The sequence below is a fragment of the Shewanella sp. SW1 genome, assembly GCF_025653545.1.
GTDB lineage: Bacteria > Pseudomonadota > Gammaproteobacteria > Enterobacterales > Shewanellaceae > Shewanella > Shewanella oncorhynchi.
The window spans coordinates 1-115,343 of record NZ_JAKKSG010000010.1 but is presented as its reverse complement, the minus strand read 5'-3'; the positions used below and the strand labels follow the sequence as shown (position 1 = coordinate 115,343).

The 115,343-nt window shown below is 44.5% G+C and carries 93 protein-coding genes and 2 pseudogenes (1 of these 95 running past the window's edge); 68 read left to right on the top strand and 27 right to left on the bottom strand.

What is annotated here, in order from left to right; translation table 11 throughout:
• A protein-coding gene (gene cmoA, locus L5M71_RS10820) for a carboxy-S-adenosyl-L-methionine synthase CmoA (RefSeq protein WP_173496873.1) crosses the window boundary here: on the bottom strand, positions 1–610 show its 5' portion. 122 nt of this gene lie to the left of the window's left edge; 610 of the gene's 732 nt are visible here — the first part of the coding sequence; it begins with the start codon at positions 608–610; its stop codon lies beyond the left edge, outside the window.
• Between the two features lie 150 nt (positions 611–760).
• Here cmoA and L5M71_RS10815 point away from each other — a divergent pair, with 150 nt between their 5' ends.
• From L5M71_RS10815 to L5M71_RS10765, 11 genes are all read left to right on the top strand, one after another.
• Positions 761–3,571, top strand: a complete 2,811-nt coding sequence (locus L5M71_RS10815) for a transporter substrate-binding domain-containing protein (protein WP_263206729.1) — start codon at positions 761–763, stop codon at positions 3,569–3,571.
• Between the two features lie 184 nt (positions 3,572–3,755).
• Positions 3,756–5,534 carry an aspartate--tRNA ligase gene (gene aspS / locus L5M71_RS10810; protein WP_263206727.1) on the top strand — a complete coding sequence of 593 codons (1,779 nt, stop codon included), beginning with the start codon at positions 3,756–3,758 and terminating at the stop codon, positions 5,532–5,534.
• A 313-nt stretch (positions 5,535–5,847) separates the two neighbouring features.
• Positions 5,848–6,594 carry a YebC/PmpR family DNA-binding transcriptional regulator gene (locus tag L5M71_RS10805; RefSeq protein WP_263206725.1) on the top strand — a complete coding sequence of 249 codons (747 nt, stop codon included), beginning with the start codon at positions 5,848–5,850 and terminating at the stop codon, positions 6,592–6,594.
• Positions 6,595–6,697: 103 nt separating this feature from the next.
• The gene (ruvC, locus tag L5M71_RS10800) at positions 6,698–7,219 is read left to right on the top strand and encodes a crossover junction endodeoxyribonuclease RuvC (RefSeq protein WP_006081743.1); all 522 of its coding nucleotides are present in this window, start codon (positions 6,698–6,700) and stop codon (positions 7,217–7,219) included.
• A complete protein-coding gene (ruvA, locus tag L5M71_RS10795) occupies positions 7,216–7,833 on the top strand; it encodes a Holliday junction branch migration protein RuvA (protein WP_028759853.1) in 618 nt (205 codons plus the stop codon). Before ruvC ends, ruvA begins: the two co-directional genes overlap by 4 nt.
• Before the next feature lie 47 nt (positions 7,834–7,880).
• Entirely contained in the window at positions 7,881–8,885 is a 1,005-nt protein-coding gene (gene ruvB / locus L5M71_RS10790; RefSeq protein WP_263206723.1) for a Holliday junction branch migration DNA helicase RuvB, read from the top strand.
• Positions 8,886–9,629: 744 nt separating this feature from the next.
• Positions 9,630–12,167 carry a TonB-dependent receptor plug domain-containing protein gene (locus tag L5M71_RS10785; RefSeq protein ID WP_263206721.1) on the top strand — a complete coding sequence of 846 codons (2,538 nt, stop codon included), beginning with the start codon at positions 9,630–9,632 and terminating at the stop codon, positions 12,165–12,167.
• A 223-nt stretch (positions 12,168–12,390) separates the two neighbouring features.
• Positions 12,391–13,071, top strand: a complete 681-nt coding sequence (locus tag L5M71_RS10780) for a response regulator transcription factor (protein WP_263181359.1) — start codon at positions 12,391–12,393, stop codon at positions 13,069–13,071.
• 225 nt (positions 13,072–13,296) lie between these two features.
• The gene (locus L5M71_RS10775; RefSeq protein WP_105252564.1) at positions 13,297–14,424 is read left to right on the top strand and encodes a M14-type cytosolic carboxypeptidase; all 1,128 of its coding nucleotides are present in this window, start codon (positions 13,297–13,299) and stop codon (positions 14,422–14,424) included.
• Between the two features lie 12 nt (positions 14,425–14,436).
• Positions 14,437–14,754, top strand: coding sequence for a zinc ribbon domain-containing protein (locus L5M71_RS10770; RefSeq protein WP_219234123.1), 318 nt, complete (start codon positions 14,437–14,439; stop codon positions 14,752–14,754).
• On the top strand, positions 14,751–15,032 hold the full coding sequence (locus tag L5M71_RS10765) for a YeaC family protein (protein ID WP_113940384.1): 282 nt from the start codon (positions 14,751–14,753) through the stop codon (positions 15,030–15,032). Before L5M71_RS10770 ends, L5M71_RS10765 begins: the two co-directional genes overlap by 4 nt.
• 306 nt (positions 15,033–15,338) lie before the next feature.
• Here L5M71_RS10765 and ansA read toward each other — a convergent pair whose 3' ends face one another.
• Complete coding sequence (gene ansA / locus L5M71_RS10760; protein WP_006086774.1) at positions 15,339–16,352, bottom strand: asparaginase; 1,014 nt, start codon at positions 16,350–16,352, stop codon at positions 15,339–15,341.
• Positions 16,353–16,490: 138 nt separating this feature from the next.
• Positions 16,491–18,338 (bottom strand): signal peptide peptidase SppA, encoded by a 1,848-nt coding sequence (gene sppA / locus L5M71_RS10755; protein WP_263206719.1) that lies wholly within the window; start codon positions 18,336–18,338, stop codon positions 16,491–16,493.
• A gap of 165 nt (positions 18,339–18,503) precedes the next feature.
• Between sppA and L5M71_RS10750 the strand changes: the two genes are divergently transcribed.
• A complete protein-coding gene (locus L5M71_RS10750; protein ID WP_263206717.1) occupies positions 18,504–20,522 on the top strand; it encodes an NADPH-dependent 2,4-dienoyl-CoA reductase in 2,019 nt (672 codons plus the stop codon).
• Positions 20,523–20,829: 307 nt separating this feature from the next.
• Here the strand turns inward: L5M71_RS10750 and yfaE are convergent, their stop codons facing one another.
• From yfaE to ubiG, 5 genes are all read right to left on the bottom strand, one after another.
• Positions 20,830–21,255: a class I ribonucleotide reductase maintenance protein YfaE gene (gene yfaE / locus L5M71_RS10745; protein WP_173497904.1), complete on the bottom strand. Its 426-nt coding sequence runs from the start codon at positions 21,253–21,255 to the stop codon at positions 20,830–20,832.
• A gap of 38 nt (positions 21,256–21,293) precedes the next feature.
• Entirely contained in the window at positions 21,294–22,424 is a 1,131-nt protein-coding gene (gene nrdB, locus L5M71_RS10740) for a class Ia ribonucleoside-diphosphate reductase subunit beta (protein WP_028759863.1), read from the bottom strand.
• 74 nt (positions 22,425–22,498) lie between these two features.
• Entirely contained in the window at positions 22,499–24,787 is a 2,289-nt protein-coding gene (gene nrdA / locus L5M71_RS10735; RefSeq protein ID WP_113940388.1) for a class 1a ribonucleoside-diphosphate reductase subunit alpha, read from the bottom strand.
• 502 nt (positions 24,788–25,289) lie between these two features.
• Positions 25,290–25,961 (bottom strand): HAD family hydrolase, encoded by a 672-nt coding sequence (locus L5M71_RS10730; RefSeq protein WP_263206713.1) that lies wholly within the window; start codon positions 25,959–25,961, stop codon positions 25,290–25,292.
• Between the two features lies 1 nt (position 25,962).
• The gene (ubiG, locus tag L5M71_RS10725; RefSeq protein ID WP_028759866.1) at positions 25,963–26,673 is read right to left on the bottom strand and encodes a bifunctional 2-polyprenyl-6-hydroxyphenol methylase/3-demethylubiquinol 3-O-methyltransferase UbiG; all 711 of its coding nucleotides are present in this window, start codon (positions 26,671–26,673) and stop codon (positions 25,963–25,965) included.
• Between the two features lie 385 nt (positions 26,674–27,058).
• On the opposite strand from ubiG, the gene gyrA reads away from it, so the two are divergent.
• The 3 genes from gyrA to L5M71_RS10710 all read left to right on the top strand — a co-directional run bounded on the left by gyrA (position 27,059) and on the right by L5M71_RS10710 (position 32,313).
• Positions 27,059–29,809 carry a DNA gyrase subunit A gene (gyrA, locus tag L5M71_RS10720; protein ID WP_263206710.1) on the top strand — a complete coding sequence of 917 codons (2,751 nt, stop codon included), beginning with the start codon at positions 27,059–27,061 and terminating at the stop codon, positions 29,807–29,809.
• Between the two features lie 134 nt (positions 29,810–29,943).
• Positions 29,944–31,035, top strand: coding sequence for a 3-phosphoserine/phosphohydroxythreonine transaminase (serC, locus tag L5M71_RS10715; RefSeq protein WP_263206708.1), 1,092 nt, complete (start codon positions 29,944–29,946; stop codon positions 31,033–31,035).
• Between the two features lie 357 nt (positions 31,036–31,392).
• Complete coding sequence (locus L5M71_RS10710; protein WP_028759869.1) at positions 31,393–32,313, top strand: LysR family transcriptional regulator; 921 nt, start codon at positions 31,393–31,395, stop codon at positions 32,311–32,313.
• On the opposite strand, the gene L5M71_RS10705 is transcribed toward L5M71_RS10710, so the two are convergent.
• From L5M71_RS10705 to L5M71_RS10695, 3 genes are all read right to left on the bottom strand, one after another.
• Positions 32,310–33,221, bottom strand: a complete 912-nt coding sequence (locus L5M71_RS10705) for a YjjW family glycine radical enzyme activase (protein WP_263206701.1) — start codon at positions 33,219–33,221, stop codon at positions 32,310–32,312. The two genes, L5M71_RS10710 and L5M71_RS10705, sit on opposite strands and share 4 nt — an antisense overlap.
• A complete protein-coding gene (locus L5M71_RS10700) occupies positions 33,193–34,752 on the bottom strand; it encodes a YjjI family glycine radical enzyme (protein ID WP_263206699.1) in 1,560 nt (519 codons plus the stop codon). Before L5M71_RS10700 ends, L5M71_RS10705 begins: the two co-directional genes overlap by 29 nt.
• Positions 34,753–35,126: 374 nt before the next feature.
• The gene (locus tag L5M71_RS10695; protein WP_263206697.1) at positions 35,127–36,317 is read right to left on the bottom strand and encodes an amino acid aminotransferase; all 1,191 of its coding nucleotides are present in this window, start codon (positions 36,315–36,317) and stop codon (positions 35,127–35,129) included.
• Positions 36,318–36,752: 435 nt separating this feature from the next.
• On the opposite strand from L5M71_RS10695, the gene aroA reads away from it, so the two are divergent.
• The 10 genes and pseudogenes from aroA (at position 36,753) to L5M71_RS10645 (ending at position 46,951) form a co-directional block, all read left to right on the top strand.
• Positions 36,753–38,033, top strand: coding sequence for a 3-phosphoshikimate 1-carboxyvinyltransferase (gene aroA / locus L5M71_RS10690; protein WP_263206694.1), 1,281 nt, complete (start codon positions 36,753–36,755; stop codon positions 38,031–38,033).
• Positions 38,034–38,219: 186 nt separating this feature from the next.
• Positions 38,220–38,912 carry a (d)CMP kinase gene (gene cmk / locus L5M71_RS10685; protein WP_006081720.1) on the top strand — a complete coding sequence of 231 codons (693 nt, stop codon included), beginning with the start codon at positions 38,220–38,222 and terminating at the stop codon, positions 38,910–38,912.
• 99 nt (positions 38,913–39,011) lie between these two features.
• Positions 39,012–40,682, top strand: a pseudogene (gene rpsA, locus L5M71_RS10680) (30S ribosomal protein S1); the annotation flags it as partial.
• A gap of 73 nt (positions 40,683–40,755) precedes the next feature.
• A complete protein-coding gene (gene ihfB / locus L5M71_RS10675; protein WP_006081718.1) occupies positions 40,756–41,043 on the top strand; it encodes an integration host factor subunit beta in 288 nt (95 codons plus the stop codon).
• 122 nt (positions 41,044–41,165) lie between these two features.
• Positions 41,166–41,441 carry a LapA family protein gene (locus L5M71_RS10670; RefSeq protein ID WP_028759876.1) on the top strand — a complete coding sequence of 92 codons (276 nt, stop codon included), beginning with the start codon at positions 41,166–41,168 and terminating at the stop codon, positions 41,439–41,441.
• A 1-nt stretch (position 41,442) separates the two neighbouring features.
• Positions 41,443–42,603 (top strand): lipopolysaccharide assembly protein LapB, encoded by a 1,161-nt coding sequence (gene lapB / locus L5M71_RS10665; RefSeq protein ID WP_105252550.1) that lies wholly within the window; start codon positions 41,443–41,445, stop codon positions 42,601–42,603.
• 45 nt (positions 42,604–42,648) lie between these two features.
• Entirely contained in the window at positions 42,649–43,344 is a 696-nt protein-coding gene (gene pyrF / locus L5M71_RS10660; protein WP_263206693.1) for an orotidine-5'-phosphate decarboxylase, read from the top strand.
• A gap of 185 nt (positions 43,345–43,529) precedes the next feature.
• Positions 43,530–44,351, top strand: coding sequence for an SDR family oxidoreductase (locus tag L5M71_RS10655; RefSeq protein ID WP_263206692.1), 822 nt, complete (start codon positions 43,530–43,532; stop codon positions 44,349–44,351).
• 70 nt (positions 44,352–44,421) lie between these two features.
• On the top strand, positions 44,422–44,964 hold the full coding sequence (locus L5M71_RS10650) for a DUF2058 domain-containing protein (RefSeq protein ID WP_006086757.1): 543 nt from the start codon (positions 44,422–44,424) through the stop codon (positions 44,962–44,964).
• 229 nt (positions 44,965–45,193) lie between these two features.
• Positions 45,194–46,951 carry an acyl-CoA dehydrogenase family protein gene (locus L5M71_RS10645; RefSeq protein ID WP_263206691.1) on the top strand — a complete coding sequence of 586 codons (1,758 nt, stop codon included), beginning with the start codon at positions 45,194–45,196 and terminating at the stop codon, positions 46,949–46,951.
• 101 nt (positions 46,952–47,052) lie between these two features.
• On the opposite strand, the gene dacB is transcribed toward L5M71_RS10645, so the two are convergent.
• Together dacB and L5M71_RS10635 are read right to left on the bottom strand one after the other, a co-directional pair.
• Positions 47,053–48,546: a D-alanyl-D-alanine carboxypeptidase/D-alanyl-D-alanine-endopeptidase gene (gene dacB / locus L5M71_RS10640; protein WP_263206690.1), complete on the bottom strand. Its 1,494-nt coding sequence runs from the start codon at positions 48,544–48,546 to the stop codon at positions 47,053–47,055.
• Positions 48,547–48,605: 59 nt separating this feature from the next.
• On the bottom strand, positions 48,606–48,782 hold the full coding sequence (locus L5M71_RS10635) for a hypothetical protein (RefSeq protein WP_006081710.1): 177 nt from the start codon (positions 48,780–48,782) through the stop codon (positions 48,606–48,608).
• A 430-nt stretch (positions 48,783–49,212) separates the two neighbouring features.
• Between L5M71_RS10635 and L5M71_RS10630 the strand changes: the two genes are divergently transcribed.
• Entirely contained in the window at positions 49,213–49,545 is a 333-nt protein-coding gene (locus tag L5M71_RS10630; RefSeq protein WP_028759882.1) for a DUF1904 domain-containing protein, read from the top strand.
• 11 nt (positions 49,546–49,556) lie between these two features.
• Positions 49,557–50,870: a CDP-diacylglycerol--serine O-phosphatidyltransferase gene (pssA, locus tag L5M71_RS10625; RefSeq protein ID WP_105252545.1), complete on the top strand. Its 1,314-nt coding sequence runs from the start codon at positions 49,557–49,559 to the stop codon at positions 50,868–50,870.
• A gap of 153 nt (positions 50,871–51,023) precedes the next feature.
• Here pssA and emrD read toward each other — a convergent pair whose 3' ends face one another.
• Together emrD and ampC are read right to left on the bottom strand one after the other, a co-directional pair.
• Entirely contained in the window at positions 51,024–52,256 is a 1,233-nt protein-coding gene (gene emrD, locus L5M71_RS10620; RefSeq protein WP_263206796.1) for a multidrug efflux MFS transporter EmrD, read from the bottom strand.
• Between the two features lie 377 nt (positions 52,257–52,633).
• Positions 52,634–53,818 (bottom strand): class C beta-lactamase, encoded by a 1,185-nt coding sequence (gene ampC, locus L5M71_RS10615; RefSeq protein WP_263206689.1) that lies wholly within the window; start codon positions 53,816–53,818, stop codon positions 52,634–52,636.
• 407 nt (positions 53,819–54,225) lie between these two features.
• Between ampC and L5M71_RS10610 the strand changes: the two genes are divergently transcribed.
• The gene (locus L5M71_RS10610; protein WP_131524052.1) at positions 54,226–54,990 is read left to right on the top strand and encodes a tRNA-uridine aminocarboxypropyltransferase; all 765 of its coding nucleotides are present in this window, start codon (positions 54,226–54,228) and stop codon (positions 54,988–54,990) included.
• Between the two features lie 147 nt (positions 54,991–55,137).
• Here L5M71_RS10610 and L5M71_RS10605 read toward each other — a convergent pair whose 3' ends face one another.
• Positions 55,138–57,195, bottom strand: coding sequence for a PhoX family protein (locus L5M71_RS10605; RefSeq protein WP_263206688.1), 2,058 nt, complete (start codon positions 57,193–57,195; stop codon positions 55,138–55,140).
• A gap of 420 nt (positions 57,196–57,615) precedes the next feature.
• Positions 57,616–58,731, bottom strand: a complete 1,116-nt coding sequence (locus L5M71_RS10600; protein ID WP_263206687.1) for a tyrosine-type recombinase/integrase — start codon at positions 58,729–58,731, stop codon at positions 57,616–57,618.
• A gap of 579 nt (positions 58,732–59,310) precedes the next feature.
• Here L5M71_RS10600 and L5M71_RS10595 point away from each other — a divergent pair.
• From L5M71_RS10595 to L5M71_RS10580, 4 genes are all read left to right on the top strand, one after another.
• Positions 59,311–59,838, top strand: a complete 528-nt coding sequence (locus tag L5M71_RS10595; protein ID WP_263197428.1) for a hypothetical protein — start codon at positions 59,311–59,313, stop codon at positions 59,836–59,838.
• Positions 59,839–60,006: 168 nt separating this feature from the next.
• Complete coding sequence (locus tag L5M71_RS10590) at positions 60,007–60,345, top strand: hypothetical protein (protein ID WP_105252539.1); 339 nt, start codon at positions 60,007–60,009, stop codon at positions 60,343–60,345.
• A gap of 348 nt (positions 60,346–60,693) precedes the next feature.
• Positions 60,694–62,682: an ATP-dependent DNA helicase RecQ gene (locus L5M71_RS10585; protein ID WP_263206686.1), complete on the top strand. Its 1,989-nt coding sequence runs from the start codon at positions 60,694–60,696 to the stop codon at positions 62,680–62,682.
• The gene (locus tag L5M71_RS10580; protein ID WP_028759892.1) at positions 62,675–62,950 is read left to right on the top strand and encodes a hypothetical protein; all 276 of its coding nucleotides are present in this window, start codon (positions 62,675–62,677) and stop codon (positions 62,948–62,950) included. The genes L5M71_RS10585 and L5M71_RS10580 overlap by 8 nt, the downstream gene beginning before the upstream one ends.
• 86 nt (positions 62,951–63,036) lie before the next feature.
• On the opposite strand, the gene eco is transcribed toward L5M71_RS10580, so the two are convergent.
• Positions 63,037–63,588: a serine protease inhibitor ecotin gene (gene eco / locus L5M71_RS10575; protein ID WP_263206684.1), complete on the bottom strand. Its 552-nt coding sequence runs from the start codon at positions 63,586–63,588 to the stop codon at positions 63,037–63,039.
• Between the two features lie 641 nt (positions 63,589–64,229).
• Here eco and dmeF point away from each other — a divergent pair.
• From dmeF to L5M71_RS10550, 5 genes are all read left to right on the top strand, one after another.
• Positions 64,230–65,471 carry a CDF family Co(II)/Ni(II) efflux transporter DmeF gene (gene dmeF, locus L5M71_RS10570; RefSeq protein WP_263206682.1) on the top strand — a complete coding sequence of 414 codons (1,242 nt, stop codon included), beginning with the start codon at positions 64,230–64,232 and terminating at the stop codon, positions 65,469–65,471.
• Positions 65,472–65,951: a MarR family winged helix-turn-helix transcriptional regulator gene (locus L5M71_RS10565; protein WP_028759894.1), complete on the top strand. Its 480-nt coding sequence runs from the start codon at positions 65,472–65,474 to the stop codon at positions 65,949–65,951.
• 211 nt (positions 65,952–66,162) lie between these two features.
• Positions 66,163–68,256 (top strand): prolyl oligopeptidase family serine peptidase, encoded by a 2,094-nt coding sequence (locus L5M71_RS10560; protein ID WP_263206680.1) that lies wholly within the window; start codon positions 66,163–66,165, stop codon positions 68,254–68,256.
• Between the two features lie 268 nt (positions 68,257–68,524).
• Positions 68,525–70,150 carry a phosphoethanolamine transferase gene (locus tag L5M71_RS10555; RefSeq protein WP_263206678.1) on the top strand — a complete coding sequence of 542 codons (1,626 nt, stop codon included), beginning with the start codon at positions 68,525–68,527 and terminating at the stop codon, positions 70,148–70,150.
• A 194-nt stretch (positions 70,151–70,344) separates the two neighbouring features.
• Positions 70,345–71,373, top strand: coding sequence for a GGDEF domain-containing protein (locus L5M71_RS10550; protein WP_028759897.1), 1,029 nt, complete (start codon positions 70,345–70,347; stop codon positions 71,371–71,373).
• 131 nt (positions 71,374–71,504) lie between these two features.
• On the opposite strand, the gene L5M71_RS10545 is transcribed toward L5M71_RS10550, so the two are convergent.
• The gene (locus L5M71_RS10545) at positions 71,505–74,210 is read right to left on the bottom strand and encodes an acetate--CoA ligase family protein (RefSeq protein WP_263206676.1); all 2,706 of its coding nucleotides are present in this window, start codon (positions 74,208–74,210) and stop codon (positions 71,505–71,507) included.
• A gap of 276 nt (positions 74,211–74,486) precedes the next feature.
• Between L5M71_RS10545 and L5M71_RS10540 the strand changes: the two genes are divergently transcribed.
• From L5M71_RS10540 to L5M71_RS10495, 10 genes are read left to right on the top strand one after another with little or no spacing between them, the layout of a single operon-like run.
• A complete protein-coding gene (locus L5M71_RS10540; protein ID WP_263206674.1) occupies positions 74,487–75,629 on the top strand; it encodes a methyl-accepting chemotaxis protein in 1,143 nt (380 codons plus the stop codon).
• 14 nt (positions 75,630–75,643) lie between these two features.
• Positions 75,644–75,928: an STAS domain-containing protein gene (locus tag L5M71_RS10535; protein WP_263206672.1), complete on the top strand. Its 285-nt coding sequence runs from the start codon at positions 75,644–75,646 to the stop codon at positions 75,926–75,928.
• A gap of 8 nt (positions 75,929–75,936) precedes the next feature.
• Entirely contained in the window at positions 75,937–77,670 is a 1,734-nt protein-coding gene (locus L5M71_RS10530) for a SpoIIE family protein phosphatase (protein ID WP_198573195.1), read from the top strand.
• Positions 77,671–77,673: 3 nt separating this feature from the next.
• The gene (locus L5M71_RS10525) at positions 77,674–78,039 is read left to right on the top strand and encodes a response regulator (protein WP_028759902.1); all 366 of its coding nucleotides are present in this window, start codon (positions 77,674–77,676) and stop codon (positions 78,037–78,039) included.
• Positions 78,040–78,056: 17 nt separating this feature from the next.
• Positions 78,057–80,213 carry a chemotaxis protein CheA gene (locus L5M71_RS10520; RefSeq protein WP_263206669.1) on the top strand — a complete coding sequence of 719 codons (2,157 nt, stop codon included), beginning with the start codon at positions 78,057–78,059 and terminating at the stop codon, positions 80,211–80,213.
• Positions 80,214–80,223: 10 nt separating this feature from the next.
• A complete protein-coding gene (locus L5M71_RS10515) occupies positions 80,224–80,736 on the top strand; it encodes a chemotaxis protein CheW (RefSeq protein WP_049821692.1) in 513 nt (170 codons plus the stop codon).
• 5 nt (positions 80,737–80,741) lie between these two features.
• Positions 80,742–82,739 (top strand): methyl-accepting chemotaxis protein, encoded by a 1,998-nt coding sequence (locus L5M71_RS10510; protein ID WP_263206667.1) that lies wholly within the window; start codon positions 80,742–80,744, stop codon positions 82,737–82,739.
• Complete coding sequence (locus L5M71_RS10505; protein ID WP_263206664.1) at positions 82,740–83,585, top strand: CheR family methyltransferase; 846 nt, start codon at positions 82,740–82,742, stop codon at positions 83,583–83,585. It begins immediately after the preceding gene.
• Complete coding sequence (gene cheD, locus L5M71_RS10500) at positions 83,572–84,192, top strand: chemoreceptor glutamine deamidase CheD (RefSeq protein WP_263206662.1); 621 nt, start codon at positions 83,572–83,574, stop codon at positions 84,190–84,192. Before L5M71_RS10505 ends, cheD begins: the two co-directional genes overlap by 14 nt.
• Positions 84,193–84,195: 3 nt before the next feature.
• Positions 84,196–85,245, top strand: coding sequence for a chemotaxis response regulator protein-glutamate methylesterase (locus tag L5M71_RS10495; protein ID WP_263206660.1), 1,050 nt, complete (start codon positions 84,196–84,198; stop codon positions 85,243–85,245).
• Between the two features lie 108 nt (positions 85,246–85,353).
• On the opposite strand, the gene L5M71_RS10490 is transcribed toward L5M71_RS10495, so the two are convergent.
• Entirely contained in the window at positions 85,354–86,988 is a 1,635-nt protein-coding gene (locus tag L5M71_RS10490) for a diguanylate cyclase (RefSeq protein WP_105252527.1), read from the bottom strand.
• 474 nt (positions 86,989–87,462) lie between these two features.
• Here L5M71_RS10490 and L5M71_RS10485 point away from each other — a divergent pair, with 474 nt between their 5' ends.
• The 4 genes from L5M71_RS10485 to L5M71_RS10470 all read left to right on the top strand — a co-directional run bounded on the left by L5M71_RS10485 (position 87,463) and on the right by L5M71_RS10470 (position 90,453).
• The gene (locus tag L5M71_RS10485) at positions 87,463–88,059 is read left to right on the top strand and encodes a class I SAM-dependent methyltransferase (RefSeq protein WP_263206658.1); all 597 of its coding nucleotides are present in this window, start codon (positions 87,463–87,465) and stop codon (positions 88,057–88,059) included.
• Positions 88,049–89,110: an HNH endonuclease gene (locus tag L5M71_RS10480; protein WP_173244808.1), complete on the top strand. Its 1,062-nt coding sequence runs from the start codon at positions 88,049–88,051 to the stop codon at positions 89,108–89,110. Before L5M71_RS10485 ends, L5M71_RS10480 begins: the two co-directional genes overlap by 11 nt.
• 311 nt (positions 89,111–89,421) lie before the next feature.
• Positions 89,422–89,850, top strand: coding sequence for a hypothetical protein (locus tag L5M71_RS10475; RefSeq protein ID WP_263206586.1), 429 nt, complete (start codon positions 89,422–89,424; stop codon positions 89,848–89,850).
• A gap of 21 nt (positions 89,851–89,871) precedes the next feature.
• Positions 89,872–90,453: a hypothetical protein gene (locus L5M71_RS10470; protein ID WP_263206585.1), complete on the top strand. Its 582-nt coding sequence runs from the start codon at positions 89,872–89,874 to the stop codon at positions 90,451–90,453.
• Positions 90,454–90,550: 97 nt separating this feature from the next.
• Here the strand turns inward: L5M71_RS10470 and L5M71_RS10465 are convergent, their stop codons facing one another.
• Entirely contained in the window at positions 90,551–92,161 is a 1,611-nt protein-coding gene (locus L5M71_RS10465) for an ABC-F family ATPase (RefSeq protein ID WP_263206584.1), read from the bottom strand.
• Positions 92,162–92,836: 675 nt separating this feature from the next.
• Here L5M71_RS10465 and L5M71_RS10460 point away from each other — a divergent pair.
• The 3 genes from L5M71_RS10460 to L5M71_RS10450 all read left to right on the top strand — a co-directional run bounded on the left by L5M71_RS10460 (position 92,837) and on the right by L5M71_RS10450 (position 96,114).
• Positions 92,837–93,445, top strand: coding sequence for a VF530 family DNA-binding protein (locus L5M71_RS10460; RefSeq protein ID WP_263206583.1), 609 nt, complete (start codon positions 92,837–92,839; stop codon positions 93,443–93,445).
• 1,591 nt (positions 93,446–95,036) lie between these two features.
• Entirely contained in the window at positions 95,037–95,396 is a 360-nt protein-coding gene (locus tag L5M71_RS10455; RefSeq protein WP_263206582.1) for a hypothetical protein, read from the top strand.
• 16 nt (positions 95,397–95,412) lie between these two features.
• The gene (locus L5M71_RS10450; protein WP_263206581.1) at positions 95,413–96,114 is read left to right on the top strand and encodes a M48 family metallopeptidase; all 702 of its coding nucleotides are present in this window, start codon (positions 95,413–95,415) and stop codon (positions 96,112–96,114) included.
• A gap of 345 nt (positions 96,115–96,459) precedes the next feature.
• On the opposite strand, the gene L5M71_RS10445 is transcribed toward L5M71_RS10450, so the two are convergent.
• Both L5M71_RS10445 and L5M71_RS10440 read right to left on the bottom strand, forming a co-directional pair.
• Complete coding sequence (locus L5M71_RS10445) at positions 96,460–97,755, bottom strand: tyrosine-type recombinase/integrase (RefSeq protein WP_173244903.1); 1,296 nt, start codon at positions 97,753–97,755, stop codon at positions 96,460–96,462.
• A gap of 61 nt (positions 97,756–97,816) precedes the next feature.
• Complete coding sequence (locus tag L5M71_RS10440) at positions 97,817–98,035, bottom strand: hypothetical protein (protein ID WP_105252484.1); 219 nt, start codon at positions 98,033–98,035, stop codon at positions 97,817–97,819.
• Positions 98,036–98,215: 180 nt separating this feature from the next.
• Between L5M71_RS10440 and L5M71_RS10435 the strand changes: the two genes are divergently transcribed.
• Entirely contained in the window at positions 98,216–99,787 is a 1,572-nt protein-coding gene (locus L5M71_RS10435) for a DUF3369 domain-containing protein (protein ID WP_113940482.1), read from the top strand.
• Between the two features lie 60 nt (positions 99,788–99,847).
• Here L5M71_RS10435 and L5M71_RS10430 read toward each other — a convergent pair whose 3' ends face one another.
• The gene (locus L5M71_RS10430; RefSeq protein WP_206766122.1) at positions 99,848–100,333 is read right to left on the bottom strand and encodes a hypothetical protein; all 486 of its coding nucleotides are present in this window, start codon (positions 100,331–100,333) and stop codon (positions 99,848–99,850) included.
• Positions 100,334–100,557: 224 nt separating this feature from the next.
• Between L5M71_RS10430 and ccoN the strand changes: the two genes are divergently transcribed.
• From ccoN to ttcA, 11 genes are all read left to right on the top strand, one after another.
• Complete coding sequence (gene ccoN, locus L5M71_RS10425) at positions 100,558–101,994, top strand: cytochrome-c oxidase, cbb3-type subunit I (RefSeq protein ID WP_028759964.1); 1,437 nt, start codon at positions 100,558–100,560, stop codon at positions 101,992–101,994.
• Between the two features lie 13 nt (positions 101,995–102,007).
• Entirely contained in the window at positions 102,008–102,634 is a 627-nt protein-coding gene (gene ccoO / locus L5M71_RS10420) for a cytochrome-c oxidase, cbb3-type subunit II (protein ID WP_028759965.1), read from the top strand.
• Between the two features lie 11 nt (positions 102,635–102,645).
• The gene (locus L5M71_RS10415) at positions 102,646–102,822 is read left to right on the top strand and encodes a CcoQ/FixQ family Cbb3-type cytochrome c oxidase assembly chaperone (RefSeq protein ID WP_028759966.1); all 177 of its coding nucleotides are present in this window, start codon (positions 102,646–102,648) and stop codon (positions 102,820–102,822) included.
• Positions 102,822–103,790, top strand: coding sequence for a cytochrome-c oxidase, cbb3-type subunit III (gene ccoP / locus L5M71_RS10410; RefSeq protein ID WP_028759967.1), 969 nt, complete (start codon positions 102,822–102,824; stop codon positions 103,788–103,790). Before L5M71_RS10415 ends, ccoP begins: the two co-directional genes overlap by 1 nt.
• Before the next feature lie 110 nt (positions 103,791–103,900).
• On the top strand, positions 103,901–104,380 hold the full coding sequence (locus L5M71_RS10405) for a FixH family protein (protein ID WP_263143446.1): 480 nt from the start codon (positions 103,901–103,903) through the stop codon (positions 104,378–104,380).
• 22 nt (positions 104,381–104,402) lie between these two features.
• Entirely contained in the window at positions 104,403–106,802 is a 2,400-nt protein-coding gene (locus L5M71_RS10400; RefSeq protein ID WP_263206580.1) for a heavy metal translocating P-type ATPase, read from the top strand.
• A 38-nt stretch (positions 106,803–106,840) separates the two neighbouring features.
• Positions 106,841–107,089: a cbb3-type cytochrome oxidase assembly protein CcoS gene (ccoS, locus tag L5M71_RS10395; protein ID WP_263206579.1), complete on the top strand. Its 249-nt coding sequence runs from the start codon at positions 106,841–106,843 to the stop codon at positions 107,087–107,089.
• Complete coding sequence (locus L5M71_RS10390) at positions 107,086–107,778, top strand: sulfite exporter TauE/SafE family protein (RefSeq protein ID WP_168827705.1); 693 nt, start codon at positions 107,086–107,088, stop codon at positions 107,776–107,778. The genes ccoS and L5M71_RS10390 overlap by 4 nt, the downstream gene beginning before the upstream one ends.
• Before the next feature lie 55 nt (positions 107,779–107,833).
• Positions 107,834–108,586 (top strand): electron transport transcriptional regulator EtrA, encoded by a 753-nt coding sequence (gene etrA, locus L5M71_RS10385; protein ID WP_006081599.1) that lies wholly within the window; start codon positions 107,834–107,836, stop codon positions 108,584–108,586.
• A gap of 222 nt (positions 108,587–108,808) precedes the next feature.
• Positions 108,809–109,741, top strand: a complete 933-nt coding sequence (uspE, locus tag L5M71_RS10380; protein ID WP_105252478.1) for a universal stress protein UspE — start codon at positions 108,809–108,811, stop codon at positions 109,739–109,741.
• A 78-nt stretch (positions 109,742–109,819) separates the two neighbouring features.
• Positions 109,820–110,788 (top strand): tRNA 2-thiocytidine(32) synthetase TtcA, encoded by a 969-nt coding sequence (ttcA, locus tag L5M71_RS10375; protein ID WP_173244915.1) that lies wholly within the window; start codon positions 109,820–109,822, stop codon positions 110,786–110,788.
• A gap of 183 nt (positions 110,789–110,971) precedes the next feature.
• On the opposite strand, the gene L5M71_RS10370 is transcribed toward ttcA, so the two are convergent.
• Positions 110,972–111,595 carry a DUF2987 domain-containing protein gene (locus L5M71_RS10370; RefSeq protein ID WP_028759974.1) on the bottom strand — a complete coding sequence of 208 codons (624 nt, stop codon included), beginning with the start codon at positions 111,593–111,595 and terminating at the stop codon, positions 110,972–110,974.
• Positions 111,588–112,400, bottom strand: coding sequence for a glucosaminidase domain-containing protein (locus L5M71_RS10365; protein ID WP_028759975.1), 813 nt, complete (start codon positions 112,398–112,400; stop codon positions 111,588–111,590). The genes L5M71_RS10370 and L5M71_RS10365 overlap by 8 nt, the downstream gene beginning before the upstream one ends.
• Positions 112,401–112,709: 309 nt before the next feature.
• Between L5M71_RS10365 and L5M71_RS10360 the strand changes: the two genes are divergently transcribed.
• Positions 112,710–113,630, top strand: coding sequence for a YvcK family protein (locus L5M71_RS10360; RefSeq protein WP_263206578.1), 921 nt, complete (start codon positions 112,710–112,712; stop codon positions 113,628–113,630).
• A 113-nt stretch (positions 113,631–113,743) separates the two neighbouring features.
• On the opposite strand, the gene L5M71_RS10355 is transcribed toward L5M71_RS10360, so the two are convergent.
• The gene (locus L5M71_RS10355; RefSeq protein WP_105252476.1) at positions 113,744–114,937 is read right to left on the bottom strand and encodes an amino acid aminotransferase; all 1,194 of its coding nucleotides are present in this window, start codon (positions 114,935–114,937) and stop codon (positions 113,744–113,746) included.
• Between the two features lie 243 nt (positions 114,938–115,180).
• Between L5M71_RS10355 and L5M71_RS10350 the strand changes: the two are divergent.
• A pseudogene (locus L5M71_RS10350) lies at positions 115,181–115,336 on the top strand (transposase); the annotation flags it as partial.
• Positions 115,337–115,343: the final 7 nt, after the last annotated feature.

Here is a 115,343-nt window from a genome sequence, read left to right as displayed (position 1 = left end):
CCAGCGCACTGCGTTTTTGGCTGATCTCAAGTTCGCTGTAACCATTAGCGCGTTTAAAGTCCAAATGTTGCTCTTCCAATAAGGTTTGGATAGGAGCATCTTCGAAGCGAATTTTTTCAGACAGCACTAAAAGTCCGCCGGGATTAAGACCCTGATAAATCTTGGCTATCAGGGTTTCTCTGTCTTCTGGCGGTAAAAACTGCAAGGTAAAGTTGAGTACCACCAATGACGCATTTTGAATATCGATATCGCGAATATCACCGCAAACCAGATCGACATCCGTATCGCTGACATAGGCATTCAGGTTCTCTTGGCAGCGTGCGACCATAGATTCACTGTTATCTACAGCAATAATGCGACATTGGCGGCCTTGGATTTGGCGACGAATACTTAAGGTCGCGGCACCGAGTGAGCAACCCAAATCGTAAATTTGAGTATTTGGCATGACGAAACGATCTGCAAAATCGCCTATGGTATTGATAATTTGCGTATATCCAGGCACTGAGCGGCGGATCATGTCACTGAAGACGCCTGCTACACGGTTATCAAACTGGAAATCGCTAATATGCTCGCTCGCTTGAGCGTAGATAGTGTCTTGAGAAACGTTCATCTGAGATTTTTCATGGGAATTCAACTGTGCATTTTAACGAATCAGAGCGATTAGCAGCAAGTCTCATGCTAGTAATTTGCGATAAATTTTTGTCTAATACTTAATAGATAACAAAATCGTTACATGTACATCAAGTACTAAGGGCTCAACTTGAAGTTTGTGATCCACTTAATTGTGATCTTGTGCAGCTGTTTTTTGAGCATAACGGGGCAGGCAAGTCCGTTGTCCTCTGAGCCATTAATCATCGTTATGGGTGAGGATAGCTTTCCCTATCAATATGTCGACAACGATGGCGAGCCGACTGGATTACTGGTTGATTTATGGAAAGAGTGGACTAAACAAAGCCATACCCAAGTCGTTTTTGTGGCGCGCCACTGGCACGAGTCCCTTGATCAACTGCGGCAAGGTAAGGCGCAAGTGCATATCGGCATGGGGAAAACCCCAGAGCGAGAGCAAGAATTTGATTTTGCAGTGCCCATTGCGGATGTGGGCACTTTTTTGTATTTGCATAAATCCTTGCAGGGCAAAAAATCCATCAAAGAACTGATCCCCTTTCAAATTGGTGTGGTAGCGGCTTCATCCCATGAAGCGGAATTACACCGTATCGAACCGCAGCTTGTGTTTAAACGCTACGAAAGTCGTGAGAAATTATTGGCTGGGGTCGCCGCGGGCGAGATCGTAGTCTTTGCGGGGTTAGAAGGCTATTTGAAAGATCCCGACTCATCCCAAGAGATTGCCGCAAACTTTCCCAATACTGCCCGCCTTCAAATTAAGGCGATGCAGTTTGTACCCGCAGTTCAAAAGGGCAATCTTGCATTAGTCGATAAAATCAATAAAGGTTTCACTGCGCTTGATGCGCACTTTATTCAGCAAACGGAGCGACGTTGGCTTGGCTATCAACGTCAACAAGCTGGGATTGTTATTTCGATGCAACTGGGCGCCGAGCCTTTTGTGGACTTAGGGGTCGATGGTTTACCCCATGGTTTGTATGTGGACATGTGGCAACTGTGGTCTGAGAAAACGGGTATTGCCGTTGATTTTATTTCTGGTGATATGAACTCCAGCGTGGACGATGTTCGTCGTGGTCTCGCCGATGCCCATATAGGTTATCCTGAAAGTGATGATGTTAAAACGGGCCTTACTCAGGCTTGGCATTTATATACAGTGAAGAGTCGACTCTTTCTCTATCAGCAACAGTTAACCGATTTAGACTGCTTAAAAGGTAAGCGTATTGGTGTGGTGCCGACAGCGCCTTATTTGGTGGATTTGCGTAAAGCATTACCCCAAGTGTCACTGCGTTATTACGACAGTATGGATGCCATGGTGGCGGGGGCGAGGTCTGGAGAAGTTGTCGGTTTTATCGCCGCGGGTGCATGGACATCCCATTATTTATTGCTCAATAAAGGCTGGTCTGACTTTAGCCAGTATCCTGATCTCGAATTTAGCACCAACATTTATGTGCTGACCCGTAGCGATGATGCTGGCCTTACACAGAGGATAGCCAATGGGTTTAACAGTATTAGCAATCAAGAATTTGCCGAGATTGAACATAAATGGATGCTCAATCCTAAAGATCATGTTTTTACCCAAGCTGAGCGTCATGTCAGCTTAAGCCCCGCTGAGCAGGCCTATGTGGAAAGCGTAGGCGAGCTCAAAGTCGGTTATCTAAAACAATGGCCACCGATGGAGTTTATGGATGAACAGGGTGAGTTTGCGGGGATCAATAGCGATATCGTCAAATTGCTCAAGGAACAACTCAAACTTAAGCTCACGCCCGTTGCCTTTGATGATTGGCATTCGTTAATCGAGGCGTTGCAAAAGGGCGAGGTGAGTTTAGCCGGCAGTGTCGCGCAAACGGCGGAGCGCCAGCAGCGTTTAGCGTTTAGTGAAGCCTATTGGCCATCGCCGTGGGCCTTAGTGTCGCAACTGGAACAAGTCTCGGTTTTTAATATTGCTCAGCTCGCAGGTCAAAGGGTGGCTGTGGTTGAGGGATATCATTTGGTGGCGCAATTGATGAGTCTGGAGCCTTCGCTCAAGTTAGTCATGGTGCCAAATACGCAGGCCGGATTAGCGGCCGTGACGAATGGCAATGCGGATGTGTTTATCGATAAAGTGGTGACTTTAGCTTCTGAGCTTAAAACCAGCCACTATCCGACACTGAAAATGTCGCTGCTCAGTGATCTCGCCGATCAACACAGTCATATTGGTGTTTATCCTCAATTTGCGCCGCTGGTGCCGTTGATTAACAAAGCTTTGGCTTTGGTTGATGCTCAACATCAGCAAAAAATATATACGCGCTGGGTGTCATTTTCTGTGGCGACAGAGAGTGCTAAATATCTGCAATGGCTGCGTTATATCGTGTTTGGCGTGATAATCTTGTGTTTAGTGATGGTGGCTGTGCTGTTAGTGAATCGTCGTTTAAATCGTGAGATCACCCAGCGATTGGTGGCTGAAAAACGTTTGCTGCATGTGGCTAATCATGATGCTTTAACTCAGTTGCCCAATCGTGCCTTACTTGATGACAGACTAACCCAAGCTTTGCTATCTCATCGCAGAGAACAGGCACATTTCGCTTTGTTATTCATCGATCTCGATGGGTTTAAACAAATCAATGACCAACACGGTCATCCCATTGGCGATGAATTACTGGTACTGGTCGCCCAAAAGTTAACCAAGGTTATCCGTGGATCAGATACCGTTGCGCGATTTGGCGGCGATGAGTTTGTTATCCTGCTAAATCGTGTGCAAGATCTCGATGCCGTTACCCAAGTTGCTGATAATATTCTACAGGCACTGTCGAGCCCTTTGCTTATTCAAGGCGTCAGTGTCAGCATAGCCGTTAGTATCGGCGTGGTGATTTACCCCCGCGATGGTGACACAGCGATAGGTTTGTTGAAAAAAGCCGATCAGCTGATGTACCAAGCAAAAAGTAGCGGCGGGCGTTGTTATCGCTCAGCTTGATGTTTTTTTGAACGCTCATGCTCAGATAGTGCGTTCGCCTCTAGTCAAGGGCGTAAAACTGTTTGATACTTCACCGCCTAAGTGTGAAGTACTTTGGTAATCGGCATTATTTTACTATAATGCCGCTTTTATCTCGTTTTGATTATTTCCAAAGCACCGGTTTCCGGATAAAGGATAGAGTTAGATGCGCAGTCATTATTGTGGAGACGTCAATAAGTCTCACGTTGGACAAGAAGTTACCTTGGTAGGTTGGGTTAATCGTAGCCGTGATTTGGGTGGCGTTGTCTTTTTAGATTTAAGAGACAGAGAAGGTCTCATCCAAGTGGTCTATGATCCAGACTTACCTGAGGTGTTCAATGTCGCCAGCACGCTGCGCGCCGAATTTTGCGTTCAGGTCAAAGGCTTAGTTCGTGCCCGTCCTGATAGCCAAGTCAATGGTCAAATGAAGACGGGTGAGATTGAAGTCTTAGGTCAAGCCTTGACGATTATCAACGCTGCCGATCCACTGCCATTGAGCATGGATAACTACCAGAACAACAGCGAAGAGCAACGTCTTAAGTATCGTTACTTAGATTTACGTCGTCCAGAAATGGCGCAGCGATTAATTTTCCGCGCTAAAGTGACCAGTTCTGTGCGTCGTTTCCTCGACTCAAACGGTTTCTTAGACATAGAAACACCGATCCTGACCAAGGCAACCCCAGAAGGTGCCCGCGATTATTTAGTACCAAGCCGTACTTATAAAGGTCAGTTCTTTGCCTTGCCACAATCACCACAGTTGTTTAAACAGTTGCTGATGATGTCAGGCTTTGATCGTTACTATCAAATCGTAAAATGCTTCCGTGATGAAGACTTACGTGCCGACCGTCAGCCAGAATTCACCCAAATCGATATCGAAACATCTTTCATGAGCTCTGAGCAAGTGATGGCGAAAACCGAAGAGATGATGCGTGGTCTGTTCCTTGAAATGCTGAACGTCGATCTCGGCGAGTTCCCGCGCATGACCTACAACGAAGCGATGCGTCGTTTCGGTTCAGATAAGCCAGATTTACGTAACCCATTAGAGCTGGTGGACATTGCCGATTTACTCAAAGAAGTCGAATTTGCGGTATTCTCTGGTCCTGCGAACGATGAAGAAGGCCGTGTTGCTGCACTGCGTATTCCGGGCGGCGCTGCGCTGTCTCGTAAGCGAATCGATGATTACACTAAATTTGTTGGCATCTATGGTGCTAAAGGCTTAGCGTGGATGAAGATTAATGACCTAAGCCTTGGCTTAGAAGGCATTCAATCACCTGTGCTAAAATTCTTAAACGAAAGCATAGTCAATGAAATCGTGAGCCGCACTGGCGCGCAAACTGGTGACATTATCCTGTTTGGTGCTGACCAAGCGACAGTGGTTGCCGAATCTATGGGCGCACTGCGTCTTAAAGCGGGCGAAGATTTCAGCTTATTGCAAGGTGAATGGCGTCCACTTTGGGTAGTTGACTTCCCAATGTTTGAGAAAATCAACGGCAACTTCCACGCGGTTCACCATCCGTTCACCGCACCGCGCGGCGTAACGGCAGCTGAACTTGAAGCTAACCCAGCAAATCGCGTTTCTGATGCTTACGATATGGTATTAAACGGCTGCGAATTAGGCGGTGGTTCAGTGCGTATCCACAACCAAGAAATGCAGTCTGCGGTATTCCGTATTCTGGGTATTACTGACGATGAAGCTAAAGAGAAATTCGGCTTCCTGTTAGAAGCGCTGCGTTACGGCACACCGCCACATGCAGGTTTAGCGTTTGGTTTAGACCGCATCATCATGCTGATGACGGGCGCTAGCTCAATCCGCGATGTGATGGCGTTCCCGAAAACCACCACTGCAGCTTGTCCGTTAACTAACGCGCCTGGTTTTGCCAATCCGCAGCAGTTAGCTGAACTGGGTATTGCCGTGGTTGAGAAAGCCGTTAAAACGGAAGACTGATCTTTTGTAAGAGGGCTTTGTAAGGCGACTTTTGTAAATCGACCTTATTCAAATCGACATTATGTAAATCGTTTTAGTGTAACTCGTTTTAGTGTAAGTCGATTTTGGTTAACCCTTGTCAGTTATTTTTAGTCGTACCGAAAACCGAGGCATGAGCCTCGGTTTGTTTTAGTGAACCGTCATTCCACCGCTTATCAATATCTGTTAGTTCAATCCTTTAAGTAAATAGCCGTTATTTAGTCTTATTCCACCTTCGGCTCTTGATAAGCTTTGCGATGGCACCTAGATGATACCTAAGTAGAGGAGACTTCCCATGGCAGGTCACAGTAAATGGGCCAACATTAAGCACCGTAAAGCGGCTCAAGATGCTAAACGCGGTAAACTCTTTACTAAATTCATTCGCGAGTTAACCGTTGCAGCCCGTGAAGGTGGCTCAGATCCCGACTCTAATCCACGATTACGTGTCGCCATCGATAAAGCCCTCGGTGGCAATATGACCCGAGACACGGTTGAGCGTGCGATTAAACGCGGCGCCGGTGAATTAGAAGGCCAGCAACTCGAAACCATTCTCTATGAAGGTTATGGCCCAGGCGGCACCGCTGTGATGGTTGAAACCATGACGGACAATCGTAATCGTACTGTGAGTGGTGTACGTAATGCGTTTAGTAAATCGGGCGGTAACTTAGGCACGGATGGGTCGGTTTCTTATCTGTTCACTAAGCGTGGGGTGTTATCCTATGCGCCGGGAACCGATGAAGATGCATTAATGGAAGCGGCGCTTGAAGCGGGCGCGGAAGATATTGTCAGCTATGATGATGGTGCTGTGGATGTGTTTACCGATCCTGTTGATTTCTATACGGTGAAAGAGGCGCTCGATAAAGCCCATTTTGTGGCGGATAATGCCGAAATCGCGATGATAGCCTCGACGAAAGCTGAGCTTGATCTAGACACCGCCGAAAAATTTATGCGCCTTATCGACACCCTTGAAGATCACGATGATGTGCAAGAGGTGTATCATAATGCGGAAATCTCCGATGATGTGATGGCAAGCCTAGGCTAGATTGACTGTTAGCTGAATTAGGGCGTCAATTGATGCCAATTTTAGCTCGCAAACGCTAACGTAGGAACAGGGACGCAAATGTAGATCCCCTATAAGGTATTTAATGGCAATTATTTTAGGTGTTGACCCAGGTTCACGGATCACAGGCTACGGCGTGATCCAATGTCAGGGACGGCATCAGATTTACCTCGGCAGTGGTTGTATTCGCACTTCGTCTGAAGAGCTGCCTGGCAGGCTCAAGCAAATATTTGATGGGATCACTGAGATTATTCGTCAGTATCAACCGGACGAATTTGCGATTGAGCGCGTATTTATGGCAAAAAATGCCGATTCTGCGCTCAAGTTAGGCCAAGCACGCGGCGCGGCCATTGTTGCTGCCACAGTCGCCAATTTACCTGTGGCCGAATACAGTGCGACTCAAATTAAGAGCGCCGTCGTGGGTACGGGGCGAGCGCAGAAAGCCCAAGTACAACACATGATCCAACAACTACTTAAATTACCCGCAGCCCCACAAGCTGACGCCGCAGATGCACTCGGAGTTGCTGTGTGTCATTATCACACCAGCCAGAGTTTAATTGCATTGAGTGGCCGGGCAACGGCAAGAACATACGGACGGTACAGATGATAGGTCGTTTACGGGGCGTGCTCGTTGAGAAACAAGCACCAGAAATTTTGATCGATGTTAACGGTGTTGGTTACGAGTTGCAGATGCCGCTTACTAGCTTTTATGAGCTGCCTGAAGTTAATCATGAAACTATGGTCTACACCCACTTTGTGGTTCGTGAAGATGCACAACTACTCTATGGTTTTATCACTAAGCAGGAAAGGGCGTTATTTCGCTTACTGATCAAGACCAATGGTGTCGGTCCCAAGCTCGCACTGACTATTTTATCAGGCATGACTGCCGCAGAATTTGTGGGTTGCGTTGAGCGCGATGACATAGTGACTTTAGTGAAATTACCGGGTGTCGGCAAGAAGACCGCCGAGCGGTTACTGGTAGAAATGCGCGATAAGCTCAAGAGCTTGATGGAAGCCTCAGCAGGCTCAGAGCGTGAGTTCGTGCTGCAATCCAATTACTCACCCGCACCGACAGTCAATAGCGCCGAAGAAGATGCTATTTCAGCTTTAATTTCATTGGGTTATAAACCACCGCAGGCGAGCAAATCGGTTTCTGCAGCCTACAAAGAGGGCATGGATTCAGAAACCCTGATCAAAGCCGCCCTTAAATCGATGCTTTAATTGAACAATGATGATAATTAAGATGAAAGCTGCGATAAGGAATAATAATGATTGAGGCAGACAGACTCATCCAGCCGCAGATCCAAGCTCAAGATGAATCCATCGACAGGGCGATGCGCCCTAAAATGCTCGATGAATACACGGGTCAAGATGACACTCGGGCACAGCTTAAGGTGTTTATTCAAGCGGCAAAGAATCGTAATGAAGCCTTAGATCATATGTTGATTTACGGTCCGCCGGGATTGGGTAAAACCACCTTAGCCATGATTGTTGCGAACGAGATGGGGGTGAACATTAAATCCACCTCGGGGCCTGTGCTGGAAAAAGCGGGCGATCTCGCCGCGCTTTTGACCAATCTCGAATCCGGTGATGTGTTATTCATCGATGAAATCCACCGATTAAGCCCTGTGGTGGAGGAGATTTTGTATCCGGCGATGGAAGATTATCAGCTGGATATCATGATAGGTGAAGGGCCGGCAGCGCGTTCCATCAAACTCGATTTACCGCCGTTCACTCTAGTGGGGGCGACAACACGGGCAGGGGCTTTGACTTCACCACTTCGGGCGCGTTTTGGGATCCCGCTACGGCTTGAATTCTATAATATCAAAGATTTAAGCACCATAGTCACGCGTTCGGCGCATGTGATGGAACTGGATATAGATGCTGAAGGTGCATTTGAAATCGCACGCCGTTCCCGCGGCACACCGCGAATAGCTAACCGATTGCTGCGCCGCGTGCGGGATTACGCGCAGGTGAAGCATGATGGCGCTGTCACTAAGTTTGTTGCCGACCATGCACTAGACATGCTGGATGTCGATAATGAAGGTTTCGATTACATGGACCGCAAGTTACTACTCGCCATTATCGATAAGTTTATGGGTGGCCCAGTTGGACTCGATAACTTAGCAGCAGCCATAGGCGAAGAACGCGAAACTATTGAAGATGTGCTAGAGCCCTTTTTGATCCAGCAAGGCTTTATCCAACGCACGCCCCGCGGCCGTATTGCAACCGCACGGGCATATCAACATTTTGAGTTGATCAAACCCGAGTAATCATCATTTTGATGATACAGACTCTAAGAGGCGACCTAAGTGGTCGCTTTTTTTATGGAGAAAATTTGCCCTTGAATGTGGTCGTATGAGGTGTAAGCCATTTATTTAAGAATAAGAAATAGGGAGTGTTTAGAGGGATTGGAAGCTAATACTTATATTCAAAATTAATAAGCTAGATCAGTAACAAATAGTCATTTCAAAGGCGTGCAGAATCATTTGCACCTTAATTGTTAAACCATAAATTTAGGTGTTGTTAAAATGCATAATTAGCACAATTGATACATAGTGTATCTCTGTTTTAATGCAATTTATCTATGTTTATCGGTATTTTAGCGCTTTGGCTATCGGTGGATATTGCTAGATATGCAGATTTAACAATAGTTAATCAATACGATGTTCTTTTAGGTTGCTTTGGTAAATATCTAAAAGTGTGATATTGGTCACATTTTTAAATGTGCAAAATGTTGCATTTATGTTTCTTATTAACAGTCTTAAAATCTGCTTAATATCAGACTGTTGGTGATTAACTCTGCATTGGTGTGATTAATAAGGGTATTGAAAAATAATGGCCAAATTAATTAACTAAATAAATCAAAATAATTAACAATATGTTTTTATTGGTTAAAATTTTGAGCATTGACGGAGTTAAAGTGAATCCTCAGTATCAGGTGCAACACTAGTACAGCAATAGCTGTACAAGCTGTAAGCATAAAAATAATAGTAAGATCTAGGGAGCATTCATACATGATCAAAAGAACTAAAGTAGCGTCAGCTATTAACTTAGCTATCGTTGCATCTATCACTACTGGTGCATTTGTTACGTCAAGCGCATTTGCTGCTGAAGAAAAAGCAAAAGTTGAACGTATTGAAGTGACAGGTTCACGCATTCAACGCCAAGATATGGAAACAGCATCTCCTGTGACCGTTATTGATGCTGCTGCGATTAAAGCGGAAGGTTTTACTTCTGTTGACCAAATGCTGCAAGTACAGACTTCGATGGCGGGTGCGGCAATTGGTTCAACAACAAACAACGGGGCTGACGGTGTTGCCCAAGTTGACTTACGTGGTATGGGTTCACAACGTACGCTTGTGTTATTGAATGGTCGCCGCATGGTTAACTCAGGTTCTGGCGCTGATAGTGCAGTGGATCTGAACTCGATTCCAGTCGCTATGATTGCGCGTGTTGAAATTCTGAAAGACGGCGCATCAGCGGTTTACGGTTCTGATGCGATTGCTGGTGTAGTGAATATTATCACTAAGAAAGACTTTGAAGGTTTCCAGCTCGATTTTAACGGTAGTGGCACTGACAAGGGTGACGGTAAAAATGGCGACGTAAGTGCACTATACGGTTTCAATACCGATGGTGGTAATTACACCTTTGGTGCTGCTTTTTCTGACCGTCGTGGCGTGATCCAAGGTGACCGTGATTGGACTGAACCTGGTGCAAGTTCATTTATCCCTGAAGGTACTTTAGGCGGCAAGATTAAAGATGCCAATGGCAACTGGGTAGACCGTTCATACGGTTATGATTTTACCCAAGATAGTTACTATCAAACACCAAGTGAACGTCGTAGTTTATTTGCAAACATGACTCAAGAGCTAGGTAACGATGTTGTATTAACAGCAGATGCTATTTATACCAACCGTCGATCTAACCAGCAAATGGCTGCTCAACCTGCTGACATTATGCTAAATGTTTGTGGCGCGGCGGGCGTTCCAGCCGGAGCTCCATGTGTAACGCTTGATAGCGGCATGATCGCAGCAGGTATTAAAGCCGATGATAAGGGTTTAGTTAACTATCGTCGCCGGACTAACGATGTAGGTCCTCGTATTTATACTCAGGATACTGATACTTGGCGTTTATCAGGTGGTTTAGCGGGCACCTTAGATGTTCATACTGGTATGAACTGGGATGTAACCTACACCTATGGTAAAAACCAAGCTAAAACTGCAGTAGATAATTCTATTAATGCATCAGATATGCTTGATTCGATCTATGCAAATCCTAATGCATGGTTTAGTGGCACCCCATTAACACAGCAAATGATTAACGAAATCGGTTATTCAGAGCAAGCAAATGGTGGTAATGAGCAACAAACACTTTCTGCTGGTTTAAATGGCGAATTGTTTGATTTAAAAGCAGGTGCCGTTGGTTTTGCGATTGGTGCAGAATACCGTCGTGAAAGTGGTTTTTATAATCCTGATCCTGTAGTTGTTGCTGGTGAAAGTACTGCTGCTCAACAAGACCCTACAGATGGTAATTATAACGTTATTTCTATTTTCCAAGAAGTAAGTGTGCCTTTCACTGAGAAATTAACGGGTGAATTTGCGCTACGTTTAGATGATTACTCTACTTTTGGTAAAGCAACCACTTGGAAGATTGGCTTAACTTATGCAGCAACGGATGAGTTAATGGTTCGTGGTGTAGCGGCTACTGGTTTCCGTGCTCCAAGTGTTGCTGAATTGTATGGTGGTAACTCAGGTTCGTTTGATTATTTAGATGATCCATGGGGCAATGCTCAAGATCCACAAATTTTAGTAAATCGTACATCAGATCCAGATTTAAAGCCTGAAGAATCAGAGTCTTATACGGCTGGTTTAGTGTATTCGCCAAGCTATCTTGATGGTATGTCTGTGACTTTGGATTACTGGAGTTTCAAAGTTGATAACGCGATTGCGCGTATGGACACTCAAGCAGGTCTAGATGCATGTCATAGATTCCAAGTAGATGGCGATGCAACAGGTGCAGCATCTTGTGAAATTTTCAATATCGGCGCTAATGGCGATTTAGATAATTTAACGAATGCTTTAACTAACGTGGGTACACAAGACACGAGTGGTGTAGATTTCAACTTAGCCTACAGCTTTGAGCTTATTGGTTTAGATTGGAAACTAAACAATGACACAACTTACTTAGTTAACTTCGAGCAGGATGGTGAAAGCTATACTGGTACTATTGATGGTAACTTTGGTGCTTATGCTCGAGTTCGTAACAACTTTAGCTTGTCAGCAGGTCAAGATGATTGGAGTGTTATGTACTTCAATCGTTATATCGGCGGAATGACAGATCTAGCTCAAGGTACTGATGTAGACTCAATTTTGTACCATAACATTTCTGGTACTTATCATATTAATGATATGACGACTGTCAGTTTAGGCGTTAAGAATTTCACTGATGAAAAACCAGTTACTGTTTCTAACGGTAGCGATGGTGGTACAGTTCCACAAGTATATGACACAGTCGGCCGCGTGATTTACGGTGGTGTAACTGTTAAATTCTAAGCTAAGTTCAGACTCTTAGTTTCTAAAAAGCGCCTTAGGGCGCTTTTTTATTGGGAGTTTACGAGATGAATTTAGAGTCGCTAATCATCCGTTGATTGGTTGTTAATATCGTATTTTGTTCACAGTTTTCAACATCACACTTCTTAACTAATGTAATAGCGCTAGAGTCATCCCGATTCGCATGGTAATATAAATGATATAGATTCTCGTTTGGGCTTTAAGGATGAGTAAAATACTCTTGGTCGATGATGATCCATTGTTTAGCGTTTGGTTAGCTGATGCCCTATGTACGCAAGGGCATGAGGTTAAGTGTGCGATTAATGGCATAGAGGGTCTGGCATGCATTGAAAGTTTTGCTCCAGACATCATAGTGCTTGATTTAGTGATGCCACAGATGAATGGATTTGAGTTGCTAAAAGCGCGTGAATGTTCAACGCCGGTACTGATGATCTCAGCACGTGATAATGAAGATGATCGCATCACTGGTTATGAATTGGGAGCAGATGATTTTCTGAGTAAGCCGTTTAGCATAAAAGAGATTTTTGTCCGCTTACGAGCTTTAGAGCGGCGTCTCTGTGCCGGTCACTCTCACTCGCCGCAAATGGCGACTGTGGCGGCTAAAGTGATTAACTTCGATGAAATGAGTTATAGGATCACTATTGGCACCCGCTATGTCGATTTGACCCAAACCGAGTTTAAATTATTTAAATATCTTTTTGAAAGAAAAGGCCAAGTCATCACTAAGCAAGAGTTGCAGCGCTCAGTGCTACAGAAAGATTTGGGCCGATTTGACCGTAATCTGGACATGCACATTAGTAACACTCGCCGTAAGCTAGCCAATATCAGCTTGCCGCGTAATTTGATAAATACGGTACGAGGCCAAGGTTATAGTTTTATGGTCTAATATCTTCATGAATTTATAGCGAAAGGCTCATTTCTTGTGGATTTTAGGCGTGTTAACTGGTTAATTAAAGGTCGATTGCAAGTGTCTTGACTGAATTTAATGGCTTTCGTTTTCCCCTTGGGATGTTTTGGTTTATTCTATCGGCCATATAATAAAATGTGCCGTGTGATATCTATCGCACGCCATTAAATTGCCCTTAGTTTTAACAACCTATTAGGAATCATTATGCGGATCAGTGCCAACTTTGATGGCGGAAATATCCAAGTCGTCAATCTTGATAATAAAGACGATATTCAACTTGCTATCCGCCCTGATGCGGGTGGTGAGTTTTATCAATGGTTCAATTTTCGATTTGAAGGTGAAGTGGGTAACCATTACACCTTGAATATTATCAATGCGGGAACCGCTTCTTATACCAAGGGATGGGAAGATTATCAGGCGGTGGCCAGTTATGATCGCCAGCATTGGTTCCGTATTCCGACTCAATATCAAGACGGTAAACTGAGCATTAGCATAGAGTTAGATTGCGATGCCATTCAAATCGCTTACTTTGCACCCTACAGCTATGAGCGTCATTTAGATTTACTCAGCGGCGCCCAGTTACACCCAGATGTCAATTTAGAGCATTTAGGTCTGACCTTAGATGGCCGCGATATTACTCTGATGAAAGTAGGGAATGGCGATCCTTCTAAACGCAATATTTGGATCACCGCCAGACAACATCCGGGTGAAACGATGGCTGAATGGTTAGTTGAAGGTCTAGTGAATCGTTTACTCGATAATGACTGTCCCACGGCAAAAGCACTGCTTGATAAGGCCAATTTTTATATAGTGCCCAACATGAATCCCGATGGCAGTGTCAGAGGTCATCTGCGCACTAACGCGATTGGGATTAATCTAAACCGCGAGTGGCAAACACCGAGTTTAGAAAAAAGCCCTGAGGTATATCACGTCGTCAACAAGATGCAGCAAACGGGTGTTGACCTGTTTTATGATGTGCATGGTGATGAAGGCTTACCTTATGTGTTTCTAGCGGGTTGTGAAGGCGTCCCCGCTTACAATGATAAACTGGCGCAGCTGCAAGCGGACTTTAGTCAAGCATTGACCTTAGCCAGTGCCGATTTTCAAACTCAGTATGGGTATGATAAAGATGAGCCCGGCCAAGCGAATTTGACCGTAGCGTCTAATTGGGTTGCCCAGACCTTCAAGTGTTTATCAAATACCCTTGAGATGCCATTTAAAGACAATAACAATCTGGCCGATCCTTTTGTGGGTTGGTCACCAGAACGCAGTATTTATTTAGGTGAAGCATCGCTGATTGCCATGCTCGCCGTTGTTGATAAGTTACGTTAGGGCGAGGCTGATATGGCATTAATTGAATGTCCGGTGTGTCGTAAACGTATGTCGAGCAAAGCGCCTTCATGCCCCCATTGCCAAGCAAAAACCGATGGCGACAATGAGTCCTTATCGCGCATTAGCCATATTCAAAAGTCCAGCAGCTTAATGAATCAGAGTTTCGTTGCTATGACCTTGTTCATTGCTGGTGTGGTGATTTGGTTTTGGGGTGGGGAACCCGCTGAAGGTATGCGTGCGAATATCGCCGGAATATGCTTTGTGTTTGGTTTTGTAGGTTATCTCGTAACACGAGTCAGAATCGTGTTACATAAGCGGAAAAGTGTATGACGGATATCAATCAAGTGATCGACCAAATGCCCGTTGAAGTCTATGAAAGGCTTCGCAGTGCTGCAGAGCTGGGTAAGTGGGAGGATGGTACTGTGTTGAGTGAGACTCAGCGTGAATCGACTCTGCAGGTGGTGATGTTGTATCAAGCACGTAAGCTTGAGCAAACAGAGCATTTCACTATTGCATCTGACGGTAAAATTAATGAGCTGTCTAAGGCCGAGCTGAAAAAGCAATTCCGTGGTGAGCCAATTGCCGGCTTTAAAGCGCAGGATTTATAATTTCTGACTGGCCGCACTGATTGGCATGTAAGGGGTGTTTTATTATAGGTATTAGGCGTAAGTCTGAGGTTGGCAAGGGGATTGGCATTTTATCTTTTGTTAGTGATATCAAGACTAACATTGATTTGATATCAAATAACTTCAATGCAAATCTTGGTCCGCAAAAGTCTTAAAATAAATATTCATTTAGTGCTGTTTAGTCTGAGCTGAAATCTAGTCTGAGTTTAAATCAAAAAAGCCCATCAAATATGGGCTTTTTTTGTTGCTAGCGTTTGAGGGCAACAAACAGATTAAAAGACACTATCTTTAATCTATGCTCAGTTCACCGACTAGATTTTGTAACATGGCCGCTTTTATCTCAGCTGGTTGCAAATTTTTAGATAGCAAATAATGCAGTTTTGCTAAGGCTGCTTCTATAGTCATATCGGCGCCACTGATCACGCCTGCTTTGGCTAATGCATTGCCTGTGGCGTAGCCGCCCATATTCACCTTACCTTGGAAACATTGGGTTAGATTCACCAGCACTATGCCACGTTCATCTGCTTGCCTTAAGGTTTTGAGTAAGGCGGCATCCTGCGGCGCGTTACCCACACCAAATGTCAGTAGTATGAGGGCTTTAACTGGCTGCTGCAGAATGTTCTCAAAAATCTGTGTTGAGATCCCTGGATACAAGGTCACCACACCCACAGGCTGCGGACTGATATGCGCCACTTCCAATGGGGTATCGTTGGCGACGGTGATCTTGCCTGCGCGCAGATTGATTTTGATCCCAGCCTCAAGCAGTAGCGGGAAGTTGGGTGAGGCGAAAGCATCGAAGCCGTCGGCGTGGGCCTTAGTCGAGCGATTACCTCTAAAGAGTTTGTTATTGAAGAATAAACACACTTCAGCGACTGGATAATTCGCCGCAATATAGAGTGAGTTCAATAAATTAGTTTGGCCGTCTGAGCGCAACTGTGCGAGGGGAATTTGCGAGCCCGTCACTATCACAGGTTTTGATAAGCCTTGCAGCATAAACGACAGTGCCGAAGCCGTGTACGCCATGGTATCTGTGCCGTGAAGGATTACAAAGCCATCGTACTTATCGTAATTGGCTTGTATATCGTCGGCGATCATCTGCCAATCGGTTGGCGCCATATTGGAAGAGTCGATAAGCGGGCAGTATTCGTGGATCACAAATGTCGGCATTTCTTCATGGTAAAACTCAGGCATAGATTGCACGCACTGAGTCAGGAATCCCGCGACGGGGACAAAGCCGTTATCGGTCTTTTGCATACCGATGGTGCCGCCAGTATAGGCAACATAAATGGAGCGTTTAGTCATTCTTGTCGTTTTCTTTAGCTTCAAGTGGCCGAATTATACGATTTTACTGACATAAACCCAATAAAAAAGCCCGGAGATCCGGGCTTTGTCTTTGTCATCATCTTGAAGTTGCGAGCTGCAACCTAGACGCTAGCAGATTTAGTTCATCATATTGCAAGTATCACAGTAGATGTAGACGTTATTTGGATCATCAAAAGAGGTTAACGTTTTCAAACTGCTAGTCCACTGTTGTAGCATTTGCTCTAACATCGATGACTGACTTAGTGAGGCGGGCAGGTAGCTCGATACTGAGGCAAACATCTGCTGCATGAATTTTTGTTCGGGTGTCAGCTCTTGCTCGATGACGCGGGTATCAAATAGCGTCATATCCGCGAGTTTAGCGGCTTTAGCAATCGCCTCATCTAAATCACCCAGTTCATCGACTAAGCCAAGCTCAAGAGCCTTTTTACCGCTCCACACACGGCCTTGAGCAATCTTATCGACTTCTTCTATGGTCATCTTACGTTCTTTGGCGACCAGGGAGATAAAGTCTGAATAGCCGCGTTCAATATGACGTTGGATAATCGCTTCAATCTGAGGGGAAAGTGTGCGGGTAATAGATAATCCTGCCCATTCTGAGGTCGATACGCCATCGGTATGCACGCCTATACTGGCCAATGAATCTTCAAAGGTAGTGATCATGCCAAAGATCCCAATCGAACCCGTGAGCGTCGTTGGCGTTGCGAAGATATAGTCGGCACTGGCTGAAATCCAGTAACCACCGGATGCGGCTAAACTGCCCATGCTCACAACCACGGGCTTACCCGCTGCTTTAAGTGCCAGTAATTCTTGACGAATTTGCTCAGAGGCAAAGGCGCTACCGCCAGGGCTATCAACACGTAATACTAAGGCTTTAATGTGCTTATCAAAACGTGCCTTACGTAGCAGTTCGGCGGTGCTTTCGCCGCCAATTTGGCCCGCAGGTTGAGTGCCGTTCAAAATTGTGCCACTTGCCACAATAATACCAACACTGTCTTGCTCTACAAAGCTGGGTAATGGCGTCACTAAGGTTAAGTAATCATAAAAACTGACTTGCTTGAAACTGTCACCACTGCTGGCTTTTCCTACGGTTTCTAGCATGGTTTTACGAAAATCTTCTGTGGTCGCTAGGTTATCAACCCATTTCATGTTGATTGCCATTGTGGCTGAATCGCCATTGGCTTTATCGAGCTCTGCCAAATAAGTGGTTGCGTCGGGCACCAGAGAATTCGGTTCGATATTACGATTGCCTGCAACCGTTTGTGTGTAGCTTTGCCATACATCGGCTAACAGTGCACTACTGGCTTCCCGCGCAGCATCTGACATATTGTCACGTATGTAGGGTTCAACCGCAGATTTAAAGGTCCCCACGCGGAAAATATGCGCTTTGACTTTGAGTTTTTCTAAGGCCGATTTGAAATATTGGTTGTACATACCCAGGCCATCAAGCGAGACACCGCCTTGGGGATTGAGGTAAATGGTGTCGGCAAAACTGGCGAGGAAATATTGATTTTGCTCGTAGTAGTTGCCGATGGCGATGACTTTTTTACCGCTCTCTTTAAAGCGATTGAGTGCATTTCCGATAGATTGTAGTTTGCTGATCCCAGCACGTTTAAGATCGACCAGATCGAGCACTAGTACGCTAATACGTTGATCTTGCGCTGCACTGTCAATGACATAAAGCACATCGGCGAGTAGGATTTCACCATCGGCGTTGGCATTTTGGCCTTGTTTGAATGCGGCTTCTAAGGGATCGACTTGTTGTTTCTGATCGACAATAGAGCCTGCTAAATTAAGCACCAGTGCCGAATTATCTTCAACTTGGATATCTTCGCTACTGCCAATGGAGATAATGATCGCGGCTAAGAGTCCAAAAAAGATTAGATTGAGGATGAGTTTACGCGTCCCGTTCAGGGTGTGCCAAATAAACAAACATATTCTCTTGAAAAACGATGGGTTAGCGGACATCTGCCACTCCTTTATAAGTCCAATCTGCCAATGCTAACTGAAAATGGCGCTACAGGCTAAACACAATTGTAAAGGATTTTGACTGATGGCCTCGATCCAACGGTTGAGCTTAGATTTGACACAAGGTATGCTGATTTAAATCACTTGTTTTAAAAGGATGTTTGAATGTCGTTTCCCCATTTATTAGAACCCTTAGATCTGGGATTCACCCAGCTCAAAAACCGTGTGCTTATGGGCTCAATGCATACAGGTTTGGAAGAAGAAAAGGGCGGATTTGAGAAACTGGCAGCGTTTTATAAAGAACGCGCTCTGGGCGGTGTAGGTTTGATTGTGACGGGTGGTATTTCCCCCAATCTTCGTGGTCGCCTTACGCCCCATGCCTGTCAGCTGAGTTTTCCTTGGCAAGTGGGTAAGCATCGCGTAGTAACGCAGGCGGTGCATGAGGCTGGCGGTAAGATCTGTATGCAAATTTTGCATGCGGGACGTTATGGCTATCATCCTTTTTCCCAAGCACCGAGCAAGATTAAATCACCCATTACACCTTTTACGCCGTCTGCTATGTCTAGTCGCCAAGTGCGCTCGACCATTAAGGATTACGCCAGTTCAGCCGCCCTTGCCAAGAAAGCGGGTTACGATGGTGTTGAGGTGATGGGCTCTGAAGGATATTTGATCAATCAGTTTGTCAGTGCGCGCACCAACACTCGCACCGATGAATGGGGTGGTGCGTTTGAAAAACGGGCGCAATTCCCGATTGAGATTGTTAACGCGATACGGGCAAAAGTTGGTAAAGATTTCATCATTATCTTCCGTTTATCCATGCTCGATCTGGTGGATAACGGTTCGACTTGGGATGAAGTAGTGCAACTGGCCCAGTGGTTAGAGCAAGCTGGTGTGTCCATTCTAAATACGGGCATTGGCTGGCATGAAGCGCGAGTACCGACCATTGCGACAAGCGTGCCCCGTGGCGCCTTTGCGTGGGTGACAGAAAAGCTCAAACAATCTGTTTCCGTTCCCTTAATTGCGACTAACCGCATTAATACCCCTGAGATTGGTGAGCAGATTATCGCCTCAGGTCAAGCTGACATGGTGTCGATGGCGCGGCCATTCCTCGCTGATCCTGAGTTTGTGAATAAGGCTGCGGCGAACACGCCGGAGCTTATCAACACCTGCATTGGCTGTAACCAAGCTTGTCTTGATCATACTTTTTCCCTCAAGCGCGCAACTTGCTTAGTGAATCCTCGCGCCTGTTATGAGACTGAAATCAACTTCTTACCCACAGCCAATAAAAAGCGTATTGCGGTGATGGGTGCAGGTCCTGCGGGCATGGCGTTTTCTGTCTATGCAGCTATGCGAGGCCATCACGTTGTCTTGTTTGAAGCGAAATCAGAGGTGGGTGGTCAGTTTAATCTCGCCCGTAAAATCCCTGGGAAAGAAGAGTTTAACGAGACTATTCGTTATTTCATTAACCAAATTAAGCTGCATAAGGTGGAGCTGAGATTAAATACTCGCCTCGATGCCAGTGTGCTGGCGACCGAAAAGTTTGATGAAGTGGTAATCGCCTCAGGCGTTGTGCCGCGTGATTTAGTCTTACCCGGCTTTGATGACCCACGGGTGGTCGATTATCAAAAAGTGCTCTCGGGTGAAGTGACTGTCGGTAATACGGTGGCCTTGATTGGCGCCGGTGGTATAGGGTTCGATATGGCGCACTTTTTGTGTGAGCGCCAGTCGAGCACCTTGAACCCCGATAAATGGCTACAACAGTGGGGCATAGATAAAACTTACCAGCATGCGGGCGGCCTAACTGAACCCCATTCCGACAATACTGATCATCGTAAGGTGTTTTTACTGCAACGTAAAACGTCGAAGATGGGCAAAGGCTTAGGCAAAACAACAGGCTGGATCCACCGTCTTGTGCTTAAGCAACATGATGTGAAGATGAAAACGGGCGTGAGTTACGACAAGTTTGATGATGCAGGACTGCATATTCGCATGGGTGAAACCGCTGAAGTACTGGCCGTTGATAATGTCGTTTTGTGTGCTGGGCAAGAATCGAATCGCACGTTAGTAGATGAGATGAAAGCAACGGGCCTGCCTGTGCATCTGATTGGTGGCGTAGATGTCGCGGCAGAGCTTGATGCTAAGCGTGCAATCCGCCAAGGCGCTGAACTGGCAATGCGTTTATAGAAAGTCGATAAGCCTTACGTTTTAAGCGTTAAGTATTCAATTTTAGATCCTGAAAGCCTGAACCTGTGTTCAGGCTTTTTTGTTTTAGGTTTTTTAGTGTGAATGCATTGAAAATAGAGGGAAGGGAAAATAGTGGGTTTTAAAACGTTTGGTATCTAATGGCGCGGATTGAATAAGGCTGTATTGAAAGGGGCTGTTTGTCTTAAAGCTACTCTTTGTTTAAAAGCTCATTTTTGTTTTAAAGCGATTTTGGGTTTTAACGCCACATCTTGTTTAAAGCAGCTTATTGAACAATCGAGTCTTGCCGTTATGAGTCTTCAAACACTGCCTGTTTCTGCGTGCGTGTGTCACTTGCTACATTTTGTGTTTGCTTTGACTTTGCCAAACTGGCTTTATTCTGATTCGATTGACACGAATAGGTGACCACAGCTGCACCTTCAGGTGATAGATCCAGCTCTAAATCTTCGGTTGGTACACAGCAGCAGGGCAAACATTCATCATGTTTGAGTTCGGCTAAGGGTTCGTTTAAGTAGCTGACTTTTCCGCTGATGACGCGTGTTTTGCAGGCACCGCAGAAACCGTTGCGACATTCTGAGAAGATTTTGACTTTTTTGGCTTCGAGCGCTTGCAGCAAAGTGCCTTGTTGCTCGGTAAAGAGCAACACAGGTTGACCTTGAAGGCGCACGATTGGCGCCTTCGCAAACAGATTTTGTGGCCGTTTTTTTGATGTCACTGTTTTAATGCCATTTTGTAACGTCACTTTTAAGTGTTTTATAGATCGAAGTCGAGGAACTCATCACCATCAACCGCGGAGTCGATTTGGCCGACAAGGTATGAAGAGACTTCAACTTCCTGTGGTGCAACTTGCACTGCATCGCTTTCTAACCAGTTTTTCATCCAAGGTAATGGATTGGTTATTTCTGGGTATGGTTGCGGTAGATTCACCGACTTCATGCGTTGATTAGTAATAAACTCAACGTATTGGCAAAGGATCTGTTCATTCAAACCTATCATAGAGCCGTCTTTGAACAGGTATTTTGCCCATTCTTTTTCTTGCTCTGCGGCTTTGAAGAATAAATCGAAAGCTTCCTGTTGGCATTCTGCAGCAATCTCACCCATTTCTGGATCGTCTTTACCGCCTTGCATGATGCTTAAAATATGCTGAGTGCTGTTTAAGTGTAAGGCTTCATCACGGGCGATTAAGCGAATGATTTTCGCGTTACCTTCCATGAGCTTACGTTCAGCAAAGGCAAATGAGCAGGCAAAGCTAACATAGAAACGAATAGCTTCTAGGGCGTTGACTGACATCATGCACAGGTACAAGGCTTTTTTCAGGGTGCGGGTGTTGACTATGACTTCTTTGCCATCGATAACATGGGTTCCTGCACCGAGTAAATGGAATATCTGAGTCAGTTGGATCAAGTGATCGTAATAAGCGGCGATATCGGTCGCACGGCTTAAGATTTCTTTGTTCACAACGATATCGTCGAAGATCACTGAAGGATCGTTAACGATATTACGAATGATGTGGGTGTATGAGCGCGAGTGAATCGTCTCAGAGAAAGACCAAGTCTCAATCCAGGTTTCTAATTCAGGCAGTGACACCAGCGGCAAAAAGGCCACATTGGGCGAGCGGCCTTGAATCGAGTCGAGTAGGGTTTGGTATTTCAGATTCGAAATAAAGATGTGTTTTTCATGATCAGGCAATGCACCGTAGTCAATCTTATCGCGACTGACGTCTACTTCTTCCGGGCGCCAAAAGAAAGATAACTGCTTTTCTATCAGTTTTTCGAACACTTCATATTTTTGTTGATCGTAACGAGCCACGTTGACCGATTGACCTAAAAACATAGGTTCACGGGTGGCATCGTTGGGTGTTTGACAGAAGGTAGAGTAGGCCATGGTGCTATTTTTCCAATGGATAGGGATCCACTAAATAGGGATCCCTATAAAACCGTTAACGTTAAAGTTAAAGACTAGATTTTACATGCGCCGCCGGCGCAACCGTCATCTTCTTTCTCTAAATTGGTGATGTCATCGTGTGAATCCGACGCACCATCGCGAGTGTTATGGTAGTAAAGCGTTTTAACACCTAACTTGTAAGCATTGAGCAAATCTTTCAGTAGGGTTTGCATTGGCACTTTACGGCCTTCAAAACGTGAAGGATCGTAGTTAGTGTTAGCCGAAATCGCTTGGTCAACGAATTTCTGCATAATACCCACTAGCTGTAAGTAACCGTCGTTGCTTGGCATTTTCCACAGCAATTCATAGCTATCTTTCAGTGTATCGAAATCGGGTACCACTTGTTTTAGCTGACCGTCTTTGCTCGATTTCACGCTGATAAGACCACGTGGTGGCTCAATACCATTGGTCGCATTGGAGATTTGCGACGAGGTTTCTGATGGCATTAATGCCGACAGCGTCGAGTTACGCAGGCCATATTGCTTGATATCGCTACGCAGTGATTCCCAGTCTAAGTGCAATGGTTCAGCACAAATTTTATCTAGGTCACGTTTGTAGGTATCGATTGGCAAAATACCTTGAGAGTAAGTGGTCTCGTGGAATAACGGACATGCCCCTTGCTCTTTGGCTAAGTTCATTGAGGCTTTCAGTAAATAGTACTGAATCGCTTCGAAGGTTCTGTGGGTTAAAGCGTTCGCGCTACCATCAGAATACTTCATGCCATTTTTCGCTAAATAGTTAGCGAAGTTGATCACACCTATGCCTAAAGTACGGCGATTCATCGAGGCGATTTGCGCGGCCTTGATAGGATAATCTTGATAATCCAATAAATTATCCAGTGCGCGTACGGCGAGGTCGGCTAATGGCTCAATATCAGATAACTCTTTGATAGAACCTAAGTTAAGTGCTGACAGCGTACAAAGCGCGATTTCACCTTCTGGATCATCGATGTTGTTTAATGGTTTAGTCGGCAGGGCGATTTCAAGACACAGGTTAGACTGTCTGATCGGCGCGACTTTTGAATCAAACGGGCTGTGAGTGTTGCAGTGATCCACGTTCTGAATGTAGATACGGCCCGTTGAGGCACGCTCTTGCATCATCAGTGAAAACAGTTCAACGGCTTTTATCGTTTTCTTACGAATGTTGCTGTCTTGCTCATATTGCACATATAAACGTTCGAATTCGTTTTGATCTTCAAAGAAAGCATCGTACAAGCCAGGTACGTCAGATGGGCTAAATAAACTGATGTTCTCGCCTTTGATCAGACGTTGATACATGACTTTGTTCAACTGCACACCGTAGTCTAAATGACGGATACGGTTGTCTTCGACGCCGCGGTTATTTTTCAATACCAGCAGAGATTCGACTTCTAAGTGCCAAATAGGGTAGAACAGGGTCGCAGCACCGCCACGCACGCCGCCTTGAGAGCACGACTTCACTGCGGTTTGGAAATACTTATAGAAAGGTAAACAACCTGTGTGGAAGGCTTCACCACCACGGATTGGGCTACCTAAGGCACGAATACGACCGGCGTTAATACCGATACCCGCACGTTGGCTGACATATTTCACGATAGACGAAGCGGTCGCGTTGATGGAATCTAAGCTGTCACCACATTCGATCAGTACGCAAGAGCTGAACTGACGCGTTGGGGTGCGCACACCGGCCATAATTGGCGTTGGCAGCGACAGTTTAAAAGTTGATACCGCGTCATAGAAATCTTTAACGTATTTCAGGCGCGTCTCTTTTGGATAACGGGCAAACAAGCAAGCCGCAACCAAAATGTAAAGGAACTGCGCACTCTCATAGATTTCGTGGGTCACACGGTTTTGAACTAAATATTTGCCTTCAAGCTGTTTTACCGCAGCGTAGGAAAAATCCATATCGCGCCAATGGTCGATATAGGTATCCATCACATCCAGCTCTTCGCGGGTGTAATCTCTTAAAATGTGTTGATCGTATTTACCCAGCTCAACCAATTTAGTCACGTGAGCATACAATGCGGGCGGCTCGAACTGACCGAAGGCCTTCTTACGCAAATGAAACACCGCTAAACGGGCAGCAAGAAACTGATAGTCCGGTGATTCTGGAGAAATTAAATCCGCCGCAGCCTTGATAATGGTTTCATGGATAGCTTCGGTTGGGATGCCATCGAAAAACTGTAGGTGTGAGCGAAGTTCAACTTCCGAAACAGAAACGTTTTTTAATCCCTTGGCTGCCCAAGTAATTACGCGGTGTATTTTTTCGAGATCGATATTCTCACGATCGCCACAGCGTTTTGTGACTGTCATAGTGCTATTCATTTGGAGATAGGCCTTGGTTCTTATATGTATTTAGGTGAGCAAAATCACCGTACGTATCCTTGTAAAACAATCAACAATCGTCCCTTAAATACAGCTGACTGGTTACAAACGAGTCAATTAAGCGGCGAGCTTCTAGTGTGTCTGATTGTTACCTATACACAAGATATGGTGTTTTAAATTATATGGGATACAAGATAGTGAGGTTTGCCCCTATTTGCAAGTCTGAATTCAGGGGACATCTTGTGGATAACGTGAGGATAAACTTTTCCGTTAGTAACGACTAACCTTGAAGCTCAATTTCAGGTTAGCGTGTCACACTCATGGGGGATTTTTAGGCGATCTTTTCTTTAGATCGCGATCGCTCACGAGTGCCGATCTTTTATCCGCCTGACTTTTTCCGTGGGTCATAAATAGTATGCTGACACACTGATGTTCGTCAGTGAAGTTACGTATTGGATGCCTTATTCGTGAGCATTGTAGGCGCTGTTTTTGGTTGATGTTGTTAAGCCAATGCTTCGATTAGTGCTTGATGTAGCTCAGTTGGGCTCGCAAAATGCGCGTGCGCAGGCCATTGCAACGGCTTGTCGTTCACGCCCAGATAACCCCATAGGGCCACGCCGCCTAACATGCCAGCAGCCTTGGCCGCGAGCAAATCTCGCTCGGCATCCCCAAGATACAAAATGTGCTCTGGAGCACAGTTCAGCTGTTGTGCGCCTAACAGCATAGGTGCTGTGTGGGGTTTAGCGTGTTTGGTCGAATCGCCACTGATGATAACGGGCATACGCAAGTGTAAATTCAGTTTTCGCAATAAGGGACGGGTAAAGCGCGCAGGCTTGTTGGTGATCACCCCAAACGGCAGCTGAGTTAACTCGAGCCAGTCGAGTAATGCTGTTATGCCTGTAAATAGCGCACAGTGATCGCCATTAATGCGCTGATAGTGGGCGAGTAGCCCTTGCTGAACTTGAGATCGAAGATCTTCTGCCGCATCAGGGATCGCGGCATCGACTAAGGCAAAACTGCCGTGGGATGCGGCGTAGCGCATGGTCGCTAACGGCTGCGCGGCGATGCCGACGTCTTGAAGACTTAAATTGAGGGCTTGCACCAGATCCGGCGCGGTATCGGCTAAGGTGCCGTCGAGATCGAACAGTACGCCTTTGATCTGTGCCAGACTCATATTAATCAACCTTACGCGTCGCTATCATGTAATTCACATCAACCTTAGGCGTGTACTTAAAAATGCCCGTCAATGGGTTGTAGCTTACCCCTAATGCATCGGTACAGATAAGATCGGTATTATCTACTAGTTCAATCAGCTCCGAAGGCTTAATGAATTTTTTATGCTCGTGGGTGCCAACCGGCAGCATTTTTAGCAAATATTCCGCGCCTAAAATGGTGTGCACGTAGGATTTAATGTTGCGGTTGATGGTGGAGAAAAACACATGACCACCGGGTTTGACCATGTCACAGCAAGCCTTGATCACAGATTGTGGATCGGGTACATGTTCGAGCATTTCCATGCAGGTCACCACATCGTAATAGGCTTGATGATCTTGGCTGTGGGCCTCGGCGGTATTTTTTACATAATTAATGCTCACGCCCGTTTCGAGAGCATGTAGGCGGGCGACTTCTAAGGGCTCATCACCCATATCTAAGCCATCAACCTCGGCGCCGATGCGGGCCATGCTTTCAGACAAAATGCCGCCACCACAGCCGACATCGAGCACTTTCTTCCCGAAAATACCGCCTGCGGTTTGATCGATATAGTTTAAGCGCAGCGGGTTTAATAGATGCAGCGGCTTAAATTCGCCGTTGAGATCCCACCAAGTTTCGGCCATACGTTCAAACTTTGCGATTTCCTGTGGGTCTACATTGGTATTCTGATGCATGCTATTACCTGAAGAAGCTGTATTGTGCGGCTATTATAACGACTATGTTTGATAAACAAAGTGCTCGACTGAGCTAAGCCCTTGTGGTTGAGTGAATTTTCAGCAGTTATCTGCTTTTATGTTAATTGTTGTGCTCCGTATCGACCTTTTACTTTATCCCTTTGACGATTTTTCCTCATCGTAAGCCGTGAATTTCAACGCTTGTTTATCGCATAAATGACCAAATTGACAGTGTTTTCATCTATTAAGCCACCAGACTCTCAATTCGAGAATGATAGGTCTGGCGACATTAAATAACTGTGTTAGAATGCCAAATCACGTTTTTGGGCTAGGCAATGATACGGATTATACGTTGTCGGCTATTTTTCAGGGGAACGAGCAGTTTATGACTGATCTGGCATCATCTATTTCGCCAATTAATATCGAAGACGAACTAAAGAATTCGTACCTTGATTACGCCATGAGCGTTATCGTGGGACGTGCATTACCAGACGTGCGCGACGGCTTAAAGCCGGTTCATCGCCGCGTTCTGTTTGCCATGAGTGAATTGAAGAACGATTGGAACAAGCCTTACAAAAAATCTGCCCGTGTGGTTGGTGACGTCATCGGTAAATATCACCCCCATGGTGACTCTGCTGTTTATGACACTATCGTCCGTATGGCCCAGCCATTCTCACTGCGTTACACCTTAGTAGACGGCCAAGGTAACTTCGGTTCGGTCGACGGTGACTCAGCGGCGGCAATGCGTTATACCGAAATCCGTATGGATAAGTTAGCGCACCAATTACTGGCTGATCTTGAAAAAGAGACAGTGGATTTCGTCCCTAACTACGACGGCACAGAACAGATCCCAGCTGTATTACCTACACGCGTACCTAACCTGTTAATTAACGGTTCATCGGGTATTGCGGTAGGTATGGCAACCAACATTCCACCACACAACCTAACGGAAGTCGTGAAAGGCTGTTTGGCATTGATTGAAGAACCTTCACTGTCGATTGAACAGTTGATGGAATACATTCCAGGTCCGGATTTCCCCACTGCAGCGATTATCAACGGCCGTAAAGGCATTATTGATGCCTATAAAACTGGCCGTGGCCGCGCGATCATGCGTGCTCTGGCAGATGTGGAAACCGAAGATAATGGCCGTGAGCGTATAATCGTCACTGAAATCCCATATCAAGTGAACAAAGCCCGTTTAATCGAGAAGATTGCCGAGCTGGTTAAAGATAAAAAGCTTGAAGGGATCAGCGGTCTACGCGACGAGTCTGATAAAGACGGTATGCGTATCGTTATCGAAATTAAGCGCGGTGAAGTGGGCGAGGTTGTACTCAATAACCTTTATGCTCAAACGCAAATGCAGTGTTCTTTCGGGATTAACATGGTGGCCCTGACCAATGGTCAGCCTAAACTGTTTAACCTTAAAGAAATGCTCGAATGTTTTATTCTGCATCGCCGTGAAGTGGTGACGCGTCGTACCGTATTCGAACTGCGTAAAGCCCGTGAGCGTGCCCATATTTTGGAAGCGCTGGCGGTTGCACTGGCTAACATTGACCCGATTATTGCACTGATCAAAGCCTCACCAACGCCTGCGGATGCCAAAGTGAAATTGGTTGAGCAAGGTTGGGAGTTAGGTCACGTTCAAGGTATGTTGGAAAAAGCGGGCGATGACGCCGCGCGTCCTGAGTGGTTAGAGCCACAATACGGTATTCGTGACGGTCAATACTTCCTGACTGAGCAACAAGCTCAGGCCATTCTGGAACTGCGTTTACACCGTTTAACCGGTCTTGAGCACGATAAGATCATCGCCGAATACGAAGAATTACTCGAATTTATCGCGGGTCTGCTGTTTATTCTGCGCAGTCCTGAGCGTTTGATGGAAGTGATCAAGGAAGAATTAGTTCAAATCCTTGAAGAATACGGCGATGCTCGCCGTACAGTGATCAATGCTAACGAAGTCGATATGAGTCTTGAAGACTTGATCAACGAAGAAGACGTTGTGGTAACACTGTCGCACTTAGGTTATGCCAAGTATCAACCGTTGACCGATTACCAAGCCCAGCGCCGTGGTGGTAAAGGTAAAGCCGCGACGAAAGTGAAAGACGAAGATTTCGTTGAGAAGCTGTTAGTTGCCAATACCCATGACACCATTTTGTGCTTCTCTGATTTTGGTAAGATGTACTGGCTCAAAGTGTATCAACTGCCATTAGCGAGCCGTACGGCCCGTGGTCGTCCAATTGTTAACTTGCTGCCGTTATCCGATGGCGAGCGCATTACTGCGATTCTGCCAGTACGTGAATACGCGGCGGACAAGTACATCATCATGGCGACCTCACATGGTACTGTGAAGAAAACCGCACTAACTGCTTATAGCAACCCACGTGCAAACGGCATTATCGCCGTTAACCTCAAAGACGGTGACCAACTGATCGGTGTCGATATCACTAACGGTGATGACGAAATCATGTTGTTCTCGAATGAAGGGAAAGTGGTTCGCTTTGGTGAGAAAGTTCGTGATTCTGAAACAGGCGAAGTGAAAACCGATCCTGAAACCGGTGAAGAAGTCTTGTCCTTACGTCCTATGGGCCGTACTGCAACAGGCGTTCGTGGTATTCGTTTAGAAGAAGGTCAAAAAGTCGTGTCGCTTATCGTACCCAAAGGCGATGGCGCGATTCTGACGGTGACTGAAAACGGTTACGGTAAACGGACGCAACTGTCTGAATATCCTGCGAAGAGCCGTGCGACTAAAGGTGTGGTTTCAATCAAGGTGAGCGAACGTAACGGCGCTGTTGTTGGGGCTGTTCAAGTCGGTCTTAACGACGAACTGATGCTCATCAGTGATAAAGGTACCTTAGTGCGTACACCTGCGAGCGGCGTGTCTATCATTGGCCGTAACACTCAAGGTGTAACGATTATCCGTACTGCGGGCGACGAGAAAGTGGTCGGCCTACAACGTATCGACGAAATCCAAACTGAAGAAGATGAAGTCGAGCTGGATGAAAACGGTTTACCGATTGTTCCTGTCATTGTCGAAGGCGAATTAGCCGATGAGGCGCTTGAAGAAGCGCTGGATGACGAAGAAGAGTTGGACGAAGATGAAGACGAGCTTACTGATGATGAGCAAGACGAAGAGTAATTAAGTGTCATATTAACGAGCGTCCAATAGGACGCTCGTTTTTTTAATGGCATTGATGTTGATAGCATTGTTCGTTTTAGAATGGTTTCGTTTTATCAATACCTACATCATGGTTGGGATTAAGGAGAGTGTCAGTGAGCGCGATTTATAATTTCTGTGCTGGACCTGCAATGTTACCCGCAGCGGTAATGAAAAAAGCACAACAGGAATTACTTGATTGGAATGGCCAAGGCGTTTCCGTGATGGAAATCAGCCACCGAAGTAAAGAGTTCATCGCGCTTACACAACAAGCCGAGTCCGATTTACGTGAACTGATGCAGATCCCCACAAATTACCATGTGCTATTTATGCACGGCGGTGGTCGTGGACAGTTCTCCGCTGTTGTGAATAATTTTTTAGGTAATCATGGCCGATCCCTGTATTTAGTCAGTGGCCAATGGTCATCTGCCGCGTTAGCCGAAGCACAAAAGCTCGTAGGTGAAGCGCAGATTGATAGCTTGAATATTGTTGAAAAACACAATGGACTCAATGCGGTTGTCTTACCTGATTTACATAAAATCGATGCCGATTATCGCTATGTTCACTATTGCCCTAATGAGACAGTAGATGGTATCGAAATTTTTGATGAATTAGACTCACCTTGGCCAATTGTTGCCGATTTATCGTCAACCATTATGTCACGTGAAATCGACGTCAGCCGCTACGGTTTGATTTACGCTGGCGCACAAAAGAACATAGGTCCATCGGGTCTGTCGATAGTGATAGTGCGCGATGACATGTTAAAACTGCCGAGTTTACCGCAGTCGTCCATCATGGACTATCGTTTAGCCGTTGAGCATGACTCTATGTTCAACACACCGCCAACCTTTGCTTGGTATCTCGCCGCTGAAGTCTTTGCTTGGCTTAAGTCCATTGGCGGCATTGCGAGTATTGCAAAAATTAATCAACAAAAAGCGCAGATGTTATATCAATGCATTGATGGTAATGCTTTCTACCGTAATGGGGTTGTTGCAGCGAACCGCTCACAAATGAACGTGACTTTTCAATTAGTCAACGAAGCGCTCGATAGTGAGTTCTTAAAGCAAGCGCAAATTGCTGGACTCGTTGCCTTAAAGGGCCATCGTATCGTAGGTGGTATGCGTGCTAGCCTCTATAATGCAATGCCACTCGATGGCGTAGTTGCCTTGGTCAAGTTTATGAATGAGTTTGCAAACAAACATAGCTAGGCTTAGCTGTATTGAGTCACTCATTAGCTTGCGACGCTTAGCGTCTAGGCTTTGCTGCCTGAACATCAACGTTATGCTTATTGAATGTTGATCATCAGTTAGCCATCCCAAGTTAGACATCCCAAAAGCGAATGCTCAAATGCATTCGCTTTTTTGTTAGCTTTAATTTATCGACAATGGCGTTAAGCAAGATGACGTTGAGACCAGATGCCTTCAAGAACACTCGCGGTGAGAAAGCCTGTGAGCTGACGCGCATTACTGAATAAGATGCTGGGTTAGTTGTATGTTATTGTTTATCATAATTAAAAGAACGTATTTCTGGATGCGTATACACGATAAATCAATAGGATGTCACCGATGGATTTGGCCAAGCTTTCGCGGATTAGTATGAAGCATTTGATCACTTTGCATGTGATGCTCGATACCCTGAGTGTAACCGCCAGCGCCGAACGTTTATGTTTAAGTCCCTCATCCGTCAGTAAAACCTTAAGCCAGCTCAGGGACAGCTTGAACGATGAACTGTTCTATCGTAACGGCAACTCACTGGTAGCAACCCCATTGGCAAGACGATTAGGGCCAAGTGTGCAGCAGATGATCAATGATATGAATCAGATCATGAGTCAGGATGCGTTTAACCCTGCACATTTTGAGGGGCGTTTCTCGCTTGCGATGCGCGAAAGCACCTTTGAACTGCTGACCGCCAAGCTAAGCGCCCATATTCTGAGCTTGGCTCCTAATATCCGCCTCGATATTTACAGCAAAGACAATATTGGTTTTGATGGATTGCTTAAAGGTACATTAGATTTTGTGCTGTTACCCCATGATCTGAGTCAACCTAATCCTCTTCAAGACGATCTGGTGTGGGAAACCTTGTTTAGCGATGAAATGGTCTGCCTGATGAATTCATCCCATCCCTTGGCTAAACAGCCGCATATCAGCTTCGATGATTACCTGAGTTTTAGCCATATTGGCATTACAGACACAGATTTGAGCACGCCTTTTTTTGATATTTTGCTCGCCCAGCAATCTAAAAAACGTGCCGTTCCCATTTCGGTCCCAGACTTTGGCAGTGCGGCGTTAATGTGCCATCACAGTGAGTTGCTCTTTACCTGCTCGCGCCGCTGGGCATCCATCGCTAGCCAAGCTCAAGGCTTAACGATTAAATCTTTGCCTATAGAATATGGTAAAGTGGCTTACAGCCTAGTTTGGCATAGTCAAAGCATGAAAGATCCCGCACTGCGCTGGCTTTATGAGCAAATTTTGCTTTGCAGTCGTTAAAGGTATATAGAAGGTAACACGAGATTGGTTACGCCTCGCTTTGCAAGGGTTGCGGCTAAGCGTTCAATATCGGCTTGTTTACAGCTTGGCCAATTGAGTGCTGCATCGACAACACCATGATGGTGAAAGGCATTTAACTTAACTCGCGTATCTGGGCCTAGCAGAAGTAAATAGTTCGCTAGTGCGTCTATTTCTTCCTCATAATCCGTGATGCTCGGAATGTGCAGCAATCTCACCTCATACAGTTTTTGCTGTTTAGCCAATAACTGGATTGATTTGAACACGGCATGGTTATCACGACCAGTAATGTATCTATGGGTATCTTGCTGCCACGCTTTGAGATCCACCATAGCGCCATCTAAAAACGGCAGCAGTTTATGCCATCCCGTTAGACTTAAACTGCCATTGGTGTCGAGCATGCAAGTTAAGTGTGATAACGACTCTGTCGCCTTAATTCCTTTAAACAAGGCAAGAATAAATGGCAGTTGTAGGCTCGCTTCGCCGCCGCTCACGGTAATACCATTAATAAAGTGACGCTGACTATGGAGAATCGTCAGTATCTCCTCAACGGTGTAACGACTGACCTTAGGGCTCGCTTGTTTCGGGCATACGGCAATACAAGTATCGCATTGGCTACAACGCTCACTATCCCAGTGAATGCGAGGCTTATCATTGAGGTTTATTAATGTCAGCGCATTGTCAGGGCAGGTGGCGACACAATCGCCACAGGCATCGCATAAACCTATGGTATGTGGGTTATGGCAGTTTTTGCATTGATAGTTGCAGCCCTGCAAGAATAACACGAGCCTGCTGCCAGGCCCGTCGACACAGGAAAAGGGCAATAGCTGACTGACTATTGCCTGTTTATTTATGGCCGGTTCATTTAACAACACAGGGGGAGTGCTCATGGGCGATAACTCGTGCTTGGCGTTGCAATATTCCCGTATTAACCGCCGCTTCTGCGGCTAAGCCTGTGGTATTGAGACGTGAGCCGCATTGTTTAAACGCTTCAATATCTGAGCGTTTTACCATATAGCCAGTCACGCGCATTAAATCGTTAGAGGCGACATTGGCGGTAAACTCCCTAAAACCTAACTCAAGCGCGGCTTTACACAGTTGGAACATGGCTTGAGGATTGGATTTCACGGTTTCATCGATAGTCAAAATATCGCTAATCCCCGCCGTATAATACTGATGATGCTGCGCTAGGGCTTGAATATGGGCGATGGGATTCGGTTCAGTGCCATAGGGGATGCGAACGCCAGGAGTCACATTGTTGTCGATACTAATACCGCCCTGTGAATGCAGTAGTGCCCGCCCATGGTAACCATGTGCGACGGGTGTGGATTTCACTATGGCATCGAGCGCAGCAGAAATACGATAGCCCAGCTGATTTGCATCTGTCTGATGACCATAGCCAGTGTGTTGATCTCGTTGAGATAACTTCGTTGCATCAGTAGCCGTGAATGTCCGCAGAATATTCACGGCTTCTGCCATGCCGTAAATACCAAACATGGGTGCAAAGCGCGATTCATCAATCAATTGCTCTTTAACTAAAAAACTGTCAAAGAAGTGTGATTCTTGATGCAAAAATGCCGAGCGCGCGTCAATGAGCTCGAAGGTGAGTGAGCAGTAATTTGGCAATACAGTATCAAAAAAATCGTTTATAGAATTGGCCTTTAACGCCACTTCTTTAAGGTTAAGTCGAACTAAGGTATTGGCGCCGCCCGCTAATGGCAACGCGTTGTAGCAACTGACAATACCAAAACCGCGCTCATCAAACGCACAGGCATGCAGAGGGTAATTCGCGATATGTGGCTTACTGCACTGACAAATATTGGTGGTCGCAAGCAACAACAATTCATCTGGCGTGACGGCGGGGTCGTACATAAAAGTCAAATTGGGGGCAACTTGTTTTAACTCGGCATCAATGCGCAGTAGGGTGCGGCAAACGATGTTATCTGTAGGACCAATATTCACGTGCATAAAGGCATCGGGCAGGGTTCTGTCGAGCATGATCCAGAACAGTTTAAGTTTACGATAAAGGACTTCCGCATCCATTCCTTCAACGAAAGGCATCAAAATGTCATCCAGCTGACCTAAATACACGGGGATATTGGTCACCGATGGCACGTGATGATACAGAATCGTTAAGGCATTGATGGCTTCGTCCAAGTTTTTTGCCGCTGATAACTCTAAGTATTCAGAGCCTTGTTGAAGGTAGCGGGCATAATCTGGCAACACATAGCGTGGTTTAAACGGCGCATGGCCTTCAAACATGTCGCAAATAATACCGTCATTCATCGCCGCTTTTACCTCGGGCGATATCGACATATAGGGCAAACTGGCTTCCGCTTCTAATGCTAAATAGTTGGATTTTTGCTTGGGTGAAAGCAGCGGGTTGGTGACGATTTGCACTAATTTATCTTGTAATAACATGGCTGAACATCCACAAGTTCTATGATGACCACTAATCTACTCAGTGGCGTTGGCTTTAAAAAGTGAAAATAGCCGCAGTCCTGATTAATGAAATGGAAATCCGCCGACCGAGTTCACAATGTGTGGCTTATTGCGATAAAGCCGCGATGTCAAAATCACTAGAATGTGGTTTTACGATTAAAAATAAATGCTTGAACAGTGAGACGTGACCTTGCTTGTCATATTCGGGGATATGCAACAGAGGATAATAAACTGTCAAAACTGATCGGGTGGGATGATTGAAAAATTTAACACTTGAGGCGGTAAATGAACTCTGCTGTATTCCTTTATTGCGGGAATACAGCAGAGTGAGCGGTGCAGATAAACTCAGCGGCTTAAAGCACTTTAGCAATCGATTGAGCTAAGTAATCAACGTTATCTTCACTGATCCCAGCAATACTGATGCGGCTTGAACCTACCATATAGATGCTGAATTCTTTTTGTAGGCGCGCCACTTGCTCTGGAGCCACCCCAAGGAAAGAGAACATACCTTTTTGGCGGGCGATAAAGCTAAAGTCACGGTTTACGCCGTTGGCTTTAAGTTTATCCACTAAAATGGCGCGGTTGCCGTTGATGCGATCGCGCATCACTTTCAGCTCATCAAGCCATTCTTGGGTTAATTCTTTTGATCCTAAAATCGTCTCAACAATCGCTGCGCCATGGGCAGGTGGCATAGAGTAGAGGCAGCGAACCACATAAAGCAGTACAGATTGCGCGATATTGGCGGTATTGGCATCTTTGGCAATCACAGAGCAGGAACCAATACGCTCACGGTACAAACCGAAGTTTTTCGAGCATGAGCTGCACAGGATCATATTATCGACCGCTGCCGCCATTTGACGCACGCCGTAGGCATCAATATCAACGCCATCACCAAAGCCTTGGTAGGCCATGTCAATCAGTGGGGTAAAGCCTTGCTCTTTAGTCAGGGCAATCACTTTATCCCATTCTTCTGTGGTTAAATCCATTCCGCTTGGGTTATGGCAACAGGCGTGGAATAACACCACATCATCAGGACTCACTTGCGATAATGCAGCAAGCATCTCATCAAATTTCAATGATTTGCTATCGTAGTCATAATAAGGATAGGTTTTAACGGTAATGCCAGCCGCTTCGAACAAACCGATGTGGTTTGCCCAAGTTGGGTCGCTTACCCATAACACAGCATTCGGGTTGCAGCGTTTGATAAAGTCACCCGCCACGCGCAGCGCGCCTGTACCGCCGGGTGTTGAAACGGTGCGGATACGGTTAGCGATAATGGCACTGTGGCCAGCACCAAAGGCTAATTCCGTCATCAAGGTGTTGAATTGTGGTGAGCCTGTTGGGCCGATATACACTTTGGTGGTTTCGGTATCGAGACGGAATTTTTCCGCTTTTTTCACGCAGCTTAGAATAGGGGTAACGCCGGTAGGATCTTTATAAACGCCCACACCTAAATCCACTTTTTGTGGGTGAGAGTCTTCGCGGTACTGAGTTAACAAGCCAAGGATGGGGTCCGCTGGCATTGCGATGAGTGAGTTAAACATAGCTCCATCTACCTTTCTGGTTATAGTGCAAACGTGATTGTTCGTATCAGATATGCGTTATTTATCGTTTGGAGGTTAGAATAGCGCGGAAAGGTAAAGTAATTAAAGTGAAAACTGTGATTACACGCCAGTTATCTTGGCAAAAAAGCCTGCCAAAAATACGGTTAAATCATAAATTAACCGCTTAAATTTTGCGTTTTTGTTATTTTTACACTGATCTCAGCAAATAATCTGACCAAAATGCCATTTTTCTCGAAAAAACGGTTGAATCCTTAGCGACAATCGGTAATTTTATAACGACGAAGCACCAACAAGGCCCCAATCTCCTTTTATTTGTAATCTTAACTTGACGCACTGTAGCGTGAAGTTGCCATTTTGCGTATTCAGTCCGCGTGATCGTGATGATGACGCCCTATAGAGAAAGAAGATTTATTCATGAAGCAATTACGTCTTGAACCTGTTGTGCAAGTCCGCGGTGAGATCAATATTCCGGGCTCAAAAAGTATTTCAAATCGTGCCTTATTATTGGCCACCATAGCCCAAGGCACGACCACGCTTACCAATCTGCTCGACTCAGATGATATTCGCCACATGCTGGCCTCCCTCAAGCAGTTAGGGGTGAACTATCGTTTATCGCAAAATAATACTGTGTGTGAACTTGATGGCTTAGGCGGTGTGATTTCCTCAGAATCTGCGCAGGAATTGTTTTTAGGCAATGCGGGCACAGCAATGCGCCCATTGTGCGCCGCCTTAACCTTAGGCCAAGGCGAATTTACCCTCATGGGCGAACCGCGCATGGAAGAGCGCCCGATTGGCGACTTAGTCGATGCCTTAAGGCAACTCGGTGCCAATGTAGTTTATCTTAAAAATGACGGTTTTCCCCCGCTGACGATTAATGCAACGGGTCTTAATGGCGGCGATGTTGAGATTGCGGGTGACTTATCAAGCCAATTTTTAACCGCCCTATTGATGGTGGCGCCGCTTGCAAAGAGCAGTGTGAATATCCATGTCAAAGGCGAGTTAGTTTCTAAGCCGTATATTGATATTACACTGGCCCTGATGGCTCAATTTGGCGTAACAGTCATCAACCATGACTATGCCCGTTTTGAGATTGTTGCAGGCCAGCGTTATGTATCACCAGGTAAAGTGCTGGTCGAAGGTGATGCGTCATCGGCATCGTATTTCCTCGCCGCTGGAGCGATTAAGGGCGGTGAAGTCAAAGTCACCGGTGTGGGCCGTTTGAGTATTCAAGGCGATGTGAAATTTGCCGATGTGCTTGAAAAAATGGGCGCAGATATCGAGTGGGGCGATGACTATATTATTGCGCGTGGCTCTCAGTTAACGGCCGTTGATTTAGACATGAACCACATTCCCGATGCGGCTATGACCATTGCAACCGCCGCCTTATTTGCTAAAGGCACGACGGTTATTCGTAATATCTATAACTGGCGTATTAAAGAGACCGACCGCTTAGCGGCCATGGCGACGGAATTACGTAAAGTCGGCGCCGAGGTTGAAGAGGGCAACGATTACATTAAAATCACCCCGCCTGTGGTAATTAATACCGCAGAAATCGATACCTACAATGATCACCGTATGGCCATGTGTTTTTCTATGCTGGCATTTGCCGATTGCGGTATTACCATCAATGATCCTGATTGCACTTCTAAAACATTCCCAGACTACTTTAAGCAGTTTGCGAGTCTGCAAGGCTAAGCCAATCTGCTTCGTCATTGTTACAACTATCGATGTCAAGAATAGTCAGCCGTATTTGCGCGGCTGCTAATCTTCATAAAAAATCCACGGATTTTGTTTGTCTTTTGTTGTACAATGCTGCGCGCTCATTTTCGGGGGCTCACTTGATGAACTCACGGATGATGGTTATTTTTTGCGGAGGAATGTATGTCTGAACGGGCTCCTGTAGTCACAATCGACGGCCCAAGTGGTGCTGGCAAAGGTACAATTAGTCAATTATTGGCTCAGCATCTAGGTTGGCAACTACTTGATAGTGGTGCTATTTACCGAGTTCTTGCGCTCGCAGCAATTCATCATAACGTTGAACTGGAAAATGAAGAATCGATCACGCTGTTAGCGGCACATCTCGATGTGAAGTTTTTAACAGGCAATGATACCGATCCGGTTCAAGTGATATTGGAAGGTGAAGACGTCACCACCGACATTCGCACTCAAGAGTGCTCGAATGCCGCTTCAAAAGTCGCCGCGTTTCCACGGGTGAGAGAAGCATTATTACGTCGTCAACGGGCCTTTAAAACGGCGCCAGGATTAATTGCCGATGGTCGCGACATGGGAACTGTGGTTTTCCCAAGTGCGCCGGCAAAATTATATTTAACCGCCTCAGCTGAAGAGCGTGCCCAAAGACGCTATAATCAGTTGCAGGACAAGGGCTTCGATGTTAATATCGAGCGCCTTTTAAGTGAAATTATCGAACGTGATGACCGCGATATGAATCGTCCGGTGGCTCCTTTAGTCCCCGCCGAGGACGCGCTCATTATCGATACAAGCGGAAAGGGTATTGATGAAGTGTTAGCGCTTGCGCTTAACTTTATCAACCAAAAATTATCCGACACTAACTAAGTTAGCCCACCGGATAGGTATTCGTATTAAGGATGATACGGATAATTTGACTGACTCCACGTCTAGGACGGACAGTGGTTTAATAAAGAAAGTAACCTAAACATGACTGAATCTTTTGCTGATCTATTTGAACAATCCCTTCAAACTCTGGAATTCCGTCCAGGCTCTATCGTTCGTGGTACTGTTGTATCAATCAAAAACGGTATGGTACTGGTTGACGCGGGTCTGAAGTCTGAAAGCCCAATCCCAGCTGAACAATTCAAAAACGCTCAAGGCGTTTTAGAAATTCAAGTTGGCGATGAAGTTGACGTAGCTCTTGACTCTGTTGAAGACGGCTTCGGTGAGACTCAACTGTCTCGCGAAAAAGCGAAACGTCATGAAGCTTGGATCGTTCTGGAAAAAGCTTATGAAGATGCTGAAACTGTAATCGGTATCATCAATGGTAAAGTTAAAGGCGGTTTCACTGTTGAATTAAACGGTATCCGTGCCTTCTTACCAGGTTCTCTAGTTGACGTGCGCCCAGTTCGCGACACCGCTCACTTAGAGTACAAAGAATTAGAATTCAAAGTTATCAAGCTAGACCAGAAGCGTAACAACGTTGTTGTTTCTCGTCGTGCAGTTATCGAATCAGAAAGCAGCGCTGAGCGTGATGCACTGTTAGAAAACCTGCAAGAAGGTCAAGCAGTTAAGGGTATCGTTAAGAACCTGACTGACTACGGTGCATTCGTAGATTTAGGTGGTGTTGACGGTCTGCTACATATCACAGATATGGCGTGGAAACGTGTTAAACATCCATCAGAAATCGTCAATGTTGGCGATGAAATCAACGTTAAAGTACTGAAGTACGATCGTGAGCGCACTCGTGTGTCTCTAGGTCTGAAACAACTTGGCGAAGATCCATGGTTAGAAATCAGCAAACGCTACCCAGAAAACACACGTTTAACTGGTCGCGTTACTAACCTAACTGACTACGGTTGCTTCGTAGAAATCGAAGAAGGCGTTGAAGGTCTGGTTCACGTTTCTGAAATGGATTGGACTAACAAGAACATTCACCCATCTAAAGTGGTTAACTTAGGTGATGAAGTTGAAGTTCTGGTTCTGGACATCGATGAAGAGCGTCGTCGTATTTCTCTAGGTCTGAAACAATGTAAGACCAATCCATGGGATGACTTCGCAACTCGTTACAACAAAGGCGACAAGGTTTCTGGTAAGATCAAGTCAATCACTGACTTCGGTATCTTTATCGGTCTTGACGGCGGTATCGATGGTCTAGTTCACCTGTCTGACATTTCTTGGAACGGTACTGGCGAAGACGCAGTTTCTGAATACAAGAAAGGCGATGAAATCCATGCAGTGGTTCTGTCTGTAGATCCAGAGCGTGAGCGCATCAGCTTAGGTGTTAAGCAAACTGAAGATGATCCATTCAACGCATACTTGGCTGACAAGAAGAAAGGTACTATCGTAAACGGTACTGTTTCTGCTGTTGATGCTAAAGGTGTGACTGTTGAACTGGCTGACACTGTTGAAGGTTACATCCGTGTAGCTGACATTTCACGTGAGCGTATCGAAGATGCATCTACTGTCTATAATGTAGGTGATGCAATCGAAGCTAAGTTCATGGGTGTTGACCGTAAGAACCGCTCTATCAGCCTGTCAATCAAAGCGAAAGACGAAGCTGAAGAGAAAGAAGTAATGGCGACTCTGAACAAACAAGATGACGCTGTTATTAGCAATGCAATGGCTGAAGCGTTTAAAGCAGCTCGTAAATAATCGCCTGTTGTTTGGGGAGACATCTCTCCCCATTAGGCGACTGTGTTTGGCTTGATAATAGGGGATAGCTAGGATGACGAAATCTGAACTTATCGAAAAACTCGCCACCAGGCAGTCGCAGCTGTCGGCGAAAGAGGTTGAAGGCGCAATCAAAGAAATGTTGGAGCAAATGGCAACAACATTAGAAAGCGGTGATCGTATTGAGATCCGTGGCTTTGGTAGTTTCTCGCTTCACTATCGTGCACCGCGGACTGGCCGTAATCCAAAGACTGGTTCATCAGTCGATTTGGAAGGTAAATACGTCCCGCACTTTAAGCCAGGCAAAGAACTGCGCGAGCGTGTTGACGCCGTTAATGTGTGATTGACCGCATAGTAAAAAGCCTCCGTTAGGAGGCTTTTTTGTATCTATTGCAAGGCAATGCTGGTCAGCTTAGTAAATTTCTTGGATAATCATTAAATTGAAACGCGTTTAGGGAGTGCAGCGTGAAATCATTTGTAGCAACTGTGCTTGTGGCACTGTTATTTATTCTGGCGTTGATTTTTGGCGCGCGCAACGAACAAGTGGTGACCATCAGCTATTTTGTCGCACAGGGTGAATATCGTTTACCTGTTGTCTTAGCGATTGTCTTTTTTGCTGGTTTTATTTTGAGTTGGTTATTTGCTAGCTACTATATTGTTCGCTTGAAATTAAGTTTAGCGGCAACTAAAAAGAAACTAAATCAAGTGATCGCTAAAATCCCTCAGGATGTAGACGCCTAATATGCTTGAGATCCTCTTTCTGTTGCTTCCCATTGCTGCCGCCTATGGTTGGTATATGGGGCGACGGAGCATAAGGCAGAATCAAAGTAATCAACGTAAACAATTGAGCCGGGATTATTTTACTGGCCTCAATTTCTTACTGTCGAACGAATCGGATAAAGCCGTCGATTTGTTTATCAGTATGCTAGATGTTGACGATGAAACCATCGATACCCATCTGTCACTCGGTTCGCTGTTCCGTAAGCGAGGCGAGGTCGACCGCTCTATTCGTATCCATCAAAATTTAATCGCGCGGCCTACATTAACCAATGAGCAGCGTGACATCGCTATGATGGAGCTGGGTAAAGATTATCTAGCAGCAGGTTTTTACGACAGAGCTGAAGAAATCTTTATTAACTTGGTCAGCCAAGACGATCACAGTGAAGAATCTGAAACACAGCTTATTGCTATTTATCAGGTGATTAAAGAGTGGCAGAAAGCCATTGATATCACTAAGCGTTTGAGTCGTAAGCGTCAGCAAGTTTTAAAGCCGTTAACAGCACATTTCTATTGCCAATTAGCCGATGAAGCCAGTGATGATGCGCAGAAAATTAAACTGCTACAGCAAGCGCTGAAGCAAGATCCTCAATGCGGTCGTGCATTATTGACCCTAGCGAAAAAATTCCTCGATATTCAAGATTATGCCCAGTGTAAGCAAATGCTGCTGCAACTAAAAAAAGCCGATATCGAGCTTTTTGCCGATGCAATCCCCACAGCTAAACAAGTTTATCGCGACACGCAAGATAAAGAAGGCTTCCAAGAGTTACTCGCAGGGGCCATGGCCGATGGTGCGGGTGCATCAGTGGTTGTCGCCTTAGCGCAGCACATGATAAGTCTTGATGAGATTAAAGCGGCAGAGACCATTGTGCTCGATGCGTTATATCGCCATCCGACCATGAAAGGTTTTCAGCACTTGATGCAGATGCATTTGCGCCAAGCCGAAGAAGGGCAAGCTAAGCAAAGTTTAACTATGCTGGAGCAGCTCGTTGAACAACAAATTAAATTCCGTCCGAGTTACCGTTGTAAGGAGTGTGGTTTTCCTTCCCATGCGCTTTACTGGCATTGTCCTTCTTGTAAAAACTGGGGCAGTATCAAGCGGATCCGAGGCTTAGACGGCGAGTAATCTATTAGAAGAATACACAGTTTGTGTAACCCCGTTGGAGAGATGATGACGACTAAACCTATCCTCGTAGCGCTTGATTACGATAATAAAAACCATGCTTTACAACTGATAGAAAAACTCGACCCCAACATGTGCCGCCTTAAAGTCGGCAAAGAAATGTTTACCTTGTTTGGCCCGCAACTGGTGAAAGATATCCATGATCGTGGTTTTGATTTATTCCTTGATTTGAAATTTCACGATATTCCCAATACTGTCGCCAAAGCCGTGGCCGCAGCCGCAGAGCTGGGCGTATGGATGACGAACGTACATGCCAGCGGTGGCTTAGCCATGATGGAAGCGGCTAAAAAAGCCTTACTGCCATACGGCGATAAAGCGCCTATGCTGATCGCGGTCACGGTATTAACCTCGATGAGTGATGACGATCTTAAATTACTCGGCCTCAATGTGCCTGCGTTTGAGCATGTGCAACGTTTGGCGAAGCTCACGCAGCAAGCGGGACTCGATGGCGTGGTGTGTTCCGCCCAAGAAGCGACAGCCTTGAAATCACTGTTAGGTCATGATTTCAAGCTCGTGACTCCGGGGATCCGCCCAGTTGGCAGTGATGCTGGCGATCAACATCGGGTGATGACGCCACCTCAAGCGATAGCAGCGGGTTCTGATTACTTAGTGATTGGCCGCCCGATCACCAAAGCTGCCGACCCGTTAGCAGCATTGCAAGCGATTCACCAATCATTGGTATAGACGCCACACTAGCCGTCTAAAGCGCGGTTTGAAAGTCGTTTGACCGTTGTTTAAATAAAAAAGCTTGAAATCGCTCGTTGGTATCCTTGAGATGATGGATAAAAATTGAAATAGTATGTTGAATGACAACATAAAATACTTAATCACGCCCTGAGTGCATATCTCACTGTTCACGGAGAACGCCCATGTTTAATGCTACGATGTTTAACTATCAAGGTAAAAATGTTGTCGTTGTCGGAGGAACCAGTGGGATAAATCTCGCGATTGCCATTGCGTTCGCACAGGCTGGCGCAAATGTGGCCGTTGCGAGCCGCAGTCAAGATAAAATCGATGCCGCGGTATTGCAGTTGCAACAGGCCAATCCTGACGGTATTCATTTGGGTGTGAGTTTTGATGTGCGCGATCTTAGCGCCCTTGAAGTCGGTTTTGATAAAATCGCTTCTGAGTTTGGTTTTATCGATGTGTTGGTCAGCGGCGCGGCGGGGAATTTCCCCGCCAGCGCCGCAAAACTTTCGGCTAATGGTTTTAAGTCGGTGATGGACATTGATTTGCTCGGCAGTTTTCAAGTGTTAAAACAGGCTTATCCTTTGCTGCGTCGCCCCAATGGCAATATTATCCAGATTTCGGCGCCACAGGCTTCGATCGCTATGCCAATGCAAGTGCATGTGTGTGCGGCTAAAGCGGGTGTGGATATGCTGACGCGAACTTTAGCGTTAGAGTGGGGCTGTGAAGGGCTGAGAATTAATTCGATTATGCCTGGCCCAATCGCCAATACTGAAGGTTTTAATCGCCTTGCACCCAGCGCCGCATTACAGCAAAAGGTTGCTCAATCCGTTCCGCTAAAACGCAATGGCGCAGGTCAGGATATCGCCAATGTCGCGCTATTCTTAGGCTCTGAATTAGCTTCCTATATTACGGGAGTTGTGCTGCCGGTTGATGGCGGTTGGTCACTTGGCGGCGCCAGTATAGCGATGACAGAGCTTGGCGAACTGGCCGCAAAAATGTAGTTTGGTTTTAGATTATTGATATTCAAAATCGAGAACTTTGATTTTATAGAAATTAAGTAGGTAATGATCCATGGCTAATGCATTACAAGAGCAGCTACTCAAAGCAGGGCTTGCCAGTAAACAAAAGGTTCGCGACGTTAAGACTCAAAAACGCCGTGACAAAAAATCACGAGTTGATGATGGCTCAAGTGCTTTTAAGCAAGAAGTGGCCGAGCAAAAACGGTTGCAGGCGCAAAAAGATAAAGTGCTAAATGAGCAACGTTTTGCAGAGGCATCAGAGCGTGGACAGGTGCGCGGTTTAATCACTGAGTTCACTAAGTCTGCGATTAAGATCCCAGCTTATGCTGAAGTGAAATTTAACTATACTCTTGATAATAAAATCTATTCTTTATACATAGATGAAAAACTGCAGGCAGAATTGCTTAAAGGGCAGTTAGGCATAGTGCGTTACGAAGATAAGAGTTACTTAGTACCACATAAGTTAGCCGAGCGAGTTAAACTGCTGGTGCCGCAGTGGTGTGGTTATCTGTGGCAACAGGATGAATCTAAAGCTGTGGTCGTTGAAGATGATCCCTATGCAGATTACGCAATTCCTGATGATTTAATGTGGTAATTGCCACAAGCCTGTGAGCTAACGCTAAGACAATCCTGTGGTAAAGCTTATAAAATAGAGACCCTTAAGTTCAAGCTTAAGGGTTTTTTTAGGGGTTAAATTTATATTTAGCTCGCACACTCGCATACTTTTATATTATTCACAGCTGTATTTGTAATGAGATTGTTTTCTACAGTGAACTGGTATAAATTAAAACAACTGTTTTAATCCTACGTTTAAGAGTCTACCAATGAACCCTTATCAAGCCCCGTTGACGGATATGCGTTTCCTACTGGAACAGGTATTTGATGCCCCAAACACTTGGGCACAATTGCCTGAGATTGCTGAAATGGTCGATATCGACACGGCCAATGCCATTCTTGAAGAAGCAGCCAAGATCAGCAGTGAGTTGATCCATCCACTGAACCGGACGGGCGATGAGCAGGGCGTGTTACATCAAGACAATCAAGTGATTACCCCTGATGGCTACAAAGCCGTTTATGAGCAGTATTCCCAGGGCGGTTGGATTGGTTTGTGTGGCGATCCTGAATTTGGTGGCATGGGGATGCCGAAGATGCTGGGGATCTTAGTCGACGAAATGGCTTACAGTGCTTGTAATGCGTTTACGCTTTATGGCTCGTTAACCGCGGGGGCAGCTTTATGTATCAATGCCCACGGCAGCGAAGAATTGAAACAAGCTTATTTGCCTAAGTTATATTCCGGCGAATGGGCGGGTGCTATGGATATGACGGAGCCGCAAGCGGGTTCTGATCTGCGTAATATTCGCACTCGAGCTTTACCGCAGGATGATGGTAGTTATGCCATCACGGGCAGCAAGATTTTTATCACGGGTGGCGATCATGATTTAACTGAAAACGTCATCCACTTAGTGCTTGCTAAGCTACCGGATAGTAAAGGGATTTCACTCTTCCTTGTACCTAAAATATCGGTAAATACCGATGGCAGCTTAGCCAATGCCAATGGTGTATCAGTGGGGTCTATCGAGCATAAGATGGGCCTTAAAGGTTCTGCGACTTGTGTGATGAATTTTGATGCAGCTCAAGGTTTCTTGATTGGTGAGCCCAATCGTGGCCTAGTGTGCATGTTCACTATGATGAACTATGAGCGTTTAGCGATTGGTATTCAAGGACTTGGCAGTGCGCAGGCGGCGTACCAGATGGCGGCCGATTACGCTAAAGAGCGTAATCAAGGCATCGCCGCTGGCGGCTCACCGACGGGCAGTGATTCTGATCCCATTATTGTCCACGGCGATGTGCGCCGTATGTTGTTGACCATTCGTGCGATGACAGAAGCGGGCCGTGCTTTGTCTGTGTTTACAGGACAACAGCTGGATTTAGCAAAATATGCCCAAGATGAGGTTAAGGCCAAAGCGGCGCGTTATGTGGGTTTATTAACGCCAGTTGCGAAGGCATTTTTAACCGATCGGGGTCTAGATGCGACTATCATGGCGCAACAAGTCTTTGGTGGACATGGTTATATTCGTGAAACAGGTATTGAGCAATTAGTTCGTGATACCCGTATCGCTCAGATTTATGAAGGCACCAATGGCATTCAAGCCATCGATTTCCTCGGTCGTAAAGTCACTGGCGATAATCTTGCCGCATTAAATGAATTTGTGGCTGACTTGAAGGCACAAATGCGCGCATTCACCCATGTTGATGCGGTGAAAGTGGCGGCAGTATGCGCACGTTTAGATGCATTAGTTATAGTCGCCGAGTCAGTTAATGATCGCAAAGTGGCTCAGCCTGCACTTATTAATGCCTGCGCGGTCGACTTTTTAGATGCCTTTGGTTACACCCTGTATGGTTTCTACTGGTTGGCTATGGTCGATAAGGTCGCGGATCATGAAGATAAAGCTTTCGCCGAGCAGAAAGTCTATTTAGCTAAGTTCTATTTTGATAAGTTATTGCCAAAAGCGGACTACCATATCGCCCAAGTCAGAGCTGGTGATGCGACGACTATGGCGATGCCTGCGGAGTTGTTTTAACAAGGCTTCGGTATATTCGTTAAGATAAAAACTGAAAAAGCACTGATGACTCAGTGCTTTTTTATGCAAGTTTTTTACTCTGTAGCGATTAATTAATGACTCTAGTGAGCCGCAGTATTCACAGTCGCAGTGGTTGATGACGGTTGCAGCACTGAAATCAATTGTTTAAGAAACTCGGCATTGAATGAGGGGTTATGCTGATTTTTTAATTCAGGGCTCATGCCATTCTCAAGGACCACAAACAGGGTGTCGTTATGCTGGGGCAAACGGATAAAGCCCGCTAAGTTAGACACACCTTGCATCGAACCTGTTTTAGCGAAAATTTGCTGTTTAAGCGGCGGCTTGTTGTAGCCCATGCGATATCTTAAGGTGCCGCTGATCCCCGCCTGTGGCAGACTCGTGATTAACGGACTAAAGCGGCTATCTTGGTGGATTAGCGCCAACACCGCGGCTAACTGCTTGGCATTGAGCAAGTTATAGCGTGACAATCCTGAACCATCCACAATATTGGCGTTACTCAAATCTATGCCTAAATTCGTTAAAATTCGCTGCATGGCAGCGGCACCATTGGTAAAGCTGCCTTGGGTCTTAAAATAACTTTTACCAAGTTGCTTAAAAAGGCTATCGGCAATCAAATTATCTGACTTGAGCAGCATAGTCTCGAGCAGCTCAGGTAAGGGCGCCGAGCTATGGCTGGCAATTAGTTTTGCCTTTTGGGGTAAGCTAGTGCCGAGTTGTACTTTACCCGCAAGAGACATCTCGCCTTTAAGTAGGGAGGTGAGGTTATCTTGGGCAAATTTGAACGGATCGCTTATCGCAATCGCCAGTGGTATCGCCTCACCGCCAGGGTAACAGCCGCGTAAATGGTAGTTATTTTGACCTAATCTGACCATATCAAGTTGGCAAAATTCGCGGCTCGCCTTTTGGTCAAACACCGCATCGCTGCTGATTTTAACTCCATAACTTCCTGCACGCAGACTTACCTGTGAAGGTTTGCTGGTAGAGCTGGGGCTAAACTGACCATAGACGCAGTTCTGATTGATAATATAACTCGACACTGGCGCGGCAAAACAAATGCCCAAATCATCCCAAACCCAACCCGGAGCTTGCAATTGTTCCTGCTTATCGCCGAGCAAATACAGATGTCCATCAATGCGATTAATGCCTTGTTTTACGAGATTGGCAAAAATGGCCTTGAGATCGGCTTGAGTCAGCGTGGGATCGCCACTAAAAAGCAGATAAGCACTGCCTGCGATATGGCCTTTGCGTATCGGTGCATCTGTCCATAATTGTGTGACATAACGAAAATCAGGTCCAAGCTGAGCCATAGCACTGACTGCCGTGAGCAGCTTTTGGGTACTGGCTGGAATAAACAAGGTCTCAGCTTGTTGGCTATAGATCACTTGATTGTTCGACATATCCATTGCCAGTAAGGCGATTTGTGAATGTCGAGGGCTGATCTTGCTGATTGCTTGGCTAAGCGAAGTGGTTTGAGCACTTATCGGCCTAGAATCATGTTGCTCTGCATAGGCCATATTATGACTTGCGGTTAGGAGCAGGCCGGCATATAGAGTGGTTTTCAGTAACGTTTCCATGTTAGCTATTGGCCATTTTTATCAAAACATCATTAAGATTAGGTTGGTATTGTGTGCGGTTAATCCTCACTGCTGCCGTCATCCTTTTCCATCAAGCGATATAAACGTAGGGTAACAAACAATACCAGCCCAATAAACAACGGCAGGATGAGTAACCCTAACTGGGTTTTAAAATGGAAAATACCCCAAGCAAACAGCAATGTCAGTGCTAACGTCAGCAGAATTTTTTTGTTCATAGTCTTAATCTTGTATCGTGTGGTCTAATCGCAAATAGGCGGTTTAGTTTACGCTAAATCACTGGATTCGGGGTGAATGAAATGGGTTTGAAGATTATTTTGTGATTTGGCAGACATTTTGGGTGCAGTTCAGTGAAATTTGGACTGATTTGTAGCGTTAAGAATCACCCTATTTAGGGGCAACATTATTGTGTGGACGGGCAAATAATGCCGAAAATATCCGTCGTAAAATGCGATTTCAAGCAAGGGTAAATGAAGATGATTTTTAGGTAAATTGGTGCACTGAAGTGGAATAAAATCGCGTGAGGTCAAATTACCAGCAAAACCGTTAGGTTTAACAAGACTTTTGGGAGAAAAGTCTTGCCGAGACGAGGTGAAGTCGGTAATTTCTACCCCTTACGATTTTAGGTTCTTAGGTAACAACTAAACCATGCCACATATTAGTATGCGCGGCTTACCACAAGCGGTCGTTGCAGCGTTCAGCCAAACATTACTGCAGTCATTGGCGGATATATGTAAAGGTAATGCAGAGAGTTTCACATTAGATTGGATCCCAAGCATCAGTTTTCGAAATGGAAAAATTGATCAACGCTTTGTCCAAGTTGAGTTACTCTGGTTCCCTAAGGACCCTGATATACATCTTAAAGTAGAACAAACGATCAGGTTGGCAGTGACAGAGGCCTATCCAGAGTTAACACATATTGCTGTGATGTTTTTATCACTGAACCCCAGTGCTTCCTATCGGGGTGGTCAGCATGTTTAAAGGAGGATGCCTTGCTAGATAAGCTTGGTGGAATAGCCGTTCAACCCGAGGCTTTAACGTGGTTGCTCACGCCATGCCGTTTCAAGGCAGAATTACTCGCTCGTATTGTGAGCGCCAAGCACAGTATTTATATTGCGGCGCTGTATTTAGAAGATGACGAAGCGGGTCGTGAGATATTACAAACCCTCATGGATGCCAAAGCAGCAAATCCAACGCTTGATATCAAAGTGTTAGTCGATTTTCACCGTGCGAGACGTGGCTTGATTGGCCATAAAGGTGATAGCGGTAACTATTTGATGTACCGTAGAGTTATGGCTGAAGCCGAACATCCCATCGATATCTTAGGTGTACCCGTCAAATCCCGTGAATTTATGGGTGTGTTGCACCTTAAGGGATTTATTATCGATGATGCCGTGATTTATAGCGGTGCCAGTCTCAATAATATCTATTTGCAACAACACGATAAGTACCGTTTCGATCGTTATCACTTGATTGAGTCTGCCGAATTAGCGCGTAGTATGCGCGCGATGATCCAGAAAAATATCATTTCTGATCCAGCTGTGTGTTCATTAACGCAAGATGCCGAGCAAGAAGTGCTACCACCAAAGACGGATATGCGTAGCTTTAAGCTGAGACTGTCTGATGCTGAGTATCAGTTTAAGGAGACCCGTGATGGCAATCGCATCACGCCGTTACTTGGGCTAGGACGTAAGAAAAACTTGCTCAATAAAGTGGTTGTCGCCTTGGTGGAAGAGTCAAAAGACTCGCTGTTTATTTGCACACCCTATTTCAATCCGCCGTACATTTTAGTGCGCGCTTTAGCGAAGCATTTACGCAATGGCAAACGCATCGATATCGTTGTGGGCGACAAGACGGCTAACGATTTTTATATTCCGCCTGAGCAGGATTTCTCGACCATAGGTGCCTTACCCTATATGTATGAGCAATCATTGCGTAAGTTCGCTAAACGCCAACAGTGGGCGATTGATAATGGTCAGTTGAATATCCATCTGTGGAAACACGGCATCAACAGTTATCACCTCAAGGGCATCAGTGCTGACGGTAATAAGCATTTGATCACAGGCTCTAATCTGAATCCAAGAGCTTGGGCGCTGGATCTTGAGAATGGTTTGTTGATCCAAGATGAAATTGGCTGCTGGAAAGCTCAGTTTGAAGCCGAGCAGGCACATATTCTGGAACACACACAGCGGTTATATCACTACAGCCAAGTGGATACTTTACAGAGCTATCCTGCGCCAGTGAAGAAGATCATGACTAGAATTCGTCGCCTTAAAGCTGATTTTTTACTGCGTCGCATTCTGTAACGATTAAAGCTATCGAAGCTATAAATTAATCGGTATTTTTTATTTATTACAGTGTGTTATCGATTTAAAAAGCCCACAACAATGTGGGCTTTTTATTGACTGACGGTAATAGATTTAGCTTAAACCAAGAATTGTCGCTTCAAATCGTATGCATTAAATCTGTGGCATTAAATTCTGGTGAGTATCATTTTGATCTTTGGCGTAATACAGAGACAGAATCACTAAAACTACCATTACAGCACTCAATAAACCTATGCTTAACTGGCCGCCCATAGGCACTAAAGACATAGTTAATGCGGCAAGTCCGGCACCAAAATTTTGTAATCCCCCCAGTAATGCGCCCGCAATCCCCGCCTGACGTGGAAATGGTTCTAACGCAGCAGATGTTAGGGTAGGGAACAGCATGCCTGCGCCACTGAAGAATAAAATCGATCCAATAAGTAAACTCCAGCCAACCACTAAATTAAAAAGACCTGGGATCAACATAAATAATGCGCCAGCACCGAGTAACGCAACACCTTGGTAAACAACCCTTTGTGGCTTATTTTGTCGGCCAGCGATGAGTGCCCCCAGTAAGTAGCCAGGAATTGGCGCAACAAAATAACAACTGACCATAAAAGGTGTCAGTCCGAGATATTGGCCATAGAGTACGCCAGCAATGGCTTCAAAAGCGGCAATACCGGCAAAGGTTGCGATCAATGAAAATAAATAAGCGCGAAACGCTCTATGGCGTAGGACATGCTTATAGGATTTGAAAACGGCTTGATGTTCCCGTTGCGCCTTAGGTAAAGACTCTTTAAAGAGGAATATTAACAACAGCCAGACCATGACACCGAATACCGCTAATACCCAGTATACGGCTTGCCAGCCGAAATAGGCTGCACTGGCGCTGCCGATAAATGGTGCAAGCAAAGGTAAAAACACCACAGCCATAGAGACATAGCTATTAAATTTTACCAGTCGGTCGCCAAAGTAATGATCGCGGGGAATGCTCCGGCATAATGCGCCTGCGCTGGCTGTGCCTAATCCTTGGATAAGGCTCGCCATTATCAGTTGGTTAAAACTTGTGGCCTTCGCCGCGAACACAGCGCCTAGAACGAAAATTGCGATACCCACGATGAGTGGCATTTTACGGCCAACGCGATCTGACACTGGGCCATACACAAATTGAAACATCCCGTAGGAGAGTAAGTAACAGGCCATCACGGCTTGTAGTTGGCTGGCGTCCACATGGAGCCCGAGTGCGATTTGTGGAAGGGCAGGTACAAAAATCGTCTGCGCCATTTGGCCACAGGCGACCATAAAGACAATCATTAACAGTAAGCTAGACTGACTCGCCGCTGGAGCGACATTGTGATGAATAGGAGAATGTGGCGTGCCTGACATGATATTTAAGAAAAAGGTCACTTAAGGTATTTGCGCGCATCTTACTCCCTAAAAGTGTAACTTCAAGTGTCAATCATATTGATTTGATGAAATAATTTTTAATGCGACGCATAAGTTTTTCTCTTCATTTTTAGCTGTAAAGCTAAACTTACGTAGGGTTATTTGTCTGTTAACTAGGTCGATGAGTTGCAAATGAATTAACGCAAGGATTAACCCTGTGGTGCATCTTTTCTTACAAGCCGCCATGAGAAAAGAGAGATTGCAAGGAAACTGTGAGTTAGCAGCAAGGTGTCAGCCATAAATCAGTAGCGACAAGAATATTGTTAAGAAAAAGGAGATAGCACCAATATACTTATCTCCTCCATTCTAGCGCATGGCTATTTTTGCAATTTTTCGATCCCAGTTAAAATCTGGTAGCCCACAGTGACTCGTGGCGGAACGGGTGTGTTTTTATTACTCAGCAGCACAATGCCAAGCTTTTGCGCGGGAATAAAGGCTGCATAAGCGGCAAAACCGCCAGTTGAGCCTGTTTTATTAATCCACACATTTTGCTGCGGCGCGAGGGGCGGCACTATGGGTTTAACTGGCGTACTGCCAAATACGACTTCCTGAGTATGGCCCATAAGTATTTTATCAAGATCAATAGGATATGAGTAATGCTCCCAAATCATATCTTGGGTCATCATGCCCACATCAAAGTATCCCGTGTGGGTCTCATCGAGTGCCGTTTGCAGTGGTTTGGCAATCGGGTGCATTTGCATATTGGCCTCAACAAATTGCAGTAAATCCTTTGCAGAGGTTTTAACGCCGTAGGCTTCATCGGCTAATACCCCAGGATTGACCCGCACTGGCATGTCTTGCTTATCGTAGCCTTGGGCATAATCGGCCATTTTACTGCTCGGAACGTTAATGTAGCTGCTTGTCATACCCAATTGTGGAAATAGTGTTTGCTCAAGGGCTTGTGGAAAAGTTTTCCCTAAACTCTGCGCGGCAATCATACCGAGCAGCCCAATACTCGGATTGGCGTAATTTCTGTGGGTCCCCGCGGCAAATGACGGTTGCCAATGCTTAAGGTAATCCATTAACTCTGCGTTATTAGTGACCTTATCAGGAACTTGCATCGGCAAATCACCCGCTGTGTGGGTGGCTAAATTGATAAGACTAATCTTATCAAAATGGCTGCCTTGTAATGCTGGAACATAATCACTGGCCATATCTGTGAGTGTTAATTTACCTTCGCCCTGTGCATAGTTAGCCAGTGTTGCGGTAAAGGTTTTACTGATAGAGCCAATCTCGAACAGGGTATCTTCAGTCACACTTTGCCCAGAGGTTTTAGAACTGACGCCATACTGATAAAAAAACTGCTTACCTTCTATGGTGACGCCAATCACTGCGCCGGGAATAGCGTACTCAGCCATCAAAGGTTTCACCGCCGAATCTACAAGAGTCTGTATTTCTTTGGTATTAAGTGTTTTGGCTGCAGTGGCATGAGAGAATAGGGCCGCAGAGATTAGGATGCCGTTTAATAACGGTATTAAAGCGATCGGGGCTTTTGGGTGCATAATTGACCTTTCATTGAGACTGTATTTGTAGAGTAGATTTTCGCATGATATTAGGGCGATTCCACACTAAGTTAAGTCATTACTGATATTTAGCTTAAATACTCCCCCAATAAGTAATTTAAACGTTAATTTAGTCGGTTTAGTGTTGCACACTATTGCATGCTAAGTGGTAACACAGATTAATACATTACAGCTTTTTTAAGAGATAATTGCTCGGTGCTCTAAAATTATCTCGCTGACGTTAGGCTGCAGATGAAACCATCAACCACTGACACCGGCCTTTTATCACGATAATGTATTGTGCGATTGCACCATTGATGGCCAAGGGATAAACTGCGCCACCGCGATTAAAAGTGCTAACTGATGTGGTCGCGATCCTTAATAAGTTTGATAGAGAATTGGTTTTTATGGCTTTAGCCCCCCATGCAGTGCACCATTTATATCAGTACCGTAAGTCTATTTCGACTAAACCCTTTGGTGCCCGCGGTAAAAAACTGATCCGCTGTCCATTATGTCTCTTAGGTGAGCAGTTCTGTACCTGTGCACTGCGCCGTCAGTTAGATACTCACGCCAGTTTCCTGCTGATTATGTATAACGATGAGGTGTTAAAGCCGACTAATAGTGGACGACTCATTGCGGATCTTATTCCTGATACCCACGCCTATATTTGGTCACGTACAGAACCTGAAGCTGAGTTGCTTGCTTTGCTGAATTCGCCGCAATATCAACCCTATTTAGTGTTTCCTGCCCAATATGCAGAGCAAGGGCAAACCGTACTGAACCAAGTGCCGATGTCGACATTGGCCGAAGGTAAACGGCCGCTGCTAATCATGCTCGATGGCAGTTGGCGTGAAGCGATTAAAATGTTCCGTAAGAGTCCTTACTTACACTCACTGCCGTTGCTTTCCTTCGATCCCGACACGCTCGCGACCTATGCATTGCGTAAAGGTAGTCATGATTTTCAACTTGGCACCGCCGAGGTGGCATCATTGGCTTTAGGAGCGATTGGCGAAGCGGCTAATGGCAAAGCCTTAAGTACTTGGTTTGATTTGTTTGTTGAATCTTCCTTACTTGGCCGTAATCGCCGTTGCCGTGAGGACCTTCTGCCAATTACAGATTTTACCGATGCCTTTGAACTGGCCTTTGAACAAGCAAGTCGTAGTAAGAGTTAATCGATGTTGGATTTAATCAATTTTGAAAAAGGCTAGTTAACTATCTTCTTAAAAAACAAATCCCCTACAGTGAGGGGATTTGTTATGTGTAGCAATTAACTTATAGGAACTTCATATTAAGAAGATACCTCGCACAAGCATAATTGTTTATACCGCGACTTCTTTACCATCTAACTTACGGATAACGACCGTAGCGGCGCGAGGGCGTAATGTCGTGCCCGCAGGCGTTTTTTCAGCGGCATTGGACGAATAAGGCCAATTACCGGGATGCTGAATGTTAGCAAAAACAGATGTGTAATCAGGGCTAATAGCAAAACCCGTAACCTCACAGTCGTTTGGTCCAACGAAGAAACGCTTTAATTCCATTTGGTTATCAGCCGTTACGCCGAGCTGTTTCTCTTGGCCATCAACAAGTGTTGAAGGCACTATCGCTAGCATCTGATCGTTGGTTTCTTCTGCGACCTCCTTGGCTCCATTGTCGGTTTGAACCCACAAAATACCGCGTTGATCGAAGGCTAAACCGTCTGGGCTGGCAAATTGGTTAAGATCCGTTAAGCCTGATAAGTTTGTCTCTGCGTTACCATCACTTGGTGATCCGAATACGAAGATATCCCATGTAAATTCAGTATCTTTTTCACTTTCATCCCAACGAATAATATGGCCAAAGTGGTTTTTCAATCTTGGGTTCGCTGGATTGGTTTCAGTTCGTTTTGAGTTGTTGGTCAAGGTCAAATAAATTGAACCTGTGAAAGGATCGACAGCACACCATTCAGGGCGATCCATAGGTGTTGCACCAACAAGATCCGCTGCGCCTGCTGTGTTCAAAATAATCTCGGCTAAGCTAGCGAAAGTATTGCCTAGGGTTTTTCCGTCCGTAGTCTGGCTATCTAAGGTTAAAGGCAACCAAACACCACCACCATTTGCATTAAACTTAGCTGCATATAAAGTACCTTCATTCATATACTTATCGCCAGTTTGTATGCGATTGCTGCTGTCAGCATCTTTTGCATCCCATGCCGCGGCCGAGACAAATTTATAGAGATATTCGAATTGTGAATCGTGGCCAGAATAGAACACTACCGGCTTACCTTCAGTTAATTTGCCAAAGGTACTGCCTTCATGGCGGAAACGACCAAGCGCGGTACGTTTTACTGCGCGCGATGTTGGATTGAAAGGGTCAATTTCAACAATATAACCGTGACCATTCGCTTCATTACGATAGTCATCTTGAGCACTTGCACCTTTTGGCGTGACATCAAAACGCGCGAATTCATCGAGACGTTCTTCATCATGACCTGCAAGATCATCCCAGCCATAACGTGTGCTGGTTTTGCTGATCCCAATGCGATTTTGCTCGGCAGTTAACGTACCACGGTTAGCGAAGTAGCCTGGCCAGTTTTCTTCACAGGTTAAATAAGTGCCCCAAGGCGTGTAACCATTGCCGCAGTTATTTAATGTACCGCGAGCCTGACTACCGTCGGGAGAATAGCGGGTTTCGAGTAGAGAAGAGTAAGCGAGAGGACCGCTAATATCCATCACAGTTGCACCGGTAAATCGGCGGTTATGGCTATCATTACTCACGACTTCCCATTGATTATTAATCAGTTTTATACGTACAACCGATACGCCATGGGCGTTGATTTCTTTACGGACCTCATCGATAATCGTGCGCAAACCTGAAGTAGGATCAAAAGTTTGTCCTGCAGGATGTAATGCAACTTCATCAATATATTCATGGTTAATGCAAAGTAAACCGTCATTACCCGAATCATTTAATGGAAAGAAATGCATGCCATCATGGTGCATACCGACTGAGTTCGCTTGGTCATCGGCAGTGTTACTACCATCACTTTTCCATGGTGCTGCTTTTGCATTTAATGGCGTGCCCCATGGTGCAAGTACCTGCGCTGTATAGCCTTCTGGCACAACGACGGCATCTAAACGAGAACCCGCAACTGACGTAAAGTTTAGCTTGGCGGTACTTTTTGTCGGTGGCAAAGGTGTCACTGGATCAACAGGTTTTGTAACAGGGGCGTCATCTGATCCGCAAGCAGTTAAGCCTACACTGGCAAAAGCTGTCATAGCACTGAGGCCTAAACCACTTTTGACGAAGTTACGGCGAGATAAATGTTTATCCAACACTTGGTTAAATGGCTCGTTATTACTTTTATTATAAAGTGTAGGATCAAAGGTGGCCTTACTCATATATTACTCCGGCTAGTACGATGGATTAAATTTCGTGACTAAGGCTAAAGTATCAATATGACAATAAAGATGATTTTATATTACAATAATACTGCAGTGAGCAATAAACCCGCTATGCTATGAAAATGTTAACCAGCAGTTTGCTATGGTCTAAGCTGCTGAGGCCGAAGTATCTCAATTAGGATTTTTATTCTGCTATAATGTAAAATCTTGTATCCAAGATAAAAAATATAATGTGAAATTATTGCTTTAATTATTTTTAAATATAAAACTTAGAAATAATTTAAATATAAATTACTGAATATCATTTTTATTCATAAACATGATAGAGATATTTTTAACGTTAAAATTGCAATTTTATTTTAATTAAAAGACTAACTGATTCTTACCGAGTCATGATCTAGTTTAGTCTTTTGGGTTTTAGTCTCTTGGTTTTAAATAATGGCGAAGTGAGCGCGGATCTGTATGGCCAGTTCTGGCCATAATGTATAAATGATCTTTATCATTTTCATGGAGTTGAGTGACACAACCACTACGCAAACTGTGGGCACCATAAAACTTTGCAGGTAGGCCCGCTTTTGTACAATATTTTTTAATGATGCGATAAATATCGTCTCCCGTGAGAAAACCACTATTTTTATGTAAACTTGAATTAGCTTCAGAGTGATGTTCTACTATTTGATAAGGGCGTAAATATTTCCCATCACGGGAAAGCGATCTAAATAAATGTCCATCCTCTATATTGGCGAGTGATAACCAATTTTTTACCGCGTTGAGTGCTGCAAAAGGTTCATGATCCGGCAGGTCTTTCCATTCCCGTTGACCTTGCTGATTACTCTTCGAATAAGGTAGGCGCACTTTTAGCTTATTGCGTAAAAAACTGACATATTGAACTTTTATATCTGCAAGTTCAGAACGGCGAAACCCACCTTGTAATCCTAACTGAATAATGGCTTTGTCTCTTGCTCGGGTTAATGGCTGCACTTGTTCATCGATAGCTTGAATGAGCATTTCCACTTCATCATACATAATCGGTTGTTGATCATAATCACTCACATGGCGAGATTGATTTCTGCTTAAACCGCGCATCACTCTGATCACCAGTGGGTGCTCGGTAGGTGAGTGGAATCCCGCTTGAATATGGTGGTAGCGTATCGCCGCGAGTCGAGTCATTAATGTCTGTTTAGAAAGTTGTACTCCAGTACTCTCTTGGATCAATTCTTTCTGATGACCAATAAATGAAATCACGCTACGGGGATCTGCGGGAAGGGCCTGTAGTTGGTGTTCGGCACAATAACGGCTAAATAGACTAAAGCTCGTATTATAAACACGGCGGGTGTTGGCTGAAATTTCATATTCAGTTTCTTCGGCAGCACTTAAATAATCACTTCGAACAGATTGTGGCAGGAAAGTCTCTTCAAAAAAACGTGGCTGTTCAGCATGGTTATTATTGTGATGTTCTGATCCTGTCACTCTTTCATTCGTTACATTGGTGTTATTTTGAGCGTTACTATTTGTCCGGATCATTTTAGACATGCCGTTGAAGTCACCTGATATCGAATTAAGAAGGCGTAATTATACGCAAATCACGCCTACATCTACCAGTGATAATCGTCATTATCACTGGTAGAGTGCTTATTTGTTCAAATAAACTTCTGTTATCGGAATAGGGCGCATTAAATAGCATTTAGTTGGTTTTTTTAGTTTAAAAAATAGCCAAGATAAAGCCGTTTGAACAATGGCGATTAATTATGCAGATATAGAATTGAAAGCAAAAATAGTATGAAATACGTACTTCATATATGCGTTGGTTTCGAACTTGGTTAGCCAAATAATCACAATTTTAAAGAATGGTTTAACCATTTTATTGATTTTTGTGGAATGGAATGCCCCTAAACTAGGCTTATCTATTGGCTGAAATTTAAGCTAATAAGTACAAGAGCTTATTAGGTATTTGACCTGATACGAGTTGAGTTATTCTTCCTAAAGTAAAAGGGAAGCACAAGGAATCGATATCACACACAAAAAATGGTTGAACCATATATTAATACTTATCGATTTGTACTAGCATAATTCATCTGCATTAGACGCATGCTTAGCTAAAGAAACGTATTTATGGAACCGCAAGCCTGGATATATCAACAAGACAAACCAACAGCAGGGAGAAAATTATTATTGCTTGAGGAAGCAGAATTAATTTTTGCCTTACCCTTAATTTATCGCCTTATCAATCCTGAAGCTGTGGCATCTAAACCGGATTGGTTTTGTGACGCTGAGTTACAAACGGTTTCCTATACTAAGTTGGTAACACAACTAAATGAATTGGTCCGATTACGCAAAAAGGCACAGCGGATCGACAACGAGCTTATTAATGTAAACAAAATGCTCAATCAGTATTTTACTGATTTTGGCTGGCGTATGGTTCGCAAAGAATTATCTCAAATAAAAAAACGGCAAAAAAAGTCTCATATTGAGCTGAGCAGGGATATTATTTTGAGGTTAAAACGTTATATGGAAACTCAAAAGTTAGACAGTTTTGACCAAGCCATTGATACCCTATTGTCAGAGCATAATGAAAATATTTCGCTTAATGTTTTACAACATACTGATGAGGATGTTGTAGACGACATTGTTGATGAATAGAACAAAATAACCGCGGATCTATGTTTTGAAGAATATGATTTTAAAGTTGTTCTATTGCCTAAAATGGATTATCTAATAAGGGTAAGTTAGCCGTGACTTATCTGTGCAGACACGTAAAATTACTGTTAAGATCTTATGTTTACGACTAGATAACGCGAGGCATTAGAGATGAGTTTAAGTATTGCAAACGATAGGAAAATTGCGGTTTTATGCCGAATTGAACCTGGCTGTCTCGGACCTGATGGCGTAGATCATATTGAGGCTTTTTGTGCTTTAGCCCAGAAAGCGATGCAACATTTTGACGTCGATGTCGGCACTTGGGTGTTGATCCCAAGATATGATAAAACCTTAGAAGAGATGCAATATAGTCTTGCAAATAAGTTGCTTTCGCGTGAGCAGGCAACTAAATATTTAGTTTCTATAGGGCGTGACATTGATGGTTTTGAAGAAAGATTTCAGGACAAACTGACGTCGCTGATCAACCTATATCTTGCTAGAAAACCTTAAATGCTCTATTTATCGGAGATGTATTTTTTGCTGAGATTCATCTGACTTCTTGTTTTTTTATAGGAGATATCGGATTTGTATTTTTACAAATCGGTTTTATTTTCATATTTAATTTCTGACTAAAAAAGTAAATTAATCCTATATTAATCATTGTTTTGTAACCAAATTCGAACCTATAATTACGCTCCTGATGAGCAGTTAAGTTGGCTTGAAAACTCAGTTGTTGCTAATTAACTCCGTAAAGTACGTCAAAATTTGCTAGACTAGTCGACTCACTTAATGCTGAATCTTTTTCTTGCGGTATGCCCGAATTTTGTGGGTGGTAAGGATAAGTGTAAAGGACGGTTGATGTTCAATCCCATTCCGGAAACCAATCCATACGTTAGTTTATTGCAGCAGGATTTCGGGTTTTCTGAATTTCGCCCTGGTCAAGCGCAAACGATAACACAACTGTTAGCTGGGAAGTCGAGTTTAGCGATTTTTCCGACGGGTTCTGGTAAATCCCTTTGCTATCAATTTACAGCATTGCAGTTACCCCATTTGAGTTTAGTGATTTCGCCTTTACTCGCCTTGATGAAAGATCAACTGGAATTTTTACAGTCTAAGGGAATTCATGCGGCCAGCATAGATTCAACCTTAAGCGCCGAGCAGAGTCAGCAAGTGATGACAGATGCGCGCTCTGGCAAACTGAAAATTTTAATGGTGTCGGTGGAACGTTTCAAAAATGAACGCTTTAGGCAGTTTATTCAATCGGTTCCGCTGTCTATGTTGGTCGTCGATGAGGCGCATTGTATTTCAGAATGGGGCCACAATTTTCGGCCTGATTATCTTAAATTACCCGATTATCGGCGCGAGCTTGAGATCCCGCTGGTACTGTTACTGACGGCCACCGCGACACGTAAAGTGAAACTGGATATGGCCAAGCGCTTCGATATCGCGCCCGAACACATAGTACAAACGGGATTTTATCGACCCAATTTAGATTTGACTGTTCTGCCCGTGTCGACGCAAGAGAAAAATGCCTTACTGGTTAACCAGATAACATCATTCTCAGGTGCTGGTATTGTGTATGTGACGTTACAGCAAACCGCCGAAACAGTCGCACGACTCTTGAGCCAACAAGGCATAGTCGCCAGTGCCTATCATGCTGGATTTGAAGATGAAAAACGTCAACAAATTCAAAATGATTTTATGCAGGATAAGCTGCAAGTGGTGGTTGCTACCATCGCCTTTGGTATGGGAATAGATAAGAGCAATATCCGTTTTGTGATCCACTATGATTTGCCTAAATCCATTGAAAACTACAGTCAAGAAATCGGCAGAGCAGGGCGTGATGGTGCGTTATCCCATTGTGTGACTTTAGCCAATCTTGACGGACTCAATACCGTTGAAAATTTTGTGTATGGCGATACGCCTGAGCGAGAAGGTATAGCGCAAGTCATTGAAGCAATTCGACTTGAACAAGATTCTGCTCAGTGGGAATGTCAGCTTAATGGCGTGTCGACGGCGAGTAATATTCGCCAGTTGCCGTTAAAAACGTTACTTGTGCAGCTAGAAATTCTAGGTGTGGTTAAGCCGTTATTTGCTTACTACGCCGATGTTAATTACAAATTTTTAGTGGATAAACACGCCATTCTGAGCCGCTTTAATTCCGAACGGCAGGCGTTTTTGACGCAAATTTTTAATCATACGCAGATGAAGAAAATATGGGGCGCGTTAGATTTTGATGCCTTGTACAGTGCGACGGGCCATGAACGCAGTCGCGTGTTGGCCGCGCTGGAATATTTAGCTGAACATCAGTTGATTGAATTAGAAACCAAACGAATTACCGATGTGTATCGGGTGGATGTTGCCGCATTAGCGCGTCCGGAACTCATCGATGAGCTGTACCATTATTTTATTGATAAAGAGCAGAAAGAAATTGCGCGAATAGCGCAGTTAGTCCGCTTTTTTGAACTTGAGACGTGCTTAAGCCACAATTTATCCCGTTATTTTGATGATAATGAGACGCCGGCTGTCTGCGGTCATTGCAGTGTCTGCCGCGGTCATTTCGCTAAGTTGAGTTATTCGACGGAACCTACTTGGCCGACAGAACAGCAGATATTGGCTGATTTGCGTGAGTTGAAACATCATTTAACGGCTAAAGGCATTGGTGCATTGTCAATCGATACCTATTGTCGTTGCCTCGCTGGTATGTCAGTTCCTTTGGTGAGTCGTTTTCAAGTGCGTAAGTTGAGTGGTTTCGGCCGCTGTGAAAAATTGAGATATGCTGAAATTAAACAGAAAGTTGAGTCACTGTTGTCGCAACTAGATGATAAAAGAGTTGAACATGAATAAGGCCGTAAAAAAGATGTTAGCCACCCATGAACATTTGGTTCACTCTGAAGGTGTGACTGTGGTTTCGCATATGCAAAGGGAAAAGGCGGAGTGGATACAGCATACTGTTATGATTGAAGATTGTGACGTGCCGTTTAAATTTAGACGGGTCAAAAAGTATCGTAATCTGCAAGGGCAAAAGATCAATGTCATCTATTACCCAGAGACAGAAACTGTGGCAGGTTTTGAAATAGAAATTATGCAAGTCGTTAGAATTAAACGATTCTAGTTAATGCGCTTCGAGTCTTTGCTTTTATTAATCAGCAAAGACTCGAAGCGCATTTGATTGATGATGCAAGAGTTAAATTCGGCTATTTACTTGGAATATTGATAGGTTGAATCTACTTTCCAAGTTCTGAAACGCAGTTCAGCGCCTTCTGGTAGATAAAACACCTTAGGCAAGCGACTGTCGTAGCGCATTTTTAGTTCACCCGGAATACGTACAAAAGCTTCTTTCTTCGCCAATTCGAAACAGGCCATCATAGTGCTCGGGCCTTCAGCGATTTCATCCACTTGATAGTAGTTATAACCCCAACCTTGCACTGTCAGTTCCTTCAATTCCCCGCTTAATCCATGCTTATTGCAATCAACCATTTGAGTCTGACCAATTTGGATTTCGACCATGTAGTCATCTTCGTTTTCTAATTTAGGTAAACTCAAAATGTGCTGCACCATACCTGCTGCCGGAGCAGGGAACATCTTAGTGGCTTCCTGCGCGCTGTAATCTTTTGGATCGAAACGTTGAATACTGATCATAGGCGCATTTAACCCTGTTGGATGTGGTGGGCTCACCGCCACGGCATTGAATGACAATAGTGCAAATGCAAGGGGAACAGCGCTAACGCTAAATAAGGTCTTCAATTTCATTTTATTTCTCCTAATCGAACTGAATTGATGTCGATAAATTTGTCTGTGTTCTGCTCCCTATAAACGCAGCAGAGGTAAAAAAGGGTTAAATTATTCAATAAAAAATCGATTTTTTATTCAAATAATCTTTATCAATCTGAATAATAAGGGTTGATTACACTTTCCAATGACTTATTTTGTTAAGTTCGCAGCTATTTCAATTCTTTGCTGTGGCTGTTTTATGACTCATATCATGCGAAAAATATACGAAATAGCCTAGATAAAAACCTTAAAACTTGGATTTCAACTTGCACTGAAAAGCCACAGCTGTGTCTGTCTATAACTGCATAAGGCTATAATAAAGCCAATCTAACTCAGCTATGTGAGCTGTTTTTACTCATAAATCAAGCGCTAATCCATTAAACCTTGCCTGATATCCTTTGCCTAGTCTAGCTGCCTATCTTAATTCACATATCAGTGTCTCGACTGATGGCAGGAGGGCAGATGCATTATGGGGATTCAAATACACGTTTAAAAGTTTGAAAACAGTATATCTTGATAAATAGTTAATTTGATCTTCATATATTTTGATTTTCAAACTATAATTCAAGCGACGAGTTTTTCACCATTAATAGCGATAGAAATGGAACAGGGGCCATACAATGAAATCAATGACAGCCGAGCAAGCGACAGGGCATCAAGCTACTACGGGAAGCAGCCAAGGGCACTCACTCGCCCAGTGGCAGCACGCCCATGAGTTTTCGAGTCAGAACCGCGATGGCGAGAAGAACACTCGCTATGTACTGTATTTAACCGTGATCACTATGGTGGCTGAAATTGCTGCCGGAACCATTTACGGTTCTATGGCACTGCTCGCCGACGGTTGGCACATGGGAACCCATGCCGCGGCCTTTATGATCACGTTATTCGCCTATTCGTATGCCCGTAAACACGCTAACGATCCTGCATTTGCTTTCGGTACTGGCAAAGTGAGTGTGCTTGGCGGTTATACCAGCGCAATAGCGCTAGGACTTGTGGCACTGGTGATGTTGATTGAATCGGGAATGCGACTGATTAATCCTGAGCAAATCCATTTTAACGAAGCTATATTTGTGGCTGTCATAGGTTTGAGCGTTAATGTGCTGAGTGTATTTTTACTCAAAGATCACCATACCCACGACCATGGGCATCATAACGGGCACGCTCATGGTCACGATCATGGACATCAAGATGATCATGAAGACGAGCATACTCATCACAGCTGCGAAGCACACTCCCATGACGTTCACGTCCATACGGCTCATTCACATGGTGTGGATTCACATACACATGATGACTCACATTCACACGTTGAAAGTCATCAAAATCATAGCCATTGCCATCATAAACAGGAGCACCATGCTGCTGAGCATGAGCATGAGCATGAGCATGAGAGTCAGAAGGCACACGGTGGTCATGATCACAACCTACGCGCCGCCTATTTTCACGTATTAGCAGATGCGTTAACGTCAGTGCTCGCCATTGCGGCCTTGTTGTTTGGTAAATACATGGGACTGACTTGGCTCGATCCGGTTATGGGTATCGTGGGTGCTGTGATTATTAGCCGTTGGTCATGGGGACTCATTCAGCAAACGAGCCCTATCTTACTTGACGGTGGTGTTAAAGCGTCATTGCAGCGTAAGGTCGTGGAAACTCTTGAGGCCGTACCGGATCATCAAGTGGCCGATTTACATCTTTGGCGAGTGAGTGCCGATCACCATGCTATTATGGTGTCTATCGTGTCCCATTCACCGAAAGATGTCAGTTATTTTAATCAGTTACTGTCACAATTTCCTGAATTGGCCCATATCACTATTGAACTCCATACTTGTCGTCAGCGCGAGTGTATGGCTAAGGAAGCCTAAATGACTGTTGAACATCATCATTCATCAAACCTGAATTCAACGACTGCTCATTCAACGGCCGCACATTCAACAGATCATGCATTAAATCATGTGATTATTGAATTTTACGAAAAGCTGTCGTCTTGGGAACACGCCATTGTACGTGACAAAGGTTTTAGCCTATCGCAGGTGCACACCATTGAGTTACTCGGCGTGCACGGCGCTATGAGGATGAAAGAACTGGCGGATAAAATTGGTGTCACAACAGGTACACTAACGGTTCAAATCGACAAAATGGTTGAAGCTGAGTGGGTTGTACGTCGTCCCCATGAAACCGATCGTCGTTCGATTCTAGTGGAGTTAACCGAAAAGGGCCAAACTTTGTTCCTCGAACATGATGCATTACATCTACAACTCACCACAGATCTCACCGCTAAAATGAGCAGTGAGGAACGAATCGTACTGCTCAATTTGTTGTCTCGTATGAATAACGAGTTTTAATTTACCCTATTTCATCCACTAAAAAGCGTCCCTCGTGGACGCTTTTTTATAGCATGACATCTTTAAAAACGCGATTCATTCTAGATTAATCATCAGCTATTACAGTACCTTACCTTTTGTTGCATTCTTGTTGGATTAATAGTTGAACTGGATATTAATTAAGGTAATGTAAGGGCAGATCTCAAGATGGACTTTGTTTAAAAGGAATAGAATGAATAATAAATTACTGCCTTTGTGCATTGCAGGAGTGCTCGGTATGAGCGGTCAACTTCACGCAGAAGAAGATAAATACATTTGGTTAGAAGATGTTGAAGGCGCAAAGCCGATGGAATGGGTGAAAACCCAAAATGCTGCATCTGCCGCCGAAATTAAAGCGTTTAAAGGTTTTGATACCTTAGTGGCGAACAGTCTCGCCATCCTGAACGATAAAGAACGCATTCCCTACGCGACCCACATTGGCGACAAGTTATACAACTTTTGGAAGGATGACACCCATGTGCGCGGTATTTACCGCCGCACTACCATGGAAGAATATGCTAAACCCGATCCCAAATGGGAAACCGTGCTTGATATCGATGCCCTAGGTAAAGCTGAATCCGTCAATTGGGTATTTAAGGATATTAGCTGTCAGTATCCCGAAAATGAGCGCTGTTTTGTCTCACTTTCCCGCGGCGGTGCCGATGCGGTGGAAGTGCGAGAATTTAATTTAAATACTAAATCCTTTGTTGCCACCAAAGATAAGCCATTCTTTTTGAAAGAAGCCAAATCAAGTCTGAGCTGGATAGATAAAGACCACGCCTTTGTCGGTACTGATTTTGGTGATGGTCAAAGCATGACTGACTCAGGTTATCCACGGGAAGTGAAACTCTGGCAACGTGGTACAGCACTCGAGCAAGCGAAACCGATTTTCACTGGTGACAAAACCTCAGTCGCAGTATCAGGCTGGGTTTTATTCGATGATAAAACGCCGCTGAGTTTAGTCACCGAGGCACATACTTTTTATACCGCCAGCCAATATGTCTATCAAGATGGCAAACTCATAGGGTTACCATTACCTCAAGATGCTGAGATTAAAGGTTATTTTAAAGGTAAGTTATTTATTGAGTTAAAGAGCGATTTAACCAATAAAGACGGTAACTTTAAGCAAGGTGCGGTCGTGTATGCCGATGTGGCGGATCTTATCGCCCAAAATGCCAAATTCAGTTTATTTGTGAGCCCGACTCAGACCGCATCGATAGCGCAGCTTAGTTTTAGTAAGAGTGCGATTTTCGTGAATTGGCTCGATAACGTGAAAAGCAAATTAGTGCGGTATGAGCAAGACGAAAAGGGCGCTTGGCAAAGCACCCAAGTCCCATTCGAAGCGAATGGCGCCCTGACGGTAATGGACGTTGAGCAAGACAGTGATGATTTTTTCGTGAATTACACTAGTTTTCTTGAGCCTTCAAGCCTCTATACGGTTAATGCAAAAACCTTAAATCCGAAGAAAATTAAAGGTATGCCGCAACAGTTTGCTGCGGATAAGTTTAAAACTGAGCAATACTTTGCGACGTCTAAAGATGGCACTAAAGTACCGTACTTTGTGGTGATGGCTAAGGATCTTAAGTTAGATGGCACTAATCCTACGCTACTTTATGGCTATGGTGGGTTTGAAGTCTCACTGCGTCCATCCTATTCGGCCACCATTGGTAAGAACTGGTTAGAGCAGGGCGGCGTATATGTGTTATCTAACATTCGTGGCGGTGGCGAATATGGCCCAGCTTGGCATCAAGCGGCGTTAAAGCAAAATCGACATAAAGCCTATGAGGATTTCGAGGCAATAGCGGAAGATTTGATTGCCCGTAAAATCACGTCAAGCAAACATTTAGGCATCCAAGGTGGCAGTAACGGTGGCCTGTTAATGGGGGCGGCGTTTACCCGCAGGCCTGATCTGTATAACGCTGTAGTGTGTCAAGTGCCTCTGCTTGACATGTTTAGATTCAATAAGTTACTCGCCGGTGCCAGCTGGATGGGCGAATACGGTAATCCGGATATTCCTGAGGAATGGGCTTACATTAAAACTTATTCTCCGTACCATAATCTGCATAAAGACGTGCATTATCCAAAGGTCTTTTTCACCACATCGACCCGTGATGATAGGGTTCACCCAGGTCACGCCCGTAAGATGGTTGCTAAGATGAAAGACATGGGAATTGATGTCTTGTACTACGAAAATATTGAAGGTGGCCACGCCGGCGCTGCAGATAATAATCAAGCCGCGGAACTTAATTCAATGGCGTTTGCCTACTTATTACAGCAATTAAGATAATTACCGCTGGGTTAGCATGAATTGTTAACTCTTCACTGGTAAAACCGAGCAAGACCCTAATAGGTTGGGGAGCAGAAAACGGTCGAACTTATTGAGGTTCGGCCGTTTTTTTAAGTTTATTATTTAATGTTAACAATACCCACAGATAATTTGAGCCATTGCCAAGAGCTTGCTACTATTGCGAAAAATTTCACTGTCAAAGGCCTAAGACTACCTTAAGAATACTAAGTTATTCTCGACAAACAACTAATTTGAGTGAGAGCTATCAGTGTTAGCAAGATTTAAGACTCTATCGGTGAATCGATTCACTTTTATCACAGCGTTATTTTACGTCTGTATTTTCAATATCCCATTGTTTGGCATCATTAAGAAAGGCATTGAAAAACAACCTGATGTCGATCCTATCTTCATCGCTACTGTGCCGTTGTTTTTAACCTTTGCACTCAGTTTTGTATTTTCCTTATTTACGGTGAAGTATCTCGTTAAACCGTTTTTCATCTTACTCACCTTGTTATCATCGAGTGTGTTCTTCGCTGCCTACCAATACAATGTCGTCTTCGATTACGGCATGATAGAAAACACTTTTCAAACCAATCATGCCGAAGCGTTCATGTATGTGAATTTTGCTTCGATAATGAATATGTTACTGACTGGGATTTTACCCGCGTACCTTATCTATAAAGCGGATATTCAGTACAAACCTTTCCTAAAAGAACTACTGCATAAAGTGCTTTTTATGCTAGCGATGTTGGCAGGACTGGGCATTATTGCTTTCTTCTATTTTCAAGATTACGCGGCCTTTGGCCGTAACAACGACGAGCTAAAACGTTATATCGTGCCGACGTATTTTATCGGTGCGGTGTCTAAGTACATCAATGTGCAGTACTTGCAAACGCCAATCGAATATCAGCAACTTGGCCTCGATGCAAAAAATGTCAGTGCCAACTCAAATGGAAAACCGAATTTATTAGTTCTAGTCGTGGGGGAAACCGCGCGTTCAATGAGTTATCAGTATTATGGCTACGACAAGCCAACCAACGCCCATACCCAAGACCAAGGATTAATAGTCTTTAAAGATACCCGTTCATGTGGCACGGCAACGGCGGTATCTTTGCCTTGCATGTTTTCTCGCATGGGACGGGAAGATTACGATTCACGCCGTGCCTATGCTCAAGACACCGCCGTTGATGTGTTGGATCATGGTGGTATTAAAGTGCAGTGGTTTGACAATGATTCTGGCTGTAAAGGGGTGTGTGACCAAGTTGAAAACATAACCATTGATTTGAACAGTGATCCTCAGTTGTGCACTGGCCAATATTGTTTCGACCAAGTGTTACTGAACAAATTAGATGAAGCCTTAGCCAACGCAGAACGCAAAGATACTGTGATTGTATTGCATGTCATTGGTAGTCATGGCCCGACTTATTTCTTACGTTATCCAGCAGAACACCGTAAGTTCACACCGGATTGTCAGCGCAGTGATATACAAAACTGCAGTGAAGATGAGCTGATGAATACCTATGACAATAGTATTTTGTACACTGACTATATTATTAGCGAAGTGGTTAAAAAGTTAGAAAATCAACAAGATAAATTTGATCCAGCCATGTTGTATCTGAGCGATCATGGCGAGTCTTTAGGCGAAAAAGGCATGTATTTACATGGCGCGCCTTACAGTATCGCACCGATTGAGCAGACGAGCATTCCTATGCTTGCTTGGGTATCAAAAGATTTTAGCCAAGATAATCAATTGGATATGGATTGTTTGGCTGAGCATGCGGCGAAAGGTGGTTTCTCCCATGACAATTTATTCGATAGTCTATTGGGACTAATGAATATCAAAACTGAGGTATATCAGCCTGAATTAGATATCTTTGCTCGCTGCCGCGGTTAATTGTGGACTTAATTGTCGCGAGGTTTTGCTCGTTCTAGTTGGTTCGACACCATGATGAGGAAGAGGAAGAGGATGGCAACATCCTCTTTTCTTTTGCTCCCTGTCATAATAATTGATTTCTCCCATATCCAAATTGAATCAGTTGATTTAACTTAATGTATACAAAAACATAACAAATCTATGGTTCGCGATTTATGTCTTCTACTGCAGAAAATAAAGAACTTGATTCTGCCGCGCAAATTTTGCGTTTGGCCGTGCCGCAAATGTCTGCCCTCGATATTCCTGTTACTCCTGAAAATTACACTGTTTGGTATGAATATTTTGCAGGCACAAATCTCGATTTAAATCGCGCGATTGATGGTTTTTTGGCGAATTCTGTCTCTTTTACCAAGGAAGTTAATACTAGTCTTTATAAAACCTTTATCCAAGAACAGTCACCAGAAGTGATTGAAAATGTTCAGATTGAAACACAAATCTTGATCAATAGCCTGTTAAATAAAATCAGCCAGTTGAGTCAAGGAACCGCGGCATTTTCTGGCTCATTAGCCGAGTTTGGTTTGCGATTACAGACTAATCCCGATATCAATACCTTGAACGAGCTGGTTGATGGTGTGGTCGATGAGATGCAGATGCTACTTATCAACAACCGTGAGATGGAGCAAAGTCTGTGTACCATGGGTCAAGAAGTACAAAATCTTAAGTCGGAAATGGAAAATCTTAGCCTCGCGGCGATGACAGACCAATTAACGTCTCTGCATAATCGCCGCGCCTATGAGTTGAGTATTCAGGATCAAATCTACCGTTCACAAGATCACCAGACCCGCTGTAGTCTCTTACTGATTGATATCGATAATTTTAAAGCCTTTAACGACACCTATGGTCATTTAACGGGTGATAAAGTATTGGCCTATGTCGCATTAGCCTTAAAGCAATGTGTGCGTGGAGATGACTTTGTTGCGCGTTATGGCGGCGAAGAATTTGTGGTGGTGCTACCTAACACCCATTTTCACGACGCATTGCAAGTGGCTGAAAATCTGCGTGAACGTATTTCTGAGCGGCGCTTAACGGTAGGGAAAGACAAAAAGCTTTCCCTTGGCGCGATTACTGTCTCGATTGGGATGGCCTCATTGCAACAGGGGGATGATGCTGAAACGCTGTTTAGTCGCGCCGATAAAGCACTGTACCAAGCTAAGTCCGAAGGCCGTAACTGTGTTAGAGGCTGAGAATGTGATGCGGGTGTCGATGTTTCAAGGCGTTAAGTATTAGCTCGGTCGCTATTTCGTTAAATAATCATTTACTTAGGATAACAAAACGCCGCAATGATTTGCGGCGTTTTTGTTCGTCTGGGTAGGTGCTATTGATCACTGGGCGGTTTTAAATCCATGTGCATTTTGATCAAATGCTCCTCCATATCGAAGGTCACTTTAAAACCGAGACTCTTGGCAAGACTGGCCATATTGCGATTCTCAAACATGGTAAAGCCGGTGAGCACGGGCGTGTCGTTGGCCTGATAATATTTGATCAATTTTTCGAGTAACAATTTGCCTAACCCTATACCTTGATGATCGCCACGCACCGCCATGGCAAACTCGGCCTCGGTATTATCAGGGTCAATAGATGCACGCACGGCACCTAAGGTGATGTCATCGCCATCAGGTCCCTTAGCCGTGGCGATAAAGGCCATCTCACGGGCGTAATCGATTTGAGTTAATACCGCCATTTCTTCATGGGTCATTTTCGAGCGCACCCCAAAATAGCGTTTGTATCTGTCTTCATCGGATAACGAATTATCGAAGGCCAAATGTTTAGGCTCATCTTCGGGCAAAATCGGCCTTAGCATTACCTTAAGGCCATTTTTAAGCTCGGCGAATTCTTCTAATTCCTTCGGATAGGGCATGATGGCCATCCGCGATGAACTGTCGGCATTGGCATCATGCAAACGGATATTCACATCGAGCAGAGTGATGTTTTCACCCGCGGCCAGTACTGGGTTTAAATCTAACGAGGCGATTTCAGGGCAATCAATAATAATATGGGATATTTGCGTTAACATCACGCACAGGGCATTCATGTCTAGACCCAGTGGTAAATGTCTGTCCTTTAACTTATGGGTCTTTAACGCTTGGATCACCATATAACGCGCCAGTGCCATATTCAGGGGAGGCAGGGCAACGGCAGCATCATTGGTGGGGTCCCATTCTGAGCCACCTTCGCCAAGGCAAATCGCAGGACCAAAGACGGGATCGCTTATCACGGCCACGCGGATTTCCTGCGCGCCAGCGGTCAACGCCATTTTCTGCACTATCATGCCTTCAATAATGGCTTCGGGATTGGCTTGATGCACCCTCTGGGTAATCGCATTCGCGGCGTGGCGGATATCTTCAGCCGAGGTTAAATTGAGCATCACTCCGTGCACATCGGACTTATGCAAGATGTTAGGGGATTGCACTTTTAACGCTAAGGGATAGCCCGCTTCATTCGCAATGGCCACCGCTTCATCGGCATCTTTCACAAACCAAGTGTCTATAGTGTTAAGCCCATAAGCACGCAAAATAGGGCTGGCCTCATGGGTTTCCAGTACCGATTTTCCTTTAGCTTGAGCCGCTTGCAGTAATTTGCGCGCCGTAAGGCTATCTGTCGGAATATTATCGGGGATCGATTGCGGCACTTCTTGCAGCAGTTTTTGGTTACGACGGTATTCAACCATGTGCATAAAGGCACCCACAGCACCTTCGGGTGTACGGTAGGTGGATATACCGCCCTTAGTGAAGCGTTTTCGTGCCTGATAAGCCGAGTCTTCACCGCTCCAGTTCGTCAAAATATTGAGGCGATTCTTTTTGGGATGCGCGTGGATCACACTCACCAAAGCATCAGCTATCTCAACACTTTCACCGAGTGCAGAAGGGGAGTGCAAGACCAAAATAGCGTCAAGTTCATTGGAATCCATCAGGATAGTCAAAGCCTTAGCATATCGTGATGCGTTCGCATCACCAATAATATCAATGGGATTTTGCCTTGACCAAGTATTCGGTAACACAGCTTCTAATTTAGCTATTGTGTCTTCTGATAACTCCGCCAGTTTACCGCCACGCATAATGAGTTCATCCACCGCTAATACGGCAGGACCGCCACCATTACTGATAATCCCTAAGCGCTCACCTTGCAGCGGATTGGAATGCGCTAAACTTTCAACCGCGGCAAACAGTTCAATTAAATCGTTAACCCGCAACATACCTGCACGGCGAAACGCCGCTTCATACACGGCATCATTACCGCCAACACCGCCTGTATGCAATTTTGCGGCGCGGGCACCTTCGGCGCTGCGGCCCGATTTAATCACTAGAATTGGCTTATTGCGTGAAGCGGCTCGGGCAGCGGAGAGAAAATGGCGTTTCTCATTCACAGAATCGATATAAAGCATGATGGCACTGGTGCGACTGTCGCGACCAAGGTAATCGAGCAATTCGTCAAAGTTAATGTCGGTGGCATCGCCCAGAGAGATAAAGGACGAAAAGCCAATACCTTTGTTATTCGCCCAATCGAGTACCGTTGTACAAATGGCGGCGGATTGAGACACGAAGGCAATTTTACCCGGTAGGGCGCTGGCATGGGCTAAACTGGCGTTTAATCCCAACGGAGGTAATAGCATTCCTAAGCTATTTGGCCCCAGAATACGCATCCCGTAACGCTTGGCATTTTGCATGGTTAGGTCGAGCAGACTCACGCCATCTTCGTTAAATTCCTGCGCCATGCCCGACGCCATAATTATCGCCACTTTACAGCCAAATTGCGCCAGGGTTTCAACGATGGCGGGCACACGGCAAGCGCGGGTACAGATAACGGCTAAATCGGGTTTGATGGGTAACGCTTCAATATTGGGATAGGCGAGCACGCCCATCACAGCCCGATATTTAGGGGTGACTGGCATGATAGGCCCCGAAAAACCGCTGGAGAGCAGGTTTTTCATCAGCACATTACCCGCGCGTTTCTCAGTATTCGAAGCGCCGATAATGGCAACGGAAGTCGGTTTAAATAAGGAGTGTAATGTACGTTGACTCATAAGCGATTCCATCCCAATCAATGACGCTTCCAGTGTAACCTAGGGTATGAGGACTGCACAGTTAAGTTTAGGGTTCTATAAAGGTAAGTTTATTAGCAAATCATGAATTTACAGCGATTTACTGAAGATTTGCGCCCAATACTGAGGATTTCTAACGGGATAACTGCATTTTCCGCATTGCCACACGTAACAATGTGAAAAATTTCACTTTCATGTTTGAAAATTGCTCAGTACCAAACTACTTTTTAATCACTGTACAATTATTGTGAAATAGATATGACATTCAAGGATGGGGTCGTTGCAGTGAGTGCGGCAGGCATTGGATATCTGCTTAGCTTAATGACATTCTGGGCTATGGGGCCGATTATTTCCGTGTTGATTATGTTGCTGTGGCAATCTTTTCAGCACAAGCAAATACAATCAGTTCAACAGCATGATGATAAGTCCTCAAACAACCAACTTGCCGCCGATTGGCAAGCTCACGTCAGTCTATATCAAGAAACGATCACCACACTCAACAGTTGTGAATCTAACATTGGCAGCGTACTTGCGGTGCAGGGCGATGCGGTCAATCTGCTGGGAGAATCGTTTGATGGCTTAGGGCGATTAATGACCGAGCAAACAGGGTTCATTTCCGCTCTTGTTCAAAGCACTGACGATGCTGAGTTATTCCATTCAGACCAAATGAAACAATTTGCCAACAATACCTCAATGACGTTAGAGCGCTTTATTCAATCCACCATAGAAATGTCGGCATCAACTATGGAGTTGTTGGAAAAAGTGAATCTCATCTACGAGTCTATGCCTCAAGCAATGAAAGCCTTGCAAGACATAGATCAAATCTCGTCCCAGACTAATTTGCTCGCTTTAAATGCGGCAATTGAAGCGGCGCGGGCGGGTGATGCGGGTAGAGGCTTTGCCGTTGTGGCAGATGAAGTGCGCGCTTTATCCACTCGTAGCGCAGGTTTTAGTGAAAGCATACAAAAACAGCTTAAATCAATTCAAATTCAGATTGAGCAATTAACCGTACACGTGAGTAAAGTCGCCGCTCAAGATATGACTTATATTATTGATGCCAAAAAGGATATAGATACTGCACTAAGGCAGATTATCGTTAAAGCAGAGAAGGATTCTCAAGTGATTGAACGTATCGATTCATCGGCACATGAACTAGAACAAGCCATCTCGGATACTATTCGGGGATTGCAGTTCAGTGATATTACTTCCCAAAGCCTGATTTACACAAATCAGTCCCTAAACCATTTAAAAGAATCGCTCAATCGCGTCACCACTATGTCACAACAGGAGTTTGGCATTAAGGGTGATGACATCACAATACAAATGAGTCGCAGACGTCAGGATACTCATAATCCCGTTTCAAGGGATCAAATTACCTGTGGTGAAATTGAACTCTTTTAATTAGGGATAACAAAATGTCAAATATTAAAGTTATTTCATTGCCAGAGCGCTTTGACTTTTATTACCACAAGAAATTCACCAGTGATTATCAAGATATTTTAACGCTTCCAGAGGTTAACCATATTATTTTAGATTTTAGTCGAGTGCTTTACCTTGATAGTTCTGCTTTAGGCATGATGGTATTGCTGCATCGTAAGGCGCAGGAGTTACATATTTCTACGTCTGTAAAAGCTGCACATGGTCAGGCGAATGAAATCCTTAGTATTGCCAATATGCAGAAAATATACATCATAGAGTAACACTCATTATGGTATCGCTTACTCAGCCGGAACATTTTATTTTAGTTATCGATGATGACGCTATTGCGAGTCAAAGGATCAGTGACTTTATTCATAGCAAAGGTTACAACGTCATTGTCTGTAGTGATCTAGAAGAAGGTTTATTTGAAATAACGCAAAATACGGTTGATTTAATTCTGATTAACTATTGGTTAAAGGATGGTACCGCACTGGCGTTACTGGATAAGTTGAATAAGGACAAAAAAGAAACACCTGTTATAGTCATGAGCGAGACAAAAGAAAATCAATCCGTATTAGCCTGTTTTAGAATGGGGGTTTTGGATTTTGTTGTTAAACCGATAAATGTTGAAATATTTTGGTACAAGGTTGAATGTTTACTTACCCGAGTGCAACTTCAGCATAAAGTAGAACATCAAAGAATTGAACTCGAAAAAATGCTTTATGAAAAGGCCCGAGAAGAACACATGGCCCGGCATTTATTTGAGCACTTAGTCAATATTGATAATACTGACTTTGATTTTGTACATACTTACTGCCAAGCCAGTGCCAATTTTAGCGGTGATATTATCCTCAATGGCATAGCGCCTAATGGCAATTTCTTCTTAATTCTCGCCGATTCAACGGGTCATGGCCTGAGTGCAGCCATGCCCATCATGCGTGTTGCCAGTACATTTAGGGCCATGGTTTCAAAGGGATTTTCTTTAGTTACGTTTATTTATGAACTGAATGCTAAGCTCCACCGAGAAAACCCTGAAGACAGATTTGTTGCCTGTATTATTTTAGAAGCCGATTTTAATCGTAATAAATTACACATTTGGAATGGTGGTATGCCCCCCGTGTATATTCAAACGGGTGGAATTGACTGTTTAACAAACCACAATATTAAAGAAACTGACCATTCTCGTTCAGTCAGTAATCAATCCATCGATAAATTTAAATCGACAAATATGGCCCTTGGTATTTTACCTCCGCATACTTTTATAGCGGATATTGTTACGGTTGATTTACCATCCCATGGGCATGCTTGCCTTTTTAGTGATGGTTTAATAGAGCAATATACCCATGACGGCAATCCATTTGGCATTGATAAATTAAAAGATCTATTTATTCATTTGTCAGGTGGTCTAGTCAAATATTTAGAGAACAATATGCATGAGTACTGTTCTGCTGAAAATATTGCCGATGACATCACTATTTGTACCTTAGATTTTGAACGATTAAACACTTGGCATCAAGATCGTGATGTTAGTCGTATTAAAGCCATTATGGATGGAGAGTTCTGCTGGGATGTCAGTATTGCAGGGCCTATGTTACTCAGCGCTGATTATTTAAGTTCATTGAATCAGTTCCTCAGTATATTGGGATTTGCGACCAATTTCTGTCAACGGGTTTTTACTGTTGTCGCAGAGTTATTTAGCAACGCTATTGATCATGGTGTACTAAAATTAGATTCTCGACTAAAAAATGATCCAGAAGGCTTCGAACTGTACCATAGTATTAGGGACAGTTTTGCAGATAGGCTCACGGAAAATGATTGGGTAAAAGTGAGCATCATCTGGCGTTCATCGCAGGATGAATTACATATTAGCGTGGCTGACAGTGGCAAAGGCTTTGAGGGTGATGAAAATTTGATGGCGGACATTCCTCAGTTGTCTGGGCGCGGTCTCTTACTGGTGAAAACATTATCTAAGACCTACGAATTAGTACCGCCAGGGAATATAACTAAAGTCATAATGGAATAGCGCATGAGTAAAAGAATATTAATTGTTGATGATTCCGCAGCGATTCGACAAATGGTCGAAGCGACCCTTAAATCGGCTAATTATCAAGTGGTACTGGCCAAAGATGGTCGAGAAGCCCTTGATATCTGTAATGGGCAAAGATTTGACTTCATTCTGACAGACCAAAACATGCCTCGAATGGATGGGCTGACCTTAATTAAATCCTTACGTGCTATGTCGGCATTTATGCGTACGCCGATCATTATGCTCACCACGGAAGCGGGCGATGATATGAAAGCCCAAGGGAAAGCCGCGGGTGCGACGGGATGGATGGTAAAACCCTTTGATCCTCAAAAGTTGTTGGCTATTACGGCTAAAGTGCTGGGTTAACTGCAACGGGGTGCGCTATGTCCATCAATATGGCCGAGTTCCATCAGGTCTTTTTTGAAGAAAGTCATGAACATCTTGAAAATATGGAACAATTGCTATTGGCATTGGACCTTGCTTCTCCCGATCCTGAAGAACTGAACACCATTTTCCGTGCTGCACATTCTATAAAAGGCGGCAGTGGTATTTTTGGTTTTACCGCATTAACCAGTGTCACCCATGTGATGGAAAACCTGCTGGATAAAACCCGTAAGGGTAACTTCCAATTAACGTCATCCATTATCGATTTACTGCTGAGTACTGTGGACACGTTATCCCATATCTTGAGCTTGTACCGCGAAGAAGAGCAGATTGATTGGCAGGAGGTTGAATACAGTAAAAGTCAGTTGGTTGCAGCGTTAAATGGTGAGCCTTTTAGTTCATCAGTTGCGATACGTAATGGTACAGACGCCGCTACTAGCACTCCCATCATAAATGCAGCACCCACCGTACCAGTGGAGGCAGAAGATCTGGGTTTTGGATTTTTTGAAGATGAAATGGCACGTGATATTGCCATCGAAGGTGAAGATTTTGGATTTTTTGATGAGCCTTATCAAGCGGAAGACATCAGCGCTGACAGTGTGGCAAATAATAAAGAGCGTACTGCTGAGCTGTGTGATGTGACAATTGACGATGATGAGTTAGGCTTTGGTTTTTTTGAAGCATTAACGCCAGAATCCTTCGCCAATGAAATCGAGTTATTAAGTTCAAAACCGCTAGTGCAGAAGGTTTATAAGCCAGCGACCACTCGAGCACATCAAGCCAAGGAAACTGGAAGTAGCCAATCCCAAAACACCTTATTTAAAGCCAAAGCGACTGAGCCCACCGCACCCATTTCAACCGTGCCTACGAGTCCTTCTGTGAAAGCAAGCTCGCCTGCAATACTGAGTTCAAACGCAACATCAAACTCATCTGTTGCCCCAAAGCCCAATACCACAGAGGTGAAAACAGCGACTAAAAAATCAGCCACGCCAGCCCAAGATGCCACCTTAAGGGTCGAAACCTCTAAGATAGATACTTTGGTTAATCTCGCGGGCGAGCTGGTGATCACTCAGTCCATGCTAACACTTATCGGCAATGAAATGACGGGCGATTTAGGTGAGCGACTCAAGACCGCACTCAATGAATTGGAACGTAATACCCGTGAGATGCAAGAGGCAGTGATGTCGGTACGTATGCTTCCCGTATCCTTTGTGTTTAACCGTTTCAACCGTTTAGTGAGGGACCTTTCTGAGCAACTGGGTAAAAACGTCAATCTCGTGATTGAAGGTGGCAACACAGAAATAGACAAGGGCATGATTGAAAAGCTCGTCGATCCGCTGACTCACTTAGTGCGCAATAGTTTAGATCACGGTATCGAAAAACCTGAAAAACGGCTCGCAGCGGGTAAATCCGAAGTGGGCGTGTTATCCCTTAAAGCCAGTCAAAGGGGCGGTAATATCGTTATCGCTGTGCACGATAACGGTGCAGGTTTACACCGTGAGCGCATTATTCAAAAGGCGCGGGAAAACGGTTTGCAAGTGGCTGATAACAGTAGCGACAAGCAAGTCTGGCAATTGATTTTTGCCGCAGGATTTTCTACTGCGGAGGAAGTCACGGATGTGTCTGGCCGTGGTGTTGGTATGGATGTGGTGCGCCGTAATATTGAAGCCTTAGGTGGACGCATTGATATTGAATCCACTGAGGGCCAAGGCTCAACCTTTGAAATCCAGTTGCCACTCACGCTCGCCATTGTCGATGGTATGACGGTTTCTGTGGGAAATCAGATCTACATTCTGCCCTTAGTGCACATCATAGAATCTATTCAGCCGCAAACGGAACAACTTAAATTTCTCGCCAAAGAAAGACTCTTAAAAGTACGTGAAGAGTACTTACCTCTGCTCAATCTTTATCAGCTGATGGAAATTGAGCCCAATGCCCGCTGCCCAGAAGAGGGCATAGTCGTATTGCTCGAAAGCAACCACAAGCGCTTTGGCCTGTGCGTTGATGCCTTAGTTGGCCAGCAGCAAGTGGTGATTAAAAGTCTTGAAACACATTATCGCAGGATCCCCGGAGTTTCCGGCGCCACCATCATGGGCGATGGCAGCGTCGCGTTGATCCTCGATGTCGAATCGCTCGCTCTGCACATTAAAAATTAAGGAAATAGCCATGGAGAGTCGATCAACTATGACCGCCAAAGTGGAATACAACGCCCATGATGAGGTGGAGTTTTTAAGCTTTATGTTAGGCGAAGAGCACTATGCCCTCGATATTATGTCCGTCAAAGAAATTCGCGGTTATGAGTCGGTCACTAAAATCGCCAACGCCCCTAGCTTTATAAAAGGCGTGATTAATTTGCGCGGTGACATAGTACCCATAGTGGATTTGCGGATGAAATTTGCTGTTGGAACCGCCACTTATAACGAGTTCACAATCGTTATTATGCTCAACGTGTTTGAACGTATAGTCGGCATAGTGGTCGATGCCGTCTCCGATGTGATTAAGCTGTCGGCGGAGGAAATCTTACCCGCCCCAGAATTTGGGGTGGCGTTCGATAGTCGCTATCTCAAAGGTTTAGCCACGGTCGAGGATAAGATGATCATTTTAGTAAATATTCAGGCTCTGATCAGCAGTGATGAGCTGGGTCTAATTGATGCAAATAGTCTGACTGATCAGGAGTAACAATAATGAGTATCTTCAATTTTTTTGGCAATGATGAGGCGCGTGAGCAAAGGGATGAAGAGCGTCAGCGCTATTTTCAGCTACTCGATAACAGTGGCAACAGCTTTATGATCGCTGACAGTCAGCGCAATATTATTTATGCGAATAAAGCCGTCGTCCGTTTACTGCAAGAGGCAGAGGACGATATTCGTAAAGAGTTACCTCAGTTCTCGGTTGCCAAACTGATCGGCAGTAATATCGACATTTTCCATAAAAATCCTGCACATCAGCGCAATTTATTAGAACGTCTAACCCAATCCCATACCGCGCAAATCACCATAGGTAAACGTACCTTTAGGTTGATTCTGACGCCGATTATCACCGCTGAAAATAAGCATTTAGGCACAGGTGTTGAGTGGATAGACCGCACCGAAAGTATCGAAGCCGAGCGAGCAACCCAGCGTATCCTCGAAGCGCTCAATAATACCAGTACCAACGTCATGATCGCCGATGCTAACCGTACGATCATTTATATGAATCGCTCGGTCGAAACTATGTTGCGCCATTCTGAAAGTGAGATCAGACAAGCCTTACCGCATTTTTCCGTGGATAAAATCCTCGGCAGCTCTATGGATATCTTCCACCGCAATCCTGCTCACCAAGCAAGTTTACTCGATAAATTAGACCGTAAATATGAATCGCTTATTAAGGTCGCGAGTTGCCATTTTCGCTTAACGGCCAGCCCCATTGTGTCTAAAGAAGGTGAACGCTTAGGCACTGTAGTTGAATGGCTCGACCGCACCATTGAAGTCCAAACCGAGCAGGAAATTTCCCGCATAGTCACAGCCGCAGCTGCGGGTGATTTCTCCCAAAGGGCGGAAACAGATGGCAAGCAAGGTTTCTTTTTAATGCTGGCGAACAATTTAAATTCGTTAATTGAAACCTCGGAACGTGGATTGCAAGATGTGGCGCGGGTGCTGATGGCGCTGGCCGATGGCGATTTGACCACTCGCATTTATAACGATTATGAAGGCACCTTTGATGATTTGAAAAATTACTCAAATCAAACTGCTGAAAAGTTATCCTTCATGATCCAAGATATTCAACGAGCCGCGGATACCATCAATACCGCTTCGGCAGAAATAGCCCAAGGCAACGCTGATTTATCCAGCCGCACCGAAGAGCAAGCTTCTAGCCTAGAGCAAACCTCGGCCAGCATGGAGGAACTCACAGGTACAGTGAAACTCAATGCGGATAACGCCAGTCAAGCCAATGCCTTAGCCTCTAAAGCGGCTGAAGTCGCAGTGGATGGTGGTGAGCTTATCCAGCAAGTTGTCCAGACCATGGCATCGATTAATGAATCGGCGCGTAAGATTGCCGACATTATTGGTGTTATCGATGGCATTGCTTTCCAGACCAATATCTTAGCGCTCAATGCAGCGGTTGAAGCGGCGCGGGCGGGCGAACAAGGCCGCGGTTTTGCTGTGGTCGCGTCAGAAGTGCGTAGCTTAGCCCAACGTTCGGCCAATGCCGCTAAAGATATCAAGGCACTGATCTCGGATTCGGTGTCTAAAATCGAGAGTGGCAACAGCCTTGTCGGTAAGTCTGGCGATACCATGAAGGAAATTGTCATCGCCATTAAACGGGTGAACGACATCATGGCGGAAATTGCCTCAGCCTCTAATGAGCAGGCCATCGGTATCGATGAGATCAGCAAAGCCGTAGTGCAAATGGATGAAATGACGCAACAAAATGCGGCATTGGTTGAAGAAGCGGCCGCCGCAGCGGAAAGCATGCAATCCCAAGCGCAGCAACTCTCAGACAGTGTCGCCAGTTTTCGCGTGGACGACGAAGATGAAGCCCCAAGACGCAGCAACGCGAGATTAGCGGCGCCCAAAGCGAAGGCGATGAAGCCCATCAAACAGCAGCTTCAACCTATGGCAAGAGCCAGAGTGACAGAGAAACCTAAAACCAATGCGATGAAGCCCATGAAGCAAGATCAAGACGAATGGGAAGAATTTTAATTGAGTGAAAACAAACCATTGGAACGAGAGTTTGCCTATACCTCGGTGCACTTTAATACCGCGAGGACGACGCTGTACCGCTTAGCGGGGATCAAACTCGCCGATAGCAAGGATGCTATGGTGTATAGCCGTTTAGTGCGGCGGATCAGAACATTGAAATTAGCCGGATTTTCGGCTTATTTTGAGTATCTGCTAAGCCATGAAAACGAACACCAAGAATTTATCAATGCGTTAACCACTAATCAAACGGCATTTTTCAGGGAACCGCATCACTTTGAAGTGTTAAAGCAATATTTAATCGATAACCCAGATACCCGCAGGATCTGGTGTGCGGCCAGTAGCACAGGGGAAGAACCTTACTCGATTGCGATTGTCGTCGCTGAACATTTCAACAGTTTTAAAACGCCTATCGAGCTCATTGCTTCCGATATCGACAGCGGCGTACTTAAAAAGGCTGAAATGGGTATTTATCCCTTAGATCGTATCGATACAGTCAGCGATATCCGTAAGAAACGGTTTTTTCACCGCGGAAGGGGTTCACAGTTGGGCAATGTGCGCGTGGTGCCCGAATTAAAGCAGATGCTCAAGTTTACCCGCATCAATTTACTCGATTCTTTTTGGCCGCTAAAAACGCCAATGGATGTAATTTTTTGCCGTAATGTAATGATTTATTTCGATAAAGAAACGCAGGAAGTCATATTAAAACACATGATGAACTCCCTTAGCGAGGATGGACTTTATATTGCGGGACATTCGGAAAATTTTAATATGTTCCCGCAAATCATCACTGCCGTTGGTCAAACAACCTATCGGCCAGTGAAGGGGCTCATGAGTGCTAAAACCTAATATCGAATATGCTATTGCAGAGCCGAATCGCTATCACGATCATCATTTTGGTTGCGATGCGGTAAAAATATTACCCGGCGAGTATTTTGCGACCCGTGAAGATACCATGATAGTGACAGTGTTAGGCTCTTGCGTCTCAGTGTGCTTGTATGATCCTAAGCTCAAAATTGGCGGAATGAATCACTTTTTATTGCCAAGTGACAATAGTAATTGTACTGGGGTGCTCGCCGATTCAGCCCGTTACGGCGTGTATGCCATGGAGTTGTTAATCAACGACTTGCTCAAGCTTGGCGCACAGCGTAATTTACTCGAAGCTAAGGTGTTTGGGGGCGGTAATATGTTACGTAGTTTTACTGTGCACAACATTGGTGAGCGTAATGCTGAGTTTGTGATTGAATACCTCAATCTGGAAAATATCCCTATCGTTGCTGCCGATTTACTCGATGTGTATCCGCGCAAAGTGTATTTTTTCCCCCATTCGGGAAAAGTGAAAGTCCGTAAAATTAAATCCATGCATAACAGCACAATTCTTGACAGGGAAAGTGAGTACCGTTTACGGGTTCGTAATTTACCTTCGGGCGGCGACGTTGAACTATTTGGTGATTAAGTTATGACGATCAAAGTGTTAGTTGTTGACGATTCTGCGCTGATGCGCAGCTTGCTCGGTAAAATGATTGAGGCTGACTCTGAACTGTCTCTGGTTGGGCTCGCTGCCGATGCCTATGAGGCCAAGGATCTGGTGAACCAATTTTGCCCCGATGTGATTACCTTAGACATTGAAATGCCCAAAGTAGACGGTTTAACATTTTTGGACCGCTTGATGAAAGCCAGACCCACTGCAGTAGTGATGATTTCATCGTTAACCGAGCAGGGTGCTGATGCGACATTTAACGCCTTGGCCTTAGGCGCGGTGGATTTTATCCCTAAACCGAAATTAGACTCGCCCCAAGGTATCCATGATTATCAGGATTTGATTTTAGATAAGATCAAATCTGCCGCGAAAGCCAAAATCATCAAGCCTCAGAAATTTGTTGAGCCAGTACGCCCTGTTTCAAGTAAGCGGCCAATATTGGCCAATACAACCCTGACACAGCATTTAGTCGCGATAGGCGCATCTACTGGCGGTACTGAAGCCATTCTTTATGTATTACAACATTTACCCGCGGCTATGCCGCCGATAGTGATCACCCAACATATGCCAGCGGGGTTTACCCGCACTTTTGCGGAACGTTTAAATCGACAGTCACGGATTACTGTCAAAGAAGCCGAGCATGGGGAACGACTCTTACCCAGTTATGCCTATGTTGCCCCTGGCGATCATCACCTTGAGATCATCAAAGTGGGTGGTAGTTATAAAGTTAAATTAACCCAAGATGAAAAGGTCAGTGGCCACAGACCTTCGGTCGATGTGATGTTTACGGCCTTGGCCCAATGTGCCACGCCCAATATCAGCGCGATGATTTTAACTGGCATGGGCAAAGATGGCGCCGAAGGCATGGTGGCGCTACACCAAAAAGGCGTCACTACATTTGCCCAAGATGAACAAAGTTGTGTGGTATTTGGCATGCCACGAGAAGCAATAAAGTGCCGTGCGGTAGATTATGTGGTGGAGTTATCGCAGATGCCGAGCAAGCTCATTAACCATTTAAGCTCACTGTGACCGCCCACGCTGAGTGGGATTCAAAAGTGATGAATAGAGCGTGAGTCTCGCAGGAAGAGCATTACGCCGAACTGATTTGTGCGCTGCAGTGGCTCATTCTATCTAGTGCTAGTCAGTCGGAGAAACCACGAGCTGATTTCTGCCTAAACGTTTAGCTTCGTAAAGGTTTTTATCTGCTAGTAACAGACAATCTTGAAATTCCTCACATTGATCCGAAAAGGCTAAACCGCCGCTGAGCGTCACCTTAAATTCGACGCCATCTTCAACAAATACGATATGGCTAAAGCTTTCACGGATCGCATTCAACTTGGCAATCGCCAGTGGTTTTTGCATATCTGGCAGCACTAACATAAATTCTTCACCACCGTAGCGGCCGGTAAAGTCAGTTTGACGTAAGGATTGTTGTAACAGGTGGGCAAATGCCAACAACACCTTATCACCACCGGAATGACCATAAGTATCGTTGACCTTTTTGAAGTGATCTAAATCAAACATAGCGATACAAACTTGAGAGTTAATCCGTTTCGCTACGTTAAAACAGCGTCTCGCAGCCACCAGAATTTGGGTATGATTTAACAGCCCAGTTAAGCTGTCGCGACTAGCCGAACTGCGAATATCATGACCCCGTTGCGCACGGGAAATCACCTGCGCGACGAATAAACTCGGTGCGGTTTGCTTTGAAATTAAGTCATCTGATCCCGCTTGTATGATGCTGACCTTATTCTGCATCGTATCGTCTGAGCTCAACACGAGAATTGGGCTCGAGGTGTATTTATCCAATTGGCGGATCATCTTTGCCAGCTCAAGCCCGTTCACTTCGGGCATGTACAAATCGAAGATAAACAAATCAGGCTCAAATTGCTCAAGGGCAGGCAAGACTTGCTCGGCACTGGACAACCCTTTTACCATCAAACCATGGCTGCGTAACAGGCTTGAAAAGTAATCCACCATAGATTGTTGATCATCCACCAGTAACACCTTAAGCGGCTGTTTCTCTGACATCTTGAGAGATTGATGGATTTTGCGCACCAATAAAGTGGTTTCCGCAGGTTTAACAAAATATTCGCTGACGTTGGCACGAATGGCCAATAGCCGCATGTCAAAATCCCCCCGCGAGGATAAAACAAATACTCGGGTATTGTTCTTCTCAAACTCAGTGGCAGCTTCGAACAAGGCCTCTTCAGTCCAATCTGGTAGAATTAAATCTAATAAAATCAGATCGAAGGGCGTTTTATTTTGCACCACCAGAAAGCTCGTGAAATTCAAAAAATGCTGCACACTAAAACCGAACTCTCGCAGCTGCTTTGTGATCATAGCGCCGACATTCCCATCGTCTTCTATGATGGCAATATGGTGCTCATGGCGCGCCTTTGACGGTTTATAGGGGCTTTGCTGCATTTGCGCCTCTACTACTGGCGCCGACGGTTGGCCGCGCATATTGTTTTGTAACAACTGGTGGAAGAGGGTATCTAAGCCTTTGATCGTAGGAAGTTCGGGGGCTGGCGCATTGAGCAGCCCCTTAAGCAGCAACTCCAGTTTATCGACTATGTGTTTGGTATCTGATAACCCAAAGGTCTCGCTCGACCCTTTTAAGTTATGCACCTCTCGGTACACGGCAGACAGCATGTGTGCGTCCCAATTTTTACGCAATGAAATCCACAAGGTAATGATTTGTTTCTTTTTATCCGGCAGTGCATGTAAAAACTGTCGTTTAAGTTGCTCTAACGAATCTTCAAAACTCATAGGCAATAGATATCCTAAATAATTGAGCCCTAGGTCTTAATCTCTATGTAGACGCTACGCCAAGACGTTAAAACCCGTTCACTCCAACACTGAAATGGAAACTGCTCTGGAGAAGAATGTAACAGATTCAATCAATTGCACTTATCTTTACACTAACTCATAGAGTGTAAACCACTGCGACAAAAACGACGGGGAAATGCTGAGATTGCATAGGTATTGATAAGAATTTTGGGTCGAATAGCCGAAATCAGCACAGTGATCGCGAACAACATAATGCTAAATATTTTATGCAAAACAGCATGATAATGATGACATATATTTTTTATCAAATACGACTGTGATAAGTTAGCGTCTGTAAAAACAATCACTTGTTGCAAAAGGATCGTTGTCAGTGAGCACAGTGTTTTATAATGACCACGCCGAAATACTCGCGGCACAGTATTTGTCTAAAACCTTTGAAGAAGTGCATTCGAGTTGGTTGCATCATCTTTTGCCTCTACTTACCAAAAATACATTGTCGATATTGGATGTAGGAGCTGGTTCTGGGCGGGATGTGCATTATTTAGCCGAAAAACAGAGGGCAAAGAGACACAAATTATTGCAGTCGAACCTGCGGTTGTTTTAGCGAAAATGGGGCAGGTGTTAACTCGGGATCTACCCGTGCGTTGGATTGAGGATGGTTTACCTCAGTTGCAAAAAGTGGTTGGCCTAGCGCAACAGTTTGATCTGATTTTACTCAGCGCTGTGTGGATGCATTTATCTCCCTCAGAGCGCCCACTTGCACTAGCAACACTCTCACGCTTACTCAATTCGACTGGACTTTTAGTCATCAGTTTGCGCCATGGCCCAAGCCCCGATGCGCGCGTTATGCACCCAGTCAGTGCCGATGAACTGCTCACACTTGCTGCAGATTGTCAGCTACGACTTTTAGATTTGAGCCAAGATGAAACCGATAAACTCGGTCGCTCACAAGTGCATTGGCAGACGTTAGTTTTTACACCCAAACTGATGCCAAACGTAAATGCACCTGAAGCAAGCGTTATTATTCAGGAGCGACTGAATGCCGATTGATGCGAGAAGACAAGTTGAATTTATTAGCTATTTACAACGTCTGTTAGTTGAAGGGGATTTCGTTGCAACTTACAAATTTGCCTTACTGCATGCGATCGCCGATATCTGTATCGAACGGCCATTAATACTCAATGCCGATCCTGCGCTGAAAACCGCCATCAGTATTGATGATTTGGTAGAGAAGTTTATTGAACTTTACTGGCAACACTCTTTGCCTTTTGGTGCCAATGATGGGTATTTTGTCTTGATCCAAAATAGTGGAAAGCAATCAGCCTTGATCAACAGTTTGATTGAACTACGCCATCAAGGTGTTAACAGTCTATCCCAGTTAAAAGCGCATCTTAGTTATCCAGCTTTATTGCGTAAAACGCGCGGTACGTTTAAAGATGGCCCCTTATGGCGCTTACAAAACTTGTCACGTAATGAAGAATGTTTTCTTTATCCCCATGATAAAACGAAAAATTACATCGAGTTGAATCCGGGTATCGCATTTTGCTTCAGGCGATTTCACGATTTAGTGGTGTCATTGGCTCGTACTCAATGGGTACAAAAAATCGCCGAGTTTCCAGCAAATCAAGTGATTATAGGCAGTAAAGGCAATTTAAGTGAGTTTCTGTTTGGTAGCGACAGACAGACGATCACCCATGCTAGACCTGTACTGCTTGATATCCAAAAAGGCCAATGCTTCTATTGCCAAAAATCATTAAAAGAAACAGGCGAAGTGGATCATTTTATCCCTTGGGCACGATATCCTAATGATTTAGGCCATAATTTTGTCCTCGCACATAGCAGTTGTAATAATCAAAAACGCGATCATCTTGCCGTTCAGCACCATAAAGATAACTGGTATGAGCAAAATATTATCCGGCATGGCCAAACGTTACACTCTGAACTCAGTCGATATTTCGTCTGTGAGAGTGATCGCTCTGAAGCCATTACTACTTGGGCTTATCAGCTTGCAGGACAAAATCGCTCGCCTCTCTGGTTCGATAAAAAGACCTTTGTGCCTTTTAATGCATTAGACAATGACCTGTCAAATACTGCAATTTAGAGCATGCTCACAGCTTTATGGCACTTATTTTTAGCACTCGCCATAAGCAACTGTGCTGCAATTGAATGAGCAACGCTGCCAAGCTAAAGTAATCAATGAACTATTTACATGTTATCTTGGTGGCATTACATTTTATCTTCATTGATTTTGTTACCTGTTGATAGTAAAGGTTTACTTTCTGCAAAGGTAATTGATTTCAAAGAGAATAAGGAGTATTTGGTAGACATATATGGCGCACTCGTTCAGTGACAACAAGCAGATGAATGCACCATGGAATTTATTGATAATACATGTCTAGTTTTGGAGGTTCGATGATGAAATCGATTTTCTTACTGCCCATATCTGTGCTTGTGCTGATAGGTTGTACAACGCCTAAATCGCCGAGCGAAGTCTATGACGAGTACAATGCTAATGTACAGCAGGGGATGAGTTATCAAGAGGACAAGGCTTACTATACCCAACGTAAGCAAGCGGATGTTGAGTCTAAGTTCCCACAGTATATGCAGCAGATGAAGCAGTCCCGCGATGAAGTGATCGCATCTTATCTTTCATTTTCAAAAGCCGCTGCCAAGTGCAAAGCACTCACCTTAGTGTCGCAGGTGATCGAAGGGGATACGGCCGTTCTTGAATATGCACAAAAAGATCTCTGTGGTAATGCATCGGAGGCGAATGAAAAACAAAGAATTAGCATGATAAATGAAGGTGGTTGGAAAATTGATGAGCTCCAAATTAGTCTCTAAATCATTTGGAATGTCGTATCAATGACAGGATTTTATGAGTTTTTTAGCCTGCCAAACGGAGTTGAAGTTACTTGCCCCCATTGTGCTGGCTGCGCCACTTTTACCTTTGCCCATGTTTTTCGTTTAGAGAAAAAAGATGCGCATTTATTTGAGGGTCGGCAGTTTGAGATCAAGCAGTTTAATCAAAGATTTGCTCATAAATGGCCTGGTGTGCTGTTTTTCCCTCCGCTATTGGATGCTTCTTGGCGGGAAAAATTGCCAGAAAAATACCAAGGTACTTCGACTTGGGAACATAGGGCGAACAGTGCTTTTACAGATGGTACAGATCTTGGTCTTATTTGTTGTTATCAGTGTATGGCAAAACAGAAACATCGACTTGAATGGCCCAATGACGCATTTTATTCCCTTGAGTTTAAAGGTCATTCACTTTGGGCATTTAATAAACAGATGATGCTTCAGATCCGTGATTATATTCAAGCCAAAGATCGCGATGCGGTATTTGAGTCTGAGCCGATAGTCATTCGACATTTGCCGACAATTTTTAAACTGGCTAAAAATCGCGAGATATTGGTTAAAAAAATTAATAAGCTAATGAGTAACTAGTCAGATTTAGCCCAACAAAAAGTCGCCATTGGATAACCAATGACGACTTTTTAATGCGATAACGCTGGGTTAATCGGCGTAAGTTAGCCGAATAACATTACGCGCTTTTTCTCGCTTCCATTTCAGCTTGGCTTGAAAGGTACTCATCGAAAGTGCCTTGGAAGTTAATCACTTTTTTATCTTTAATATCAATGATACGTGTTGCGAGTGACGATACAAACTCACGATCATGACTGACGAATATCAAAGTGCCTTCAAAGTCTTTCAACGCATTATTGAGTGCTTCGATGGCTTCCATGTCCATGTGGTTAGTCGGTTCGTCCATGATCAGCACATTGATGTCTTGCATCATTAACTTACCGAATAACAAGCGGTTTTTCTCACCACCTGAACAGTTACGGGCTTTCTTGTTCGCGTCATCTTCGGTGAACAGCAGACGGCCTAACATGGCGCGTACCATAAGATCGTTGTGCTTAGGTTGGCGCCACTGTGACATCCAATCCATTAACGTGTAGTCATTATCAAATTCGTCACTGCTGTCTTGTGGACAGTAGCCGATTGATGCGTTTTCTGACCACTTGATCACGCCTTTATTATGTTCTAAATCATTGACTAAGCAACGTAGGAAAGTGGTTTTACCCACGCCGTTTTCGCCGATAATCGCTAATTTTGCACCGGCTTCGAGGATTAAGTCGCCGCCTTCGAATAGCTGCTCACCATCAAACCCGTGGGCCAAATCTTCGAGGATCAGTGCTTGGCGATGCATTTTCTTGCCAGCATCGAAACGAATAGAAGGGTGAATACGGCTTGATGATTTCACTTCATCAAGCTTGATCTTGTCCATTTTTTTCGCGCGCGAGCTGGCTTGTTTTGCCTTAGATGCGTTGGCACCGAAGCGGTTAACGAAGTCTTGCAGTTCTTCGATTTCAGCACTCTTCTTGGCGTTGCCCGATAATAATTGTTCACGGATCAAAGACGATTGTGCGAGGAAGTATTCGTAGTTACCAGGGTAAATGCGCAGTTCGCCGTAATCGATATCGGCCATGTGGGTACATACGGCATTTAAGAAGTGCCTATCATGGGAAATAATGATCATGGTGCATTTGCGTTTGTTCAACTCGGCTTCTAACCAGCTAATGGTATGTATGTCCAAGTTGTTGGTTGGTTCGTCGAGCAGCAAAATATCTGGGTTGGCAAATAGTGCTTGTGCCAACAGGACCCGCAGTTTCCAACCCGGTGCGACTTGTTGCATTAGGCCGTAATGGAAAGATTCTTCAATACCCGCTTCGAGCAGAATTTCACCGGCGCGGCTTTCGGCGCTGTAGCCATCCATTTCGGCAAATTCACTTTCAAGATCGCCAACGCGCATGCCATCTTCTTCGGTCATATTCGGATTGGCGTAGATTGCATCGCGTTCCTGTTTGACTTTCCACAGGGCAACATCCCCCATGATCACTGCATCGATCACACTGTATTGTTCAAACGCGAACTGATCTTGGCTTAGGGTACCGACTTTTAAGCCGGGCGTGATGGACACATTGCCAGAGGTTGGCGCTAACGCTCCGCTGAGGATCTTCATAAAGGTCGATTTGCCACAGCCATTCGCGCCGATCAAACCATAGCGGTGACCGTTGCCAAATTTCGCTGAAATGTTTTCAAACAATGGCTCAGGGCCAAACTGCATCGTGATGTTCGCGGTAGAGATCAAAGGAGCTTTCCTAGGTATTTGCTAACGGGGATTGTGACAAACAAGCCTCAAAATGAAACATGCGCTTCACCCACTCTAAGCCAAAACATTAAAGTTGGGATAATAAGGTCGCGGAGTATACAGACTAAGGGCTAAAGATGCGAGCAAGGATGTGATGCGCAGCTATAAATCGAGCCGTTTCAGTTGCGTTTATTTTGAGGCTGACCCAAGGCATCAGCGGATCATAGGTAAAATTTAGAAACGGGTTTGAGCTTGATGCTGAGTTCATACCTGTTAGCGTGATATCGCGGATATGTAGATTAAAACCGTCAGCTGCGGCGTATTTTCTTTGCCCTAAAGCCGATACCAAACCTCGCTAGCGCAAATAAAAGAAGGCGTTTAGCTTATTTACCGTTATTATTCCCGCAGTTTTGTCGAGCAGCAGATTTTACGGCTAATATTTAATGGCTCTGTTTGGAGGCTTTAGGCCCTTAAGATTTAAGATCTAAGCATCACGAGTAACAAGGCTTAACGCCCTATGCTATTGCCGTAACAACGTCAGTGGCTCATGACTTCATAACTTGAGTGATTTCTCTAATCGCGAATTTTAGTAGCGAATTGAGTCACTCGTTTAACAACTCAAAACCGTAAACTAATACAGTAAAATCAGCCAATAGGGCTGAACTTGGAATTCCCATGATTGAAGAGCAACAGAACAACCCATTACACGGCCTCAAACTCGAGACAATGATCACTGAGTTAGTCGATTTTTATGGCTGGAAAATTTTATACGCGGCATTAAAGCTAGGTTGTTTTAACACCAACCCGACCATTGAGGCCTGTATTATTTTCCTCAAGAAGACTGAGTGGGCGCGGGAGAAAGTGGAAAACTTTTACCTGTATCGATTCAAGCGTATGCCTAAAGCCGTCGGTGAGCAGTTTGATCTTAAGCCACGCGAACGAGGTTTTGCCTCAGGTATCGCGCCGCGTAAACCGATGGAACTCACCATAGAATCTATCGCTAAAATGCAGGCACAAGCCAGCGCCGAGTACGAAGCGGGTAATAAACGTCCTAACTCTGGTTATGGCTCAGGTAAGAGCTTTGGTAGTGGTTTAGGTAAAAGCTCTGGCAAAAAACCTACGGGTGGACGTGGCACCGGCTCTGGATATGGTTCATCGAATAGCCACTCACAGCGCCGCAGCGAACTCCGAAACGAGCCAAGAAACGATTCAAGAATGGCTGAACGTTCAGGACCAAGCCCATCGACGGATGACAACGATCCGTGGGGCACTAAACGCGGCTAATCCCATGTCTGCCGAATTGAGTGGGTATGGTTTTTCACAGGCGTTAGTTTTACATTCGTGATTTACAGTGACTAGCCTCAGCTTGCTATTTTTGTATCCGTAAAAATTAGCTTTTGGTATGAGTTAGCTTTTGTAAGAGTCGTTTTGAAGTCATGGCTCTAGTTGTATGATAGAACATCTGATTTATCGCCTGATTTAAAGAGAAGAGGTTAGCTGTTGAATACAGCTAACCTCTTTTTTATGATTAACTATTCACTTTATTGCATTAAGGTGAGAAAAATCTCGGGGATTATAGTTTTAGATTTGCATATCAAGTGCATAATCAGTTAATTCATCAATTTGCAATCAGATGGTGCCGGTTGCTCATGTTTACGACCAATACCAGCGCCTTCTCTAACACCTGTGCTTTATATTCTATACCTTTGTTCATCTTAGTCTGCTAAATGCCGAGAGTTAACGTCAAGGTGTTTGACGATACAGCTCCAAGGTAACTATTTGCGCGGTTCGGGATTTTTAACGCTGATGTTCTAAAACCTAGCCATGCCACATGCCATTAGTCCGAAATAATTAATCAGGCTGGTGGATAATGCGCTATCACTCTGGCAAAGCGGCGATGTTGTTTTTTTTGCTTAGGCAATTTTGGCTGCTATCCCAAAGTCGTGTGTTAACCGCTGGCATGTTTTGTACGCGGGATCTGAACGAACTTAGGCGTTTTTGGTATAAATATCATTGGCTCACTCTGCCTTGGTTACAATGCTGGCGTTGGCAAGGTGACAAAAAATGGTACTTTTTACTCCGTCTCGATGAAAAAATTTTTTATGCAACAACTTCTTTTATATGCGGTTTAGATTGCCAGCAAGTTTGAAGACCAATCAGCGTCTAATGCTGTTACCCATATTGTCAGCGCCAAGGGCTATTTCAGTCACCACTGATATGCACTGGACCGGCCAATTACCCACTTATTTCGCTGCTGACTTGCTTAAGCTTTAACACTCTCTGAAGATTGGAAAGGGATATAGCGAAGCCTAATGGGCTTAGAGTGCGTAGAAAAACAGCATGAAGATCATTTCTTATATATTCATCAACTATTTCTTTTGAATACTCGAGAGAACGCTCAGTTGTCGTCATTAGTGCAGAAATATGATCTACTCCACCCTATGAATTCCGTTTATTGTGAGTTCATAACTATTTCTCTCAGGTGTGTTGTGGCCAATAAATGTTGGCCATATCTTTAGAAGTTTTTAATATATTTTCATATCCGATATAAGCCATATTAGAATTTATTTATAGCTGACTTATGCCAAAAAAATTAGCTAGTGAATCAGACTTTCCTAGTCTGGCTCATAGGGTAACATCCAGTCATAGATATCAACTAATTACTCTTCAAACGGTATAAAAAACGCTACCGCAAAAAAGCAAATTCCTATAGCATCATTTATACCAATTGACACGGGTGTGGCAGCGGCCAAGTCCGGCAAGCGATTTATGCCCTGAAAACAGCACAGCGCATAAATACTAAGACGTTAGCTTTTTGTAGGGATGACAATGTCAACAACAGCATCATTAAAGTGTAAGTATTGTGGAAAATATAATGAAGTCGACGCGTGTTTTTTTTGATGACTTTATGACCAGCAATGAAATTAATCTTTCATTTCATTGCGGAATATGTGGTAAAAATAACATTTATAGCAATCTCACACAGTCAGAACTGGAAGAAATAATTAATCCTTCAAGTGAATTAGAAAGACAGGCGGAATTCTTAGGTATCTCTGCTGCAAAACTTAGTGCATATGTTTATCCTCCGGATGTAATGAAGGAGGCAGATTTAGATAGAAGAAAAATTCGTGGTTTGTCTATAAAAGAGTACCTAAAATCATGTCGTCAGAGCTACCCAAAAAAGGAAGGGCAGAATTGGTGGCTCATTTATCAATTAAAGACATTCTTTAGATGAGACTTTTTCAATCGAAGTGCGCGGCATAGAAATAGTGGTTAATCGCAAGAATATTAAAAACTTACATTTAAGCGTATTACCACCGGATGGACGAGTAAGAGTGTCAGCTCCAATCCATACGTCAGAGCAAGCGATACGCTTAGCAGTTATAGGCAAGTTAGCCTGGATTAACAAGCAACAAAGGGATTTTGTTACCCAACCAAGGCAATCAAGTCGCGAAATGGTTAACGGTGAGAGCCATTACTTATGGGGACAAAGATACCGCTTAAGTATGGTGGAGACGACTGGCAGACATCTTGTGATTCTTAAAGGCGTGTCTAAGTTAGTCATTGCGGTATCAACGGATACTTCAACAGAAAATCGCTTGAAACTCCTTAACGGATTTTATCGATTGGAAATGCAGCAAAGGATTTTGTATCTACTCGAGATATGGCAAAAGCGTTTAGGTGTAGAAGCAAACTACATCGGCATTAAGAAAATGAAAACCAAATGGGGCAGCTGTAATATTCAGGCAAAACGCATTTGGTTAAACCTAGAGTTAGCTAAAAAACCGCCAGAATGCCTTGAATACATTTTGGTTCATGAACTTACTCATTTACTTGAACGTCATCATAACGAGAGGTTTCGCGCCATCATGGACAAGCAAATGCCAAATTGGCGAGAGCATCGTAATTTACTCAACAGTCTGCCATTGGCCTATGAAGATTGGCAATATTGATACCAGTCAAAAAGAACGCGTTGCTACGTAAATAATTGAGGGCTATGCCAGCCAACACTCTAAAGAATTCACGTAGCGACGCGACATAAAACTGCATTTTCCATTTACCAGCAAATAGCAACAAACCATCATCTAGTCCCCAAGCACCAAACTTAGTTAATCGTACCAATACTCAAATAAGAGCAGGTAAGATGGCCCAGAAAATTTCTGGCGGAAAAAAGCAAATCTCAGTCTGCCGCGAAATCTCATTCTGAGTGGCCACGAACAACACAAATTTATCGATGTAGTGAATGGTATAAATCCATCATTTAACATAATATACATTGTGCGCATCATTGTGTCGAATCACTCTATACCTTTCAAATGATCGATTGGTTTGTTGAACGCACTCTCATGACGTTCAATTTGGCTAGTGTGCAAATATTGCGATGTAGTGTCGATACTTTCGTGGCCAGCGTCGGCTTGTACATGGGATAACGGTCTGCGGTTGATATTGATATCGTGCGTAATACCAGTGTGACGAATATTGTGGGCAGTAAGTTTGCGCATCTGCGCCGCATCTTGTGTAAAGCCATCGATTTCTATACGTTCTGCAGCCAGATTAATTATTTTTTGAATTTCGTCGCGAACATGACGAATGCCTAGATTGGCATTGAGGATACCAACATCTCGGCCGCGTCCAGCAGCTTTATGCCGTACAAACAAAGGATGATTTTCGTTTGGTCCTGGATAATCCGTTAATCCTAAAAACTGACGATATTTGACTAATGCATCGAGCAAAGCTTTTGAAATCGCAACACTGCGTCTTTTACCACCTTTACTCAACGGAATATGAAAACTCCAGATGCCCGTTTGCTGATTACGTTTAAACTGGTTCATCACCGGCGAATAACCCGCACGTGCAGACACATCTGAAACGCGTAAATAACAGCAATAAATCAATGTAATGAGGAATAAACTTCTTTGATGTAACTCAGGAAATTCTTCTGCTAGTCCAGTAACGGTCGCCATAATATATGACCACTGTAATTCAGTGAATGCGAGACTATTTTCATCTTCATGACTTTGACGCTGATATTGCCTGTTTGCTGCAAATCGACTGTGATTAAGCCAGATTTGAGCAGGATTCCGCTCACAATATTCTTCACTTGTCAGGTACGAATAAAACGAAGACAAAATGGCCATTTTTGTTTTTAACGCATTATCGCTTAACACATAAGGCTGGATTTGCCCGAGTTGTTTTTTGCCGACAAATGGTCGCCATTGCGAGTTTGGAACCCGTTCATCATGCAGTTTATCGTACTTAAACTGTGGCACATTAAAATAACCGATCAGTGCTATCGGCGGTGCTTGGCAATAATCAACGTAACGGCTCATGTCTTTGCGCGTAACTTGAATGGGAGACATTGAAACTACATCAAAACACCAATGCAGAAACGTAGTGAGTTCACTGCGATAAGCTTTATAGTTGTTTTCGTTATGCTTTTGCTCAAATAGCCAATCACTGGCATGCTCGATGACTAAGCCCGCATCAACCACCTTTTTCATGCTAATTTGGGTGATATATTGGTTAACAATACTATTGCCAACTTGTATGAATTCAAATGAGTCAAATAACGGGATTACAGGAGGAAGTTGCATATTACATCTGAATTATAAGAGTTTCTTGTATGATAATACTTAAACGCAAATGCCGATAATGTTATTTATCGGCATCAAGATATGTCAGATTTTTAGCGCAACTTGAAAATGAACATTGCTGACAAGTAATACGCTTTTTGCAACAGATCAAGCATAGCTGCCACACTTGCTGTTTCGATTGGCTATCTAAGCACGTGAAGTCAGATGCGCAGATGTGTCCATCATGTATTAGCTGTGCCAATTTATGCGCTGAAATTGATAAGTTAATTCGATTCGTCATGCCCTTTCCCTCCCTATCATTGTTTGATAGTAATAGAATACACAAATGAGAATCGTTATCAACAATGTAATTTAAGGATTGCCACTCACCTCGCTATTTTATGCAAGATTTTGCACCGCTTTGAAATGTGTCTACTACACTGATTATGTGATCATTATTTTTACTTGAATGAGGTATCGGATGCTGATTGATCTTGCAAAGAAAAACCCTCTTTTTTCCGGTAAAAAGTCTACCGAGACAACAGAGTCTGGTATTCCTTGGAAGGTATTAGTGGTCGATGATGAACCTGATGTTCATACCGTCACTAAGCTTGCCCTCTCCCGCTTTAAACTTGATGGCCGTGCCCTCACCTTTATCAATGCTTATAGTGCCGAACAAGCAAAAGAATTACTCAATCAAGAACATGACATCGCCATTGCTTTTATTGATGTTGTCATGGAAAGTGACCATGCAGGGTTAGAACTAGTAAAGTGGATCCGTGAAGAATTACTGAATAAAACCACTCGATTGATCTTACGTACAGGCCAGCCAGGGCAAGCACCTGAAGAAGACGTTATCGTCAATTACGATATTAATGATTACAAAGCAAAAGCTGAACTGGATTCCCGTAAGCTGATGACCAGCGTCTACTCAGCCCTTCGCTCTTATCGCGATATAATGGAAATCGAGCAAGCAAGGCGCACCCAAATAAATCACCGTAAGGGCTTAGAAAGAGTACTAGAAGCCACCTCAGGATTATTTGAACTACGCACCCTGCATAAATTCGCCGATGGGCTACTGACTCAAGTGGCCACTCTACTTAATCTCGATTCAGAAACGCTACTGCTGACTTGTAATGCGATTGATGCGATTAGTGGCCATGTTGAACCTGTCAATATAGAAATCCTTGCTGGTACTGGCCAATTTGCTAATAAATCCCACATTACGCAACTACCTGAACATATTGATCGTCTACTGCGCAGTGCGCTCACCCAACAGCGGTGCCTTTATGAAGACAATTGCTTTATCGGTTACTTTCCCACCAAAGGCGGTTTAATCAATCTACTTTATATGGATGGTATTGATAGAATTGATGATCTTGATAAGAAACTCATTGATATTTTTGCCATCAACGTGGGCATAGCTTTTGAAAATTTGCTGCTCAATCAGGAGGTGGAAGATACACAATCAGAGCTTATTTTACGTTTAGGTGATGTTGTTGAAAGCCGCTCGAAAGAAGCTGCCAATCATGTGAAACGTATGGCGGAGTATTGTTCTCAATTAGCATTACTCGCTGGTTTAAGTGAATACGAAGCCGATTTACTGCGCCGTGCCTCACCAATGCATGACATAGGTAAAATTGCGATCCCCGATGCTGTCCTACTTAAACCCGGCAAATTAGATGACGAAGAATGGAAAGTTATGCGTCAGCACCCTATGATTGGCCATCAAATTCTTGCAAATTCTGAGCGACCAATACTAAAGGCCGCATCAATTATTGCACTGCAACATCATGAAAAATATGATGGTTCTGGTTATCCTGCAAATCTAAAACAAGACGAAATTCACATTTTCTCGCGGATTGTGGCAATCGCAGATGTGTTTGATGCCCTTTCCCATGCCCGCTGTTATAAAACAGCTTGGCCTTTAGAAGAGGTTTTAGCTGAAATGCGTAAAGGGGCGGCAACACACTTTGATCCTCACTTATTACAGCTCTTTATTGAAAATGTAGATATTTTTGTCAAAGTAAAAGAAAACTGGAAGGATCACTAATCTGTATAGTTGATTGTCTTGATGTTTAGAAATCCATATCAAGCACTTTCAAAGATATATCTAACCATTGTCATCTGCGAGAAAATCAAAAACAGCCGTTTTAGTTTCACCATTAACGCTAAAACTCACAAAGCCACGCCAAACCATGTAGCCACTACTACAAGAACCGTAGACTAACTGACCGATATAAGTCATTTCATCAGTTTGCTTCACATTTACAGGAATAACGCCCATAAACATGTCTCTTCCTTCTAAGCGGATTTGCACATTAGAAATTGGCATGGAAGATAACAACTGTAATGTCAATGGCTTTTCGCTTGGTGCACTCCCTGGTGACAAGCGAAAAGTGAGCTCAACATCCCCAACTTTTTTAACACAATCCCCCTTAGAAAATTGGCAAAGTGAAGGATCAAGACTGCTTTTAAGTGTGACTTGCTTTGCATCTTCCTTACAAGCTGTGAGATTGAAGCTAAATAATGCGATAAATAAATAGGGACTCAGACGAGTTAGCACAAAGATTAACCTTATGATGCAATATGTTAACATTCTATGGCGTAGGTTGATCTAGATCAACTTTCCACACCCCTTCTTTGGTATCTTTTTTGATATGGCTCAAGTATCATTGCGAAACCTCATATTTGAGCAAAAATATGCAGGGTAACGCATTGACATCGCTCAGCAACCTTAATAGGGAGGCTGAGTTTTATGTCATTTATAACAGGTAAAGCTTGTCTTTACTAAAAGTAAAAGTAATAAGCAGTGGAAGCATTATGATGAACCATTCCCAGCCAACAGGCGCTGATTACAATTACGCCATTGTCCGCCAATTTGCCTTAACCACCGTTTTGTGGGGTATTGTTGGTATGTCAGTCGGCGTATTAATTGCGGCTCAGTTAATCTGGCCTCAGCTGAACTTTGACACTCCTTGGTTAACGTATAGTCGCTTGCGACCATTACACACCAATGCGGTGATCTTCGCGTTCGGTACATCAGCCCTTTTTGCAACATCCTATTATGTCGTACAACGCACCTGTCAAACCCGACTATTTGCACCTAAGTTAGCCGCATTTACGTTTTGGGGATGGCAAGCCATCATTCTGTCAGCAGCTATCTCTTTACCAATGGGTTTCACCCAAGGAAAAGAATACGCTGAACTAGAATGGCCTATCGATATCGCAATTACTATCGTTTGGGTGTCCTACGCTATCGTGTTCTTCGGTACTATTATCAAACGAACAACTTCGCATATTTATGTGGCGAACTGGTTCTTTGGTGCCTTTATTATTACCGTTGCCGTACTTCACATAGTTAACTCTATGGCAGTACCAGTCAGTCTGTTCAAGTCATACTCTCTGTATAGCGGCGCTGTCGATGCTATGGTGCAGTGGTGGTATGGTCACAACGCTGTAGGTTTCTTATTAACCGCAGGCTTCTTGGGGATGATGTATTACTTCGTACCTAAGCAAGCAGGTCGTCCTGTGTACTCTTACCGTCTTTCTATTGTCCACTTTTGGGCACTGATCGCACTGTATATCTGGGCTGGTCCTCACCACTTACATTACACAGCGTTACCTGACTGGACTCAGTCTTTAGGTATGGTGATGTCACTTATCCTATTCGCACCTTCTTGGGGCGGTATGATTAACGGTATCATGACCTTGTCTGGTGCTTGGCATAAACTGCGTACTGACCCTGTGTTACGTTTCTTAGTTGTTTCTCTGTCTTTCTACGGTATGTCTACCTTCGAAGGCCCTATGATGGCAATTAAGACAGTTAACGCATTATCACACTATACAGACTGGACTATCGGTCACGTTCACTCCGGCGCGCTAGGCTGGGTTGCAATGGTGTCAATCGGTTCTCTGTATCACTTGATCCCTGTATTGTTCGGTCACGGCCGTATGTACAGCATCAAGTTAATTAACGTCCATTTCTGGTTAGCAACTATTGGTACTGTGCTTTACATCGTCTCTATGTGGATTTCAGGTGTAATGCAAGGTCTGATGTGGCGCGCAGTGAATGCTGACGGTACTTTGACTTATAGCTTTGTTGAAAGTCTGGAAGCTTCTTATCCTTTCTACTTCGTACGTTTCCTTGGCGGTTGTTTCTTCCTGACCGGTATGCTGATCATGGCATATAACGTGATCCGTACTGTGAAAGCCTCTAAAGATTCATTGCCAGCATTGGCTGAACCAACAGCGGCTTAAAGGAGCAAACTCGATGAAATTTAATCATGAGATAGTTGAAAAAAACATCGGTTTGTTAGCGATTTTTACTGTTATCGCTATCAGCTTCGGTAGTCTCGTTGAAATCACACCGTTGATTTTTCAAAAAGATACGACTGAGCCAGTTGAAGGTTTAAAGCCATACACTGCCCTGCAAATTGAAGGTCGTGACATCTATGTTCGTGAAGGTTGTTATAACTGTCACAGCCAGATGATCCGTCCTTTACGTGCAGAAACTGAACGTTATGGTCACTACTCTGTCGCGGGCGAATCAGTTTGGGATCATCCATTCCAATGGGGTTCTAAGCGTACGGGTCCTGATCTTGCACGTGTTGGCGGTCGTTATAGCGATAAATGGCATGAAGTTCACTTAATCGATCCTCGTGCTGTAGTTCCTCAATCGAATATGCCAGGGTTCCCATGGTTAGCCGAAAACAAGTTAGACGGCAAACTAACGGGTGACAAGATGACTATCCTACGTAACCTGCATAAAGGCGGTTACAAAGGTAATGATCTTTATACCGATGAAGAAATCGCAGGCGCACAGCAAGCTGTTGCAGGTAAGACAGAAATGGACGCCTTGATTGCATATCTTCAGTCTTTGGGTCACGCACTCAAATAAGGAGGCAATATATGGATTACGGCACATTACAAGGCATTTTAACCATCATTGTGATGCTGACCTTCGTCGGTATATTTGCTTGGGCATATAGCTCGCGTCGTCAAAAATCATTTGATGAAGCAGCTAACCTTGTGTTTTCCGATGAGGAAGTCAACAAGGTATCGAAGGACTCAGGAGAGAATAAGTGATGAGTAGCTTCTGGAGTGTTTGGATTACTGTACTCTCGTTAGTCGTGATCGCGGGTTGTTTTCTATTACTGCGTGTGTGTTCTAAGAACACCACTGACGTAAAAGAAGGCGAATCCATGGGTCACAGTTTCGACGGTATTGAAGAACTCAATAACCCACTGCCAAAATGGTGGAGTTATATGTTCTATATCACTATCGTGTTTGGCTTGATCTATTTGGCCTTATTTCCTGGTTTAGGTAACTACAAAGGCCTATTAGGCTGGACCAGTTCTAACCAGAGTATCGGTACAGAGCATGGCATTAAAGCCGATTCTGCTGCAGCGATTGAGCTAGCAGCAAAAGAAGGTCTTTATGTTCAGTATGATCAAGAAGTAAAACACGCTGATGAAAAATATGGCCCAATCTTCGCCGCTTACTTGGCAACACCACTAGAAGAATTAGTGAAAAACCAAGAAGCGTTGAAAGTGGGTGGCCGTTTGTTCCTGCAAAACTGTGCTCAGTGCCATGGTTCTGATGCACGTGGTAGCAAAGGCTTCCCGAATCTTACCGATGGTGACTGGTTATATGGTGGTGAATTAGCCACGATTAAGACCACTATCATGGCAGGTCGTCATGGCATGATGCCACCCAAAGGTGGTTTGCCAATCGAAGATAGCGAGATTGCTGGTTTAGCTGAATACGTTGTTAAATTGTCTGGTCGTGAGCATGACGAGAAACTCGCTGCTCAAGGTCAAGGCTCATTCATGAAAGGTTGTTTTGCGTGTCATGGTATGGACGCTAAAGGCAACAAGTTTATGGGTGCTCCTAACTTAACTGACGATGTTTGGTTATATGGCGGTAGCCGTGGCATGATCGAAGAGACCATTAAACATGGTCGCGCAGGTGTGATGCCAGCGTGGAAAGACGTTCTCGGTGAAGAGAAAGTTCACGTCATTACAGCTTATGTTTATAGCTTGTCAAACAAGTAATTAGGTATAAGTAACACTAAGGCCTCGAAGACTTCGAGGCCTTTTTTTTAAAGTGCTAAAACCGTCTTTTAACGGTAAAATGGCGCAAATTTTTTGAATGGGTATCTGACATGAGCGAACAACAAGCCTGGTATAAGCAGTTCTGGCCTTGGTTTTTAATTATTCTTCCTTTATGTGCCGTCGTCGCAAGTTTTACCACGCTAAAAATTGCCCTTACGAACTCGGACTCTTTAGTCGCCGAGGATTACTACAAAGATGGCAAAGCCATTAATATGGACTTAAGTAAAGTGAAGTATGCCAAACAAATAGGCATGAATTTTTCACTCGATCAAGCCAATAATGAGATTTTACTGACGCAGCAAGGGGGACCTACATATCAAGCCGCCTTGAAAGTCGAGTTCTATCATCCAACCATTGCCGACAGAGATATGAAACTCACTGCGACGGCCGATGCCAGCAATGTGTATCGCATTACCATCCCTACTACCCTAACCGGCCCTTGGGAAGTTCGCCTCGAAAGTTACGATGGTAAATGGCGAATTCACCAACGCGTTGAATTAAAAGATCACGTCCAACTTTGGCTGAATTGATTGTGGTTAAATAAGTAGCGCTATGACGTATCCAAGTTGTTTTCACTGCCAAGAGCCCGTTCTGACGGGCCAGCAGTTTGTGACTCGCATTAATGACCGTGATGAACTTATGTGTTGCCCTGGCTGTCAGGCGGTTTCTCAAGCGATTGTCGATGCGGGATTACTCAGTTATTACAAGTTCCGCACTGAGCCTGGCAGTAAACAGAATGCCCTGGTCCCCGAAGCATTAACGCAATTTAGCGCCTATGACTTGCCCGAAGTGCAGCAAGACTTTGTGCATTCTGAGGACAATGTCGAATCAGTATCACTCTCCATCGATGGTATCACCTGTGCCGCCTGTGCTTGGTTAATTGAACACAAAGTCAAACAACTCGCGGGCGTGAGCCAAGTGCTAGTCAACTCAACCACCCAACGCGCCATGATCAGTTGGGATAAACGCAAGGTAAAACTTAGCGATATTCTCGGACAAATTAGTCGTATTGGCTATCAAGCCGCGCCCTACCAAGTTGACGAACAAGAGCTCAACAATAAACTCAATAGTCGCAAATTTTTACTGCGTTTAGGCTTAGCTGGCTTTGCGACTATGCAAGTCATGATGTTCGCCCTCGCCCTTTATACTGGCTACTTCACTGATTTAGACGTGCAGTATCGGGACTATTTCCGCTGGGTCAGCATGATTTTTGCCACGCCTGTGGTGCTTTATTCGGCGCAGCCCTTCTATTTTAGTGCCATTCGTACCCTGCTCAGCGGCAAACTCAATATGGATGTGTCTGTTTCGATTGCCATTGGTGGTGCCTATACCGCAAGCTGTTTTGCCACAGTGAATGGCACAGGCGAAGTGTATTTTGAATCCGTATCCATGTTTACATTCTTTTTGTTACTCGGGCGTTACTTCGAGCAAAAGGCAAGACAAAAGGCCTCGGTCAGCTCCAGTAATTTACATAAATTGGTGCCGCTCACTGCACACTTAGTCACCGAAAATGGTCAAGAAGAAATTCCGGCCAAAAAGTTACGCCTCAATGATGTGATCCTTGTAAAACCAGGGGAAATGGTTGCGGCCGATGGTGTGGTGATTGAAGGCCACACAAACATCAATGAAGCTATGCTCACTGGTGAGCAAATGCCCATTGAAAAGCAGCAAGATCAGCAAGTGTACGCTGGCACTATCAACGTCGACCAACCGATAAAAGTTAAAGTTACCGCATTGGGGCAAGACCAACTCGTGGCTGAAATTATTCGACTGCAGGAACTGGCATCCAATACAAAACCTGCGATAGCCCTATTAGCCGATAAATTATCCCGCTATTTCTCGGGTACGATTCTAACAATCGCGACGATCACCTATTTGGTTTGGCAACAGATTTCCCCAGAGGATGCCTTTTGGGTAACGCTATCGGTTCTGGTCGCAACTTGTCCTTGTGCCTTAGCGCTAGCGACACCGACCGCCGTCACCTGTGCAACCGCCATTTTTACCCGTCTTGGGATCATTACCCGCAAAGCCGGCGTATTTGAAAAACTGCCGCAGATTAAACATGTGGTCTTTGATAAAACTGGCACCCTTACCTGTGGTACGCTCTCTATCGGGCAAACGCAGTGCATGGCCGATTTAACAAAGACGCAGGCCTTAGCCATTGCAGCGGCGCTGGAAACGGGCTCTCGCCATCCGATTGCGGCTGCATTTGCCCTATTTGCCGATAATACCTTGGTCGCGGAGCAAGTTCACCATGAAGTTGGCTTTGGTGTTCGAGGCCGTATCGAGGGGACTGACTATTTAATTGGTAATGCTGTATTTACTGGCGCACGTGTCGATACTCAGGACCCAACCCAAAAGATTTGGTTAGCACGCTCAGCCAATGAGCAGCTTGAAGTGCTTGCAAGTTTTGAGATCCAAGACAATATTCGTCAAGACAGTAAGGCCACGATTGAAATATTAAAGCAACAAGGTTGTCGCATTAGTATCGCCAGCGGCGATAGCTCGGGACATGTGCATCAACTGGCCAAAGAGCTGGGAATTGAAGATGTGCACAGCGGATTAACGCCCGCGGGTAAACTTGCCCTAGTAACGAAATTACAACAGCATACTCGCGTGGCGATGTTTGGCGATGGCATCAATGATGCGCCTGTACTTGCGGGGGCTGATTTGTCGGTCGCCATGGGCAGTGGCAGTGCGATTGCCAAAAACAGTGCCGATTTGATTTTGCTGGGCGATCATCTATCCCGTTTCACCCAAGCTGTCACAGTCGCTAAACTGACCACGCAAATTATTAAACAAAATTTAGCTTGGGCGCTGGGTTACAACGCCCTTATCTTGCCTTTAGCTGTCACTGGTCATGTGGCACCTTATATTGCCGCGATTGGCATGTCGGCGAGTTCTTTGATTGTGGTCGGTAATAGCCTGAGATTATTACGGGTAAAAGTGTGATCATATTAAAACGTTTAACCAGATAGTAAGAGGTCAGTATGGAAATTATTTATGTGCTTATCCCCATTGCCATGATCTTCGTCGCCATTGCGGTAATGGTATTTTTTTGGGCAGTGAAATCTGAGCAATTTGATGATCTTGACCGTCAAAGTGTTTCTATATTGTTTGATGAAAATACTGACAAACCTGGCCATCTAGCCACCCCCGCCATTCAGTCAACAGCAGAACATCATGACATCGCAGCGCAGCAAGCGATAAAAAATCAGCAAAAAGGCATGCCTTTGTGATTGAGTACAATGTCACCGGTGCCTTTCTCGTCGGCTTGATGGGAGCTGCACATTGTTTTGGTATGTGTGGCGGTTTAGTGGGCGCTTTTTCCGCCCAAATCCCTCATCCTAAAATAGGTAACCAGCTGGCCCATCAGCTTAAATATTTACTGAGTTACAATTTAGGCCGTATTTTAAGTTATACCTTAGCGGGCGGCTTAGTGGGCGCATCGTCGGCAGGTCTTGGTCGCTTATTTGAGCTGGATATTTATCTGATTGTCCTGCGCATGATTGCCGGACTGATGATGATCGCAACAGGACTTTACATCGCTAAAATTTGGGTTGGAATAGTGCAAATTGAGCGTGTAGGTCAATGGCTATGGCAATATTTAAAACCGCTAGCGCAGCGCCTTGTTCCAATCAAGAATCCGAGCCAAGCAGTCATGGCGGGATTCATTTGGGGCTGGCTCCCCTGCGGCCTCGTCTATAGCACCTTAACTTGGTCGGTTGCATCTGGCTCTGCCAGCCAAGGCGCCTTGATTATGTTAGCCTTTGGCTTGGGTACTTTACCCGCCCTATTAAGTGCTGGCGTGGCGGCAAAACGCCTTGCTGCATGGGTACAAAAGAAAACCGTTAGACTATTGAGCGGCTTACTGTTAATTGCCTTTGGTGGTCAAACTTTATATATCGCACTCGCGCAGCTAAACTAGCCCAAGTGCGTGAATTGGTTTAACATGGCAGCAGTGGATTAACTTGAGAATCAACATGACAATTGAACAAAATAAGAATCGTCGTCCTGCCGCTAGCGGATGTACAATCCATTGTCACGATTGCAGTATGGGTACCCTTTGTATTCCTTTTACCCTCAATGCAAGTGAGCTAGATCAGCTCGATGATATTATTGAGCGTAAAAAGCCAATCCAGAAAGGCGAGCAAATTTTTAAGTCAGGTGACGCGTTGAAATCCCTGTTTGCGATCCGCTCTGGCACCATCAAAAGTTACACTATTACCGAGCAAGGTGATGAGCAGATAACGGGCTTCCATCTCGCGGGGGATGTGATTGGTTTTGATGGTATTCACGCTCAGTTGCACCAGAGTTTTGCACAGGCCCTCGAGACCTCTATGGTCTGTGAAATCCCCTTTAATATCCTCGATGAACTTTCGGGCACTATGCCTAAGTTACGTCAGCAGATCATGCGTCTAATGAGTAATGAGATCATGAGCGATCAAGAAATGATCCTGCTGCTCAGTAAGAAAAATGCCGAAGAACGTCTAGCAGCGTTTATCAGCAATTTAGCAAATCGTTTCGGCAGCCGTGGCTTCTCACCCAAAGAATTCCGCTTAACCATGACCCGCGGTGACATTGGTAATTATCTCGGTTTAACCGTTGAGACCATCAGCCGCTTACTTGGACGCTTCCAAAAGTCAGGCTTGATTGAGGTTAAGGGTAAGTACATCACTATCCTCGACTCGCAAGAGCTAAATCTGTTAGCGGGTAATTCTCGCATCGCGAGATAGTCAATCGCAAGAGCATTAACCGTGAGAGGTCAAGCCTAAATAATTGTCGCCAATAGCATAACAGTTTAATGGTAAAAGCTGTGCTTGCTAGACATGTCATGCAGATTAAGGCATGATTTTTAAGCGAGTTTTAATCAATTTCAAATGAGTTTGATCTAGAACAATACAGCTCACTGCCAAAGGCTCATGATGATATTGAGCCTATGACTAAAGGAACCTCCCATGAAGGATTATCAAAAAATACTGGTTGTGGTTGACCCTACCACTGAGAATCAAGTTGCCCTTGCACGAGCGGTCGCCTTGGCCAGTAAATGCAACGCTCAAGTCACTGTGTTTCTTTCTATCTTCGACTTCTCTTACGAAATGACTTCGATTTTGTCGAATCAAGAACGCGAAGCCATGCGTCAAGGTGTCATAGATCAACGGCTCGCTTGGATCCAAGACTTACTCGCCGCTTATACTCATCTGCAACTCAATATCGATACTCAAGTCATTTGGCATAATCGCCCCTTTGAAAGCATTATTAATCATGCTATTTCAGGGCAATACGATTTGATTGTTAAAGGCACCCATGCCCACGACAAACTCAAGGCGGTGATCTTCACTCCAACTGATTGGCATTTGATGCGTAAAGCCCCTGTGCCAGTGTTGATGGTGAAAGCCCATGACTGGCCAGCCGCGGGCAAAATCCTCTGTGCTGTGAATGTGGCAACCGAAGATACCGATCATCAAATGCTTAACGGTAAAATTATTGAACATGCAAAAGATTTGGCGAAAAAGTTCTCTGCTGAAGTACATTTAGTCAATGGCTATCCCGGCACGCCAGTTAACCTAGCCATTGAGCTTCCTGACTTTGATGCCCAGTCATACAACGAAACCATTCGCATGCAGCATGAGCAGCGCGTGAGTTATCTTGCGGGCGCCTATGATATTAATCCAAGTCATTGCCATGTAAAAGAAGGTTTACCAGAGGATGTGATCCCTGAGCTTGCTGAAAAACTTGATGCTGAATTGGTGATCTTAGGGACTGTCGGTCGTACCGGATTTTCAGCAGCACTGATAGGCAATACCGCTGAACATGTTATCGATAGCATCAACTGCGATTTATTGGCTATAAAGCCCGACGGTTATAAATCACCGTTAGAAGAAGCCTAAGCAATACGCGGCTCTTTACCCCGCCAAAGATAGCTGGAATAATACGCGCCCTGAAACTGTGTTACTGGGCGCTTTTTTATGCTTGAAGCTATATCTGAAGTTACGGTAAATCCTATGCCGGAAGAATTATCAAAAAAACAAACTACCCGTCTGAATAAATTACAGAAGCGGCTTCGTCGTGAAGTGGGCAGCGCGATTGCCGATTACAATATGATTGAAGATGGCGATAAGATCATGTGCTGCCTCAGTGGCGGTAAAGACAGCTACGCCATGCTCGATATTTTGATGAATCTGCAGCAACGCGCGCCCATTCAGTTTGAAATCATTGCGGTTAATTTAGATCAGAAGCAACCAGGCTTCCCTGAACATGTATTGCCTGCCTATCTCGATAAGCTCAATGTGCCTTATCACATCCTCGAGAAAGATACTTACTCGATAGTGAAAGACAAAATCCCTGAAGGTAAAACCACCTGCTCCTTGTGCTCTCGCCTGCGCCGCGGCACGCTTTATGGCTTTGCTCAGCGTATCGGCGCCACTAAAATCGCCCTAGGCCATCACAGGGATGACATTATCGAGACCTTGTTCTTAAATATGTTCTTTGGCGGTAAGATGAAAGCAATGCCGCCAAAGCTGCTGTCGGATGATGGCGCTAATATCGTCATACGTCCCCTAGCCTATTGTCGCGAGAAAGATCTCGAAGAATATGCCAGCTTAAAAGAATTTCCAATCATTCCATGCAACTTGTGTGGCTCACAGGAAAACTTAAAGCGCGCCGCAGTCAAAGACATGCTAAATCAATGGGATAAACAATACCCAGGCCGCATTGAAACGATTTTCACCGCCATGCAAAACACCGCACCATCACAGGGTGTTGACCGTGAACAGTTCGACTTTGTGTCTCTAACACGTGACCCAGATGCGCCTATGCGTGGTGATGTTGCTGAAGCCAATCTACCTGCATTCGATTTTCTTGATATCGCCAATAGCGGTCGTATCGATTTGGATGCAGCAAAACGCATTGATATTGTTAACACTTACGAAGTCTGACTTAGACTAAATTTAGCGCCTAATCAGTAAGAGAAGTTAACGCAACGAAAGTAAGCAAGATAAATTAGCACAACAAAATGCCCACTTAATGTGGGCATTTTTATGCTTACAGAATAAGTTTATCTTTGAGCCAGCGCTTCTGAATCGCTTATCTCAAGACACCTATTCAAGATATAAAGATGATTACTTCACCCAAGGACTCAACACTAATGGCTGGGCACTGAAGCTTAGCGTGGTGATGCTTTCAAGCTCATTAGCGGCTAATTTATAACTGCCTTTTATCGCTTCTTCACGGCCATTAAGGCGTACATAGACTTCTTGTTCAGGTGAGAATTCAAAGTTTAAACCAGTAATGGATTCCCTAAAATAACGCATCGGGAAGCCTTGCATAGCACCGAGCAGCGTGTCCATCTCAGTCATGATTTGTTGTAAGCGCGTTTTATCGTACTCGGCTAATGTCTGTTTTGCTCTCACTTGCATTGCAATACCACATCCCTCAGCGCTGCCAGCGAAATTCAGATTAACCAAGGCTCGCTGATCTTTTAAATCATCATCTAAGGGAATGAATAATCGCTGTGCATCAGTATACGTCAGTGGCGTTGAGGTTTTTTCACTGGAAATAGAACCACTTTGGATCAAACAATTCTTTTGCATTGGAACACTAAAAGCCACTTCCACGAGTTGATAACCGCCTTTATTGACTTGTTTCAACCTATCATAAAAGCCTTTATATTCAAGGGATACAGTTTCTGCAGCGGCGCTAGTTGCCAAAAAGAACAGGCTACTAAACAACAGTTTTTTATACATCGACATTCACCAAATATTTTTCATTATGACGTAACATATCAAGCAGCTCATCAATATAAGCTTCTTGTCTTTCAGAATAATTCACTAAACCGTAAATCAATTGATCCGCTGTTGGCTCTAGCTCCTGTGAACGTAGATCTGCTCGAATAGAGCGAAATAACGCATAGGCAGTATTAGAATTTAAATTACGCATATAGGATGAAACCGATTCATCGACCGATGAAAACACTTTCACCTCATGACTTTTACCCGAACCACGTGAGGACGGCACTATGCCGCAGCCAGAAGTAAAACACCATTCACCAAAAAAGTTAAAACCTTCTCTGGCAAAACGTGAACTCCCCCAACCCGATTCATTCGCGGCTTGAATTAACACCATAGATTCCGGCACGATATCGACACGTTTAAGTAAGCTTGCTAATGACTTAGCATCTACGTTACGCGCCGCATATTGGTATTTATCAAATAACGCATTGATCTGCGCTAATTCAGTATCAGATAAACTCTTACCATTATCGACTAAGGCAAGCATCTCATTGATAAAGCCACGCTCCATCAAGATAATGGCATTCTGTTGCTGAACAATCGGCCGCAGGAAATCAAAAAAAGCTTTCTTCTTTTCGGTAATGTCGCTGATCGCTGAAAAGTCAGGGACTTGCGTAACAGGATCGACATCGCTAACGAATTGGGGCGCAATAGCGGATGAGTCATTAGAGTGAGGAATGATCCAAACTCGTAATGCAAAAATCGCCACTATGACCATGGCTAATGCCAATGTAAACGAACCGATTCTACCCGTTTTCAATCATTCACCTTAGGTGTAACGCCCTTATTGGGCAAATAAAGGCCGGATTATAAGCTATTTGTCAGATTTCACGAAATTTGCCCATCATCATGATCACGAACTCAGGTACAATATTACGCCTGAGGCACCATTATCGAGTCGAGCTTGCTATTACCCGTCGTTTATAGATGCAAGCATTTGACTGAGTATTTATACTAAGGTTCCTTAGCGTTATCACCATTGCACAACGGCTCATGAGTCATCCCGCTTATAGCGACAATGGATGGCTATGACATTAAATTTTCGGGTATTCAGGAAGGAAAAACCCAGATGCAGCATTTGATGTTAAATCAATTTGAACGTGTCGTCGCCATCGGCGGAGGCCATGGTTTAGGCCGAGTATTATCCTCGCTCGATTTTTTAGGCAACCGCCTTACAGGGATTGTCGCCACCACTGATAATGGCGGTTCTACTGGTCGACTGAGAGCCGAGCAAGACTGTATTGCTTGGGGTGATTTACGTAACTGCTTATCCCATTTAGCTAATCGTCCTTCCGTTGGCTCGCAATTGTTCGAATATCGTTTCCAAGGTGCCACTGAACTCAGTGGCCATAATTTAGGTAATTTAATTTTACTGGCTCTTGATCAACTCTGCGTTCGTCCATTAGAAGCGGTTAATCTCATCCGTAACTTACTTAAGATAGAAACCCAACTTATTCCCATGTCAGAGCAGCCCACTCACTTAGTGGCCCTGCAAGCCTGTGGCAGTAAAGTCTTTGGGGAGATCAATGTCGACAGTATGGATGAAGCGCCTATCGCGCTCTGCCTTGAGCCACAGGTCGATGCCACCTTTGAAGCCTGTGAGGCAGTTCGGCACGCAGATTTAGTTATTCTAGGCCCTGGCAGCTTCTTAACCAGTATCATGCCGCCGCTGCTGTTACCTAAGTTCGCGAAAAGCCTCGCTGCTACTAAAGCACAGGTGATCTTTATCGATAACCTTGCCGAAGAGGCCTCACCCGCTGGTCGGTTTAGCATTGAGCAACGTATCGCTTGGTGTCACCAAGTGATTGGCAAGCCCATTATTCACAAAGTACTTTGCCACGGTGAACAAACGCGTTTAGGGCCACTGATTAACTATTTTCCGTTGAAGAATCGCCATAATCCCAATCTACATGATCAAGCTAATTTATTAGATGCATTAAGCGCCCTGCTGCGGATCAATGATCTCACTCAACAACCGCTTGCCTGCTAGCGCTTACCTGTTAATCATTTAATCGAAATAATAAAGGACAGCAAGTGCTGTCCTTTATATTGTAAAGCTAAAAGGAATGTCCCTTTAGTCTGTCTATAAGGCTGCAATAACCATTACAACACTTGTGCTATGGCTTTACAGATAACAGGCATATTCGTCTTAGTCATGCCTGCAACGCTAATGCGTCCAGAGCCGACAATATAGACACCAAATTCGTCTTTCAAACGTGCCACTTGGGCTTTGTTTAAACCTGAGAAACTGAACATGCCATTTTGGCGAGAAATAAAACTGAAGTCCTGAGTCACGCCTTCAGCCTTTAAGCTATCAACAAACAGAGTACGCATTTCGGCGATACGTTCACGCATCTCTTTGACTTCCTGCACCCACATGGCTTTCAGAGCTGCATCATTTAATATCGTGCTGACGATCAGTGCGCCATGGGCTGGCGGATTAGAATAGTTGGCGCGTATGGTACGTTTCACTTGGCTAAAAGCACGTACGGCAGCATCAGCATCTTCAGCCACCACAGTCACGGCGCCAATACGCTCGTTGTATAAACCAAAGTTTTTAGAGAAAGAGTTAGCGACCAGCAACTCAGACACTTTAGACGCGACTAAACGCAGACCTGCCGCATCTTCTTCAATGCCAGCACCAAAACCTTGATAAGCAAAGTCAAACAGTGGCACGAGTTTCTTATCAGCACACAATTGAGCAACAAGTTCCCATTGCGCCAACGTTAAATCGATACCCGTTGGGTTATGGCAGCAACCGTGTAGCAGCACGACATCACCCGCATTGGCGTGAGACAAGTCAGTCATCATGGTATCGAAATCGATGTCATGGGCTTCTGCTTTGTAATAACCGTACTCTTTAACCGTTAAACCCGCCGTTTCAAAAATATTTTGATGGTTGGCCCACGTTGGATTGCTCACCCAAATAGTGTGCGAATCGGTATTACGCAGTAAAAACTCAGCAGCAATACGCAGTGCTCCTGTACCACCAGGAGCTTGCGCTGTGGCAGCACGGCCAGAAGAAATTAATGCACTGCCTTCGCCGAACAACAAGGTTTGTACTACACGGTTATAAGCTTGAACGCCTTCAATGCCTAAGTAGTTTTTGGTCTTCTCTTGCTCAAGTAAAATGGCCTCGGCTTTTTTCACTGAAGCCAGAACGGGAGTCTGTCCTGCCTCATCCTTATAAATGCCAACACCAAGATTAACTTTATCCTGACGCGGATCAGCTTTAAAGGTATCGGTTAAACCAAGAATTGGATCAGCGGGTGCGAGTAATACTTGAGAGAAAATCATGACTACGTATCCTAATATGCGCGTGTAGGGGAAATTTCGGCTTATTTATACCACTGTCTTTAAGGGGGTAATAGCGACTTAAGTCCCTTCTTAGGGAAATTATTACACTATTGTCGATTCAACAATAAAAAGTACATTTTATTACGCAATTACTAGGGTCTGTTGATCTTTCGAGAGTAATTTTTAGACAGCATGGCAAGACGTTATAATTTGCTTCGCCAAAAGTAACCATAACCTCAAGCCATGCCAAGACTTATGCTAACCGATGCACGCTGGGAAAAGCTATTTCATTTAATGAAAAGCACAGGCCGTGTTTATGACAAACCTGAACATAGACAAACATTCGAAGGTATTCTTTACCGCCTTAGAACAGGTATCCCTTGGCGAGATTTACCTAAAACCTAAA

What these genes read in the sequence shown, in the direction of transcription:
- ccoO (WP_028759965.1), top strand. Translation starts at nt 102,008, where the DNA reads ATGAAATTTAATCATGAGATAGTTGAAAAAAACATCGGTTTGTTAGCG.
- emrD (WP_263206796.1), bottom strand. Translation starts at nt 52,256, where the DNA reads ATGTCAGGCACGCCACATTCTCCTATTCATCACAATGTCGCTCCAGCG.
- L5M71_RS10700 (WP_263206699.1), bottom strand. Translation starts at nt 34,752, where the DNA reads ATGTTATTACAAGATAAATTAGTGCAAATCGTCACCAACCCGCTGCTT.
- L5M71_RS10440 (WP_105252484.1), bottom strand. Translation starts at nt 98,035, where the DNA reads ATGACGAATCGAATTAACTTATCAATTTCAGCGCATAAATTGGCACAG.
- L5M71_RS10600 (WP_263206687.1), bottom strand. Translation starts at nt 58,731, where the DNA reads ATGTCTAAAATGATCCGGACAAATAGTAACGCTCAAAATAACACCAAT.
- L5M71_RS10460 (WP_263206583.1), top strand. Translation starts at nt 92,837, where the DNA reads ATGATTGAAGAGCAACAGAACAACCCATTACACGGCCTCAAACTCGAG.
- L5M71_RS10370 (WP_028759974.1), bottom strand. Translation starts at nt 111,595, where the DNA reads ATGTATAAAAAACTGTTGTTTAGTAGCCTGTTCTTTTTGGCAACTAGC.
- L5M71_RS10360 (WP_263206578.1), top strand. Translation starts at nt 112,710, where the DNA reads ATGCAGCATTTGATGTTAAATCAATTTGAACGTGTCGTCGCCATCGGC.
- L5M71_RS10590 (WP_105252539.1), top strand. Translation starts at nt 60,007, where the DNA reads ATGAGTTTAAGTATTGCAAACGATAGGAAAATTGCGGTTTTATGCCGA.
- L5M71_RS10415 (WP_028759966.1), top strand. Translation starts at nt 102,646, where the DNA reads ATGGATTACGGCACATTACAAGGCATTTTAACCATCATTGTGATGCTG.
- ccoN (WP_028759964.1), top strand. Translation starts at nt 100,558, where the DNA reads ATGATGAACCATTCCCAGCCAACAGGCGCTGATTACAATTACGCCATT.
- etrA (WP_006081599.1), top strand. Translation starts at nt 107,834, where the DNA reads ATGACAATTGAACAAAATAAGAATCGTCGTCCTGCCGCTAGCGGATGT.
- L5M71_RS10635 (WP_006081710.1), bottom strand. Translation starts at nt 48,782, where the DNA reads ATGAACAAAAAAATTCTGCTGACGTTAGCACTGACATTGCTGTTTGCT.
- L5M71_RS10495 (WP_263206660.1), top strand. Translation starts at nt 84,196, where the DNA reads ATGACGATCAAAGTGTTAGTTGTTGACGATTCTGCGCTGATGCGCAGC.
- L5M71_RS10605 (WP_263206688.1), bottom strand. Translation starts at nt 57,195, where the DNA reads ATGAGTAAGGCCACCTTTGATCCTACACTTTATAATAAAAGTAATAAC.
- L5M71_RS10630 (WP_028759882.1), top strand. Translation starts at nt 49,213, where the DNA reads ATGCCACATATTAGTATGCGCGGCTTACCACAAGCGGTCGTTGCAGCG.
- dmeF (WP_263206682.1), top strand. Translation starts at nt 64,230, where the DNA reads ATGAAATCAATGACAGCCGAGCAAGCGACAGGGCATCAAGCTACTACG.
- L5M71_RS10520 (WP_263206669.1), top strand. Translation starts at nt 78,057, where the DNA reads ATGTCCATCAATATGGCCGAGTTCCATCAGGTCTTTTTTGAAGAAAGT.
- L5M71_RS10645 (WP_263206691.1), top strand. Translation starts at nt 45,194, where the DNA reads ATGAACCCTTATCAAGCCCCGTTGACGGATATGCGTTTCCTACTGGAA.
- L5M71_RS10435 (WP_113940482.1), top strand. Translation starts at nt 98,216, where the DNA reads ATGCTGATTGATCTTGCAAAGAAAAACCCTCTTTTTTCCGGTAAAAAG.
- L5M71_RS10560 (WP_263206680.1), top strand. Translation starts at nt 66,163, where the DNA reads ATGAATAATAAATTACTGCCTTTGTGCATTGCAGGAGTGCTCGGTATG.
- gyrA (WP_263206710.1), top strand. Translation starts at nt 27,059, where the DNA reads ATGACTGATCTGGCATCATCTATTTCGCCAATTAATATCGAAGACGAA.
- L5M71_RS10585 (WP_263206686.1), top strand. Translation starts at nt 60,694, where the DNA reads ATGTTCAATCCCATTCCGGAAACCAATCCATACGTTAGTTTATTGCAG.
- L5M71_RS10710 (WP_028759869.1), top strand. Translation starts at nt 31,393, where the DNA reads ATGGATTTGGCCAAGCTTTCGCGGATTAGTATGAAGCATTTGATCACT.
- L5M71_RS10355 (WP_105252476.1), bottom strand. Translation starts at nt 114,937, where the DNA reads ATGATTTTCTCTCAAGTATTACTCGCACCCGCTGATCCAATTCTTGGT.
- L5M71_RS10650 (WP_006086757.1), top strand. Translation starts at nt 44,422, where the DNA reads ATGGCTAATGCATTACAAGAGCAGCTACTCAAAGCAGGGCTTGCCAGT.
- sppA (WP_263206719.1), bottom strand. Translation starts at nt 18,338, where the DNA reads ATGTCCGCTAACCCATCGTTTTTCAAGAGAATATGTTTGTTTATTTGG.
- L5M71_RS10805 (WP_263206725.1), top strand. Translation starts at nt 5,848, where the DNA reads ATGGCAGGTCACAGTAAATGGGCCAACATTAAGCACCGTAAAGCGGCT.
- nrdA (WP_113940388.1), bottom strand. Translation starts at nt 24,787, where the DNA reads ATGAATAGCACTATGACAGTCACAAAACGCTGTGGCGATCGTGAGAAT.
- L5M71_RS10525 (WP_028759902.1), top strand. Translation starts at nt 77,674, where the DNA reads ATGAGTAAAAGAATATTAATTGTTGATGATTCCGCAGCGATTCGACAA.
- ruvC (WP_006081743.1), top strand. Translation starts at nt 6,698, where the DNA reads ATGGCAATTATTTTAGGTGTTGACCCAGGTTCACGGATCACAGGCTAC.
- L5M71_RS10470 (WP_263206585.1), top strand. Translation starts at nt 89,872, where the DNA reads ATGACAGGATTTTATGAGTTTTTTAGCCTGCCAAACGGAGTTGAAGTT.
- L5M71_RS10730 (WP_263206713.1), bottom strand. Translation starts at nt 25,961, where the DNA reads ATGAGTCTGGCACAGATCAAAGGCGTACTGTTCGATCTCGACGGCACC.
- L5M71_RS10480 (WP_173244808.1), top strand. Translation starts at nt 88,049, where the DNA reads ATGCCGATTGATGCGAGAAGACAAGTTGAATTTATTAGCTATTTACAA.
- L5M71_RS10775 (WP_105252564.1), top strand. Translation starts at nt 13,297, where the DNA reads ATGCGGATCAGTGCCAACTTTGATGGCGGAAATATCCAAGTCGTCAAT.
- eco (WP_263206684.1), bottom strand. Translation starts at nt 63,588, where the DNA reads ATGAAATTGAAGACCTTATTTAGCGTTAGCGCTGTTCCCCTTGCATTT.
- cmk (WP_006081720.1), top strand. Translation starts at nt 38,220, where the DNA reads ATGTCTGAACGGGCTCCTGTAGTCACAATCGACGGCCCAAGTGGTGCT.
- L5M71_RS10550 (WP_028759897.1), top strand. Translation starts at nt 70,345, where the DNA reads ATGTCTTCTACTGCAGAAAATAAAGAACTTGATTCTGCCGCGCAAATT.
- L5M71_RS10445 (WP_173244903.1), bottom strand. Translation starts at nt 97,755, where the DNA reads ATGCAACTTCCTCCTGTAATCCCGTTATTTGACTCATTTGAATTCATA.
- L5M71_RS10770 (WP_219234123.1), top strand. Translation starts at nt 14,437, where the DNA reads ATGGCATTAATTGAATGTCCGGTGTGTCGTAAACGTATGTCGAGCAAA.
- ampC (WP_263206689.1), bottom strand. Translation starts at nt 53,818, where the DNA reads ATGCACCCAAAAGCCCCGATCGCTTTAATACCGTTATTAAACGGCATC.
- L5M71_RS10695 (WP_263206697.1), bottom strand. Translation starts at nt 36,317, where the DNA reads ATGTTTAACTCACTCATCGCAATGCCAGCGGACCCCATCCTTGGCTTG.
- L5M71_RS10565 (WP_028759894.1), top strand. Translation starts at nt 65,472, where the DNA reads ATGACTGTTGAACATCATCATTCATCAAACCTGAATTCAACGACTGCT.
- L5M71_RS10455 (WP_263206582.1), top strand. Translation starts at nt 95,037, where the DNA reads ATGAAGTCGACGCGTGTTTTTTTTGATGACTTTATGACCAGCAATGAA.
- L5M71_RS10540 (WP_263206674.1), top strand. Translation starts at nt 74,487, where the DNA reads ATGACATTCAAGGATGGGGTCGTTGCAGTGAGTGCGGCAGGCATTGGA.
- L5M71_RS10580 (WP_028759892.1), top strand. Translation starts at nt 62,675, where the DNA reads ATGAATAAGGCCGTAAAAAAGATGTTAGCCACCCATGAACATTTGGTT.
- L5M71_RS10510 (WP_263206667.1), top strand. Translation starts at nt 80,742, where the DNA reads ATGAGTATCTTCAATTTTTTTGGCAATGATGAGGCGCGTGAGCAAAGG.
- ansA (WP_006086774.1), bottom strand. Translation starts at nt 16,352, where the DNA reads ATGACTAAACGCTCCATTTATGTTGCCTATACTGGCGGCACCATCGGT.
- L5M71_RS10765 (WP_113940384.1), top strand. Translation starts at nt 14,751, where the DNA reads ATGACGGATATCAATCAAGTGATCGACCAAATGCCCGTTGAAGTCTAT.
- L5M71_RS10655 (WP_263206692.1), top strand. Translation starts at nt 43,530, where the DNA reads ATGTTTAATGCTACGATGTTTAACTATCAAGGTAAAAATGTTGTCGTT.
- aspS (WP_263206727.1), top strand. Translation starts at nt 3,756, where the DNA reads ATGCGCAGTCATTATTGTGGAGACGTCAATAAGTCTCACGTTGGACAA.
- L5M71_RS10595 (WP_263197428.1), top strand. Translation starts at nt 59,311, where the DNA reads ATGGAACCGCAAGCCTGGATATATCAACAAGACAAACCAACAGCAGGG.
- ruvA (WP_028759853.1), top strand. Translation starts at nt 7,216, where the DNA reads ATGATAGGTCGTTTACGGGGCGTGCTCGTTGAGAAACAAGCACCAGAA.
- ttcA (WP_173244915.1), top strand. Translation starts at nt 109,820, where the DNA reads ATGCTTGAAGCTATATCTGAAGTTACGGTAAATCCTATGCCGGAAGAA.
- L5M71_RS10750 (WP_263206717.1), top strand. Translation starts at nt 18,504, where the DNA reads ATGTCGTTTCCCCATTTATTAGAACCCTTAGATCTGGGATTCACCCAG.
- ihfB (WP_006081718.1), top strand. Translation starts at nt 40,756, where the DNA reads ATGACGAAATCTGAACTTATCGAAAAACTCGCCACCAGGCAGTCGCAG.
- L5M71_RS10430 (WP_206766122.1), bottom strand. Translation starts at nt 100,333, where the DNA reads ATGTTAACATATTGCATCATAAGGTTAATCTTTGTGCTAACTCGTCTG.
- L5M71_RS10490 (WP_105252527.1), bottom strand. Translation starts at nt 86,988, where the DNA reads ATGAGTTTTGAAGATTCGTTAGAGCAACTTAAACGACAGTTTTTACAT.
- L5M71_RS10530 (WP_198573195.1), top strand. Translation starts at nt 75,937, where the DNA reads ATGGTATCGCTTACTCAGCCGGAACATTTTATTTTAGTTATCGATGAT.
- L5M71_RS10610 (WP_131524052.1), top strand. Translation starts at nt 54,226, where the DNA reads ATGGCTTTAGCCCCCCATGCAGTGCACCATTTATATCAGTACCGTAAG.
- nrdB (WP_028759863.1), bottom strand. Translation starts at nt 22,424, where the DNA reads ATGGCCTACTCTACCTTCTGTCAAACACCCAACGATGCCACCCGTGAA.
- L5M71_RS10780 (WP_263181359.1), top strand. Translation starts at nt 12,391, where the DNA reads ATGAGTAAAATACTCTTGGTCGATGATGATCCATTGTTTAGCGTTTGG.
- L5M71_RS10400 (WP_263206580.1), top strand. Translation starts at nt 104,403, where the DNA reads ATGACGTATCCAAGTTGTTTTCACTGCCAAGAGCCCGTTCTGACGGGC.
- L5M71_RS10535 (WP_263206672.1), top strand. Translation starts at nt 75,644, where the DNA reads ATGTCAAATATTAAAGTTATTTCATTGCCAGAGCGCTTTGACTTTTAT.
- lapB (WP_105252550.1), top strand. Translation starts at nt 41,443, where the DNA reads ATGCTTGAGATCCTCTTTCTGTTGCTTCCCATTGCTGCCGCCTATGGT.
- L5M71_RS10475 (WP_263206586.1), top strand. Translation starts at nt 89,422, where the DNA reads ATGATGAAATCGATTTTCTTACTGCCCATATCTGTGCTTGTGCTGATA.
- pyrF (WP_263206693.1), top strand. Translation starts at nt 42,649, where the DNA reads ATGACGACTAAACCTATCCTCGTAGCGCTTGATTACGATAATAAAAAC.
- L5M71_RS10785 (WP_263206721.1), top strand. Translation starts at nt 9,630, where the DNA reads ATGATCAAAAGAACTAAAGTAGCGTCAGCTATTAACTTAGCTATCGTT.
- aroA (WP_263206694.1), top strand. Translation starts at nt 36,753, where the DNA reads ATGAAGCAATTACGTCTTGAACCTGTTGTGCAAGTCCGCGGTGAGATC.
- dacB (WP_263206690.1), bottom strand. Translation starts at nt 48,546, where the DNA reads ATGGAAACGTTACTGAAAACCACTCTATATGCCGGCCTGCTCCTAACC.
- L5M71_RS10405 (WP_263143446.1), top strand. Translation starts at nt 103,901, where the DNA reads ATGAGCGAACAACAAGCCTGGTATAAGCAGTTCTGGCCTTGGTTTTTA.
- L5M71_RS10515 (WP_049821692.1), top strand. Translation starts at nt 80,224, where the DNA reads ATGGAGAGTCGATCAACTATGACCGCCAAAGTGGAATACAACGCCCAT.
- L5M71_RS10545 (WP_263206676.1), bottom strand. Translation starts at nt 74,210, where the DNA reads ATGAGTCAACGTACATTACACTCCTTATTTAAACCGACTTCCGTTGCC.
- ccoP (WP_028759967.1), top strand. Translation starts at nt 102,822, where the DNA reads ATGAGTAGCTTCTGGAGTGTTTGGATTACTGTACTCTCGTTAGTCGTG.
- L5M71_RS10705 (WP_263206701.1), bottom strand. Translation starts at nt 33,221, where the DNA reads ATGAGCACTCCCCCTGTGTTGTTAAATGAACCGGCCATAAATAAACAG.
- ruvB (WP_263206723.1), top strand. Translation starts at nt 7,881, where the DNA reads ATGATTGAGGCAGACAGACTCATCCAGCCGCAGATCCAAGCTCAAGAT.
- ubiG (WP_028759866.1), bottom strand. Translation starts at nt 26,673, where the DNA reads ATGCATCAGAATACCAATGTAGACCCACAGGAAATCGCAAAGTTTGAA.
- uspE (WP_105252478.1), top strand. Translation starts at nt 108,809, where the DNA reads ATGAAGGATTATCAAAAAATACTGGTTGTGGTTGACCCTACCACTGAG.
- ccoS (WP_263206579.1), top strand. Translation starts at nt 106,841, where the DNA reads ATGGAAATTATTTATGTGCTTATCCCCATTGCCATGATCTTCGTCGCC.